We start from the raw sequence: 113,777 nt of genomic DNA, 5'->3' as shown, positions 1-113,777 counted from the left end.
CGCTACCATTACGCGATCCTGCGCGGCAAGGACAACGACGTCGCGGGCCTCGTGCCGGTCATCTGGGGCGGGGCGAACCCGGATCCCGACACGAAGGAGCACGGCTCGGGCATCACGCTCTTCGATTTCGAGGCGAATCACGCGTTCGAGACGGCGAACAACCCGAACGGCGCGAACATGCCGATGGACCGCGGCCGCTTCGTGGCCGTGTACGGCAAGGACACGACGGACACGGGGGACCTGACGCTCGTCTTCGCGGCCCTGCGCGGCTTCGTCTCCAAGGACAAACCCGACGCGCAGCCCGCGGATCTCGATTACCTGTACGGTCGCCTCGACGACGGCACGAACAAGGTCGATTTCATCGACTGGAAGAGCGCATTCGACGTGCACGAGGATCCCGCGAAGACCAAGCCCGAGGACGTCGGCGTGCGCCTCGCGTTCGTGAACGAGGGCCAGGGCCGCGCCGAGGCGCAGGCCTCGGGCGGCGATCTCACCTCGGGCCAGGTCGCGGACGCGATCGAGTGCTGGGACAACGCGCTCGCGCAGAGTTATCTGTCGTTCAAGACCTCGACGAACGGCATGGAGGACGGCGCAGTCTCGGACGGCGACCTCGCGAGCTGCGGCCTGTTCCAGGCATCCTTGTCCGAGCTCGGCGTGCCCGCCCTCGCGGATGTGCCCGCGGAGTACAAGGCAGCGCTCGATCAGCTTGCGAAGAACGGCGTGCCGCAGGATTGATCCGGCGTAAAACCCGAGAACGAGCGAAGGGGGCTCGGCATACGCCGGGCCCCTTTTTCATGTCAGCTCTTCGCGGCGGCGATCACGGTCGAGGCGTGCTCCTTCGGATCCACCTCGAGCCACACGTGCTTGATCTTCCCATCTTTCCCGATCAGGAACGATTGCCGCGCGGCGAACGAGAGCCGCGTCGGCACGCGGAACGCCTTGGTCACGGCGCCGTCCGTGTCCACGACGAGCGGGAACGGCAGCTTGTGTTTCTCGATGAACGCCTTGTGGCTCTCGGCGTCCTGCGTCGAGACGCCATACACCTCGAGGCCGGCGGCCTGGATATCGGCCCAGCCGTCGCGCAGGCCCTGCGCCTCGATGGTGCACCCCGGCGTGTCGTCCTTCGGATAGAAATACACGAGGACCTGCTTGCCCTGGAGGCTCGACAGCTTGACCTCTTTGCCGTCCGTGAGCTTCAGCGTCACGTCGGGCGCGGCATCTCCCGGTTCGAGCGGCTTGGACTCGTTTTCGGCGTGAGGGTTTGCCGGATCGGCCTTCGTCGACGCGGGCTTGTCATCCTTGCAGGCCGCGAGACCGAGCGCGGCGATCACGAGGAGCGGGAGGAGGCGGGGCGATCCGTTCATGGCCCGCAGGATGGCAAAGTCACGCGGGCGCCGCAAGGCCGCTGTTCCGGCCTTCGGCTCAAGGCTTCTTGCGCGGCTTCGGCTTCGGAGGCGGCAGCGTGGTGAGCGGGCGGGTCGTCGGCATGTAGCCGCCGAACTGCTTGTCGAACCGCCACAGGATCTCGATCGCCCGCGGCGTCTCCTCGTCCGCATACTCGCGGGGCACGCCGCGCATGCCGAACCAATCGAATTTGTCCGAATGGATCTCGTAGACCTTTTCCCAGCGGCCGACCCCCGTCTCCCCGTTGAACGGATACAGAACGGTGCCATTCTCGTCCACCGCGAGGACCGACCATCCTGCCTGGGTGCCCGCGGCGTCGAGCGTGTCCGTCTGCGAATAACTGAAGATGTGGATCTGCTTGTTTCGTTCGACGATACCCATCGGCTCTTCTCCGATGTCCGCGACGTCGATGAGATCCACGAACGCGCCCCCCTTGAAGATTGCGACGGAGGGTAAAACGGCGGACGCATGGCCGATCTCGACATCGCCGAGCTTTCGCTCGAACACGTAAAGAGCGTGCTCCGAGGTCACGACGGAGGAGGTGTCCTTGCCTGGGTGGCGGACCGTCTCGAAGTGGCCTGGGTCTGCGGGGGAATACGAGAGGCCGAACGGCCTTCGCTCGGCGAGGTTCTGCCGGTAGACCGCTGCGCGGAGAGCGGCGTGCGGCTCGAACTCCACGGGCTCGGGCGCGGCGACGTCGATCCATTTTGCGGTGTCGATCTTCGGGGGCGCGGACGTCGTCGCGGCGATGGCCTGGACCCGCGCCCCGGCAATCGGCGCGACCGACGCGCGGGGATACGCCGCGACGGGGATCCGTGCCTCGATGGTCATTCCACGCGGTGTGAATGCCATGGATGTGACGGAGTTCGGGACCGGGACGAGCGCGCCACCCTCGTTCACCTGGAAAAGGCCCTTCTTGTCGAGCCGGAACATCCGCTCGAATCGCGCCTCGTGCGCCTCGGCGCCGGACGAGGGAGCGGGCGTCGAGGGAGGAAACCCAAAGGCGAGCCAGATCCCGTCTTTCGAGAGCTCGGCGAGCTCCGCCGCGACGAACGCGCCATCCTTCGTGAGCGCGAACGCGAGGTGCGAGGGCGCCTCGCGTGGATTCGGATCAGCGGGAGACGGTTTCCCCACGGGCGGGGACGGCAGGAGCGAGCCCCATTCGGCGATGTCGCCGTCGATCGAAGGGTTCGCAGGGACGTTGAACGGATCCCTCACGCTGACGAGCGGCGAGGGCTCGCGGGGCGCGGGCGCCTGCACGACCGCGGGCGGCTCGGGCGACGGCGCGGGTTTTCCGCTGTTCTGTGCGACCGGCGCGGAGGCACATGAGGCTGACAGCGCGGCAAGCGAGGTGGCGAGCGCAACGCACCGGGTCATGACTTCAGCGTCTACCATACCCGTCCGCGCTCGGGGCTGCGGATCGCCTTCGGCGTCCTACCCCTTGACGTCTTCGCCATCGTGGTCTCCCCTCCGCGCAGGAACCGGAGGATCGACGTTGAAGATCACGTGCATCGGCGGCGGACCCAGCGGCCTCTACCTCGCCATCCTGGCCAAGAAGCGCGATCCTTCGCGCGAAGTCGTGGTGCTCGAGCGCAACCGGCCGGACGACACCTTCGGCTTCGGCGTGGTCTTCTCCGACGCGACGCTCGACAACCTGGAGGGCGTCGACAGGCCGGTCTACGACGCGATCCGGAGGAGCCTCGCGCACTGGGACGACATCCACACGTTCTATCGCGGCGAGCGGCTCGTCTCGACCGGGCACGGCTTCAGCGGCCTGTCCCGCCAGCGCCTGCTCACCATCCTGCAGGCCCGCGCCGAGGAGCTCGGCGTCGTGCTCCGGTTCGAGCACGAGGCCACGGACTTCGAGGCGATCCGGCGCGCGAGTGATCTCGTGGTCGCGGCGGACGGCGTGAACAGCGCGGTGCGGAGCCTCTACAAGCCGCACTTCGGCACGCGCATCGACGGCCGGCCGAACCGCTTCGTCTGGCTCGGCACGACGTTCCCGTTCGACGCGTTCACGTTCTACTTCGACGAAAACGAACACGGCCTCTTCCGGGTGCACGCCTATCGTTACGAGCCCGAACGATCGACGTTCATCGTGGAGTGCCGCGAGGAGACGTGGCGCCGCGCCGGGCTCGATCGGGCGACCGAGGACGAGACGCTCGCATACTGCGAGAAGCTCTTCGCGCCGCGCCTCGCGGGGCACCGGCTGCTCAAGAACAAGAGCGTCTGGCGGAGTTTTCCCACGATCTACAACGAGCGGTTCTCCTGGGAGAACGTGGTGCTCGTGGGGGACGCCGTGCATACGGCGCATTTCTCCATCGGCTCCGGGACGAAGCTCGCGCTGGAGGACGCGATCAGCCTGGCGGACGCGCTCGACGCGCACCCGCGCCTCCAGGACGCGCTCGCCGCGTACGAGGCGGATCGGCGGCCGAAGGTGGAGACGCTCCAGCGCGCCGCGCAGGTGAGCCTCGAGTGGTTCGAGAACACCGAGCGATACATGGATCTCGAGCCGCTGCAGTTCAATTTCAGCATGCTGACGCGGAGCCTGCGCGTGACGCACGAGAACCTGAAGGTGCGGGATCCGGCGCTCGTGCGCGAAGTCGACGCGTGGGTCGCGGCGAAGGCGCAGGCGCAATCGGGCGTGCGGATCGAGAGCAAGGAGCCGCCGCCGCCGATGTTCACGCCGTACCGGCTGGGCAAGCTGCTCCTCGACAATCGCGTGGTCGTCTCGCCGATGTGCCAGTACTCGGCGGAGGACGGCGAGCCGAACGATTGGCACCTCGTGCACCTCGGCAGCCGCGCGGTCGGCGGCGCGGGGCTCGTGATCGCCGAGATGACGGACGTGAGCGCCGAAGGTCGGATCACGCCTGGATGCACCGGCCTCTATCGACCGGGTCACGCGCCCGCGTGGCGGCGAGTCACCGAATTCGTGCACCAGTTCTCCACGGCGAAGATCGGCGTGCAGATCGCCCACGCCGGCCGCAAAGGATCGACGAAGCGAATGTGGGAGGGCATCGATCAGCCGCTCGAATCGGGCGGATGGCCCCTCATCGCCGCGTCCGCGATCCCGTACCTGCCGCACAGCCCCGTGCCACGCGCGATGGATCGCGACGACATGGACCGCGTGAAGGCCGATTTCGTGACAGCGACGAAGCTTGCCGACGAGGCGGGCTTCGACCTCGTCGAGGTGCACATGGCCCACGGGTATCTGCTCGCGAGCTTCCTCTCGCCGATCACGAACCGGCGGACCGACGAATACGGCGGACCGATCGAGAATCGACTGCGGTTCCCGCTGGAGGTCTTCGACGCGGTGCGGGCGGCGTGGCCGAAGGACAAACCGACGAGCGTGCGTATCTCGGCGACGGACTGGGCGCCGGGCGGGATCACGCCGGAGGACGTGATCGAGCTCGCCGTGGCGCTGAAGGAGCACGGGGTCGACATCGTGGATGTATCGGCAGGGCAAACCGATCCGTCTGCGAGGCCGGTGTACGGGCGGCTCTTCCAGACGCCGTTCAGCGAGCTTGTGCGGCTCGAAGCGAAGGTGCCGACGATGACCGTCGGCAACATCCAGAGTTATGCCGACGTGAACAGCATCATCGCCGCGGGGAGGGCGGATCTCTGCGTGCTGGCGCGGGCGCACCTGTTCGATCCCTACTGGACGCGGCACGCGGCGGCGGAGCAGGGATACGTGATGCGGTGGCCGAACCAGTACGTGTCGGTGGAGCGGTACGTGCCTCGAATGAAGTAGGCGCTATCCCCGGCGGCGCACGAGCGCGAAATAACTCGGGAGCGCCTCGATTTCATCGGGCGTTCGCAGCGGCAGCGTGTACATGACCGTGGGGCCGCTCTCCAGGATCTCCCATGCGGCGCCGGGGAAGTATTCGCGCACCTCGGCGTCGCCGAAGCGGGACGGCGGCCTCACGCCGGCGGCGACGACCCTGCGCACCGGCTCGGGCATGTACGTCGGGGTCGCGCCCTGCAGCACCATGTGATCGAGCGGATCGCCGTCGATGCTGCTCTCCGAGAGATAAAGCACGCCCCGCGCGCCGAGCACGCCGCGCATGTTCTCGATCGCGACGGCGCGGCGCTTCGGATCGTGGACGTGCAGGACGCCGCGCATGAAGACATTGGCCTCGCCGAGCTCGTCCACGAGCCATCGGAGCGCGTACGGGACGCTGACGTCGGCGACGTGGAAGGAGAGATTCTCCATCCCGGCGGACTCCTCGCGCGCCTTCTCGATAGCGTGGCTCGACACATCGAGACCGACGACCCTGGAATAATGCGCGGCGAGGAGCCGCGAAAACCTCCCATTGCCGCAGCCGATGTCGATCACGGGCAGCTCGGGCGCGAAATGCGAGGTGACGCGATTCAGGATCTCCTCGATTTCACGGGGATCCTCCGTGTCCCAAAGCACCTCCCCTTGGTTCCCCGTGCGCCGGATGCCGCTCCAGAAGCGGTCCCACGCCTTCGCCGGGTCGCGCGGGGCGCGCGCGGCGTACGAGAGGAGCTGCGGGAGGAGGAGGTATTTTTTCCAGGACATGGCGAGAACGACGACAGGGCTAGCGGGAAGCGTCGGCTATTCGTCGCTCGCGCTGCGAAACCGCTGGACCACGTAATCCACGAAGGCGCGCACCTTGGTCGGCATGTGCCTCTGGTACGGGTGCACCACGAAGACGTTCGTCTCGCCAAGCGCGTGCTCCGGCAAGACACGGCGCAGCCGGTCCGCCTCGATATCGGCCGCGACGTACGACAAGGGCAGCCGCGCGACGCCGATACCGTCGAGCGCCGCCTGGCGCAAGACGGCGATGTTGTCGGTGATGAGCGTCCCGGTGACGGGCACGACCTGCGTGCGGCGGCCGGGGCATCGAAAGGACCATTCGCGCCGGACCGGCGAGAGACGCAGGCAATTGTGGTGCACGAGATCCCGCGGGGAGACCGGGGTCCCGCGACGCTCGAGGTAAGCGGACGACGCGCAGACGATCATCCGCACCGAGCCGATCCGGCGCGCCACGAGCGCCGAGTCTTCGAGGGTGTCGGCGACACGAATGGCCACGTCGTACCCCTCCGCGACGATGTCGACGCGGTGCTCCGAGAGCGAGAGCTCGATCACGAGCCGCGGATATCGCTCGTGCAGCTCGCGCAGGATGCTCGGAAACTGCAGGATTCCGGTCCCCACCGGTACGGTGACGCGCACGAGGCCCTCGGGCTCCGCCGAGGCGCTCTCCAGCACGCCCTGCGCCTCGTCCGCCGCGGAGACGAGCCGCGCGCAGGTCTCGTAGAGCCGCGCGCCCTCCTCCGTGAGCGAGAGGCGCCGCGTGGTGCGATGCAAGAGCCTGACGCCGAGCCGCTCTTCGAGCCCCGAGATCCGCGCGCTCACGACCGACTTGGAGAGGCCGAGGAGCGCCGCCGCGCCCGTGAACGACCGCGCCTCCACGACCCGCGCGAAGACCGCCATGGAGACCACATCGTCGAGCGCCGCCGTCATCGATTGTTCGCCCTGGCGAACAGTGTTACCCGAGCCGCCCCCCTAATCAAGCGTCCGTTCAGGGCGCATGGTACCGCCTCGAAACAACCCCGAAGGGACGATCCGACCATGCGCACGATTCGATTTGTCGTTCTCGCCGCCGCCGTGCCCGCTCTGCTCTCGCTCGCGGCCTGCGAGGATCCGGCCAAGGACAAGCCCAAGGCGACGGTGGCCCCGGCCTCGTCGGCGCAGGCGGACGCCAAGCCCGCGAACGCCGCGGCGGTCCAGGAGACGCTCGCCGTCGACGCCGCGGGCTCGACGGTCGGGTTCATCGGCTCGAAGGTCACCGGCAAGCACGAAGGCAAGTTCGAGAAAATGGCCGGCAAGATCACGCTCGCGGACGGCAAGGCCGAGGGCGGCAAGATCTCGTTCGAGGTGGAGACGGCGTCGGTCAAGACGGACGCGGAAGACCTCGACAAGCACCTGAAGAACGCCGATTTCTTCGACGTCGAGAAGTTTCCCAAGTCGACGTTCACGTCGACGGAGATCAAGGCCGGCGGCACGAACGGCGCGACGCACACGGTCACGGGCGATCTCGATCTCCACGGCGTGAAGAAGTCGATCACGTTCCCCGTGACGATCACGATCACGCCGGACGCCGCCACGGGCACCGCGGAGTTCTCCATCAACCGGAAGGACTTCAACATCACGATCGCGGGCAAGCCGGACGACCTCATCCGCGACGACGTGCTGCTCAAGCTCACGCTGAAGGCGCCGCGCAAGAAGGGCTGAAAGGCCCGCACCGCCGAGCCGCACCGTTGTCTTCGGCCGGCGCCCGAGACGTGGTTCGTCGTTCGACGAATCGACGCCGACGGACGTCGATGAACGTCTCCGTCGAGTACCCGCTTAATCGTCATTTCGTGAGGATCACGAAGGAAGGCGTCGCGAAGGAAGCGGCGTGACGGTGCCTTGCGTCGTCATGGCGAGTTGCGCGCGGCGACGTTCGACGCTGCGGCGGGGGAACGAGGGTGACGGGCATCGTTGCGGCGCCGGACAACGACGCGGGATGGCGCAGGCGGCGCGTGTGTGCGCTGCGAGGTGGTCCGGGAGGCGTGGGACGACGATGCCGGGCGGGCGCGCGGCGGGGCGCGAGGATGGGAGGTGGGACTTGTTGGTCGGATGGAACATGGGCCGTTGGCCTTCCGCGCGCGATCGCGGCGTAGGGTGACCCACGACGGGGCTCAGTCACTCATTCTTTTTCCTGTTCCATGGCGCACCCACGCGGTCTCTCCATGCGCACCCCCCCAGTGGCAAGTCGGCAAGCGAGGCAATGGTCGGGTCTGCGTCAACAATCGACCGAAGGCTCACCACCGCTGCTTCTGCCTCGGGTGCCGGGCCATTCGACGCGTGGAATTGCCATGCTCCGTCGTCCTCGTCGTGGCTGACATACGCTGTCCACGCCTCTCCGGACAATATCCTCTTGCTCGTGAAGACCGCGACGTTGGGAGGATCTGCAAAAGGCCATTTCATGGGTCAGTCTTGCTCCCTTGCTCCTCACTTATGGGATCGTATTGGCCATGTTCGTAGTGTCGAACGACGCCCGCAGTTGGCCACGAATGGTCAAGCCAACGCGTGTCTCACCTCGGTCCCACTCGATCACGATATCCGAAGCCGCGAAATTGGGCTCGCCGGATACGACATGAATGGCATCGAGGACTCGTGCCTCGCCGGCGGCCCCCGTGGCGTACAGGTAGAAGTAGCCCGTCTCCCCGTCGTACTCGAACACGCCCGCGAGATCGCCTGCGGATCGAACGCAGCTCTCGAAGATCTCTTCCGTTGCCATGATGCTCTCCTACGGATGGTTTTTCTTGTAGTTTTCTCCTAGTCGGTGCTCTGTTCTGCTCATGGGGCGCACCCCTCCTTCGGGTGTCCTGTCGACGTGGTGCAGCTCCATGGGTTTACCGTCTGTGCCGGTGGGAGCACGACCATTACGCATCTTTTCGAGGTTTTCAGGGCTATACTTGCCGGGGTTGTTCTTCGCCTCTGCTTTCCAAAACGCCTCGCGTTGCGCCTTGAATGCATTTCGATCGATCTGGGAGGCAGGCCGCGTCGTCGTCTTGACCGTCGTGGTCTTCGCGCCCCCGCCTGCCGAAGGTGCCTTCCCTCCGCTTGACAACGACTGCCCGTTGTGCGTCCCGGCGGGCTTGTTCTTGTCCTTCTGAAAGTTCTTGTGCCTGGCATGGCAAACGCCCTGGAGGCACTCGTAGGCTCGGTCGAGCCGAGCCATCTCCTCCGGGGTTTGCCTCCCGTCCTCATACACCCATACTTCACCCGGAGGCACCTGACTCGGATCGGCTGGCGCGGGCGGCTCGACCTCGCGGGGGCTCTCCGCGACGACGGGCTCCGTGCGGGCCCGGTGGACGAGGACCCTCGTGCAGGTCCGCGCGCCCGAGCCGCTGCGCCTTCGCGTCTGGCCTGGCTCTGCGTATGCCGTGCACCGGTACGCCTCGACGCGCCTCTCCACCGCGGACGTTTCGCGCGGAATCGGCTGCGGTAGCGGCTTCTGCGGCTCGGCCTTCGCGGCCTCCTCGGGCTCGGTCTTCTCCTTTGCGTCGACCTTCGCCGCGGCGACGCTGGGCTTCGGTGGCGGGGTCCTCGCCGGGCATTCGAGCTTGTTGTACGGAATCGGCAAGAGCCGCGCGCTCGCTGAAGGCGACTCAACATCGAACACAAAAACGGGGCTGCCTTCGCGCCTCGCGAGATCCACCTCCCGGACCCCGAAGAAGGGCGCGCCGTCGGCGGTGACCCCCCAGATTCGCTTGTCTTTCGGCACGTTCGGCGGGCGCACGCAGACGTGGATGACGTTCGGCGCCTCGAAGATCCGAGCCATGGTGGGATCGCGCGAGGAGGCGCATCCGGACGAGAGCAAAACGAAACACAGGATGGCGAACGCGGTGACGAGGCAATGCCAAAGGCGAGCCCAAAGAGTCGACCGTTGCATGGACATCTCCTGTCCCCTCGGAAATGGTCCAACCCTCACCCCCATCAGCGGGGCGGCCATCCGAGCAACGGCAGACATCTTTACAGGCGAACGCGTGTCATGTACCGTCCCTTACGGAGGAGATGGGGCGATGTCTGAACCGAGTTATGCGCACGTTCCGGAGGAGGGGTTTCAAAGCTTCGCGCTGGAGCTGTCGCAGGGCGCGTGGGCGCTCATCGATACGACGGACTACGAGGGCGGCGGCCAAGCCGCACCCAAACCCTTGTGCGACGCTCCCTTGCAGGTCATCTGGAAGCTGCGCGTCGCGTGGGCGCTCGCCGAGCTCGGCTCGGCCCGCGGCGGAGCGGACACGGCGAAAGACTCCGATGGCGCGTGGGATGGGACGCAGAAGAAGCTCGGCGGCCTCCTCCTCGCGGCGAGCCACGACAAGGATCCCGAGAAACGCGCGGCCGCGGCACGTCTGCAAAAGGCCTTCTTGCTCGGCGCAGGCACCGGACAGACGAAGCTCCGATATCAACAGGAGGTCGATTACGGTCGTACGCAGGTGCAGCTCGCCAAGGAAGCTCCGCACGCCGTGGACATTCATTTGCTCGGGCTCGAACAGGTGATCACCGAAATCGAGGAGACGACGGACGCGCTGGCCGACGCGATCGGACACGGGCAGGGCAAGGGGCGACGGCCGAGCGAGAGGCGGCGCGCAGCGCTCGGGGCCTGCTCGACCACCTTCGCCGCCGTGGCGGATTCAATCGCTTGGGTGCTTCGCCATGGGGCCCCCGGCGATCAGCCGCGGGCGAACGCGCTCTTGGAATCCCTCCACGCGCTCGCGAGGCGCTACCCGGCCCCCTCGCCCGAAGGCCAAGCGACGTCGACGGCGCCGTGACCCCTTGCGACAGCGCGCATCGCGCGCTGTCGACCCCGGGTCCAGCGCTTGCGCTGGTCCGGGTCCAGGGGCGGATAGCCCCTGGTCGGGTCCGGGGTGAAACCCCGGCGCTACGCCGTGGATCCCCCCATTACAGCAGGTGCCGGGCCTTGATTTCCAGGTAACGATTGATGAGCGCGGGCGTGAGGTCGCCGGGCGCGACGTCGAGGACGAGTGCGCCGTGTTGTTTCAAGCGGCGCACGAGTTTATCGCGAAACGATAGGATCTCGGCGGCCGCGCCGCGCAGGTAGGGGCCGACGCCGGAGAGCGCCGCGGCCTCGCCGGAATGGCCGAGGGCGAGGGCGTCGACGTCGACGTCGCGCAGGAGCACGAGGAGCGGCAAATGGCGGGGCATGAGCCCACGCATGAGCTTTTCGAGCTCGGCGGCGGCGACCTCGTCGACGACCTGCGTGAAGAGCACGACGAGCGTCCGCTTTTTCACGCGGACGGCGAGCGCCTCGAATGCCGCCCGGTAATTCGTGGGGGCGAGGTCGGGCTCGATGTCGTAGCCGGCCTGCATGATCTTGCGCGTCGCGCGGGCGCCGCCCGTGAGCGGGGCATACGCGAGGATCTCCTCGGCGAAGGCCATCATGGAGACCTTGTCGCCGCCGCGGGAGGCGACGTGCGAGAGCATGAGCGTCGCGTTCAGGGCGTGATCGAAGAGCGAGAGGTTCGCGAACTCGGCCGTCATGAGGCGGCCGGCGTCGATCAGGAAGACGACGTTCTGGTCGCTCTCGAGCTGGTATTCGCGGGCAATGAGCTTCTTGCGGCGCGCCGTGGCCCGCCAGTCGATGCTGCGATATTCGTCCTCGCGGCGATACTCGCGCAGGCGCGCGAACTCGCTCTCGCCGCCGAGGCGACGTGACGCGCGCACGCCGGCGGGGTCGCGGTCCTGCCGCGCGAGGAGCTCGTAGCCGCGGACGGCTTCGAGGTCGGGGTACACCTTGACGGGCGAGCGCGCGGAAATGGGGTACTGGCGAATCCAGAGGCCGAGGGGCGAAGGATAACGGACGTAATGGTCGCCGAGGACGTGGGCGCCGCGGCGGGAGGGCGTGACGCGGTACTTGAGGGTCGCGTGTCCGCGCGGCGGGAGCTCCGCTTCGAGAGGGAGCTCTTCGCTCTCGGAAGAAGGGAAGAGCTCCTCCTGGACGCGCACGTGGAGCTTGCGCCGCGCGAGGGAGCGGACGTCGAGGGAGATGACGTTTGGCCGGCCAATCGAGAGCACGGCCGGGGCGCGACGGACGACGGAGACCAAGCGGCGCCGCGCGAGGAGGGCGTCGAGCAGCGCGAGCAGGACGATCGCGCCGTCCGTGAGGAGCATGGGGAGGATCAATCCCCGGTCGAGGAGCGTGAGAAAAGAAAGGACGAGCGGCCCCGCGAACAGGAGGACGAGCGCGCGCGAGGGGACCATGTCGATGTCAGGCCGCCGTGCGCGGGACCTTCGCCTCGCGCAGGATGTCTTCGACGCAATCGTCGGCGCTCGTGCCTTCGATCTCGGCGTCGGGGTGGAGGATCAAGCGGTGGCGCAGGACGGCGGGGGCGAGGGCCTTGACGTCGTCCGGGGTGACGAAATCGCGCCCCTCGCTGGCGGCGCGCGCGCGCGCCGAGCCGAGGAGGCCAATCGAGCCGCGCGGGGAGGAGCCGAGGTAAACGGCGCGGTGGGCGCGGGTGCGGGCGACGATGTCGGTGATGTATTCGATGATGCCGTCGTCGACGCGGACGGCGCCGAGGGCCGCGCGCATGGCGAGGATCTCGTCGGCGGAGGCGATGCGCTCGATGCCCGCGCGATCGAGCTTCGCCGCGGAGAAGCCGTCGACGTGGTGGCGGAGGATCTGCTTTTCGACGGCGGGCCCGGGGTAACGGACGTGCAATTTGACGAGGAACCGGTCGAGCTGGGCCTCGGGCAAGGGATAGGTGCCCTGCGATTCGACGGGGTTTTGCGTGGCGATGACGAGAAAAGGCTCGGGCAGGGGGCGCGTGACGCCGTCGGTGGTGACGGCGAGGTCCTGCATGGCTTCGAGCAAGGCGCTTTGCGTCTTCGCGGGGGCGCGATTGATCTCGTCGGCGAGGAGGAGCTGCGTGAAGACCGGGCCCTCGTGGAAGACGAAGCGGTCCTCTTTCTGGTCGAAGACGTTGCCGCCGGTGACGTCGCTCGGCATGAGGTCGGGCGTGAATTGAATGCGGCGGAAGCTCGCGCCGAAGACATGGGCGAGGGTGCGGACGAGCAGCGTTTTCCCGAGGCCGGGGACGCCCTCGATGAGGACGTGGCCGCCGGCCAGGATCGCGAGGAGCGTGGTCTCGATGATCTCGTCCTGGCCGAGGAGGACCTTGCCCGCCTCGCGGCGGATGCGATCGAAGGTGTCGCGGAAGAGGGACAGGTTCATGCTTTTCGGGTCTTCTTGCGGGAGCGCTCGCGGGAGGTCTGGGCGAGGAAATGGTCGAGGTGGCGCATGACGGCGAAATCGGACGCGGCCTGGGCGCGGTCCTTGCCCCGCGAGCGGCCGCGGGGCGAAACGTCGCCGGAGCGGAGGGACGCGGGGGCCGCCTCTTTTTGCGCCTCGGTGGCCTCGACGAGGACGTGCATGACCTCGCCCGTGGATTTGCCGACGCGGACGCCGATGGCCTCGGCGAGGCCGGACAAACCATGGCGGCCCTCGCGCGGGACACGCTCGCGGAGGCGCTCGACGGCCCACGCAGCATAAAGGCCGAGGGCGTGGCGCGAGGCGCCGGCGCGGGCATAAGCGAGGCCGAGGGCGCGGACGTGATCGGCAAAGGCGCGGCGGCGATTCGCGGGCGGATCGCGCAGGACGCCGAAGGCGCGGCCCTGCCAGAGGAAAAAGAGGCCGAGGAGCAAGAGGAGCTGGAGGAGAATGGGCAGGAGGCGCGCGCGGCTCAGGGTTTCGAGCGGTGTGTCGGCGCCGAGGGAGGTCCACGCGTCGCAGAGCTCGACTTCGCGGTGGAGCGGGCGGAAGAGGGAGATCAAAAAAGCCGCGTTGTCGCCGGCCGTCAAGGCGACGTTCGTGAAGAGTTTGTCGTCGGCGAGGACGATGACGCGCCCGTCGCCGACCTGCTTGAAGGACGCGTACGCGCCGACGCCACGGCCCAGCATGCGATCGGCATCCGTGAGCGTGAGCGATGGCCCACGGGGAACGGCGAGGGAGATTTCACCGAACTGGGATTCATAGGCCGCGGAGGGAACGATTTCGCTGTCGACGATGGAATCCGGTTCGAGGGACGCGCCGGTCCAGCCGGGGAGGCCTTGCACGCCCGCGATGACGAGATCGCCGCCCGCCTCGACCCAGGATTGCAAGCGGCGGAAATCGGCGGCCGAGACGTCGAGGTCCGGCAGGAGGACGAGGGTCGCGTCGTCCTCGTCGGGCAGTTTGTCGAGAGGGTCGCGGCGATGGCGGAGCTCGATGCCATAGGCCGAGAGCATGGCGCCAATCGCGTGCGTGCCCGAGGGCGAGGTGTCGCCGCGGAAGACGCCGTCGGATTCGCCCAGCGCGGCGACGCGGCCGCAAGAGACGGTCGCGGAGAGGCCAAGGAGCACCACGAGAATGCCGAGGGCGCGCGAGACGAGGGGGACGACGCGGTCGTGAATGCGGGCGAAGGCCTCGGCCGAGGGCGCGCGGGAGCCGAACTGGACGCTCTCGACGTCGGCGACGATGCTCCGCACGTCCGCGGCGATCTCGGGCCGCTCGCGGCGCAAGGTGCGCACGTAATCGCCGTTCGTGCGAGAGGCGTGGATCTCGATGATGCCGTCGCCGTCGAGGCGCCGGAGGAGCGCGGCATAAACGTCGTCGATCGCGGGACCGAACGCGCCGCGCTGGGCCGCCGCGCGTGCGCGGGCGAGGAGGCGGGCGACGTCGGTCTCCACGGGGCCGCGGGGCGCGTGTCGTCGCTCGCCCGGGGCATTCGCGGGGAGATCGTCGGGCGGGGGCTCGTCCTCGGGCGCGTCGCGCTCGGAGAGGACGTTTTTCAGGACCATCCACGCGATGAAGGCGATGAAGCCGCCGAGCAGGACGAAAAAGAGGATGCGCGCGAAGCCGCTGGCGGCGCTGCCGATGGCCGGATCCACGGGCTCGGGCGGCGGCGGGGGATTCGCGGGTCCTGGTTCGGCCTGCCCCTTCCCTTCCCCGCCGCCGGGGCTCTGGCCGGGCGCGTCGCCGGGTTTGCCCGGACCGTCCTGTCCACCGGGTTTGCCCGAGCCGTTCTGTGCGCCGGGTTTGCCCGGACCGGACGCGTCCCCGCTGCCATTCGGGCCTTGCTCGCCGCCGGAGTTGTCCTGCCCTGGTGTGCCCGAGCTCGATCCATTTCCGTCACCGCCGGGGCCGCTCCCCGTGCCCGTCCCGCCCGCGCCGGGCGTCCCATCGCCGGAGGCGCTGCCGGAAGATCCCTCGAATCGGCGGACGGCCGTGCGATCGTCGCGACCGGAGGATCGTCCGGCCAAACAGCGGGACCCTGCCTTGCAACTCGGGGAGATGCCAGCCGGCGGGCCGCCTTTTTCGATCGGCGCGGGCTCCTTGCGGCAAGCCGCGGGGAGCGACGGACAAGGCACGCTCTCGTCGTCGATGAGCGAGCAAAAGGCGCGCTCGTCGTCGCCGAGGGGATAATCGTCCTCGTGGCAGAATCGATACCGGGCGTCGGTGAGGACCTCGCGGACCCGATCGTCGGCGTTGTACACCGGGCTCGCGCCGAGCGCCGAGAGGAGCAGGACGAACTTGATCACGCGGCCCTCCTGCGCTCCTGCTCGGCCCGAGCGCGGATCGCCGTGAAACGAAGCTGGATGTCCCAGCCGTCCTCCCGCGTGCGGGTGTCGATGTAATAAAGGAACCGCGCCGTGGCGACGAACGGTACAGCCAGGAAAAACCCGGCGAGGGCCGCCGGCGAGCCGCCGTCCTCGAAGAGCCAGCCGAAAGGTCGGCCGAACTGGAGGAGGTCGTTCACGAGCCCGTCGAAGAGGAGCTCGGCCGTGAGGACACCACCGAATCGCGCGCCGAGGAGCATGAGGAGGACGAGGAACGCGTCGCCGGTGCGCATCGAGACGAGCCGCTGGGCGCGGTCATACGCGCGAGAGCCAGAGAGGCCTTCGAGCAGGCATGCCTCGTCGAGGAGCAGGAGGCGAATGCCGACGAATGGCAGGAGGAGAAACAACGTGAGGGTGCCGATCACGAGGCCGAGGGTACGAATGACGAACGAGCCGAGGAGCGCGCCGAACCGCTTGCGAAAAAGGGCGAAGACGGCGCGCGGGGTGATGGTGGGCGAAAAGATGATCTGGCTGACGGCGACCGTGAAGAGGGCCTCGACGAAGGGCACGGTGAGAAAGGCGGCGAGCCAGACGAGGCTCCACGGGGCATCGAGCGTATACCGGAGCGCGAGGCATCCAGCGAGGAGCGGGACGATGGCGAAGAGGGTGAGCCGCGTGTAAAGGGAGAATGCGAGGGAGAAGCAGATGCGAAACGCGAGGTCCATGACCTCGGTGAGGCTGCGGGGGCGCAGGACGATCGCGGAGTCGCCGAGGTTCAACGAGCCCTCCCGCGTTCACGGCCGGCGAAGAGGAAATAAGCCGTGACGAGCAAGGAGAAGAGGGCGGCGACGGTCCATTTGACGGGCGGCGGCGCGCCCGAGGGGGACCAGAATCCCTCGATGCCCGCGGCGATGAGCAGCATGACGGCCGCGCCCACGACGAGCCGAACGATGTCGGGCGCGCTCTCGCGGAGCGAGCCGAGGCGCGTGCGGCCGCGCGTGATGACGAGGGAATACCCCATGCGGAGCCCCGCCGCGCCCGCGACGACGATGGCCGTGAGCTCGAAGGGCCCATGCCCGCACATGAACGTGCCGATGTTCCGGCCAAACCCGGCCGCAGTGACCCAGCCAGTCACCATGCCGATGTTGAGGCCGTTGTAGATGAGGTAAAAGACGCTGCCGAGGCCGAAGAAGATGCCGGTCGCGAAGCAACGGAACGCAATGCCGACGTTGTTGCGGACGTAAAACCCGGCCATCGCGGAGTCGGCCCCCTCGCCGCGGCCCTCGTCGAAGCCCTTCGAATACATGTCGGCCATGCCGTCGAGCATGCTGCGCGGGAGGATCTGCGAGGCGGCGTCGGGGACGAAGAGCGCGAGGACGATGCCAATGGCGCAGGGGATCAGGAAGAGCGCGGAGGAGAGGGCAAAAAACGAGGCGTTCTTGCGGAGCGTGCGAGGGAAGTCGCGGGTGAGGAGGGACCAGAAGGCCGGGATGCGGAAAGGTTCGGCACCATAAAGGGCGCTGTGCGCGCGGCCGGCGAGGTTGTCGAGGTACGCGACGAGGTCGGGCGTGCAGCGGGCGCGGCAGAGGACGAGGTCGCCCGAGAGGGACCGATACAGCGCGGCGGCGCGGGAAATGGAGGGGCCGTCGAGGTGGTGCAGGGCCTCGGCGCGCGAGACGATGGTTTCGAGCTCGCGCCAATCGACCTGGCGCGCCGCGACGATCTCGTCCTGGCTCTTCACAGAGGCCTCCTGCGCTCGCTGGCGCGCGCGTGAATCAAGGCGAGGAGGCGCGCGGAGTCCTTGTTCCGGATCCCCATGCGGCTCGCGAAGATGGGCGCGACCATGGCCGCGAGCTCTTCCTCACGCGCAGGGCCGAGGCCATTTTTGCGGCGAAGAAAGAGCTCGATGGCCTCGAGTTCGTCGCCGGAGAGCGGGAGGCGCTGCGGGAGGCTCGAGAGCTCCTTCGGGGTGGGGGGAGGATCGATGCGGAGCGTGGTGGCGACGGCGCGGCGCTCCTCGACGATGACCATCGTGCCCGCGACCATGTCGCCGAGGCGCCGAAAACGGCCGTCGCGCGCCATCACGACGAGGCCGATGGCATACCCCAAAGGGAGGAAATCGGCGGCGCGGAGGAGGTTGCGGAGAAAACTGTCGCCAATGCGCAAGGGATGGCCGTGGACGGAGACGACCCGCAGATCGAGCGCACGTTTGCCCGGGGTGCGGCCATTCCAGGCGATTTCCCAGAGCGTGTAATACGTCCACTCGAGGAGAAAATGGATGACCAGGAGGAGCCCGACCGAGAGGTCGGAGATGGCATCACCGACGGCGAGGCCGCCCATGAGCGCGAAGATGGCGAAGACGACGAGGATGGCGCCACGAATGAGCCAGTCGAGGACCCAGGCGACGACGCGGCGAGCAGGGCCGGCGACGGGGTAATGGAACCGCACGTGCTCGGGTGTCTCGATCTCCGCGGTGGTGTCGATCGGCTGGAGGCGTCGGGCAGGCTCCGCCATGGGGCGGATGACATCACATCACGAGAGAGGCGTGGGGGTCAAACGACGTCGTCGTCGCCTTCGGTCGCCGCTTCGCGCGCCTCTTGTTCCTCGGGCTCTTCGCCGACGATCCACGCGACCTCGGCCCACAAGGCATCGAGGTCGAGCTCGAGTCCTTCACATCCAGGGAGCCTCAGCTTTCCCTCGGAGACGGCGGCATCGAGGACGTAACGACCATCCGCGCCGAGCTCGTAGAGCTCGAGCACACGCGCTTCCGGGTCGACGAGCAGGTAGAGCTTGACACCGAAGCGGGCGTACTCGGAGCGCTTGTCGAGTCGATCACGCCGGACGTCGCGGGGACGCGGGGAGAGGACCTCGACGACGAGCAAAGGCGCGGTGCGGGAGAGAGAGCCGCGTCCGAGGCGCGTCCCGGGGGCATACATGGACACGTCGGGCTTGCGTCCGCGTGTCTTGGAAACGCCGAGCTTGTGTTCAGCGCCGAAGACCGCAGCGCGGCGCTCGGCGCCCCAGACGCCGAGCATGCGGAAAAGCCATGCTGCAACGGCCTCGTGCAGATTGTCCGGCACTTCTTCATCCTCCAGGTGGCCATCGACGAGCTCGCCCGGCTCGTCCTCGTCCATATCCGCCCATTCGTCGAGGGTCATGGGTGCCGGCGGGAGGATCTCGGCGGTCGCGAGAGAGCGCATGAGCGCAGTGTACCACGCAGAGAAAGCAGGGCACCCCCGCCCTCCCGAAAAAAGGGCGGTCCGGATGTTCCCGGTCAAACCCCCGCAGCGTGGAGCGCAAGCACGATCGCCGCGACGAGGAGCAATGCGCCAACGACATACAGCAGAATGGTCCGCGACCTCGCCGGCGCCGCGCTCGGGAGGGCCACCGCCGCGGCCGTCGGCGCGGCGACAGACGCGGCGACAGGCGCGGCCGCGGGCGCCGCGCGCGTGTGCGACGGGAGGGGAAGGCCGCGCTTTTTGAGCCAGTCGCCGAGCGCTTCATACATCTCGGCGGCGGTCTGGAAGCGGGCGTTGGGGTCGCGCGACATGGCGCGGCGAATGATGGCCGAGAGCTCGGGATCGAGCGAAGGCAGGTGCGTCTCGGGCGGCGGCGGATCCTGCGAGACCACGCGGAACGCGAGCTCGACGGCATTTCTCACGTCAAACGGGACCTTGCCCGTGACGCTTTCGTAGAGGATGACGCCCGCGGCATAGATGTCGGTGCGCGGGTCGACCTTGTCGGAGCTGCGGATCTGCTCCGGCGACATGTACATCGGCGTGCCGACCATGGCTCCGGTGCGCGTGAGGTCCTGGTCCGCATTCGCGAGCTTCGAGGCGCCGAAATCGAGGATCTTGAGGAATTCGCTGCCCTCCCGGCCCGGCACGAGGAAAAGATTCGCCGGCTTCAAGTCACGGTGCACGATGCCGAGCGCGTGCGCCTTCGAGAGGCCGGCGAGGAGCTGGAGGACGAGGGATACGGCCTCCTCCGACGGGAGCGGGCGGCGCTTGCGCAAAAGGTCGGCGAGCGTGCCGCCGTCGAGGTATTCGAGGACGATGAATCGTCCCTCGGGCGAAGCGCCCGCGCCATGCACGAGGACGATGTGATCGGAGCCGATGCGGCTCGCGGCCTCGGCCTCGCGCTCGAATCGCTGGACGACCTCGGTGTTCTGGGAGAGCTCGCGGTGCAGGAGCTTCACCGCGACGCGATGGCCACGCACGTCGTCGACGGCCTCGTACACGGCGCTGACCGCGCCCTCGCCGAGGAATCGCACGACACGAAAGCGCCCCGCGACGAGATGACCAGGCTGGAGCTCCATGATGTCCCGTCAAGCCTCCAGGACGACAGCGCTCTTGGGATTCCAACCAACGACGACCGAGCTGCCCTGCTCGATATGGCCGTGCGTGGCCGGCGGCTCGGTGGCGACGACACGCTCGCCGCCCGCGAGGCGCACGACGGTCTTCCAGACGGAGCCGACGAAGACGGTCTCCTCGACCGTGCCGGGGAGCGCGACGTCCTCGGCCTCGCCGTCGCCCGCTTTGCGTACGGTGACCATTTCGGGGCGTACGCTCAAAGAAATGCGGTGGCCCGCTTCGAGGACGGCGTCGGGCTCGATCGGGATGCGCGCGCTCCCGAGGGAAAACGCGTGCGCGGAGCCGTCACGGAAGACCTCGCCCGCGAGGAGGTTCGTCTCGCCGATGAAATCGGCGACGAATCGGGTCTTCGGGCGGTTGTAAATGGCGACGGGCGCGTCGATCTGCTCGATCCGGCCGCCGTTCATGACCGCGACGCGGTCGCTCATCGTGAGCGCCTCCTCCTGGTCGTGCGTGACGTAGACGAACGTCATGCCGAGCTTGCGCTGGAGGCTCTTCAGCTCGAATTGCATCTCCTTGCGGAGCTTCAAGTCGAGGGCGCCGAGGGGCTCGTCGAGCAGGAGCACGGAAGGACCATTGACGATCGCGCGCGCGACGGCGACGCGCTGCTGCTGGCCGCCGGAGAGCTCGCGAGGCTTGCGCGCGGCGAACGCGTCCATGCGCACCATGGCGAGGACCTCGGTCACTTTGCGCTCGATCTCGGCCTTGGGGAGGCGCTTCTGTTCGAGGCCATAAGCGACGTTCTGGCGCACGCTCATGTGCGGGAAGAGGGCGTAGCTCTGGAAGACCGTGTTGACGTCGCGCTTGTAGGGCGGGAGCGCGGAGACCTCGCGGCCGCCCAGGTAAATCTCGCCCGAGGTGGGCAGCTCGAAGCCGCCGATCATGCGGAGCGTCGTGGTCTTGCCGCACCCGCTCGGGCCGAGGAAGGTGAGGAATTCGCCCTTCTCGATGGATAGATCGAGCGACTTGACGACCTCGACGTCGCCGAAGCGCTTGACGACCTTGCGTAGCTCCACGATGCCCAAAACGATTACTCCTTGTCGCGGCCGCCGAGCGCGGTGCCGAGCAGGATGAGGCCGATCGATCCGGCGAAGACGAGCGTCGAGATGGCGTTGACCTCGGGAGAAATGCCCCGGCGCATCATGGCCCAGATCTGAATGGGGAGGGTGTTGTCGCCCGCGATGAGGAAAAACGTGACCGGAATCTCGTCGAGCGAGAGCGTGAACGAGAGGAGCGCCGAGCCGATGATGGCCGTCTTGATGTTCGGCAGGATGACCCGGAAAAACGTGGTGAGCGGCGGCGCGCCGAGATCCGCCGAGGCCTCTTCGAGCGACGGATCGAGGCGCCGGAGGCGCGCATAGACCTGCGTCAGCGTGATCGCGATGAGGAACGTGCCGTGGCCAATGAGGACGGCGAGCAGCGAGACGGGGACGCCGATGAGCGGAAAGAAGCTCAACATGGCGACGCCCGTGACGATGCCCGGCAAGGTGAGCGGCAAAAGGACGATCCGTTCGAGGATACGTTTGCCCGGGAACTCGTGGCGCGCGAGCGCGATGGCCCCGGGCACGCCGAGGAGGAGGCCGATCGACGTGCCGCCGAGCGCGATGAGGAGGCTGATGCGGAGCGCCGACACGAGCTGCTCGTCCTCGAGCAGCACGCGATACCAGCGAAGGGAGAAGCCGCGCATCGGGAAGACGTTCACCGCGTCGGGGTTGAACGAATACACGACGACGACGACCATCGGCAGGTAGATGAACGCGAGGACGAACGCCGCCGCAGCGCCCACGAAGAGCGTCGGCAAATCGAATTTTCGTGTCATCGCGCGCCTCCGAGGCGGCCGCGGCCCGATTCGAGGCTCGCGAACGATTTTTCGGCGCGGGACGTCGTCTCGAGGAGCGCCACGACCACGACGAGCAGGACGATTCCGACGACGGAGCCGAGGGGGCGATCGTTCGAGGTGCCGAAGAGGTTCTGCACGACGTTCGAGATCATGAGGTTGTCGGTGCCGCCGAGCAGGACGGGCGCGAGGAAATCGCCGAGCGTCAGGACGAACGCGAACGTGCCGCCCGCGATGACGCCGGGGAGCGAGAGCGGCAAGACGACGCGGAAGAACGTGGTCAGGCGGCCGGCGCCGAGGTCCTTCGACGCCTCGACGAGCGAGCGCGGGATCTGCTCGAACGCCGTGTACACCGGCATGAGGACGAACGGCGTGTAGATGTGGACGAGGCCGATGACGATGGCCCATTCACTATAGAGAAAGGCCTCGACGGGCGCGTCCGTGATCTTCGCCCATTGCAGGAAGGAGTTCAGGATCCCCTCGCGGCCGAGGATGATCTTCCACGCATACGCGCGGACGATGTAGCTCACCCAGAGGGGGACGATGATGAGGCTGTAGAGCAGCTCCTTCCAGCGGCGCACCTTGAACGCGATGAAGTACGCGAGCGGCACGCTGAAGAGCACGGAGAGGCTCGTGACCGTCAGCGCGATCTTGAACGTGTAGAGCAGCGTGCTCCGGTAGAGGGTCTTCGTGAAGAAGGCCTTCCACGGGTCGAGCGTGGGCTCGAGGACGACGTTTCCGAGGTCATCCGAGCCGAGGAAGCTCTGGATGAACAGGCCCAGGTACGGCAGGACGAGAAAACAGAGCAGCCAGAGCGCAGGGGGCAGGACGAGGAACAGGAGCGCCCGCCTCTTCGGCGGGTTTTGCGTGTGAACCGTGGCCTTCGCGGCGGGCGCCGTATCCATGCTCGTTCGCCTACTTCGCGCTCTTCACCTCGTTCCAGAGCTCGTTGTACTTCTTGCGCTCCTTCACGTATTGCCAGAAGTTGAGGCGCTTGAAGTACGTCTCGCCCTCGGTGACACACGGGCTCTTCTTGAGGTCCTCGGACATGTGCTCCTTGGCCTTCGCATTCGCCACGCAATACCCGCCCGTCGCCTCGAAGACGAGCGCCTGGGCCTTCGGCGTCGTGACGTAATCGAGGTACGCGAGCGCGAGCTCCTTGTTCTTCGACGACGAGGTGATCATGAGCCGATCGATCCAGCCCGTCGCGCCCTCCTCCGGAATCACGCCCTTGAGGTTCAAGCCCTCCTTGTTGAGCGTGCCGACCGTGAGCGGCCAGCCGACGGCCAGGACGACCTCCTTGTTCTTGAAGAGATCGTTGAGTTCACCCGCGGTCGCCCAGTACTTGCGCACCTGGGGCTTGAGCTCGACGAGCTTCTTCTTCGCCTCCGCAAGCTCTGCGTCCGTCATGTTGTAGAGCGCCGCCGGGTTCGTCTTGTCGAGCCCCATGATCTGGCCGACGAGATAGATGTTCGAGATGTCGTCCCAGAGGGTGACCTTGCCCTTGTATTGCGCGTCGTAGAAGACCTTCCAGCTCTTCGGCTCCTCCTTCACGACATTCGCGTCGTAAATGAGGTAATCGGGGCCCCAGGTGAAGGGGACGCCGTATTGCTTGCCGTCCTTCTTGGCGTCGTCGAGGTTCTTCAGCGCGTCCGCGAGGTCGCCCCAGCTCGAGATCTTCGTGGTGTCGATCGGATCGACGAGGCCGCCCTGCACGAGGGGATACGCGACGTCCGAGGACGGCGAGACGACATCGTACACGCCGGGGCTCGACTTGAGCTTCGCCACGAGCTCGTCGCTCGAACCGAAATACGTGTACTTGACGGTGACGCCGTATTTCTCCTCGAACCCCTTCGTGAACTTGGGATCGGCATACCCCTCCCAGGTGAGCAGGTTCAGGGTTTGTCCCTTGAACTTCTCGGCAGGGTCGGCCGGCTTCTGCACCGCGGGCGCCGCGCTCCCCGTCGGCGCCGCGCCCTCCGGCTTCTTCTCGCCCTGACAGCCGAGCGAAGCGATCCCGAGCACGGCGAGGCCCGCCGCCGATACCCACGAAGACATACGAATCATCGCGAATCCTCCAATCCCCACGGACGGGTCTATCCCCGGTACGAAATGACGGTCTTGCGCTCGCTGTACTCTTCCATCGCGTAACGAACGCCCTCGCGGCCGAGGCCGGACTCCTTCACGCCGCCATAAGGCATGTGATCGGCGCGATAGGTGGGGACCTCGTTGATCATGACGCCGCCGACCTCGAGATCCTCGGCCGCGCGACGCGAGACGCGCAAGCTGTCGGTGAAGACGCCCGCCTGCAGGCCATACTTGGAACGATTGACCGCCTCGATGGCCTCGCCGACGTCGCGATAGGTGAGCAGGTTGAGCACCGGGCCGAAGACCTCCTCGCGCACGATCGCGAGCGCCTCGCCCGGACGATCGATCACCGTCGGCTGGATGAGGTTGCCCTCGCGTTTGCCGCCGCAAAGGACGTTCGCGCCCGACTTCTGCGCCTCGTCGATCCACGTGGTGATGCGATCGGCCGCCTTGCCGTCGATGACCGGGCCGACGAGCACGCCCTCGGCGCGCGGATCGCCGGTCTTGATGCGAGCGACCTCCTCGACCAGGAAGCCGCGGAACGCCTCCTCGACGCTCTCCTCGACCCAGACGTTTTGCACGGAAATGCAGACCTGGCCGGCATACGCGAAAGCGCCGTACGCGACGCGGGAAGCAGCGCGGACGAGGTCGGCCCCGCCGTGGACGATGACCGCGGCATTGCCGCCGAGCTCGAGCACGGTGCGCTTGCCGCGCGCCATGCCCTGGATGCTCCAGCCGACGGAGGCGCTGCCCGTGAAGCTGACGACGGCGACGCGCGGGTCACGAATCGCGCGCCCCGTGACCTCGTTCGGCGCGGTGATCGTCTGGAGCGCGGCGAGCGGGATGGTCTCGCGGCTCTCGGAGACCTCGTTCGCCGCCGCCTCGAAGACCTCGCCGAGGAGGCGGACGGCGCCCGGGGTCTGCGGCGCCGGCTTGACGAGCACGGGCGCGCCGATCGCGAGCGCAGGCACGACCTTGTGCGCGACGAGGTTCAGCGGGAAGTTGAAGGGCGTGATCGCGAGGACGGGCCCACGCGGGACGAAGAGGCTCGTGCCCGGCTCGTACGCGCGGCCCGCCGCGTCGATGTCGACGGGGAAGACCTCGCCGCCGTAACGCTTGGCCTCCTCGGCGCCGACGATGAAGGTGGTGATCGCGCGAGACACCTCGGCGTCCGCGAGCGCCGCGGGTTTGCCGGCCTCGTCGACGATCGCCGCGACGAACTTCGCGCGATCCTCGTCGATCCGCCGCGCCATCGCGGCGAGGAGGCGGCTGCGCAGGTACCGGCTCGTCTTGCGGAAGCGCGTCTGCGCGGCCTTCGCGGCGGAAAGCGCGCGCTCCATGAGCGCGTCGTCCGCCTCCTCCGCGACCGCGACGATGCGGCCGCTGTAGGGGGACTTGATGGTGTGCGTGCGGGACGACTCCCGCCACGCGCCGTCAATGAAGAGCAAGTGCCGGCTCATGCGCTCCTCCCGAGTTCTGCGAGCCCCGCTTCGAGGACCACGAGCCCTTCGTCGAGCTCCGTGTCTTCGAGGGTGAGCGGCGGGGCGAGGCGAATGACGTTGCCGTACGTGCCAGCGCCGAGGACGACGACGCCGTGCTGATAACAGTACTTCGCGAGCGCTTGGGCCGAGGCCTTGTCGGGCTCCCGCGTGTGGGGATCTTTCACGAGCTCGATGGCCCGCATGGGCCCGATGCCGCGGACCTCGCCGATGATCGGGAAACGCTCTTTCCACGCGAAGAGGCGCGCACCGATGGTCTCGCCGACGGCGTGGATGCGTTTCAGGAGCGCGCCGCCGTCGGCCTCGAAGCGATCGAGCACGGCGAGCGCGGCCGCGCAGGCGACGGGGTTGCCGCCGAACGTGCCGCCGATCGCGCCCTCGACGGGCGCATCCATGATCTCGGCGCGCCCGACGACCGCGGAGATCGGCAGGCCCGAGCCGAGGCCCTTCGCGAGCGTGACGAGGTCCGGCTCGACGCCGTAGTGCTCGCACGCGAAGAGCTTGCCGGTGCGGCCGAACCCGGTCTGGATCTCGTCCACGATGAGGACGATGCCGTGCGCTTTGCAGAAGCTCGCGAGCTCTCGGACGAAAGCCGCGGGCGCGTCGATGAAGCCGCCCTCGCCGAGGACGAGCTCGATGACGACCGCGGCGACGTTGTTCGCGCCGACGTGGTGCAGGACGAGCTCGGAGAACTCGCGCATGGCCCACGCGGAGGCGTCGGGCTCGGGCGAGCGATAGGCGTAGGGGAACGGCGTGCGGTAGACCTCGGGGACGAACGGCGCGAAGCCCTGCCGATAACCGACCTTGCTGGTCATCGTCATCGCGAGGTAGGTGCGGCCGTGGAAGGCGTGGTCGAAGACGACGACGCCCTGACGCTTCGTGTGGGCGCGGGCGATCTTGACGGCGTTCTCCACGGCCTCGGCGCCGCTGTTCGCGAGGAAGGCCTTCTTCGCGAAAGCGCCGGGCGTGATGCGGTTCAGGCGTTCACAGAGCGCGACGTAGCCCTCGTACGGGACGACGTTGAAGCTCGTGTGCAGGAACCGCTCGGCCTGCGTCTGCACGGCCCGCACGACGTCCTCGGGCGTGTGGCCGAGGTTCGTCACGGCGATACCGGAGGCGAAATCGAGGAGTCGATTGCCGTCGACGTCCTCGATCACCGCGCCGTGCGCCTTCGCCACGAAGATGGGCGTGCCGTGGAACGGCCCCCGGGCGACCGCCGCGCGACGCTGTTCCATGAGCGCCCGGCTCCGAGGCCCCGGAATCTCGGTCTTCAATTCGATCCGCATGCGGTCTCTCCCAAAAAAAACGTCGGCTAGTACCAGCCGAGCGGGGCCTCGTCCAGATTGATGTTGACCTGCTTCGTCTCGAGATACGCCTCGATGCCGTAGAGCCCGAGCTCACGCCCGGTGCCGCTCTGCTTGTAGCCGCCCCAGGGCATCTCGTTGAACGTCGGGTGATACGTGTTCACCCACGTGATGCCGGCGCGCAGCTCGCGGATCACGCGGTGCGCGCGCGTGAGGTTCTTCGTCCAGACCGCCGCCGCGAGGCCGTACTCGGTGTCGTTCGCGAGCGCGATCGCCTCTTCCTCCGTGTCGAAGGGGAGCACGGCGAGGACGGGCCCGAAGATCTCCTCGCGCGCGATGCGCATCGAGGGCTTGACGTCGACGAAGATCGTGGGCTCGAGGAAGTGACCGCTCGCGAGCGCGGGATCCGACGGACGCTTGCCGCCGCAGGCGAGCCGCGCGCCCTCCTCGAGGCCGATGCGGACGTAGGACTCGACCTTGTCGCGATGCGCGGCCGACACGAGGGGGCCCATCTTCGTCGCGGGATCGAGGCCATGGCCGACCTTCACGCGCGGGATCTTCTCGACCATCGCGGCGACGAGGCGATCGTGGATCGATCGTTCGACGAGGAGGCGTGATCCCGCGGAGCAAACCTCGCCCTGGTTCGCGAAGGCGCCGAAGAGCGCGCCGTCGACGGCAGCCTCGAAATCGGCGTCGGCGAAGACGATGTTCGGGTTCTTGCCGCCGAGCTCCAGCGTGACCTTCTTCAAGTTGGTCGCGGAGGCCTGGAGGATCTTGCGGCCCGTGACGGTGCCGCCGGTGAACGCGACCTTGTCGACGCGCGGGCTCTCGGCGAGCTCCTCGCCCGCGCCGGCGCCGGGGCCGGTGAGGATGTTGACGACGCCGGGCGGAAAACCGACCTCGGTGACGATGCGGCCGAGCTCCAGGGCCGTGAGGGGCGTCAGCTCCGACGGTTTGAGCACACAGGTGTTGCCGGCCGCGAGCGCGGGCGCGAGCTTCCAGGCGGCCATGAGGAGCGGGTAGTTCCAGGGGATGATCTGGCCGCAGACGCCGACGGGCTCGCGGACGACGAAGCTCACGCTGTTCGCCGGGACGTTCATGGTCTCGCCGGCGATCTTGGTGGCGAGGCCGCCGTAGAACTCGAAGCAGTTGGCGGCGTCGGCGACGTCGAACTGCGCCTCGGCGAGGGGCTTGCCACAGCTCTGGACCTCGAGGCGCGCGAGGGCGTCGGCCTCCTTGGTGATGGCCTCGGCGAGCTTGAAGAGGAGCTTGGCGCGATCGAGCGCGGAGGTTTTGCGCCAGGGGCCCTTGTCGAATGCCGCGCGCGCCGCGTCGATGGCCGCGCGAGCGTCCTCGCGGCCGGCTTCGGGGACCGTGGCGACGATCTCGCCATTGGCCGGGTCGCGAAGCTCGCGCGTCTGACCGGAGACGCTGTCCACCCAATTCCCACCGATGAGCATCTGATAGCGTTTCATTGCGCGGGCCCTCTCCTCCCCTCGGAAGGCGGGCAGTCTACCCGGGAAGAGGGCCGCGGCGGGAGAAAAAAGGGCGCGAGGGCGGACGAGGGACCGACGCGGACGGACCCGGCGGGCGTGTGCGTGGGGGCGGGCGCGGGAGCGGGTCGTTCAGCCGAGGCCGAGCTTGGCCAGCGTGGGCGCGAGTTTTTCCTCGTACGTCCGTTTGCAAAGCAATGCGAGTCGCACCTCGCCGTGCAGGCCGAGGTGCGCGCGGTCGGGCTCGGGCCAATGAACCAGATCGTGTTTTTCCGGCGGGGTGCGCGCGAGGACCTGCTCGGCTCGGTCGAGGTGCGCGCGCACGAGCCGGCTCGTGAAGCCGCGCCAGGCGGCGCGTTTGCCCGCGGGCAGGTCGCGGAGCCATCGGGAAACGAGCTCCGGGCCAAACGCCTCGTGCTCCGCCTCGTCGCCCGCGATCGAGGCGAGCACGGCGCGCGTGACGGGGTGCTCCGCGCGCGACAGGAGGTCCTCGATGTACCCGACGGAGAATGTCTCGTTGACCAGAAACAACGAAATGGCCGTCGCGAGCACGCGCTCCTCGATCGGGACCGCGTGGAGGTCCTCGAGCGGCGCGGCAACGTCGCGCGGTGAAGGGACGGGGCCGCCGAGTGCCTCGCACATGCGGCGGGAGAGCTCGGTGTGGCGCCGCTCTTCGTCGATGGTCTCGCTGATGCGGCGCACGACGTCGAGCGGCTCGCCGGCGGCGAGCGCCTCGGTGAGGAAGCGGGCGGCGATCTGGATGGATCTGTACTCCGTGCGAACGCGATCGGCCCAGACGAGGCGCGCGTGCGCGACGAGCTCGGCCGGCAGGGCGCTCGGATCGAGCTGGGTGAAGTCGATGGGTTCGTCGTGGGTCGAGGGGGGGGTCGTCATCGGGACAAGCATTGTGCCAAACATGGCCATTCCGGCACAAGCTGACAACGCATCCGAGGTCGAGGGTGCTCTGCGGAGGGTCGTTCGTCCCGGCATGACGGTTGCACCTGCCGTAACCATGCCACTTCACACCGCATGCAACGGCGCCGTGCCCGGAGGCGGAGACACCGGCGCTGGCGGCACCGGCGGCATCGGCGGCATCGACGGCACCGGCGGCACCGGTAGCGGTCACAGCTACCCCGACGGTAGCGGCGGCGGCATCGCTTCCGCAATCTGCATGCCGCACGAGATGACGGTGTTCGCGTGCTTGTCTCATCCCAATGCGGTGCCCATCGATCCGATCCCTTCCTATGCCTTCACAGGTGCTGTGAAGGTGACGGCCGTGCGTCCCGCGGGTGCCGAGTCTTGCACGAGCGGCAGTGGCGTCGGGTGGTACTCGGCCCAAGCGCCGGACACCGTGATCTGATCATCCCGAACGGGACGAGCGCCCAGGTCGACGCGCTCCTCGTGACGAACGCCAGGTACTTCACCACCTATTCCTCCGGCAACGACCCCTGCAACTTTGCCCTTCCCCACGAATACCTCGTGAGCGCCGTCCCCATGCCCTGAACCAGGACGACTGGCATTTCAATAGCAAAGCGAGGAAAGAATGCGCATTCGAACGAGTTTACCGCTCCTCCCCCTGTTTTTCTTCACGCTCTTTGCATGCAACGGCGGAACCGTGACCGACGGCGGCACCGGCGGCGGCGGAACCGCCGGCAGCGGCGGCACCGGCGGCACCGGCGGCGGCTCGGCCTTGCCGGCTTGCGAGGTACACGCGGACGCGGCGTCGGTGTTTGCGTGCGTGCATGCTCCCATGCTCACGCCCCAAGGTCCGATGTACGCCCCTCATTACATCTTCACGGGCACCGTGACGGTGACGGCAGTGCGTCCTTGGGAGTCCCAAGAGCCCTGCCTCTCATGGCGCACGGAATATGGCTTCGCGCCGCCGACGAGCGTGATCGACGTCGTCGATTCGACGGGCGCACCCCTCACGCTGGGTGTCCGCGCTCCAGGTTTCTCGCCGAGCACCGTCGCGGTCGGCGACACGCTCGACATCGACTTTCAGACCGAGACGCTGGGAAATATCGATATTGCCAGCACGCGAGGCTTGCGACTTCGCATCGAGCGCGGCGGAGAGCTCCTGGTCGCGGTGGGACAGAACGACCCCGCAGGGCTCGCTTTCGCGCAGGGCGCGAGTGAATGTGTCAGGGCGTCGGACGCTTGCAGCACGGAGGACATCATCATGCAGATGCAGGATGCCCAGGGAGACGGGGTCTCGATCCCGAACGGGACGAGCACCGAGGTCGACGGACTCCTCGTGACGAACGCCGCATACTTCAAGACGTACAACGGCAGCGGGGCCTTTTCCTGCAACTTCGCCATTCCCGTCGAGTACCTCGTGAGCGCCGCCGCCGTCCCCTGAACCAGGACGTCCGGCATTCCGGTTGCGACAGGAGAAACAATGCGCATTCGAACGAGCTTACCGTTCCTGACCCTGTTTTTCTTCACGCTCTTTGCATGCAACGGCGGAACCGCGACCGGCGGCGGCGACACCGGCGCGGGCGGCGCGGGCGGCGGCTCCGGCTTGCCGGCTTGCATGGAACTCGCCGAGCCCGAGATGGTGTATGTGTGCGTGGACTATCCCAGCGCCATGGTTGTCGATCCGAACACCTACGCCTACGCCTTCACGGGCGCAGCGACGGTGACGGCCGTGCGCCCCAAGGCCCTCGACGAGCCCTGCCTGGCTTCGAAGTTCCAAGTGGGGTCGCATTCCGAGAGCAGCCCGCATTTCGAGACGCCGGAGACCATGATCGACGTCGTCGACGCGATGGGAACGACGCTGACCCTGGGCATCGTCGCTCCGGGTTTCTCGCCGAGCACCGTCGCCGTCGGCGACACGCTCGACATCGACTTCATGCACAAGTTTGTCGAGGGCCTGGGCGGCGGCACGTCGGCCACGCGGCTCCGCGTCGAGCGCGGCGGCGAGCTCCTGGTCGCGGTGGGGCACAACGATCCCGCAGGGATCTCCTTCGAGGAGGGCGTGCGTGAGTGTGAAAAGGATTGGTGGACTTGCGACGGCAAGCAGCGCATCGCCATGCAATTGCAGGACGCCCAGGGGAACACGGTCTCGATCCCGAACGGGACGAGCGCCGAGGTGGACGAGCTTCTCGTGACGAACGCCTGGTACTTCGAGAATTTCATCAACGGCTGCAACTACGCCATCGCCGTCGAAACCCTCGTGAGCGCCGCCGCCCTGCCCTGAACCAGGACGACCGGCATGCCGGTTGCGACAGGAGAAACAATGCACATTCGAACGAGCTTACCGTTTCTGACCCTGTTTTTCTCCACGCTCTTTGCATGCAACGGCGGAACCGCGACCGACGGCGGCGACACCGGCGCGGGCGGCGCGGGCGGCACCGGCGGCGGCTCCGGCTTGCCGGCTTGCATGGAACTCGCCGAGCCCGCGATGGTGTATGCGTGCGTGGCCCATCCCGGCGCCATGTCTGTCGAGCACTATACCGACTACGCCTTCACGGGCGCAGCGACGGTGATGGCCGTGCGCCCCAAGGCCCTCGACGAGCCCTGCCTAGCTTCGCTTTCCCAAGTGGGGTCGATGCCCAAGAACAGCCCGCATTTCGAGGCGCCGGAGACCATGATCGACGTCGTCGATGCGATGGGAACGATGCTGACCCTGGGCATCGTCGCTCCGGGTTTCTCGCCGAGCACCGTCGCCGTCGGCGACACGCTCGACATCGACTTCATACGCAACTTGGTCGGCGGGGGCTACTTCGACGCGTTGGCCACGCGGCTTCGCATCGAGCGTGGCGGAGAGCTCCTGGTCGCGGTGGGGCACAACGATCCCGCAGGGATCTCCTTCGAGGAGGGCGTGCGTGAGTGTGAAAAGGATTGGTGGACTTGCGACGGCAAGCAGCGCATCGCCATGCAATTGCAGGACGCTCAGGGGAACACGGTCTCGATCCCGAACGGGACGAGCGCCGAGGTGGACGAGCTTCTCGTGACGAACGCCTGGTACTTCGAGAATTTCACCAACGGCTGCAACTACTCCATAGCCGTCGAAACCCTCGTGAGCGCCGCCCCCAAGCCCTGAACCAGGCTTCGAGCCCCGCTACCCCTCCCCGGCCCCCTCGGCCGCCTCCTCCGCCGCCCGGCTCACCTTCCGGAAAAACTGATCCGCCCAATCACGCGGCAAACCTCGCTCCCGCGCACGGGCCGACAATGCATCGTGCAATGCATCCCGGTCGCGCGTGAGCCGCTCGGCGAGCTCTTCGCGGCCGATGCGCGCCTCGCCGCGCACCGTGGCGATCGCCGTGGTCCTCTTGAGCGCGGCGTCTGCCGCCTTCGCCCAGGGTTCGAGTCCCACGCGGTGCTTATCGAGGATGGGGTCCTTCGAATCGAGCCATCCGATCACGCGCGCGACTTGCTTGGGCAACGCCTGGCGGATGAATTTGCTGACGGGGACCGGGAAAAACTGCGTCCACCGCGCCGTCCCGCGCTCCTTGCCCACGGCGAGAAGGAGCTCGTCCCCGAACCGCTGGCAAGCACGGTCGAGCCGCGTATTGGCGATGGTGCGCGCGGCGTCCGCGTCCGCCTGCGCCTCGCGCGCCGACCGTTCCTTCGTCCGCACCGCGTCGACTCTTTCGAGCCAGCCGTCCGTGAGCGATAGGAGATCCTGGGCGTCGGGGTCGGCCTTGACGCCGGAGCGCGTGAAAAAGACCTCGGTCTCTACTTCGTCGAGAGGCAGCGTGGGCGGGATCTTGCGGGGATGAGACATGGAAACCTCCAGATAAGGGGTGACGTGCGAGACGTCGTGATACGGCGACCAGGCAGACGGTCCGACCGAGGCGAGCATGCTACGGGAGCACACTCTCGACGGAGGATTCACCCGCGAGCGTCACGAAACCCGCGTGCAGCCGTTGCAAGGCGCGATGTGCGCGTACAAAGCGCCGTTTGCACGCGTTGCAAGCGGCATTCGGACACTCCGAGAGGCGTTTGCAACGCTTGCAAGCGGCGTTCGGTACACCCCGAGAGGCGTTTGCAACGCGTGCAGACGGGTCTCGGAGCGGTGCAAATGCCGTTTGCAACCGTTGCACGCGGCATTCGGACGTCACCGATGGCGTTTGCACGCGTTGCACGCGGCGTTCGGACGTGACGGTTACGCGTTTTCCGCGAGAACCTCGGCCATCGAGCCGACCGTGGCCGCCCGGACGAGCCAGCGCTGGAGCGTTTCGAGCGCGACGCAGGACCGGACGCGCTCGCGGTCGTCGTCCGAGCACGGGATCCCCCGGGCCGCGACGATGGCGAGTAGGCTGTTTTGCAGGCTCGTGAGGGCTTGCTCCGCTTGCGCCTCGGCCTGCTCGGCCTTCGCCTCCAAGCTCTGCATCATGCCCTGGAGGCGCCCGATGAGGTCCTCCGTCCCGAAAATCGCGGCCATTCCGTAGAAAAACTCGAGCTTGCCCTTCTCGATGGCCAGGTCGAGGCCCAGCACGCCCGAGGCATACCGCCCCGCCTGCGGCACGATGCGCTGGTATCGACGCGCCTCCGGGGCCGGGAGGCGGTAGCCGTGGAGTTGCTGCTTCTTGCGGTCGTAGACGAAATATTCGGGGATCCCGAGGCGCGCGTACCGCTCCACGTTGTCGACGAGGTCCTTCTTACGGCGACCTTCGTAGAGGACCTCGATGACCAGGTCGAGCCCCCGCCCCTCGTCGGCCACGACCCACGCCATCCGCTCGTCGTCCTCGGGCTGGGGGACGTCGAGGACGGCCAGGATGTCTGGGCAAAACGCGCGCTCGCCGGGATAGAGGACGTTGAGTTCCTCGGCCAGATAGATGCGGCGGCCGATCGCATCGAAGTGCCGGCGGAGCCGTTCGGTCGCGCGCCGCTTGGCGAGGTTGTGGGGCTGGCCGTTCCCGTCGTTCCATCGCGGATCCGAGAACGCTACGACGACCTCGTCGATGAACCGCTCGCGAGCCTGGGGTGTCATGGCGCGCCAAGCCTCCGCCGATGGGGTCACGGGCGGTTCAGGCAGGGCGTCCTCGCTCGTCTCGCCCGGAGGTGCCATAACGAACGTATACCACGTCCGTCTTCACCGGGGACGCGTCCTTCGCGGACGTGCGCGGCGTTCCTCGCCGAACGACGTTATCGCCTCCCGCCGCCCCCGCGACGGCCGCCGCGGCGACCGCCTCCGCCTCCGCCCCCCTTCCCCGCCGGCTTCTTTTGCGGCGGCGGCGCGGGCGGCGGCTCCTTCGTATACGCGACCAGCACGGCCCGCCCGCCCCGATATTCGGGCGTGATCCGCGTATACCCGTTCTGCTTGCCAAACCCCTCCATGTCGCCCCTGTGCTCGCCCATCCATTCGCTGAAGCGCTTCCAGAGGTCGCGCGCCTCCTCCTCGGGCAGCGCGACGCCGTCCACGAATGCGGCGAGGTTACCGGGCTCTGTCGTCATTGGATTCCGTACTCCTTGAGGCGCCTGTAAAATGTGCGGCGAGGCAAACCCACGAGGCGCGCGGCCTTCACGCGGTTCCAGTTCGAGGCCTGGAGCGCCGAGAGGATACGCTCGCGCTCGTCGGCCTTGTGCGCCTCGAGCGAGGAGAGCTTGCGCGAGGGCTCGGTCGAGGCGCTGCGCGGGCCTTCACGGAGGCTCTCCGGCGGAGGAGGCGGGCGCGGGGCGAGGCGCGCCTCCGGGAGCTCGAAGTCCTCGGGCTCGAGCTCCGCTTGATCGGAGAGGACCCACGCATTCAAGAGGACGTTCTCGAGCTGGCGCACGTTGCCCGGCCAGCCATGCCCCATCAGCCGACGAAGCGCGGCACGCGAGACGCTCCGGCGCTCCCGGCCATAACGTGCCGCGAAGATGCCGAGGAAATGGTCGATCAAGATCGGGATGTCCTCGATGCGCTCGCGCAAAGGCGGGACGCGGACTTCGACGACGTGCAAGCGGTAGAGGAGGTCCTCGCGGAACGTGCCGGCCGCCGTCATCGCCACGAGATCCCGGTGCGTCGCGGCGATGACGCGCGTGTTGACGGGCTCCTCGCGCGCGCCGCCGACCGGGCGGACGACCTTTTCTTGCAAGACGCGGAGGAGGCCGGCCTGCATCTTCGGCGGCATTTCGCCGATCTCGTCGAGCAGGATCGTGCCGCCCTCGGCCTCGCGGAAGAGGCCGCGGCGATCCCGGTCGGCGCCCGTGAAGGCGCCTCGCATGTGGCCGAAGAGCTCGCTCTCGAGGAGGTGCTCGGGAATGGCGCCGACGTTGATGCCCACGAAAGGCTTCTTGGCGCGCGGGCCGGCATTGTGGATGGCCCGCGCGACGACTTCCTTGCCCGTGCCGCTCTCGCCCACGACGAGGACGGGGATGTCCGTGTCCTTCACACGGTCGATGAGCGCGTAGACGCGGCGCATGGCCTCGCTGCGGCCGACGAGGCCCTCGTAGCCGAAATGGCCCTTGATGACCGCGCGCGCCGAGCGGAGGTCGCGCTTCGTGGCCTTGAGCTCCTCAGTGCGCTGGCCGAGCAGCTCTTCGAGCTCGGCGCGGGCCCCTTCGAGCTCGTGGTTCGCCCGCTCGAGCTCCGCGCTCTTCTTTTCGAGCTCGCGCGCGCGCCGCGCGTTCTCGCCGACGAGGCGCGCCGTCTCGATGGCGATCGCCACCTGATCGGCGAGCGCGACGAGCGTGGGGAGCTCGTCCGTGAAGCCCATCGCAGGGCGGAGGCGCGTCTCCAGGTAGAGCGCGCCGATGACCTCGCCGCCCCGCGCGCGGATGGGGACGCACGCGATCGACTGGAGCATGAGCTGGTGGACCGAGACATACCCGGCCATGCGGGCGTCCTCGCGCGCGCTCACCGTGACGATGGGCTCGCCGACGTGGACGACACGCTCGGCGATCGACTGCGAGAAGCGCGCGTGTGCGTCGTCGCCCTCGCGGCCGCGGAAGGCGTGGACCGAGAGCGCGAAGGGCAAGGGCGCCGAAGGATCGGCCTCGTCGCGCGGCGGCTGCGTGCTCTTCAGGATGACGAAGCCACGCTCGGCGCCGAGCAGGGCGATCGCGTGATCGGTGACCTTCTCGAGCAGGCGCGCGAGGTCGACTTCGCCGGCGATGGCGCGGTTGATCTCCAGGATGCGCGCGAGGCGCTCTTCCGTGGGGGCCTTGCGGATCGCCGCGAGGGTGCTCGAAGGCGAGGCGTTCGGCGACGCGGCCGTCGTGGCCTGCTGCTGCGGCGTGTGCACGGAGGGCATGCAGAGCGCGCGCAAGGCGCGGCGGCGCGGGTCGTCCCAGAAGACCTCGCGCAAGTCACGCGGCAAGACGGAGGCGATCTCCTCGAGGACGGCGAGCGCGGCCTCTCGATCGCGGCGCGCGAGCATGGGCTTGCCGCCGTCCTCGTGCAGGGCGGCGCGTGCTTCGAGGGCGCGGGCGATGAAGTCCTTCTGGCCCGAGGCGCGCGCCGCTTCGAGCGCCTCCTCGCAATGCGCCGCGGCCTGTCGTTCGTCGCCGCGGAGCGTGGCCACGCGGCCACGCGCGAGCGAGAGGAGCGGGCGATGCGCCGAGCCGCCCCCGAGGGCCGCGGAAGCACGATCGATTTCGGCTTCGAGCTCGCTCACGTCATCGCCGGGGGTCACGGGCGCGACGAGGACACGTTCGAGCCGCGCTTCGGCCGCGTCGACGCCCCGGCCGAGGCTCTCCCAGCTCTCGGCGCACGCGCGGCAGAGGTGCTCGGCCGCGGCGGGATCGCCGGAGCGCGCAGCGTGCTCGGCTTCGAGCGAGAGGAGCTGCGCGCGCTGGCTCGGGCCGAGCTCGGTGCGCTGGAGCGCGAGCTGGTCGATGGAGACGCGCGCCCGCGCGAGCCGGCCGAGGTAGAGCTCGAGGTTCGCGAGGTTCAGGAGCGCCTGGCGAAGCGTGGGGACGCGGCCCGAGCGGTGGCCCATGTCGACCGCCGCTTCGAGGTGCATGAGCGCGGCCGCGAGGTCGCCCTGCGCCTTGGCGATGCCCGCGAGGTTCAAGCGCGTCGTGGCCACGCTGCCCGCGTCGCCAGCTTGTTCCGCCGCGGAGAGGGCTTCTTCGTAGGCGGCCTTGGCGGGGTCGAGCTGGTCGTCGCGCTGGAGCGCGAAGGCGAGCGAGCCGAGCGCGACGGAGAGGATCCGCGGCTCGCCGCCCACCCCACGCGCGAGGCGGACGGCGCGCGTGAGCGTGCGCTTGGCGTCCTCGTGCCGCGCGGAGAAGCTCTGCGCGAGGCCGGAGACGGCGAGCGCATCCGCGGCGATCGCGAGCATGGCGAGCGCGCGGCGGCCTTCCGCGCGTGGCAGCGGCGCGGCGTCGTCCGCGGCGGCCGAGAGGCCCGTGCGTTCGGCCGCGGCGCCGGCCTGGATCTCGGCGCCCGCATAGTCGCCGGCGCGGAGGAGCGCGCGCGAGGCGTGGAGGCAATACGAGGCGGCGATCTCGGCGTCGGCCGCGAGGGCCTCGTCGTGCACGCGTTCGAGCTCGGCGATCGCGCGCATGGCGTCGCCGCGGCTCGTGAAGAGGCGCGCGCGGGCGATCGCGACGGCGGGCGAAGGGTCGTCTTCGAGGCGCGCGAGCACCTCGGCGGCCTCGTCGACGTGGCCCCGATCGAGCAGCTTCATCGCGCGCTCACGATCGGTGCCGCGCTCGTCCTCCTCGGCGAGGAGGCGATCGACGTCGGCGGGGCTCGCGACGGGGGCGCGCGCGATCGCCTCGACGATCGCGCGGATCTTGCCGGGCAAATGGCCCGCGCGACGCGCGACGTGATCCGCGACGACGTCGCCGAGCGAGGGGATCGCCGAGCGCACGAGGTCACGCGCGCGCGACTCGTCGAGCGGCGGGACGGCGAAGAGCTCGAGCGTCGGGCCCGGCAGGTTCGGCAGGCGCTCGGGGTCGAAGGTGACGACGACGCGGGCGCCAGCCTCGCGCAGCGCGGCGAGGCGCGTGAGGTCGGGCTTGGCGAGGCGATCGGCGTCATCCACGAGGACGATCGCGCCCTGCGTGTCTCCCGCTCCCGCGAGTTCGAGGTCCATCGCGTGCCCCGGGTCGGGCGCGACACCGGCCTCGACCCAGGCGACGGCGCGTCCCTTCACGCCGAGCCACCACGCGACGCGTCGAAGGAGCGTGCTCTTGCCCGCGCCCGCGAGGCCCGTGACCACGATGCCGCCGCCCGAGCGCAGCGATTCGATCTGCGCGTCGAGCGCGGCGGCGTGCTCGTCGAGGCCGACGATCGGCCAGACGAGCGCGTCACGCGAGGCGAACGCCTCGGGCATCGGCAAGGAGGCGGCGCGGCGGATGGCGCTCGCGAGCTCGTCCGCGCTCGGGAAGCGGCTCGTCGGATCGACCGCCGTGGCGCGACGCTCGATCTCTTCGAGCGCCGATACGACGGCCGGATCGAGGGCGAGCCCGACCGCGACGAGGGCCTCGCGCAGCGTGACGCCGAGCGCGTAGATCTCGGCGCGCACGCCGAGCGGCGCGCCCGAGAGCAGCTCCGGGGCGGCGTACCGCGGCGTCAGGCCCGACGGACGTTCGCCGCCTTCGCGGAAGTTCGCCGCGAGCCCGAGGTCGACGAGCGTCGCCTTACCGCCCGGCCCGACGATGATGTTCGCAGGCTTCAGATCGCCGTGCAGCAAGAGCGCGCGGTGCAGCCGCGTGAGCTGATCGGCGGCCTGCGCGATCGCGGCGAGGATCTCCAGCGGCTCATCGGGTTCGGCGAACCGCGCGGCCAGGCTCTTGCCGACGACGAGCTCGCGCACGAGGTACGCGCGGCGGCTGTTCGGCAGGCGTCCGAAGCCGAGGATGCGCGGCACGCCGAGGCCTTCGAGGCCGGAGAGCGCCACGGCTTCGCGGACGAGGGCGAGCATTTCCGCCTCGTTCGCGCCCTCGGCGAGGACCTTCACGGCGACGGTCGCGCCGGTGATGCGGTCTTTCGCGGACCAGACCTCTCCACCGCCGCCCTTTCCAAGGGGGGCGATAGGCTCGTATCGGGGCGGGAGCTGCAACGTTCCCTGGGCTCCTCTTCCTTAGAGGATGTAGTCGATGCTGGCGCCGAAGTACACGCCCGAGCTAATGGCGAAGCCCACGTCGGCGCGCGCCTGGAGCATCTTCATGGGCTTGTAGCGGAAGCTCACCTGCGGAAGGGCGATCCACGGGAAAATGAACGGCTTCGAGCCGCCGCTCGCCCAGCTCGGCTCGGCGTAGTCGCCGAAGTGGCCGTTGTCGTTGGCGCAGTAGATGCCGTCCGGTTCGCCTCGGGCCGTGCAGTCGCCCCACTGCGACGGGGCCGCGGGATCGTTCCCCGTGTTCGGGTAGACCTGCCGCCGATAGAGATCACCGATGACGCCGCCGATGCCCACGCCGCCGCCGAAGAGGAGCGAGAAGCGGCTGCGGCTGTCGAGCGGCACTTCGTAGAGGATCTCGACCTTGCCGAAAATCACGGCGAGATCACTCTGCACGCGCTCGTACGCCGTGTTCGGCTGGCCCTTGCCTTTGACGAGCATCTCGGCGCTCGAGTAGTCGGCGTACGAGAGCGAGAAGATGTATTCGAGCCTGTCGCGCCGCGTGCCGAACTCGAGGCCCCCCATCGGCACGCCCACCGTCGCGCCGCCGTCGAGGAAGATGTTCAAGATCCCCTTCGGGACGATGGCGTGGCGGTAGCGGAGGCCGATGTAGCGGTACGCCTTCGTGGGATCCTCTTTCGTGTCCCAGATCCCGGTGTCGCCGCTCTCCGCCGTTTTCTTCTCCTTCTCGCCCGGCATCTTGTCGCCGGCCGCCGCCTCCTCCTTGTCGTTCGCCTTTCCGGCCAGCGTATCTTCGGCGTCCTTGTCGAACCCGTCCTCGGAGGGCTGCGCATACGCAGTGCCGGTCACGAAGAGGGACGCGCCAAGGGTCAGGAGGGCGAAGCGTGCAAGCAGGGCCTTCTGGAACATGGGACGCTCTTTCGTCGGTGTGTTCGAAGAAGAAGAAGGACGCGGAGACAGTACACGAGCCCGCCCGTCTTGAAAGCCCCCGCGACGCCCAAACCCACCAAGAGGCCCGAGGAGTGATCCGCCCCACCTGAAGGTGTGCACGTGCCACCCATTTCGGGGTCCGCGTCGCACGAGCTCCCGGTTTTCCGGGGAAACGAAGGCGCGCGCGGGTCCCGAATGCCCGGGAAGTGCTCGGCGCGTTGCATGCTCGGCACATTCTTGTAGGTAATCGGAGGGTACCGATGATCCTGCACCAACTCCGGGTCGAACAAGCGATCGATCGCGACGCGCGCGGGCGTTTCGTGAAGGAGCTGTGCATCGTGCGGGGCGGCGGAGCCGAGGAGGGGATTCCGCTGGCGATGGTACGAAAGCGCTCGGCGGAGCTCGGCGGGACGCGGGGGAGCGTGCTGCTCATTCACGGCTACGGGCAAAATCGGTACGCCTGGCATCTGCCCGCCCGGAGCCTCTCGAATTTCCTGGCCCGCGAGGGTTTCGACGTCTTCAACCTGGACCTGCGCGGTCACGGCCGTTCCCGACATCTCGGCGCGCGGCGGCCGACCGACGTGAGCGAGTTCGTGAAGCAAGACGTGCCCTGGGCGCTCGAGGAGGTGCAGCGCCTCGCCGGTCCACGGCCGGTCTTCCTCGTGGGGCACTCGCTCGGCGGGCTCGTCAGTTACGCGGCGGCGCCGCTCGCCCACGGCGCGGTGGCGGGCGTCGTGACCCTCGGCAGCCCGTACCATTTCACGCGCGGCTCGCTACCGCTCACGCTGGCGGGGCACGTGCTGCTCGCCGTGGACCGGCGCATGTCGTTCGGGCACGGCGCGCTCGGGCTCCGCGCCATCGGCGAGGTCGTCAGGCTGTCGCGCGTGCTCGTGGAGAGCCCCATTTTCCCGCTGCCGATCCGAGGTTTCCGGCCCGGATCGATGGAGCCGGTGGTGCTCTCGCAGCACATGTCGCTGGCGATGGATAGCGGCAGCATCACGGTGCTCCGGAACATGTTCCTCGCGGCGGCGGAGGCGCGGCAGAGCGGGCACCGGCTGGGCGGTTTGTCCGGGTTCGTCGAGGGTTTCGAGGCGATGGACGTGCCGCTGCTCGTGGTCGCAGGCGAGAGCGACGACCTCGCGCCGCCGGCGTCGGTGGAGCCCGCGTATCGATCGAGCCGCTCGGGGGACAAGACGTACCGCGTATTCCCGCAAGGGCACATCGATCTGATCATGGGCAGCCGCTCGACGCACACGGTCTGGCCGCTGCTCTCGCGGTGGCTCGGCGCGCGCACCGCCCATTGAAGAATTACGGGCATGGGAAAACGCGCGGGGGCTCGGCACGGCCTTTCGCGCCGAGCTCCCGCGCGCAAAGATTGCATTCACCAGTTGACGGTGATCGCCAGCGGATCGGTGGAGGACGGAGGCGCCGACTCCGGCGCGGGCTCCTCGGGCTGGCGGAGGACGACGCGGATCGGGCGCGGCGGCGGCGGCGTCGATTGCGTCTTGCGCCCGAGGGCCACGGCCACCGTGATGTCGGTGACGGGCATGATGACCTCGGCCCACGGGACGTAGCCCGGCGAAATGGCGCGCAAGACCCGCCAGCGCAGCTCGCACGGAATGCGCCCGCGATGCGGCCCGATCGAGATCAGCGCGTCGTCGAGGTAAATGCGCGCATCCGGAGGCGTGACCTGGACGCAAAGCAGGACCGTGGAATCGGGCGACGCGTCGGCCGAGCGCTGGGTCGTGGGCTGGGTCGACGGCGGATCGTCGTCGGATTCAGGAACGCCCGGTACGCAGCGATTGGCGACGCCGTTCGAGTGCATTCGCTCCCCTCCCGAGCACACGCGCGGGAAAAATCCGGCGCGAATGGCTCTGCAGGACTCTGACAAACGTAACCGGAAACGCAAATCGAACCAACGCTTTATGGGAGGACGGGGGACGGGAGGCCGCCCACGCTGAACGCCGGAGCTCGCGCGGGTCTGCTACGCTCGGGCCATGTCCATCAAGGATCGAATCGTCTCCGAGGGGATGAAGTTCGCGGCGAGCCCGCAGGTCGCGAAGCTCATGCAGGACGAGCGCTTCATGAAGCTCGTGATGACGGCGATGAGCATGCCCGGGCGGGTGTCGACGTTCACGACGGAGCAGAAAGAAGCGTTCGCGAAGTCGATGGGCCTCGCGACCTCGGACGAGGTGCGCGATCTCCGGCGCATCGTCTCGTCGCTCGAGCAGAGCGTGTCGCGCCTGCGCGCGAAGCTCGAAAAGGATGCTTCGTAGCCGCTGCTAAGGCGCGGGTTCCGTTTGACGCACGGTGCGGAGGAGCGGCGCTTCCTGGGCAGGCTCCTCGCTCACGCTCTGCTCCTTCGCCTTCTCCTCGATGCCGGCGAGGCGCCCACGCGCATCCTGGAGCTTCTGCTTCTCGTCGGGCCGCAAGGTCCCGGGCCGCTGCGCCTCGACCTGCTCGGTGAAGTCGAGCCAGCGCTCGGCGCCGTCGTGGTCCCCGAGCATGATCAGGGAAAGCCCCAGATACAGCCCGTAACTCACCTGCTTGCGCGGCGAGAGGTCGGCGACTTCGTCCTCGTGATCGCCGAGCTTCTCGGCCGCTTCGAGGTAACGGCCGTCCTGGTATGCGCGCTGGGCGCTGCCGATGTATCCGCCGCAGCCCGCGGAAAACAGCAGGAAGAGGGACGAACCAAGGAGCGCGCCGAGGCGTCGCATGGACGATCTATAACCTGGAAAAGACCAGGTCCCAATGGGGAGATCCTCGAAAAATGCCGCGAAATGGGTTTTGCGTAGCGCGAAGGGAGCTGCGCAGCGACGGGTTTTCGCGATGTTTCGCGTGTATTCGAGCGTGGCGCGGGGCGCACGCCGCACCGCGGCAAAATGAAAAAGGCTCCCCGCTCGGTGGGAGCGGGGAGCCTCTGGGACGCGCTCGGAAGACGGGCTACTTGGTATCGCCGCGGGCGTAGATGCTCGCGACGTAGTCGAGGACGTCGCGCGCGGAGACCTCGTTGTAGCCGAAGTATTTGATCATCCGCGTCTTGATGATGTCGATCTTCTCCTGGGTCTCCTTGTCGATGACGCTGGAGACGAGGGTCTGGAGCTTGATCGCGTCCTTCTGATCCTCGAACAGCTTGAGCTCGAGCGCGCGGCGCAGGCGGTCGTTCGTGTGCCACTCGAACTTCTTGCCGTCGACCGCGAGCGCGCCGATGTAATTCATGATCTCGCGGCGGAAGTCGTCCTTCCTGTTCTCGGGGATGTCGATCTTCTCCTCGATCGAGCGCATGAGCCGCTCGTCCGGCTCGACGTCCTCGCGGGTGAAGCGATCCTTGACCTTCTCCTTCAAGGTGTAGGCCTTGATCGAGTCGATGTAGTTCGCCGCGAGCTTCTGGATCGCGTCCTCGTCGGCGCTGATGGCGCGCTGGACCTCGTTCTTGACGATCTCCTCGTACTCGCGCTTCACCATGCCGATGCACTCGCCGTAGCGCTTGCGCTGCTCGTCGCTCGAGATGAGCGAGTGGTGGCGCAGGCCCTTCTCGAGCTCGGAGAGCACCATGAAGGGGTTGATCGTGCCCTCGCCGATGTCGTTCACGAGCGCGTTCGAGATCTTGTCCTGCACGTAGCGCGGGCTGATGCCCTCCATGCCCTCGCGCGGCGCCTCCTTGCGCAGCTCCTTCACGGTGTCCTGCGTGTAGCCCGGCAGGACCTTGCCGTCGTAGAGCTTCATCTTCTGCACGAGCGAGAGGTTGTGCTTCTTCGGATCCTCGAGCCGCGTGAGCACGGCCCACATCGCCGCCACCTCGAGCGTGTGCGGGGCGATGTGCTTGCCGCGGATCTTGTCGCGGTTGAAGTCCTTCTCGTAGATGCGGATCTCCTCCGACACCTTCGTGATGTACGGGATGTCGATCTTGATCGTGCGGTCGCGCAGAGCCTCCATGAACTCGTTCGAGAGGAGCTTCTTGTACTCGGCCTCGTTCGTGTGGCCGAGGATGACCTCGTCGATGTCCGTCTGCGCGAACTTCTTCGGCTTGATCTTGTGCTCCTGCGACGCGCCGAGCAGGTCGTAGAGGAACGCGACGTCGAGCTTGAGCACCTCGATGAACTCGACGACGCCGCGGTTCGAGATGTTGAACTCGCCGTCGAAGTTGAACGCGCGCGGATCCGAGTCCGAGCCGTACTCGGCGATCTTGCGGTAGTTGATGTCGCCCGTGAGCTCGGTCGAGTCCTGGTTCTTCTCGTCCTTCGGCTGGAAGGTGCCGATGCCGATGCGGTCCTTCTCGCTGAGCACGAGGCGACGCACGCGGATGTGCTGCATGACCTTGCCCCAGTCGCCGCCGTAACGCTCCATCAGCTTGTTGAAGATGAAGCGGCAGGCCGGATCGAGATCACCGTCGACGCGCACGTTGAACGTGGGGTTCGAGAGCTCGAGCTCCTTGACCGCACGCTCACGCCACGAGGGCGGGATGAGGCGCAAGGGCTCCTCGTGCATCGGGCACTTGAAGCGGCCGCTCTCGGGACCCGCCATGCCGACGCCGTCGAGGTTGACCCAGTCGAACGTGTAGAGCGCTCCGTCCGGGGACATCGAGTAGTGCTCGATGCCCTTCTTCATGAGCCGCGCGATCGTCGACTTCGATGAACCGACAGGGCCGTGGAGCAAGATGACGCGCTTCTCGGGGCCATACCCTTCCGCCGCCGCCTTGAGCACGTGCACGAGGCGCATGAGCGGGATGTCGAGGCCGTAGATGGCGTCCGTTCCGCCGTTCAGCTCGTCCTTGAAGAAGTTGTACCGGACGAGCTTCTTCTTGTTGTCGGTGTACTCCTCGGTGCCGTACCGAATGATCATGTCGTACGCACGCTGGAACGCGTTGCGCGTGACTTGCGGCTGCTTGCGAATGAGCGCCAGGTACTCCTCGAAGCTCCCTTCCCAAGACAGGTCCCGATACAGGGCGTAGTCCTGCATCGCAGCGATCTTGCCCACCAGACTTTGCGCGTCGCCCATGTGGATACCTTACAACACGGATCACGGTGACGCGAACGCGGCCGCGCCGTTCAGAAAGGCTTTCCAGGAGGCCTTTTCCTGACCCTGCTCGGTGAAGAGCCCGAGCGAGCATGCATAAGCCGCGTAGGGTCCGTCCGCAGGCTCGCCCAGGACGGCCACGCGCTCTCCGCACCGGACGGGACCGAGGTCGTGCAGCGCTTCGACGTTCACGAACACGAAGCGATCCCGCCTGGGCGCGAGCGCGCCGAAGAACGTCTCGAGAAAGAACGCCTGCTTGTCCTCCGATCCTCCGACGACGGACGAGCTCGGATACCCCACGGATTCGAGCACCACGGGCTTGTCCGCGGCACGCGCGAGGATCGTGTCCGCATGCGCGGAGATGTCGCTCGCAGGCCCCGCCTCGGCGCCGCCGAGGCCAGGGAGGTACGAAGCGACCGCGACGTCGCTCGCGTCGAGCAGCGGCAAGAACGAGGGATCCGGAGCAGACACGCCCTCGAACGAGAAGCCCACGCCGGCGCGGACGTCCGCTGCGGCGAGCGGATGCGCGCGGACGTAGTCGAGCACGTCGCTCGCGAAGAGCTCGAAGGCCGCACGCTCGTCGGGGCGAGCCGCGAGGCGGACGTCGACGTCGCGGCCGAGGACGACGAACCGCGCCGAGGGGCCGAGCGCAGAGAACGCCGCGTCGATCGAGGCGTGCGCGAAGGAGAGGACCTCGGGCGCGTTCCACGGCATGTCCGCGAGCTCGGGCGGGAGGTGCAGGGCGGCGCGATCGATGACGACGAGCGAGAAGCCGAGGACGACGCCGCGGCTGCTGAAGAAGGCGGCTTCGTCGGCGAGCGCCTGGATGCCCTGTTCCGTGGCGAGCTCCATCGGCGTGCGCCTGACCATCGTGGCCCGCGCGCCGAGCGCGAGCGCGCCGAGGCGCGCCGTGATCACGTCGGCGGGCTTCGGCGGTCCGTCGCCCACGGGTGTCGGCGTGAGGCCGATCCAGACGGGCGCAGAGGGTGCATCGGGCGCGTCGGGATCACCGGCGTCGCCGTCAGGGAAAGCGTCGGCCGAGCCGCCGTCGGAGGAGGGACCAGCGTCGCCGGGATCGCCCGGCAAACCGATGATCACAGGGTAGCCGCTGTCGTCACACGCGAGCGGCGCGAGGGCGACGGCGAGGGGCACGCCGACAAGGAAGAGCCCACGAAGCAAAGCGCGCACGAAGAGGAGCGTAACGAATTCTTCGCGTGGTGGCTCGCGCGCGCGGGCTCGCGAGGCGTGCGCTACGGAGGCCCGCCGTAACGCGGCGGTGCAGGCATGCTCGCCCCGGACGGCAGTCGCCCGGACCACTCCACGACACCAGGCGTGGCGTGCGCAGGCGCCCAGGCCATACCGCCCTTCTCGAGCACGCCCGGCCACGAGTCGACGTACTGCGGAGGCTCGGAGGGGCCGGAGGCGTCGATCCAGAGCGCGTGTCCCGTGCCGGGCCTGCGCACGTCGACGTGGACGAACTTGCTGTTCGGATAGAAGCCGCAGCCGACGTCGTCGAGGGTGCGACAGAGCTGAAAGACCGTGGCGTTCGGGATGCCGTGGACCTGGATGTCCGCGGCGCGCGCGGCCGCGTGCATGCTGTGGTGGCTCGTGCCCGCGACCTTCGCGCCGGGGCGATAGCCGCTGTAGATGTAGATCGGCCGCCACGGGAACGAGTCGGCGATGCGCTGCAGCGCCCAGAGCAGGCGCGGGTGCACGAGGCGCACGTCGGAGATCCACTCACCTTTGCGCGCGGCCTCGGGATCGGGCTCGTCGGGGAGGAGATCCGCGGGGCGCGCGACGTCGGCCGGGCGCATCATGAGCGAGAGGCGATCGAGCGCCTCGGGCGCGACGGATCCATCGCAACGCACGAGCGGGAAGACGTCGCGCTCGCCGGGACCGCGGACGAAGGTCACGGGGCGACGACGGCATCGCCAGTCGCGGACGGGCTTCGGCGGCGGGGCCCAGAGCGAGTCGAAGCCGTTCGAAGCGAAGCTCGGTCCGGTCGACGCGAGGAACGCCGGCGCGCGCGCGGGATCGAGGCCGTTCCACGACCAGGACGGCAGGACGTCGGGCTCGATGCGAAGGAGCTCCGCGCCCTCGGAGGCCGCGCGGAAGAACGGGAGCGCCGCGGACTCGGCGTCGAGGAGACGAACGCGGCTCGTTGCGAACGCGTGGAGGTCGTCGTGCTCGTCGTGGGGTTCGTCCGCGTCGCCTTCGGCGTGCGCGGGGCGCCACGCGAGTTGCAACCACGGCTCGTTCCGCCACTGGCCGAAGGGCCCCCAGATGTAGCGGCGCAGCGGGCCGGGGCTCTCGACCTCGGCGTTGAGGTACGAGCGCAGGAGGCCGAGGCGCGGCGCGGACGGGTCGTCGAGCTTGAAGGTGTAGAGCTTGGGCGGCTGATCGAGGAGCGGCCCCGCGTGGACCTGCGTCGCGGCTGCGAGCACGATCGCCGCGACGCCCATCATCGCGAGACGCGATCCCTTTTGATCCGAACGAACCACGAGCTTCGTCATCCCAAGAGCCGACTCCCTCGTTTTGCCACAACCCACGAGGAGGCGTCAGCAATTCCCGCGCTCAAGCCGAAGAGGCGCGGCGCAGGCGATCGTGGACGGCAGCCCACGCAGAGCCTGCCGGAGGTGCTTCGACCACGACGCTTTCGCAGCCAGCGTCGTCGAGCCGATGGAGCGCCGCATAAAGCGCGGCCGCGTAACCTTCGGGGTCCGCGGGCAAGATCTCGACGGGAGGATCGAGCGCGGCGCCGGGCGCACGTAGCGCGGCTCCCGTGACGAGGCCCGCCGCGCGGCGCTTTGCGATCTCGGCGTGCGCCTCGTCGGCAGGCACGATGATGAGCGTGGCGCGAGGCGCATAGTGCCGCGCGGAGGTGCCCGGCGAAGGCGCGCGTTCGTCGAGCGAGACCGTGATCGCCCCGGGATCGACGACGTCGACGTGGCGGCAGAGTTCATCGAGGGAGATGGCGCCCGGGCGCAAAAGAACCGCAGGACTGCGCGAGACGTCGACGATCGTGGACTCGATGCCATGCCGACAAGGGCCGCCGTCGAGCACGAGCGGGATGCGCCCGCCGAGCGATTTCAGGACGTGCTCGGCGGTCGTCGGCGAGAGCGAGGTCGTGCGGTTCGCGCTCGGCGCCGCGATGGGCAAACGGCACGCTTCGAGGAGCGCGCGCGCGACGGGAGCGGCAGGCACGCGGATCGCGACGGTGGGTCCGCCGGCCGCGACCTCGTCGACGACGGCGCCCGGCCTGCGCGTGACGACGAGCGTGAGCGGGCCCGGCCAGAAGAGCTCGGCGAGGCGCTCGGCGACGGGCGGAAAGTCGAGCGCGAGCGCGCGCGCCTCGGCGATGCCGGCGACGTGCACGATGAGCGGGTTCGTCGCGGGACGACCCTTCGCTTCGAAGATGCGACGCACGGCGGAAGCGTCATCGGCGCGCGCGCCGAGGCCGTAGACGGTCTCGGTCGGGAAGGCGACGAGGCGCTTGCCGCGGAGGAGCGCGGCCGCGCGCGCGACGGCCGGTGGGTCGAAGGGCAGGAGCTCGGTGCGGATCACGGGCGCGGCGATCATGGAGCAAGGCGAGCCGCTTCGCACGCGGCGCGCGGGTTCTTCAAGGCGCGGCGCGGAGGTAACGTGGCTCGAACGGCGCGAGCGCCGCGAGGGTCACGAGCGTGACCTGCTCGGCCACGACACTCGTGCCTGCCTGGCAGTCGGGAGGGATCGTCACGACGAACCCGCGCTCGAGCGCGTCCTTCGCGGTGGCGAACATGCCGATCTCGGTCGAGCAGCCCGTGAGGATGATCTGATCGGCGTGGAGCTCGTCGAGCAGCGGCCCGAAGGAGCTGCCCGTGAACGCGCTGTACGTCCGCTTGTGCACGACGTGATCGCCCGGCGAAGGCGCGATGTCGGGCCACACCTCGGCGCCCGTGGTGCCGGCGACGGCGTGGCGCGGCCAGTCGCGGAAGTCTTCGTCGTCGGGCTCGTGCGCATCGCACACGTAGATCACGGGGACGTTTTTCTCGCGCGCCCACGTGATGCGCTCCTTCACCGCGGGGACCACGTCACGCGCGCGCGGGACTTCGAGCGGGCGGCCAGGCGTGAGGTAGTCGTTGATCATGTCGAGCACCACGAGCACGGGGCGCCTCGGGCCGCGTGGCCTTGGGCGGGTCGCGAGGAGGCGCTCGCGCAAGCGCTTCGGCGGCTCCACGGGCGGCGCGGCGTGCGCGAGGAGCGCGAGGTCTTCATGAAGCGCGGCGAGGTCGGCCGTGTCCTCGGGCGAAGCAGCGGCGAGCGACGCGAGGGCCCTTTGGGGCGTGCCCGCGAGCGTGAGTTCGAGGAGCCGTTCTCTGCCGAGCCGATCCACCATGGAACGCGCTTTTTTTTCGTAGCACGTCCGTGCGGACGAACCCACGACGGAGGCGCGCGCGGATGCCAGTTCCTTTGGTCGGGCCGGGGAGCCGCCGCGGTCAGGGCGCGGGCGTACCACCCTCGGGGGTGCCCTGCGCGGGCACGGGCAGAGCTTCTGCGCCCACGGCGATCGTCGCCTGCGTCACCTCGCCCGACTTGACCTCGATCGGGACGCGGGCGAGCGCGCGCAGCCCTTCTCCGCGGAGATCGAGCTCGTACGCGCCCGGGGGCGCCTCGGCGGCGACGCTGGCATCCTCGACGAAAGGTCCGATCCGGAGGAAGGGGACGAGCGTATCCCGCGGGGACAGGAGCTCTACGTGCACGTCCGCGGGCGGAGGAATCGGCTTGCCTGCTTCATCCACGAAACGAAGCTCGATCGCGCCCGGGACGCGCCCCTCGCGGACGAGGGCGAGCTCGGTGACCACGCCGAGGGTGTCGCCGCGCGGGGCCACCATGAAGAGACGCTCATAGCGCGCCGAGCCGCCGGGCGGCAGCGTGACGTTCCGGCCGAAGCGGAGGCTCACCGTCCGCGCGGCGCCTTCGATCTCGAGCGTGGGTCGATCGTCGGCAGGCGCGATCGCATACGCCACGTAGTGACCGAGCGCAGCCACGAACGGGGCTTGGGCCACGGCGGCCGTGGGAGGCGGCGGCGCTTTGGCGGCCGCGGGCACGGGCTCCGCCACGCCCCACTGGACGACGTCGCCGAGGCTCGGGATCACCACGGGCTCGTCGGCCTTCGAGGCAATCAGGGTCGACACGAGGATCACGCGCGCGCCCGGGACGAGCATGTACCGCGTGGCGATCGTCACGCGCGGATCGCCCTCGGCATGGCCACGCGCGAGCACCTGCGCCGATCCGTCGCGCCCTTGCGAGAGGCTCATCGTCACGCCGGTCAGGCAGCCGAGCGGCGCGCCGAGGCATGTCGTGACACGTCCGAGCGCGTCCTCGCGGACCTCGACGTCGCCGGCGTCCACGAGCGCGCCGTCCGAGGCGCTGATCACCGCCGCGATCGCGCCGTTGTCGAGGAGGACGTCACCCGCTTTCGCCTCGACGAGCTTGCCCACGAACAGCCTCGGATTCGTTTCGACCCGCGCGAGGGTGACCGGGGCGGGTGCCTCCGGCTCCGGCGCGCAGACCCCGGCCTTGCCCTCGGTGCCGCGGCGAAAGCGGCACATCGCGGCGATGCGCGCGCCTTCGCCGCCGAACATGACGACGCCGCCGCTCTGGATGGGCTCGACGCAGGCGGCGAGGCCCGTCGCGAGGCCGAGGAGGAGGGTTCCGAGCGCGAGGCGTTTCGTGGGGGAGCCGGGCGGCATGATGAGCCTCCGACGCGCGAACGCGCCGGATCTTGGGACGTCACTCGTCGTCGACCATCTCGGGGTAGTCGCCGGGCGCGAGGTTGTCGAAGCGCGTGTACGATGACGCGAACCGCACGAGCACCTTGCCCGTGGGACCGTTCCTCTGCTTCGCGATGATGATCTCGGCGATGCCCTTCGCGTTCGTGGTCTCCGGGTTGTAGTACTCGTCGCGATAGATGAACATGATCGTGTCCGCGTCCTGCTCGATGGCGCCGGACTCGCGCAGATCGCTGAGCTGAGGACGCTTGCCGTTGTCCTTGTTCGTGCGGGTCTCGACGGAGCGGTTGAGCTGCGAGAGCGCGATCACGGGGACACGAACCTCCTTGGCGAGCTGCTTCAAGCCTCGGGAGATCTCGCTGATCTCCTGCTCGCGGCTGGTCACGCCGTCGCGGCCCTTCATGAGCTGGAGGTAGTCGATGATGACGAGCCCCACGCGCCTGTCGGGCTGGCCCGGCCCCGCCGAGCGGTTGTATTCGGCCTGGATGCGGCGGACCTTGGCGCGGAGCTCGAGGAGCGTGATCGCGGGCGTGTCGTCGACCCAGATCGGGAGCGTCGACAGATACGACGCGCTCTCGGTGAGCCTGCGCCAGTCGTCCGGCTGCAAGAAGCCCTGGCGCAGCTTGCCGAGATCGACGCGGCCCTCGGTGCAGACCATACGACTCGCGAGCTGCTCACGGGGCATTTCGAGCGAGAACACGCAGACGCCGTAGCCGGGCTCCTGCCGATCGTAGCCATGGTCCGGCTCGCCCGGGCCGGCGGCCACCGTGCGCGGCGAGGCGACGTTCACGGCGATGTTGAGGACGAACGACGTCTTGCCCATGCCGGGGCGCGCGGCGACGATCATCAGATCACCGTCGTGGAGGCCCGCGGTCTTCGAATCGAGCCGCTCGTAGCCCGTGGAGATGCCCGTGATGCGATCGCCACGCTCGGCCGCGGCCGTGATCTGCTCGAACGCGGCCTTCAGGACCTGCGCGATCGGCTGCACGCTCGTCGACTGCGCGGTGCGCGCGAGCGCGTAGATCGATTGCTCGGCGTTGTCGATGAACTCCTGCACGGTGCCGACGTCGCCGTACCCCTCGGCCGCGACGCGCTGGCAGGTGGCGATGAGCTGCCGCAGCCGCCACTTTTCGGAGACGACCTTGGCGTGCGCGGCGACGTGCGCGACGGCGGGCGTCGCATCGGCGAGCTGCGCGAGATAACTCGGGCCGCCGATCTGGGCGAGCCACTCGCGATCGCGTAGCCAGGAGGCTATGGAGACGATGTCGATCGGCGTGCCGGAGAGGGCGAGCGCGGTCGCCGCCTCGAAGATGCGCTTGTTCGCGTCACTGTAAAAGTGTTCCGGCTTCAGGATCTCGAGGACTCGATCGAGCGCATCACGCTCGAGGAGCACAGCCGAGAGCACCGCGGCCTCGGCGTCGAGGTCATGCGGGGGAACACGACCCGCGACAGGGGCCGGTTCCATCGGTTGGTTCGAACGTCCACGACGCTGCTGAGCGATCTGCATGGCACTTCTTCACCAGATGGCCCCAATCAATCCCGAAGATATCCACATGGTGAGGCCCCAAATGGGAGACGCCCCGAAGGGCGGGCCCTCCGAGGCGTCGGGATCGACGAGCGATCTACCAGGAAACACCCGCGCGCGGTACCCGGATCGGCAAGACGATCGCGAGGAAACGACGACATCCGCCGACGTGGTGTGTGTGGGTGAGGCACTCTGGGACCTCTCCACGTCGCCGGGTACGTCCCTCGACGATGCCACACAGCTCTCCCTCACGCCGGGCGGCGGCGCGGTGAACGTGGCGCTCACGCTGGCACAGCTCGGCCTGCGCGCAGGGCTCGTGGCGTCGGTGGGAGACGATCCGGTGGGCCACGCGCTCGTGGCACATCTGTCGCGGCGCGGGGTCGATGTGTCCCGCGTGCGCGCCGTGAAGTCGACCCGCACGGGGCTCGTGTTCTTGACCCACGCGCCGCCGCGTGCCGTGGCGTATCGCGCCGTGCTGGAAGAGGCGCTCGCGCTGCGTGACGCCTTGCCGCGCTCCTTCGACGCGAGCGTCGTCCACTTCTCCGGGCTCCTGCCGTCGCGCGCGTGCTTGCTCGCGCTCGAACGAGCGGCGCGGCAGGCGCAACACGAGGGAGCGCTCGTCACGATCGACGCAAACCTCCGGCCTCGGCTCTGGGCCGGCGACGCGCTCGGGCGCGCAGATCCGCGGAGGCTCTTCGCCGAGGCCTCCGTGCTCAAGGTGAGCGAGGACGATCTGCGGCTGCTCGGCGCGGCCGATCCGCGGGATCTCGCGCCCGTGCTCCGGCCCGATGCGATCGTGGTCGCGACGTTCGGCGCGGCGGAGACACGCGCGCTCGGGCCTTTCGGCGAGGTGCGCGCGGGAGGACCGGCGCTCGCGGTGGAGAGCACGTTCGGCGCGGGCGACGCGTTCGTCGCGGGGTTCATCTCGGTGCTCGCGCGCGAGGGGCGGACGGCGCTCCGGGATCGCGCGGCGATCGAGCGCGCGATCCTGCGCGGCAACGAGGTCGCGCGAGCATCTCTCGTGGAGAGATCGTCGGTGGTCAAATGAACGAAGGCCCGGACCGATCGGCTCTTCGCCTTTCGACCCGGGCCAACGCTTGACGCTTACGAGATCAGGACTTCGCGGCGACCGTGACGTCGATCGTCGCGGTGACGTTCGTCGCGAGGCGGATCGGAACCTGGTAGGTGCCGAGCGCCTTGATCGTGTCGAGCTCGATGCGACGACGATCCACCGTGTAGCCCTGCGCCGCGAGCGCCTCTTCGACGTCGCGCGACGTCACCGAGCCGTAGAGCCGATCACCCTCGCCGACGGGCTTCGTGATCGTGATCTTCACGTTCGCGAGCTTCTGCGAGAGCTCCTCGGCCGCCTTCTTGGTCTTCGCCGCGCGCGCCTCGGCGACCTTCTTCTCGTGCTCGATGCGAGCGACGTTCTCCGCCGTCGCGCCGACCGCGAGGCCGCGGGGGACCAGGAAGTTGCGGGCGTAGCCCGGACGAACTCGGACGAGCTCGCCGCTCTTGCCGACGTTGGGGAGGTCCTCGGTCAGGACCACGTGAATGTAGTTGGCCATGACGTCCTCCTCGTTACGCCGTCACGGTGAACGGCAAGAGCGCGATGTTGCGCGCCCGCTTGATGGCGAGCGTGACCTTGCGCTGATGTCGCGCGCAGTTGCCGCTGATGCGGCGCGGGACGACCTTGCCGCGCTCCGAGATGAAGTACTTGAGCGCCTGCGGGTCCTTGTAGTCGATGAAGAGCGCCTTGTCGGCGCAGTAACGGCAGACGCGCTTGCGACCGGTGCGGCGGCGTCCGGGGGCGTCGGCGTTCAGATCCGGCGTCCGCCCGAAATCGCGGTCGTCCATGTCCATGTTGCGGCTGCCCGAATCCATTCCTCGTTGATTCATGGCTCAGCCTCCCTCTTCCTCGGTGCCGGTCATGTCCGCCTCGCCCTCGAGGTCGTCGAACTCGCCCGAGGCCGGCGCCTCGCTGGTCCGCTCCTGACGACGCTCCGGCTCGATCAGGCCGAGCTGACGCTCCCTCGACTCGTCGCGCTCCTCCTCGATCGGCGGCAGCTCGACGCGCTCGAACTTCACGTCCTCCTCGGCGATCGCGATCCCCGCGACCTCCACGTCGTTGCGGACGAGGACGGTCTGGTACTTGATCACGCCGTCCATCAGGCGGAGGTTGCGCTCGAGCTCGGAGACCACGCGGCCCGTGCCGAGGTACTTGAGGTAGATGTACACGCCGCGGCGGTGCTTGCGGATGTCGTAGGCGAGCCGGCGGCGGCCCCAGTTCTCGACCTTGGTCAGCCGGCCTTGCTCACGGCCGATCACGTCGGACAGGCGCGAGCCGACGCGCTCGGCGGTATCCGCGTCGACGTCGGGCTTCAGGATGTAGATCGTTTCGTATTCTCTGGCGCGGTTCGGCGCCGTCACGAGTCGACTCATGCTTCTCCTCTTGGACGATGGCCCCGGAGACGTCGTGCCCCGGAGCGAGGATGGCGCGCCCGCCGGCCGTCCACAGGGACAAACCGACGTTCGCGCCTCACGAAGGTGCGGAAAACGTCCGGGTTACTCTCCCTCGCGCTTTTCGCCAGGCGAAACCGACGGTTTGTCCTCCGCCGCCTTCGCGTTCGCGGGCTCGGGCGACGTGCGCGCCTCGCTCCGCTCCTTCGCTTGCTTCTTGCCGGCTTTCGGCCGGCTGTTTCGAACGTTCATCGCGGCGTCGAGGCCGCGGGTCGCGACTTCTAGCACAGAATCCGTCACGAGCTTCAAGATGTCGGGCAGGCGCGAGCGTTCGACCGCGTCGAACGGCGACAGCACGTAGTCCGCCACCTCCCCGCGATACCCCGGCGGGGGTCGTCCCACGCCCACGCGGACGCGCGCGAAGTCGCCCGTGCCGACGTGGGACATGATGGACCGCAGCCCGTTGTGCCCGGCATGTCCGCCGCCGAACTTGAGGCGAACGTCCCCGAACGGAAGATCGAGCTCGTCGTGGATCACGACGAGCTCCTTCGGGGCGATCTTGAAGAACGCGAGGGCGGGCTGAACGCTCCGGCCCGACTCGTTCATGTACGTCATCGGCTGGAGGAGCACGCCCGGCTCATCCCCGAGCGTCGCGCGCGACCACACGCCCGAGAACTTCTCGCGGAACGCATCGGCGCGAGCGCGCGCCGCGAGCGCTTCGACGGCCATGAAGCCGACGTTGTGCCGGTGCGACGCGTATTTCTCGCCCGGGTTGCCCAGGCCGACGACGAGCAGCATGACGAAGAAGTCGAGGCCCGAAGACGACCGTGCCCCGCGGAGCTCCTCGCTTGGAGGCGCGCGCCGCGGGGCGGATCGCTCGGACCGTTGGTGCTGAAACTACTTCTTCTTGGCGTCCTTGGCGGGAGCCGCAGCCTTCGCCGCAGGCGCCGCAGCCTTCGCGCCGGCCGCAGGAGCCGCAGCCTTCGCCGCGGGCGCCGCGCCCTTCGCGCCGGCCGCAGGAGCCGCAGCGCCCGGGGCGCCCGGAGCCGCAGCCGCGCCTTCCTCACCCTTCTCGGGAACGGCCACGACGACGACCGTCTGATCCTCGGGCAGACGCGTCTTCACGCCCTCGGGGAGCGGAACCGCGCCGGCCTTCACCGTGTCGCCGAGGTCGAGCTCGCTGATGTCGATCTCGACGACCGCCGGGATCTTCTCGGGCAGGCAGCGGATGGGCAGGTTGCGGAAGATCTGCTGGAGGATGCCGCCGCCCGCGACGCCCTTCGACTTGCCGACGCAACGGACGGGGATGTCCACGTCGACCGGCTGGTCGAGCTTGACCTGGAGGAAGTCGGCGTGGACGAGCTCGCGCGAGATCGGGTGATAGCCGTAGTCGCGCACCATGACGGTGAGCTTCTCGCCGCTCTCGACGGCCAGCTCGATGACCGAGTTCTTCCCGTGCGCCGACTTCAGCACCTCGAGGAGGGCCTTCGGAGAGACGGCAACCGGGAACGCTTCGAGGCCCTTGCCGTAGCAGATGGCAGGGATGTTCCCCGTGCGGCGGAGCCTGTTCGACGGGCCCTTTCCGCTTTCCTGACGACGGGTGGCGCTGAGCTTGATGATTTCCATCATGGGACGACTCTCCGGTTCCGATCCGAGACGCGGCGCTATAGCAGAGATCGATCGGGTTGTGCGCCTCTTCCGACGATCCTCCGAGGCGAAGCCAGAAGCCTGAGAGGAAACTGCACGGTTGTCCAGGCGCTTAGGGGGATACGAAACGACGAACGGGGGGCGAGGACGCTAGACGAAGAGGGAGCTCACCGAGTCCGAGTGGTGGATCCGGCGGATGGCCTCCGCGAGCAGGCGCGCCACGCTGACGACCTTGAACTTCCCGCACGCCTTGGCTTCCTCGGAGAGCGGGATCGAATTGGAGACGATGACCTCGGCGAGCGGCGACTCCATGATCCGCGACAGCGCCGGGCCCGAGAGCACGGCGTGCGTGGCGCAGGCCGCGACGCTCTTCGCGCCCGCCTTCATGAGCGCGTTCGCCGCGTTCACCAGCGTGCCCGCCGTGTCGATGATGTCGTCGAGGATGAGGCAACGCTTGCCCTCGACCTCGCCGATGATGTTCATCACCTCGCTCTCGTTCGCACGCTCGCGGCGCTTGTCGATGATGGCGAGCGTGCCATCGAGGCGCTTCGCATACGCGCGCGCGCGCTCGACGCCGCCCGCGTCCGGCGAGACGATCACACAGTCGCGGCTGTAGTGCTCACGAAGGTGCTGATCGAGGAACGCCGGCATCGCGTGCAGGTGATCGAAGGGGATGTTGAAGAACCCCTGGATCTGGCCCGCGTGCAGATCGAGCGCGACGATGCGGTGCACGCCCGCGGCGACGAGGAGATCGGCCACGAGCTTCGCCGTGATCGGCGTGCGCGGCGCGGCCTTGCGGTCCTGCCGGGCATAACCGTAGTACGGGATGACCGCGGTGATGGAGCCCGCGGAGGCGCGCCGGAGCGCGTCCACCATGATGAGCAGCTCCATCACGCTGTCGTTCACCGGCGAGCACGTCGGCTGCACGACGTACGTGTCCACGCCACGGACGTTCTCCTGGATCACGCAGAACGTCTCCCCGTCGGAGAACCGCGAAACGCGGCATTTCCCGAGCGGGAACTCGAGGCACTGGCAAATCTCCTGCGTGAGCGTGGGGTTCGCGTTCCCCGAGAAGATGCTCACTCTCTTGAACATCGGCCAGCCTCCCTGCCTGCCGAGGGTTCGGTCGACGCTCGGCCTGTCCGAGCGACCACGACAACCCCGAACGCCGAAGGGTCAACGGCGGCGCGGCTCTACCAGCCACCCCTACTTCCGTCAAGGATCTTCTGGTCAATGCATCATGGAACGACCTCGGCTTTGCGCGGGGCCTCGTGTTTGACTAGGTAGCGCGATCGTGGATCGGCAGAGCGGCTCCCAGCGCGGCGAGACGAGCGGACGTACCGGCACGGTCGTCGTGATCGGCAACTTCGACGGCCTCCACCGAGGCCACCGCGCCGTCCTGGAAGAAGCCGCTCGGATGGCTCGAGAGCGCGGGCTCGATCCCGTGGTGCTGACGTTCGATCCGCACCCGGCCGAGGTCCTCGGCCGCAAGGCGCCGCCGCTGCTCACGCCGCTCGCGCGCAAGATCGCCCTCTGCGAGCGCGCCGTGCCGGGCCTCCGGGTCTCCGTGGCGCACTTCGACCGCACGTTCGCCGCGCAGAGCCCGCGCGAATTCGCCGAGCGCGTGCTCGGCGATCTCGGCGCGCGCGTGGTGATGGTCGGGCAGAACTTCCGGTTCGGCGCGCAGCGGGCCGGCGATTTCGCCGAGCTCGAGCGACTCGGCAAGGAGCTCGGCTTCGAGACACGATCCCACGCGCTCGTCGGCGACGCGACCGGTCCCTGGTCGAGCACGCGCGCGCGAGAGGCGATCGCGCGCGGCGATCTCGACGAGGCGCGGCGCATCCTCGGTCGATGGCACGCGCTCTCGGGGACCGTCGTGGCCGGAGACCAACGCGGGCGGACGATCGGGTTCCCCACGGCGAACATCCTCGATGCGCCGGAGGCGCTCCCCCCGTTCGGCGTGTACGCCGTCTTGATCGATCGTTTGCCCGCGGAAGGGGCGGGCGAGCGCGGCGCGACGGTGCTTGGCGGGGGCGTCGCGAACCTCGGGGTGCGGCCCACGGTGGATCCCACAGCGGCGCGCCCGCGGCTCGAGGTGCACGTCTTCGATCGGGACGAGGATCTGTACGGCGCGCGGCTGCGCGTGCACCTCGCGCGCCACATTCGCCCCGAGCAACGCTTCGCGGGGCTCGACGCGCTGAAGGCGCAGATCGCGCGGGACGCCGAGGAGGCGCGCCGCGCGATCGAAGGCATCACGCCGGACCCCGAGGCGGGCTCGGCCTGGGCTTGAAGCGCGCGCGTCATCGCACGCAACGCACGCGCGCCTTCATGGCCACCGGCTGGTGATCGATGCGGCCCGTGAGGCCGTCGAGGAGCCACGCTTCGGACGGCGCGGCGGCGACGGGCGTCGACGACCAGAAGCGGCCTTCCCCATCGGGAAACGACATCGCCGTGGACGTGGGATCTTCGCCGGCGCTGTCGCCGAGGCCGAGGCTCACGAGCTCCTTGATGCTCGGCAGCCGGAAGCCCTTGGCGTCGCCGAGCATGAGCGACGCGCAGAACGCGAGGGCGCCTTGCCACGAGCTCACCTCCGGCGTGCTCACCCGTTGCCACACGAGGCCCGTGCGCTCGTCGATCAACGTCTCGCCGCCCGCGCCCTCCTCGAGGCACGACGCGCGCGGAGGACCCGTGACGCAACGGGTACGCGCCGCGAGCGTGCGATCGAGGGACGTCATCGATCCATCGACGAACCCGACCACCCACACGCCATCCATCGCCGACGTCGCGGTCCAGTAGAGATCCGTGGACGACGTGGGCACGGAGATCATCGAGGGGTTGATCGCGGGCCCGTCACGCCCGTAGTCCACGAGCGAGACGAGCTCCACGCGGGAAGGCAGCCGCGCGCCGCCGCCGCGTTTTTCACAACGCGCGCGCGCTTCCTCCCACGAGACGGGTGCCGGGGCCGCGTCGCTCTCCCACACGAGGTCGAGGATCTCGTCGCGCACGCCGCCGCCCGCGGCCTTGCCGAAAGGAGCCTCCGTGTAGCTCGGCAGGACGCCGAGCACGTGACCATCCTGCCCCGCCCCGAGGCTCGTGTCGTCGCAGGACACCTCGGAGGCGCCATCGGAGCAGAACCGCGTCGCCGAGTCGGGGAAGCCCGCGCCCGCGATCTCGGTGCACACGCTCTCGGGCGCGGCCGCCGGCGCGAGCCTTCGTGGCTCGATCCCCGCCACGATCTCGCAGCCGAGAGGACTCGCGAGGAGGAGCGGCCACGCGACGAACCGGGCGAACGGAGGGATCACCGTTCGTTTTGTACTCAAAATGTTCCTCCCAGGAGCAACGTCGCGCCCGATCCAGCGGACGGCGCGATCGCGATCGAAGCACGTGGATCCGCGGGGCTCTTCGAGCGCGACACCCAGTAGAGGGTCGCGGACGTGACCAGGAAGAGCGCGCCCACGCCGAGCGTCACGTCGGCGATCCGCGCGGCCGTCCGACCCTCCTCGGCCACGCCGAGCGACGCCGCGTCGGGGCAAAGCGCGCCCTGGCACCGCGCGCGCGCCTCGTTCTCTTTCACCAGCGCGCGGATCCCGAAGAACGCCCCCGCGCCGAGCGCGGCCGCCGAGAGCCCCGCGGTCACGTGCGCCGCGATGCGCGTGCCCGACGGTCCCCGTGACGGCGCGAGCGCGGGCACCACCACCGTGACCCGCGCGCCCGGCGCGACCCGCACCGTCGTGCGAAACGGCTCCTTCCCGTCGGCCTTCGCGACGACCATGTGCTCGCCTGGATCGACCGGCGCGGGCTCGCCGAGCGACGCCTCCGCGATCGACGTCCCGTCACGCTCGATCTCCATCCCCGCGGCGCGCGCGCCGGGCCCGAGCACCACCACGAGCCGCGCGAGATCGTCTTCGAGCGCCTCGAGCCGCTCATGGGCGATCTCCGCGCGGTCGGGCCTCGCGTCCGTGCGCGCCCACGCGAGGGCCTCGCCGAGCTCGCGGTAGGCCGTCGCCGTCTTGCCTTCCGCCTCGTGGCAGAGGGCGAGGTTCAGGATCGTCCCGCCGCCCGGATCGAGCCGATGGCTCTCCGCGAGCTTCGGACAAGCCTCGGCATACCGCTTCTCCGCCATGAGCTGCTTGCCCTCGCGGAAGAGGGCCTCCGCCTCCTCCGCTGCGGAATCTCCCGCGCGGGCGGTCCCTCCGGCCGTGAGGACGAGCATCACGAGTCCGGGGAGAAGAAGTCGGTTGTCTCGACGAACGTATCTCCTATTTGCGGCTGCCCAGCGGATCAAGGAAGCTCCCTCCTTTGCGGCGCCCCGCGGGGGCCCCAGAGGTTCGATAAGGCGAAGTCGTGCCACCCTTTTGCTCCTTGGCCGCCGAGCTCGACGCGGGGGCCGCGGGCTCGTCGGGGCCCTCGGCGGTCGGGGCGCTCCGATCGGCCGGCGCGACCTCGACCGAGGGCTCGTTTCGCCGCTCGGGGGCCCCGTGGGCCTGTCCCGGCGCGGGCGCGATTTCCTCGGGCGCATCTCCGCTCGATACGACGAGCGCCCCCACCACGAGCAGCGTCACGCCGAGCAGGCCGAGCCCGGCGCGGATGCGCGCCGAGCGCCGCAGCGCTGCGGGCAAGAGGGCCGTCGAGAGCGAGCCGCGCGGGCCGTCGGCCTCGCGGCTCCCGGTCCATCCTGCATACGTGGACAATTTTTCCGGCGTTATGCCGAGCACGCGGATCGCCCGTCGCACGCTGGTCTCGCTGCGCTCGGGCGCGAAGGGCCGGAGCGACGCCGCGAGCTCGGCCACGTCGGGCGTGCGCTTGCTCGGATCTTTTTGCAGGCACTGGAGGATCGCATTCTCGAGCCCCTCGGGTACGTCCGGACGCACATCCCGCACCCGCGCGGGCGGGTCCGCGGCGATGCGGAAGTAAAGCGACGAAATGGTCTTCGCCTCGAAGGGGCTCTGGCCCGTCAAAAGCTCGTGCAAAACGATGCCGAGGGACCAGATGTCGGTGCGTGGATCGACGTGCGTCGGATCCCGCAGCCGCTCGGGCGACGTGTACCGCGGCGACCCCACCACGAGCCCATTGCCCGTGAGCGTGACGACGTCCTCGGCCTGCGTGGCGCCGCTCGGGCGCAGGACCTTGGCGATGCCGAAATCGAGAACCTTGATGAGCGGCGAGCCGTCGGCGCGGCTCGTGAGAAAAAGGTTCGAGGGCTTGATGTCGCGATGGACGATGCCCAGGGAATGCGCCTCGGCGAGCGCCTCGCAGGCCTGGAGGATGTAATCGACCGCGTCCTCCACGGGCAGCGGGCCGCGGCGCCCGAGCATGCCCCGGAGGTCGATTCCGGTGAGATATTCCATCACGACGAACGGCGAGCCCCAGGGCAGCGTGCCCATGTCGAGCACGCGCGCCACGTGTTCGCTCTTGATCGCGCTCGCGGCTCGCGCCTCGCGGAGCAGCCGCGTCACGGAGACGTCGCTCGCCGCCACCTTGGGATGCAGGAACTTGAGCGCGACGCGCTGCCGGAGGCTCGTGTGCTCCGCCTCGACCACGACCCCCATCCCCCCGGCGCCGAGGGCCCGCAGGACCCGATATTTCCCCGCGACCACGTCGCCCTGGCGCGGCAGCGAGGCCTCGCCGAGATCGACGTCGACGTCGATCGCATATTCCGCGCTCTTCATACCCCCCATGATCCCCGTGTTTCACGATAGCGCGCGAGGGCGGAAACACAATCGAAGGCGGGCGATCTCGACGCTTCCGCGAGCCGCGCCGTTCCGGCTGGAACCCGTAAAATGGGGACGAACCGTCAATGGTTTGTCATCAGCTAATAATGAAATGACGCCCCGGACGGGGCGCCCCGCTCCCCTGCCCTGCCGCGCACGGACCGGGTCGCCCCGGGCAGCCGCCCCGGAGGCGGCTCGCATGCGTCCCACCTGCCCCGCGCGACAGCCATCCCCTCGGCCCTCGGCTTCTGCTAGAGCCTGCCCGTGACCGACCTCGTCGTCTTTCCATCCGAACGCCCTCTGACGGGCAGCGTCCCGGTCCCCGGCGACAAGAGCATCGCCCACCGGGCCATCCTCCTGGCCGGTCTCGCCGAAGGACAGAGCCGCATCGAAGGTGGCGCGCTCGGCGCAGACAACATGTCCACGCTCGGCGCGCTCCGCGCGATGGGCATCACCACCGAGGAGCAGAACGAGACGCTGCTCGTCGGCGGCAAGGGCCTCTACGGCCTGCGCGCGCCGAGCGAGCCCATCGACTGCGGCAACTCGGGCACGACGATGCGCCTGCTCTCCGGCGTGCTCGTCGCGCAGCGCTTCGCCACCGTGCTCATCGGCGACGAGTCGCTCTCGCGCCGGCCGATGGAGCGCATCGCGAGGCCGCTGCGCCTGCGCGGCGGACGCATCGAGGGCAAGCTCGATCCGAAGCGCGTCGGAGAGATCACGGCGCCGCTCCACATCGGTCCGCTGCCCGAGCCCAATGTGCTCGGGCCCCTCGAGTACGAGATGCCCGTCGCGAGCGCGCAGGTGAAGAGCGCGATCCTGCTCTCGGGCCTCTACGCCGACGGATCGACGTACGTGCGCGAGCCGCTCGTGTCGCGCGATCACACCGAGCGGCTCTTGCTCGCGCTCGGCGTGCCGCTGCGCACGGTCGGCGCGATCATCGAGCTCGACGGCCCCGCGTTCTCGGGCAAGCTCCCGGCGTTCTCGATCACGGTGCCGGGGGATCCTTCGTCCGCGTCGTTCCTCGTCACGGCCGCGCAGCTCGTCCCGGGCAGCCGCGTGACCGTGCGTCGCGTGGGCCTGAACCCGACGCGCACCGGGCTCTTCGAGGTGCTACGCGACATGGGCGGTTCGCTCGTGCTCGAGCCGAAGGGCGAGGAGATGGGCGAGCCGATCGGCGACCTGCACGCCAGCGCGGCGGATCTGCATAAGGGTCGGCTCGGCGGCGAGCTCGTGGCGCGCACGATCGACGAGGTGCCGATCCTTTGCGCGCTCGCGGCGCGCGCGAGCGGCACGACGCTCATCGAGGACGCGGCCGAGCTCCGCGTGAAGGAGAGCGATCGCATCGCCATGATGGCGCGCGTGCTGCGGGCGTTCGGCGTGACGTGCGAGGAGCGGCCGGACGGGCTCGCCATCGAGGGGCAGCCGGAAGGCAAGCTCAAGGCGGCCGACATCGAGAGCGGCGGCGATCACCGCATCGCCATGGCATCGTGCGTGCTCGGGCTCCTCGCGGACGGGCCCACGCGCGTGCGCGACGCCGACAACATCGCGACGAGCTTCCCGCGGTTCGTCGGCACGATGCGCGCGCTCGGGGCACGGATCGAGGTGGAGTCGGGCGGAGGAACTCCATGAGCAGCGGACGGCGGAGGGCAGTACGGGTCGCGATCGACGGGCCGGCGGGCGCGGGCAAGAGCACGGTCGCGCGCAGGCTCGCGGAGCGGCTCGGCTACCTGCTCCTCGACACGGGCGCGCTCTACCGCACGGTCGCGCTCGCGGCCGTGCGCGCCCCCATCCGCTGGGACGATCCCGAGGCGCTCGGCGCGCTCGCCGCGGATCTCGTGGCCCGCAAGCGCATGGTCATCGAGCGCGCCGAGGGCGCGACGGGCGGCGGCAGCGGGATGCGTGTCCTGCTCGACGGCGAGGACGTCTCGACCGCGATCCGCTCGCCGGACGTGAGCCTCGGCGCGAGCCGCGTATCGGCCGTGCCCGCGGTGCGCGCCGCGTTGCTCGACATGCAGCGCGGACAAGGCGCCGAGGGCGGCGTGGTGCTCGAAGGTCGCGACATCGGCACGGTCGTCTTCCCGGACGCCGAGGTGAAGTTTTTCCTGACCGCATCGCCCGAGGTCCGCGCGCGCAGGCGCTACGAGGAGCTCGTCGCGCAGGGCAAGGAAGCGACCTACGAGACGACGTTCGCGGACGTCGAGCGCCGCGACAAGGCCGACACGGAGCGACCCGTGGCGCCGCTCCGGCAGGCCGACGACGCGATCGTCGTCGACTCGAGCCACCGGGACGTCGCCGAGCTCGTCGAGGAGATGGCGCTTGTCGTCGAACAGCGCGAGCGCGCCGGCTGAGGTGTTCCGCCGCGCGTTCGTGCTCGGCCTCGGCGCGCTCGTGTTCGCCGCGGCGTGCGGCGGCGAGGTGCCGGCCCCGAAGACCCCGTCCCGGGGCAAACGCGACATCCTCGATCCTGCCGAGCTCTTCCCGGACGATCTCGATCTCGTGCTGCGCGTCGATCTCGGCCGCATGCGCGCGCAGCTCGGCCCCCTGGCGGACGCGCTCTCCGCGCGCGTCGAGGAGGAGAGCGGCGGCGAGGAGGCGCTCGTCTCGCAGGCGATCACGCGCGCCAAGGTCGTGTGGATCGGCCTTCGCGCCGCGGACGCCGAGGTCGGCGATCGCGTGCTCGTGGTCGAGGGCGACGTGGAGGACGTGCGCCCCGATCCCAGGCTGTTCCGTCTCGTCGATCCACCGATCGCGGACGATGTCCGGACCTGGGAGCGAAACGGGCCCCTCGGCCGCGCCACGACCGCGCGCATCCACGCCTTCGCCGACCGCATGATCGTGTTCGTCACGCCGATCGAGGTGGACAGCGTCGAGCGTGTGCTCCTCAAGGGCCCGGACAACCGCCGGCGTGATCCCGCCGCCGAGGGCCTCGTCAGCGCGGATCTCCGCGCGCGGCGCTTGCCGCCCTCGCTCGAGCGGCGCTTCCCCTCGATCGCGTCGATCATCGGCGGCCTCGAGAGAGCGCGCGCGAGCGCGGTCATGGTCGGCGACGCGCTCCGCGTCGACGCGGAGATCACGGCCGGCACGGGGCAAGCTGCGGGCAAAGCCGAGAACTTGCTCCGCGCGCTGCGCGAGGGTGGACAGGGCAGCCGGTACGCGGTGCTCTTCGAGGACATCCGGATCGAGCGTGTCGATCGCGCCGTGCGTGTGCGCTGGGATCTCTCCTCGGAGGTCCTGCGCGCGCTGCTCGAAGGCAAGCTCGCGGCGCCGGAGAGGATGCAAGGCGAGCGCTGAACGCTTACGCTCGGGGGCGATGGCCGACACGCTCGTGGATCCGATCGAGCCCGTCCCGCCCACGCAGCGCGATCCCGACGCGCTCGGAGCGGCGCCCGCACCTGCGCCGGAAGCGCCCGCGGTCGCTCCACCCGAACCGCCGCCCGAAGCGCCGCCCGAAGCGCCGCCCGAGCCTCGCGTCGAAGCGCCGCGCCCGAAGCCGCGCCCGTCGCGCATCGTGCTCGTGGCCGTGGCCGCGGTCTTCGTGGTCGCGGCGATCGCGGCGCTCGCGTTCTGGAACTTCGTCCTGCGGTATCGCCCCACGGCGCGCGAGCACGTGCCTGCGGGGACGAACGTCGCGATCCGGATCGAAGCGGCGGACCTCGTGCTCTTCGGCCCCGTGCGCGAGCACCTCGTGAAGCTCGCGCTCGATGAAGGCAGCGCGCCCGAGGCCTCGGCGCCGTCGCGCCCCTCGCGCGCCGCGCGCATCCACGATCACACGGGCGTGCGTTTGCCCGCGGACCTGCGCGAGGTCGTCGTCGCGTCGATGGACGGCAAGAGCTGGGTCGCGCTGCTCGGCGGTCGCATCGAGCGCGGGAGGTTCGTCAAAGGACTCGCGGAGGTCGCGCGCGAGGAGGGCTGGGCCGGGTTCCGGCGTGAAGGCGAGCTCTTCGTGGGACCTTCGATCGTGATCGGACAGGCGGACGACGGGACGATCCTCGTCGGCACGGATCGATCGATCGTGGAGGCCGCGCTCCCCGCGACGGAGGAAGGGCAGAAGCTCGGTTTGCCCGAGAAGGGCGCGGTCACGTTCGCGATCGCGCGGCAGGCGTTCGAGGCGATCTCCGGGGCGGGCGCGATCACGCCGCGCGCGTCCGTTCTCGGCACGGTCGAGCGGGCCACGGGCACGCTGGCGCTCGGTGGTTCGCCGGAGCTCGTCGTTCGTCTCGAACCGACGAAGGCCGCGGACGCGCCGAAGCTCGAAGAAGGCACGCGCGCGCTGCTCTCCGATCTCGGACTCGCGCTCTTGCTCGTGCCGGACGTCGCGGGAGAGAAGGAGGCGCTCCGCGCGACCACCGTGAAGCGCGAGGGAGATGTCGTCGTGCTCCGCGCGGCCTGGCCGTACGACGGACTGGATCGGGCGGCGGAGAAGCTCGCGGGCAAGCTCCGAGGGGCGGAAATCCCCGACAAAAAGCCTTGATTTCGGTCGCTCCGGGCGAACGTCGTGCTCCCGGGTCCGGTCGGACAAAACGGACGTGCGCGGGGCACTGCATTGACAAGGCGCTGGCCTCGGACTAGAGGGACCGCTCTCCCGGATCCGGCTCGACGCCCGACGTGTGCCCGAGGCCGGCTCAATTCGAGCCGCACGCTCGCGCGGTGCATCGCCTCCGATGCTCCGGGAAATCCTAGGGAAGGACGGTTTCAAAAGACCAGATGGCTAGTAACGCGAACGTGGAGATGACGGGATCCGACATGGGATCCAGCATGGAGAGCTTCGCCGCGCTCTTCGAGCAGCGGGTCGAGTCCGATTTCGCGCGCGAGGGCGAGATCATCGCAGGGACGGTCGTTCAGGTCGGCCGTGACTCGGTGGTGGTCGACATCGGTGGCAAGAGCGAGGGCGTAATCCCCCTCCGAGAGTTCGCGGATGCCACGGGTCAGGTCGGCGTCAAGCCCGGCGACAAGGTGGACGTCTACATCGAGAGCCGCGAGAACGACGACGGCCTCGTCACCTTGTCGAAAGAAAAAGCCGACAAGATGAAGGTCTGGGATGAGATCTCGAACGCCTGCGAGGCGGACGAGCTCATCGAGGGCACCATCAGCCAGCGCGTGAAGGGCGGCCTCTCGGTCACCATCCGCGGCGGCGTGAAGGCGTTCCTCCCGGGGTCGCAGGTCGACCTCCGCCCGATCCGCAACTTGGACAAACTGATCGGCCAGACCTACAAGTTCAAGGTCATCAAGTTCAACAAGAAGCGGGGCAACATCGTCCTCTCCCGCCGCGTCCTGCTCGAGCGCGAGCGCGACGAGATGAAGCAGAAGACGCTCGAGACCCTCACCGAGGGCATGACCGTCAAGGGCACGATCAAGAACATCACCGAGTACGGTGCGTTCGTGGACCTCGGCGGCATCGACGGCCTGCTCCACATCACGGACATGAGCTGGGGCCGCGTGAACCACCCGAACGAGGTGTTCAACGTCGGCGACGAGGTCACCGTCAAGGTCCTCAAGTACAACCCCGAGACCGAGCGCGTCTCCCTGGGCCTCAAGCAGACCCAGGAGGATCCGTGGAACCACGCCGAGGAAGCCTACCCGGCCGGCAAGAAGGTCCGCGGCAAGGTCATGTCGATCACGGACTACGGCGCCTTCGTGGAGCTCGAGCCGGGCGTCGAGGGCCTGATCCACGTGAGCGAGATGAGCTGGACCAAGAAGGTCAAGCATCCGTCGAAGCTCCTCGAGGTCGGCCAGGAGATCGAGTGCCAGGTGCTCGAGGTCGACGCGCGCGCCAAGCGCATCAGCCTCGGTCTCAAGCAGCTCGAGCCCGATCCGTGGATGCTCTTCACGGACAAGTACCACCCCGGCGACAAGATCGCGGGCAAGGTCCGTTCGCTCACCGATTACGGCGTGTTCGTCGGGATCGAGGAGGGCGTCGACGGCATGGTCCACAAGAGCGACCTCTCGTGGACGGTGCGTGTCAACAACCCGAGCGACCTGCACCACAAGGGCGACGACGTCGAGGCGATCATCCTCTCGATCAACCACGACGAGAAGAAGGTCTCGCTCGGCATCAAGCAGCTCTGGGACGACCCGTGGCCGACGATGCTCAGCGAGTTCGCGCCCGGCCGCGTGATCGACGAGTCCCAGGTGATCAGCATCGTCGAGTACGGCATCTTCGTGCGCCTGCGCGAGGGCGTCGAGGCGCTCGTCTCGACGGGCGACATCCTCGAGCCCGAGGGCACGAAGATCAAGGTCGGCGACCTCGTGAAGGTCGAGATCTCGAGCGTCGACACGATCGAGCGCCGCCTCTTCGCGACGATGAAGAACATCGGCGTGGAGAAGCCGCAGCCCGCCGAGCGCCCGAAGCGCGCGAAGGGAGCGGGCGGCGGTGGCAGCACGGCGGCCGACGAGGAGAAGAACGTGCCGGGGACGATCGGCGATCTCATCAAAGAGAAGCTCGGCGGCAAACTCGACCTCAAGAACAAGGCGAAGGATCAGGAGTAATCCTGCCCCTTCTCCGGTGACCGTACGCGGCGCCTTCCCCCTCGCGAGAGGGAGAGGCGCCGCGGGCGTTTTGTCCCTACGATCGGCGCATGTCTCGACGCCTCGTCGCGCCCATCGTCCTCGCCGCACTCGTCACCGCGCTCCCGGCGCGCGCGGATCCGCCGAGCGACCCCGATCCTTTTTTCGGCCGCGACAAGGCGCTGCACTTCGGCTTCTCGGCCGCGCTCGCGGGCGGCGCGTACGGCGCCTCTGCCCTGTATGGACTCGACGGGCGAGCGAACCGTGTCGCCGTCGGCATGGCCGTCGCGCTCGGTGCTGGGTACACCAAGGAAATCCTCGACGCCGCGGGGTTCGGCACGCCGTCGTGGAAGGACTTCGCCTGGGATCTCCTGGGGACCGCGGTGGGGCTCGGCGTCTCGGTCGCCATCGATTACGCCCTTTCGCCTTCCCCGACCGAGAAATCCGGTAGGCCGGCGCCCGCGCGTTGATCGCCACCAGCCGGTGCCGGTGCTAGCGTGCCGCGATCGATGGGCAATCCGCTCTGGGCGCCGTGGCGCATGGAGTACATCCTTTCGAAAAAGGGTGGTTCCTGCGTGTTTTGCGGCATTGAGGCTGCTCCGCCGGAGGAGCTCCGCGCGCGGCTCGTGGTGTGTGACACGCCGCGCGCGTTTGTCGTGCTCAACCGCTATCCGTTCGCCGCGGCGCACCTCTTGATCGTGCCGCACGCGCACGTCGACGCGCTCGAGAAGCTGTCGCACGAGGATCATCACGCGCTCTTCGATCTCGTGCGCGAGGCGACGGTGCGGCTGCGCGCGGCGGTGAAGCCCGAGGGGCTCAACGTCGGATTGAACCTCGGCGCGGCTGCGGGCGCTGGCATCGCCGAGCACCTGCACGCGCACATCGTCCCGCGCTGGAGCGGAGACACGAACTTCATGCCGGTGCTCGCCGACGTACGCGTCGTGCCCCAGGCCCTCGAAAAGACGCGCGACTACCTCGTGCCCTTCTTCGCGGATCTGCCGGGCGTGCGTTTGCCCGCGGCGAGCGAGGGAGCCGGAAACCCGTGAGCGAAGCGTCGCCGCCCGTCACCCCCCTGCCCCCGGAGCGCAAGACCGCGCGCCGCATCTTCCTCGCGACGAGCGCGGTGCTCGTCGTCTCACTCTGCATCGTCGCGCACGAGGTGATGCTGCCGTTCGTGCTGGCGCTCGTCGTCGCGTACGTGCTCACGCCCGCGGTGCTGCGCGTCGAGCGCATGCGCGTGCCGCGTTGGGCCGCGATCCTGCTCGTCTATGCGATGACGCTCGGAGCGATCGGCGGGTTCATCGGGATGATCGTCCCGCGCCTCGTCACCGAGGGGCAGGCGCTCGCGAGCGAGTGGCCGAACCTCACGCGCAAGGTGCGGAACGAGTGGTTGCCTGCGATCGACTCGCGGCTCGTACGCTGGTCGGGGCAACGCCCCGCGGAGGAGGCCACGCCGGCTCCCACGCCGAACCCGAGCTCGGAGATCGGCGCGGGCGAGCCGAGCAAGGCCGACGCGCGGGCAGACGAGCGGCCGCCGCTGCGGATCGTGAAGCGCGACGACGGCTCGTACGACGTCTTCGTGAGCGAGGATCTGCGCCTGCACGAGGTGCAGCACGGCACGTGGGAGGTCGTGAACCAGGAGCCGAAGCGGCTGTCGAGCGCGGGCCTCTTGCGTGAAGGGTTCGACAAGGGGCTGCTCTACCTGCGGCAGAACGCGACCGTCGTGCTGCAGATCGGCCAGCGGATCGCGGGCGCGATCTCGCGCGGGATCTTCAACCTCTTCATGACGTTGATGCTCGCGGGTTACATCATCCTGACCCACGAGAAGATCCTCGCCTTCTTCCGCGATCTCTGGGACCCGACCTCGCACCACGCGTTCGAGCGCTTCATGCGAAGGCTCGATCGAGGCCTGTCCGGCGTCGTGCGCGGGCAGCTCCTCATCTGCCTCGTGAACGGCGTGCTCTCGGCGATCGGCTTCTGGCTCTTCCACCTGAAGTACTGGCCGATCCTCTCGATCCTCGCGGCCGTGATGTCGCTCATCCCGATCTTCGGCTCGATCCTGAGCTCGGTGCCGGCCGTGCTCATCGGCCTGACGCAGTCGCCCATGACGGCGGTCGGCGTGCTCGCGTGGATCGTCGGCATCCACCAGCTCGAGGCGAACTTCCTGAACCCGAAGATCATCGGCGACGCGGCGAAGATCCACCCCGTCCTCGTCGTCTTCTCGCTGCTCGTGGGCGAGCACTTCTTCCAGATCACGGGCGCGCTCTTCGCGGTGCCGTGCATGTCCATCGCCCAGACCATCTTCCTGCACTTCCGCGAGTCCACGATGGGCCTCCCCGATCCCATGTCGACGCACCCCCCCGCCGCGAAGGTGCGTCCGGACGTGAAGGCGACGCCGCCCGAGCCCGAAGCAGGCGCCGCGGGCTGACGAAGTCGGGAGGGCCCGCGCTACTGTTTCCCGTGGCACGTGGTATGAAGCGCTCGCCTTGAAGACGTCCGACAAGCCGAAGAGCAACACGCAGGAGAAACCGAAGACCGCGGACAAGCCGAAGGCCGCGGCAAAGCCGGCGAGCGCGAAGGACGCGCGCGAGGCGCTCATCGCGTCCGCGCGCGACAAGCAAGCCGCGCAGCCCGATCCGCTCCAGATGCTCGAGCCGAAGAAGCTCGCGGTCCGGATCGGCATCCCGCTCGCGATCGTCTGGATCATCGCGCTCTTCATCTCGGGCTGGGTCTCGAAGGTCGTGGCGCTCGTCGTGACGATCGCGGTCGCGGGGCTCGTCGTCTGGGTGGTCCGGTACGCGAAGCGCTCGCGCGCCGTGGCGAACCTCGTGCGCGGCGCGGACACGCCCGAGGCGCGCAAGGAGGCGATCGAGAAGCTCGAGAGCGAGTTCGGCAAGGACGACCCCGCGGCTGTGTTCGCGCGCGCGCAGCTCGAGTTGCAGGAGGATCCCAAGAAGGCGCTCGCCACGCTGGAGAGCATCAAGCTCGACAAGGTGATGCCGCCCGTCGCGGACGAGGCGCGGGCGCAGCGCGCGATGATCCACCTCGTGCTCGGCGAGACCGAGGCGGCCAAGGGCCTCGTCGACAAGATCGATCTCGGCCGGCACAAGGACGCGAAGAGCCGGGCGACGATCGCGGCGATCGTGGGCGAGGCGTGGGCGCGCGGCGGTCAGGCGAAGAAGGCCGTGGAGCTGCTCGACACGCTCGATCCGAACGACGCGACGTTCGCCGACATCAAGCCGCAGCTCCTGCGCTCGCGGGCGTTCGCCTACGCGTGGACGAACGACACGAAGCGGATGAAGCAGATCCTGCGGCAGCTCTCGGCGATCAACCCGCAGTACCTCGCGTCGTTCATCACGAAGAAGAAGATCCCCGGCGGCGTGTCGCCGAAGGGCGTGCACCCTCTCCTCGAAAAAGAGGCCTTCGAGATGATCTCGAAGAGCGGCATGATCCCGCGCAAGATGGAGTATCGCCGGTCGTAGCTACGGCTTCAGGTAACGCTGGACCGTGCTGAGAAGCGTCTCGATGCCGACGGGCTTGCGCAGGTAGCCGTTCGCCTGGATCTTCGCGGCCTGCTGCCGCAGGTTCCCGTCGGCCGAGATCACGATGACGGGGATGTCGGCGATCCTCGGATCGCTGCGCTGCTCGGCCCGAAAGCCCCAGCCATCCAGGATGGGCATCATCAGGTCGAGCAGGATGAGCTGTGGGCGCGCTCCCTCGCGAAGCAGGTCGAGAGCCTGCTTGCCATTGCTCGCGCCGCGCACCTCGTACCCCTCTTCCTCGAGGATTTGCGCAATGGTCTCACGGATATCGGGATCGTCCTCGACGATGAGGACGCCGCGGCTCCCCTGCTCGATCGTGCCCATGGTCCCCGCCGGCAAAGGCGTGCCACTCTACTGACCTGCCCACGGCATCGCCAGCCCCCGCCCCGCCGCGCTGGACGAATCTTCGTGCGAAGGCAAACGAGCACATCCACCTGCGACGAAATTCTCTTCCATGGCCCAGGCATGCTCCTTTTGTCGTATTGCGATCGGTGAGCTTCCTGCCCACGTCGTGCTCGACGAACCCGAGGTCCTCGCGTTCCTCGATCGCAGCCCCCTGTTCCCTGGCCACTGCCTCGTCGTGCCGCGCGCACACGTGCCGACGCTGCTCGACCTACCCGAGCCCTCGATCGCGCCGCTCTTCGGCGCCGCGCAGCGCATCGCCCGCGCGATCGAGCCGGCGCTCTCGGCGGAGGGTTCTTTCGTCGCGATGAACAACAAGATCAGCCAGAGCGTGCCGCACCTGCACGTGCACGTGGTGCCGCGGCGCAAAAAGGATGGATTGCGAGGGTTCTTCTGGCCTCGCGCGAAATACGAGAGCGAGGACGAGATGGCGCGTGTCGCGGAGGCGCTACGTACGGCGCTGCGATCTCCCGCATAATGCGCGCCCATGAGCGACACACCGCCCTCGTCTCGCCCGCGCTCGCCCGTGCGTGAGGTGGCGAGGCTCTGGTTCGGCCTCGAAGCGCCTGTTGGCAGACGCGCTTATCTGTTCACGGGCGTCACGTTGATGGCGCTGAAGTACGGCATCGACGCGCTGCTCGTGTACCTCGCGTCGGGCGTGCTCTTTTCGCCGCTCGCCTACCTGAACCCGGTCTTCACGTTCCGTACGAAGAGTATCCCGGACGCACCTGAGTGGCTCTTCGTGGCGATGGGCGTCGCGACGCTGCCGTTCCTGTGGATCGGCGTGTCGATGAGCATCCGCCGCGCGGCGAACGCGGGCCTGTCGCCCTGGGGAGGGCTGACGTTCCTCGTGCCGGGACTGAACTACCTCGCGATGATTGCCCTCGCGGCGATCCCCGAGCGCGGGGACACGTGGAAGCCGGACCCGACGTCGCCGTATCGCACGGGCGGGTCGCAGGAGAAGATCCAGCCGAAGATCGAGAGCACGCTGCGGAGCGCGCTGCTCGGCGTCGCGGTCGCGGTCGCGGTGGGGCTCGGGATGGCGGGGCTCAGCGCGTGCACGCTGGAGCTCTACGGTTGGTCGCTCTTCTTCGTGACGCCGTTCGTGATGGGCGCGGTGAGCGCGTTCCTCCTGAACCGCGACACGCCGCAGCCGCTCCGCCGTGCAGTCGCGGTCGCGTGTTTGTCCGTGGCCCTCACGGGCGGGGCGATGCTCCTGTTCGCGCTGGAGGGGCTCGTGTGCCTCCTGATGGCCGCGCCGATCGCGGGCGTGGTGGCGGTGATCGGCGCGATCCTGGGCCGCGCGATCGCGCTGCAGGCGAAGACGCCGCGATCCCACGCAGCGGCGGCGGTGCTGATGCTGCCGGGGATCGTGAGCGCGGAGGCGGCGGTCGCGAAGCCGGAGCTGCGCGAGGTGAAGACGGTGATCGAGGTGGACGCGCCGCCGGATCGCGTCTGGGAGAACGTGATCGGCTTCGGCGAGCTTGCGCCGCCGTCGGAATGGTTCTTCCACACGGGGATCGCCTACCCGGTGCGCGCGCGTCTCGAAGGCGAGGGCGTGGGCGCCGTGCGGTACTGCGAGTTCTCGACGGGGCCGTTCGTCGAGCCGATCACGGTCTGGGACAAGCCGCATCGGCTCGCGTTCGACGTGTCGAAGCAGCCGCACGCGATGAAGGAGTGGAGCCCGTTCCAGTACGTGCACGCGCCGCACCTCGACGGTAGTTTGAGGTCAAAACATGGTCAGTTCCTGCTGACGGAGCTGCCTGGCGGGCGGACGCGGCTCGAAGGGACGACGTGGTACGAGCTCGAGATGTCGCCGAACGTGTACTGGGCGTTCTGGTCGGACAGCGCGATCCACGCGATCCACACGCGCGTGCTCGAGCACGTGAAGAAGCTCAGCGAGAAAAAGTGACGCCGCGGGGGCGGATTACGCCTCGACCCCCACCCGCCCCGCGCCTCCATCCACGGTGATCTGCTGCCCCGTCGTGATCCGCGCCGTCGCGCCGGCGACGCCGACCACGGCCGGGATCCCGTACTCACGCGCGACCACCGCGCCGTGCGACATGCTCCCGCCCATCTCCATCACGAGCCCACCCGCCGTCAGGAACAGCGGCGTCCAGCCGGGATCCGTCGACGGCGCGACCAGGATCTCGCCGGGCTCGATCTTCGCGCCCACGGGATCGAGCACCACACGCGCCTTGCCCGTGACACGGCCCGCCGAAGCAGGCGTACCCGACAAACCTCCTTCGCCCGATGCGGCGGCGGCCATCACTTCGGGCTCCGTGCCGTCCGAGAGCAAGATGCGCGGCACGTGTTTGCGGCCGAGCTCCTGCGCCATGATTCGCCGACGCTCGGCCACGAGCGCACGTAGATCCTCGCCCGCGACGACGGCGCGGAGCTCGCGCAGGTCGAGGAGGAATACGTCGTCCTCGGCGGCGAGCTTGCCCTCTTGCACGAGCAGGCGACCGGCCTCGAGCAGGAGCGCGCGGGCGTGCGCGATGATGCGCACGATGCCGAACTTCGGTGCCTCGCGAACCCCCATGAGCCTGCGCACTCGGCTCGCCGCGAACCGCACGACCTCACCACGCAGGACACCCTTCGCGCGCGCACGCGCCACGAGCTCCTCCGCCTTCCGCTCCGCCTCGCGCGCGCCGCGCTCGAAGGCCACGTCCGGCGGGGCCGCGTCCTCGCCTAGCGAGAGATAATTCGCGACGCTGCCGAGGATGTGCGTCGGATCGTCGCGCCACCGCGGCACGCCGATGTCGATCTCCGCCACCCCGCGCGCGCCCCAGCGCGCGAGGAACGTTTGGAGCTCACGTTGAAGCACGGCCGGCAGCGAGCGATCGGCGAAGCGCTTCGCCAGCGCAAGAGGCGCCTCCTCGCGCAGCGCGCTCCGGGACGCGGGATCAGCGCCCACGCGGCGCGAGAGCGCCCAGAGCTCGAGATCCATCTCCGTCGTTGGGTTGTTCGGGAGCGACCGCAGGAGCGTGTGGACCTCGGCCTCGTCCAGGTCATCTCCCAGCAAGCCGCGGAGGACACGCAACGCGACGAAGCCGACCGCAACGCTCGGCATGTTCAGGAAGATGAAGAAGGGAGCACGGAGCATGCGCTCGACCGCGTCGAGATAGGCCGACGGAGGCGAACCCTCTGTAACCTCGCCGAGCGCGATCGTGGCATCGGCATCGGCCGCGATCTTCGCCGAGACGGCGTCTGGCTTCACGAGCCCGCGCAAGACCATCCGCGGGGCACCGATCGACACGAGAGCACGAGCGACGCTCCGCGCAGTCCTCCAGGAAGGCGTGTGCACGAGGCCGAGGCGCTCGTCTTCCAGGAGCGTGCGCACCACGGCGCCCGTACGTGCTTCCATCCGTGTCGAGGCGAAGAGGAAGGCGCGGCGGCCAAGCGGATTACGAAGGACGCCCGTGATGTCGAGGAACAACCGGTTCGCGCCGATGGCCCAGAAGGGCGCGCCCTCCAGAGGATCGCCGTCCCAGAGGCCCGTCGCCCTCGCGGCATTGCCCGAGAATGCGCGCCAGAACTGAAGGCCCATCGGCGAGAACGGGCGAAACACCCCCTGCGCCACGTTGAAGCTGAAGTAGACGCGCGGTCCTTCCTTGGAGGACCAAGGACCTTCGGGGATCGGGAAGAGCGTGGTGATCGGTCGCGACTGCACGAGGAGGATCTTTCCTTCGGGATCGATCGCCCACTCGATGTCCTGCGGCGCGCCGAAGTGCGCCTCGACGCGCGCACCCATGACCGCGAGCGCGCGTGCCTCCGCGTCGGAGATGCAGGCCTCCGCCGAGCCATCCGCGCGCTCTTCGTGGCGCGTTCCTCCGCCGGGCAGCGCCTCGATCACGACACGTTTGTCCCCGAGGCGACGCGCGACGATCTCGCCCGTGTCGACGCGGACCTCCAGGTGATCGGGGTTCGTCGCGCCACTCACGACGGCCTCACCGAGCCCCGGCGCCGCATCGATCACCGCTTCACGGCGACGACCCGTCACGGGGTTCGCCGTGAAGAGCACGCCCGCGACGCGCGCATGCACGAGGCGCTGCACGACGACCGCGAGCGAGACCTCGCGCGGATCGATGGACCGATCCGCGCGGTACACGACGGCACGCTCGGTGAAGAGCGACGCCCAGCAACGACGAACAGCGTCGAGCAAGGCATCCTTGCCGAGCACGCCGAGGTACGTGTCCTGTTGCCCGGCGAAGCTCGCATCCGGCAGATCCTCGGCCGTGGCCGACGAGCGCACGGCCACGGCGACGCCGCCGAGCTCCATGTCGTACGCGCGGATGCACGCCTCGGCGATCGCGTCGGGCACGGTCACGGACGAGAGCGCGGCGCGGATCTCGGCCGCGAGCTCGGCGAGGCGGGCGCGATCCGTCGGCTCCGCCTTCGCGAGCGCTTCGAGCTTCGGGTCGATGTTCGCCGCTCGAGCCGCGGCGCGGAACGCGGAGGTCGTCAGGACGAACCCCGGCGGGACCGGCACCCCGGCGCGGAGCATTTCGCCGAGGTTTGCCGCTTTTCCGCCGGCGATGGGGAGCGAGGATCGATCGAGCGCCGAGAGCGGGAGCACCGTGCCTTCTGTCGTCATCGTCGGACCTCCTTCGTCGTCTTCCTCTTCGCGGCCTCGCCCAGGAGGGTGAAGGCCCGCAGTACGAGCGCGCGCTCCTCGTCCGAGAGCGCCTCCATCACGCGGATCTGCGCGTCCGTGCGCCGATCCAAGAGCTCTGCGACGAGGCGCGCCGCGCGCGGGCTCCTCGTCACGCGCCGCGCGCGCCGGTCCTCGGGATCCTCCTCGCGCAGGAGCAGCTTGCGCCGCACGAGCTGATCGACGAGGCGGCTCGTCGCCGAGGGGGAACGACCGATGAGCTCTGCGAGCTCCTTCAACGTGCGCGGCACGCCGTCGTCGAGCAGGAGCAGCACGCCGAGCTGGAGGAGCGTCAGCTCGACCTCGTCGAGCGAGGCGATCGCCCCGATCAAGAAGTCGCGCGCCGTCGCCATCCGCGTGACACGGATGCTTTCTCGCAGCGCTCGGCGGTCCTCGGCATTCATGTGCACGGATCAAATGATTGCATCCATGCACGTAATTGAACAGAAAAAAGAGCCCGGATGCGCCGGGCTCTTTTCGTCGGGTCTCAGAACTCGCAGTGCCCGGGCGTGCGCGGGAACGGGATGACGTCCCGGATGTTGCCCATGCCCGTGCAGAGCAGGACGAGGCGCTCGAAGCCGAGGCCGAAGCCCGCGTGCGGGGCCGTGCCGTACTTGCGGAGGTCGATGTAGAACTCGTACTCCTCGGGCTCGAGGCCGGCCTCCTGCATGCGCTCGAGCAGCACGTCCAAGCGCTCCTCGCGCTGGCTGCCGCCGATGATCTCGCCGATCTGCGGCACGAGCACGTCCATGTTGCGCACGGTCTTCTTGTCGTCGTTCAGGCGCATGTAGAAGGCCGTGAAGTCCTTCGGATAGTCCGTGAGGATCACGGGCTTCTTCAGGTGCACCTCGGTCAGGTACCGCTCGTGCTCCGTCTGCAAGCTCGAGCCCCACTTCGCCGGGTACTCGAACTTCTGGCCGGACTTCTCGAGGATCTCGATCGCCTCGGTGTACGTCATGCGCGCGAACGGACCCGCGACGATGTTCTGGAGGCTCTCCTTCAGGCCCTTCTGCACGAAGCTGTCGAGCAGGTTCAGGTCCTCCTGGTTCTGCTCGATCACGGCGCGGATGACGTGCTTCAAGAACTCCTCGGCGATGTACGCGTTGTGATCGAGGTCCGCGAACGCCATCTCGGGCTCGATCATCCAGAACTCGGCGAGGTGGCGCGTGGTGTTCGAGTTCTCGGCGCGGAACGTGGGGCCGAACGTGTAGATGTTGCCGAGGGCCATCGCGTAGGTCTCGCCCTCGAGCTGGCCGCTCACGGTGAGGCTCGTGCGGCGGCCGAAGAAGTCCCTCGCGTAGTCGATCTTGCCCTCGGGCGTGCGCGGGAGCTTGTCGAGGTCGAGCGTCGTGACCTGGAACATCTCGCCCGCGCCCTCGGCGTCATTGGCCGTGATGATCGGGGTGTGGACGTAGAAGAACCCGCGCGAGCGGAAGAAGTCGTGCACGGCCATCGCCAGGGTGTGGCGGATGCGCGTGACCGCGCCGAAGGTGTTCGTGCGCGGCCGGAGGTGGCCGATCGTTCGCAGGTAGTCGAAGCCGTGGCGCTTCTTCTGCAGCGGGAAGTCCTCGGACGCGAAGCCGTAGACGTGCACGCGCTCGGCCTTGATCTCGATCGCCTGCTCCTTGCCCTGGCTCGCGACGACGGTCCCCTCGACGCGCACGCTCGAACCCGTGCCGAGCTTCTTCACCTCGGTCTCGTAGTTCTCGAGCGTGCCGTCCGCGATGACCTGCAGGTTCTTCAAGCAGGAGCCGTCGTTGATCTCCAGGAAGGAGAAGTTGTTCTTCGCGTCGCGGCGCGTGCGGATCCAACCGCACACGCTCACGCGCTGGCCAACGGGCGACTGCTTGAAAAGCTCCTGTACGCGATGGATCTGCATGGCTTTCCTCTGGTCGACGCTTGCGGCTCCAGATCGCCTTCGGCGTCCTACACCCCAAACCCCAAAGCACCGGAGTTGCGACGGCGCAAGGGGCTTCCCGGATCGAGGCTCAGCCAGTCTCGATCGGGAGGGCCGCGTCCCGCGCCCAGTCGCTCCAGGATCCCTCGTACAGAGCGACGTCCTCGCGGCCGAGGATCGCGAGGGCGAGGAGATCGTGGCAGGCGGTGACGCCGGAGCCGCAGTAACAAACGACGTTCTTCGCATCGAGCGCGCCGAGCGCCCGGTACCGCGCGGCGAGCGCCTCGCGCGAAAGGAAAGCCCCGCCGGGCGAAACGAGGTTCTCCACGAAAGGCGCATTCCGGGCGCCGGGGACGTGCCCGGCGCGCGCGTCGATCGGCTCCGAGCGGCCCTCGTACCGCTCGCGAGCCCGCGCATCGAGGACGAGGGCCGCCGGCGAGCCGAGCGCGGCAAAGCGAGCGACGTCGACCTTGTCCACGACGGGAGCACCGCCGGGCCGAAGCGCGAGGGAGGGCGCGGGCGTGATGTGCGGAAGGTCGGTGCTGAGCGCGCGGCCGGAAGCGATCCAGGCGCCGATGCCGCCGTCGAGGACACGACCGCCGTGATGCCCGAAGTAGCGAAGCAGCCACCACATGCGCGCCGCGATCGCGCCGCCGGCGTCGTCGTAGGCGACGACGATCGAATCCTCGGTGACGCCGAGGCGCGAGAGCAACGCGGCGAATTTGTCAGGTTCGGGCAGCGGATGACGGCCCGGGCCTCGCGCAGGATCCCCCGCGAGCTCCACGTCGAGATCAGCGAACGACGCGCCGGGGATGTGGCCCGCTGCATACGCATCCACGCCGCGCTTGCCCGAGAGATACCAGCGCACGTCGACCACGCGGACACGCGGATCGGTTGCATGCGCCGCGAGCCAGTCCACCGTGACGAGCGGGCCTTCGGACATCGGCGTTTCTCCTAGAACGTACCCGACAAACCCACGCTCCCCGGCCCGATGTACGGCACGACCACGGGCGCGAGATGCGCGTCCTTCTTCGGCGCTTTTTTCCCACCGCCCGAGGGCAAAAGCCAGAACGTGAGCGCGAGCGCGCCCATCACGCCGCCGCCGATCGCGAGGCCGAGGCCCACCGTCTGGAACGTCCGTCGCTCGTCGTCCCGCGCCTTGATCTCGGCATAGTCCGTCGCGGGCAAGCTCGTGCCCGGCTCGCGTAGCGCCGCGAGGTCCTCGATCTCGCTCGTGCGCGAAGCCGCCGTGTAGAGAAACACGCCCGAGGCAGCGCCGAGCCCGACGGTCAAACCGGTCGCGATCCAGGCGAACGTGCGCCCGCCGCCCTTCGTCGGCGACAGCGCCACGCGCGCCACGCTTCCGCGCTGCACGGTGACGACCGTGCTCGACGTCGCGCCGTCCACCTGCATCTCGACCTCGTGTTTGCCCGGCTCGACGGCGACGCGGCCGTCGTCGTCCGGATCGACGGGCTTGTCGTCGACGAGCACCACGGCCGAGCCCGGCACGTCGCCGAGCGCGACAATCGCTTCCTGCCCAGGCACCGTGAGCGACTTCGTGAGCGCGGTCGTCGCGAGATCCCCGAACTTGTCCTGCGCGACGATCGTGATGTCGAGCTTGGCCTTCGGCCGGATGAACGAAGGATCGAGCGTGCCGCGCAGAGGCCCGTCGGGCGAAGGCGCGAGCGGCAGATCGAACGATCCTTCGATCGCGCTCGATCGAACCCGCGCGATCACGCGCAGCCAAGGAGGCGTGACGCTCGCCGTCGCGGAGATCCGCACGGGCGCCCACGCCACTTCCGGCGCTTCGAGCTCGAGGTCCGAGAGCTTCACGCCCGCACGTTCGATCCGATCTTTGCGCGCGCTCTCCGCGGCCGTGCGACAGGCCGCGCGCACCTTCGGCGATTGATCACGCGCGACCTCGGGATCGTAACCCGCCGCCACGACCGCCTTCGTGCACGCCTGCGCGCCCGCGGCCTCGCCGCGCGTGACCAGCGCGGCCTGCGTCTCGAGCAGGCCCGCCTCCACCGCGAGCGTCGGCGGGAGCTCCGACTTGGGCAGCGTGTTCAGCGTGCGGAGCGCGTCCGCGAACGCGCCGCTCTCGACCTGCTCGCGCGCCCTCGCCACGACGCTCGCGAGATCCTCCCCTCGCGCCTCCGTCCCGGCGGCGCCGAGGGCCACAACCACCGAAAGAGCCACCGCGACTCGCCCGAGCCGAGCGCCCATGCTCCGCCTCCCGTTCTTCATGGCAAACCTTACTCCGCCCTGCGCAGATCCACCCGGACCGACGACGGTTTGCCCGGCTTGATGGTGACCGACAGGCTGCGCGACGCGCCGAGCTCGCTGTTGCGCAAGACCACCGAGTGCGGGCCCGGCGCGAGCGAGATCGGCGCGAGCGGCGTGGTCCCGACCGAACGACCATCCACGGTCACGTCGGCCCAAGGCGAGACGGACACGACGAGCGTGCCCGGCTCGTTCGAGTTCGCTTCCTCGGCCGACGCGGACGCGGTCGGCGCGGCCGTCGATCCTTGCCCCGTTCGTTTGGGATCGAAACGTCCGCCCGTCCCCTGCGCGATCGTCGCCGTCGGCGCAGACGAGGGCACGCCCGTCGACGTGGTCGTCGTCGGCTGCGCCTCGGGGCCCGTCGTGCTCGGCGCCGCGGCGACCGTCGCGGTCGGCGCCGGCGCGATCGCGGACGGCGACGCCGACGTGACGGCTTGATCCGTACGCGGCCCCGACGCGCTCCGCGAGAGCACGAAGAATGCCGTCACGCCGCCGAGGATCGTGAAGCCCGCGAGCGCGAGCACGGGCAGGACCATCGAGCGTCGCCCCCTCGTCTGCAAGCTCGACGGCGCGCCCGCGTCCGCGAAATTCCCGACGTTCGTCACGCCAAGGCCGCCGCTCGTCGTGTTCGATCCAGGCGCCGATCCCGGCGCGCCCACCATCGACGGGTGATATCCGGGCGCCGAGATCCGCCCCGCGCCCGTCCCCGGCTGCATCATGCCACCGTGCGTGCCGTACGAGGGTTGCGCCGGTGCGTCGGACGAACGCGTGGTCTCCACCGGAAACGCGCTCGGTCGCTGCGCGCCCGTGCCGAGCTGCATGCTCCACTCCTGCGGCCGCTTCGCTTGCCCCGTGCCCGGCGCGCTCGAGCCACCGGCCGGCGCGCCCGCCACCTGCTCGACACGCGCGCGAAGCTCGGCCTGCGCTTCCTTCACGGCGCTCGGACCGAGCGCGCGGAGCGCCTCGTCCATGAGATACGCGAGCTCTCCGCCGTCCGCGATGCGCCGGCGCGGATCGAGCTCCGTCGCGCGATCGATGGCGTGTGCGAGCGCATCCGGGACGCCCGGCATGAGCTCGTGCACGCGCGCGACCGGCTCGCTCGCGATCATCATGAGGAGCTGCGTCTGCGTCTCGGCCTTGCGCAGCCTGCGCCCGAGGAGGCCTTCGAAGAGCGTGATGCCGAGCGCGAACACGTCGGCGCGACCATCGAAGGGCTCGCCGCGCGCCTGCTCGGGCGGCATGTACGGGAGTTTGCCCTTGAACACGCCGGTCTCGGTCTTCTCGCCGCCGAGGCCCGAGATCCGCGCCACGCCGAAGTCCGAGAGCCGCACGCGGCCGTCACGCGCGACGAGGATGTTCGACGGCGTGACGTCGCGATGCACGACACCGACGTTGTTGCCGTTCTCGTCGCACATGCCGTGCACGGCCTCGAGCGCGCGCGCGACCTCGCGTCCGATGTACGCGACCGTCGCGGGCGCGAGCGTCCCCGTGCGCTTGAAGATGCGATCGAGCGCGGCGCCGTCGACGAACTCGAGCACGAGGTAGAGACCCCCCTCGGCGTTGCCGAGCTCGATCAGGCGCACGACGTTCGGATGATCGAGGCGCGCGATCACCTGGGCCTCGGCGACGAACGAGTCGGTCGCGACGTCGCCGATGTCGCCCGCGGTGAGCAGCCGCTTCACCGCGACGCGGCGGCGGAAGTTGCGCGGCCCTTCCTCCTCGGCGAGCCAAACCTCACCCATCGCGCCCTTGCCGAGCATGCGGAGGAGGCGGTACTTGCCTGCGAACAGAGGCTGGGAGCCAATGGAGCCGATGCTCATACGCGCCTCAAGGTGCCGCCGGGGGCTCGGGCTCGGGTAGGACGGCCATGCGGATCGTGGCCGACGTTTCGTCCGTCTCGAGCCAGCCGACGAAGAGCTTGCCCGAGGTGAGGACCGCATGGAGCGCGCCGATGCTGCGCGTGGAGAGCCGCGGGATCGAAGCCACGCGCGACGCCTCCGCGCTCGCCGGATCGACGAGGTAGACCGCTATCTCCGGCGCATCGACGGCCTCGCCGGGCGTCACGAGGATCGGCTTTGCGCCTTCGCGTCCGATCCACGTGGGGCGCGGCGTGTCGCGCAGGCCTGGAAGCGCGCCGATCGAGGTCTCGACGGGCGGCGTGGGATCACCGATCACGGGCGCCGCGACCGAGCGAAGCCCGGCCGGACCCGAGACGGGATCCGTCGGCTGCTTGTCCCCCTGACGCGCCGAGGGCTCGATGTACGTGAGGGACGCGTCATCCGCGGCGACGGGGATCGCGAGGCGACCGAGCTTCACTTCGGCTTCACCACCGCCGTCGGGCAAGAGCACCGCGCTCGGCCGCTCGTTGTCGAGGATCCACCACGCGCCCGTGCTCACGCCGAACGCGCCGAGGACACCGACGGCGACGGGCAAATTCGCGCGCGCCGGGTGATACGTGGGCTCCGGCGAGAAGAGCGTGCCGTCCTCCTGCATCGAGAAGATCGCGAGCTCCGCGACCGTCTCCAGGTTGTTGTCGATGGTCGCCGTCCGCGAACGCACGTAGCCGAGCTCGACACGATCGCCGCGGTGGAGGAGCTTCGGAAAGCTCACCGCGCCGTATCCCACGGTCGCGAGGCGTTCCTCCTTGGCCCACGCGGATTCGAACGCGGCCGGCTGATCCTCGCGCCCCTCGGGAGGCAGATCGACGCGGTACGTGACGAGGCGCGGCTCGACGGTGGGATCGTCGGGGAGCGAAGGCGCGCTGATCGCCACGAGCACGCGATCACCGCCCACGGGCAGGACGTCGAAGTAGGGCTCGAGCGAGTCGGCGTCCGCGACGTAGCGACCCACGATGTCCATGCGCGGGCTCACGTCGCCCGCGGGCGTGACGCGCGCGCCCACGAAGCGCTGCCCTTCGTCGGAGTACGCGTACGTCTCCCACACGACGAGCACGCCCGAGGCTTGCGGCACCATGCGCACGTCCGAGCCGCGCAGGTACGGGACGACGCCAACGGTGATGGGCACGGCCGTGCCCGGCAGCGCGCAGACGCCGTGAATGCAGTCGTATCCCTCGGGGCAAGAGCCGCCCTCCGCGCAGAGCGCCGGCATCTCCCCGAACGAAGGTTCCCCGCAGCCCGCCCCGAACATCCCGAGCGCGGCCACCAGGGCGCCCGAAAAAACCCGTCCCCTCGATCCCGTCAAGGTGCCCCCTGTCCTTGCGCCTTCTCGATCCGCGGCCCTTCGGTCGGCCGCGCGAACCCGCGCGCGCGCGCCGATCGACCGAGGAGCGTCCCCACGCCCCCACGGCGCAGATCCGACACGCCGATCCAGAGGTCCATGTTCGACTCGTAGAACTCGGTCCACGCGACGTACGCCTTGTCGCCGAGGCCAAAGGCGCGCGCCGTGAAGATCGATCCCGTGCTCGTCCGCGGCACGCTCGCCACGATCCGCAACGGCTCCGTCGGCGAGCGCCACGCGACGTCGATCGTGGGCAGCTTCGGATCACGCGAGACCGGCGCCACGAGCGCACCACCCTCGAACGGCGTGCCCACGAACGGCGTGGCCGTCTCCGGCATCGTGAAGCCCTTGTCCTCCGTGGGCATGCCCATCGTGGGGGTGAAGACGTAGCTCACCGCGTGCGCCGCCTTCGCCGGATCGTAGTCGCCGAGTCGCAACGCGAAGACGCCGTCTTTCCAGCCGAAGAGCGGCTCGTCGGTGGTCGGCGCAAACTCGGTCATCGAGCCCATGCCGCCCATCACGGTCGCGGGATCCACCGTCGAGAGCGCGTAGCTCTCGAAGCCCACGCGCACCGTGAGCAGGCCGCTGTCGTCGCGGAAGATCTGGCAGTCGCCGGAAAGCGGCGGCACGTCCGGCGGCAGGTTCGTCGACGCCTTCCACGTGGGGTTCCAGAGCGAGCCTTCCCGCTCGAGGTGCAGCACCTCCACACGACCGCCGCCCGAGGGCACGGTCCACGCGATGTTCAGCGTGGTTCCGTCGATCGAGGCGCCGACGTACGGCGGCTCCGCGCCGCCGAGGAACGGCGTCGTCGTGGAGAAGAGTTTCTCCACGGCGGGCGTCGAGCCGCTCGCCGACGTGCGCTCGATCCCCAGGAGCTCGAGCGTCATCTCGTCGGACTCGACGTTTGGGAACCGCACGAGCACCACGCCGTAGCGGCCATCGGGCAGCGGCACCACGGCCGAGGAGATCGTCCCGCCGCCGTACGTGAAGAGCGCGCGCGGCTCGGACAGCTTGCCGTCGGGCGCGACGCGAATCTCGTAGATCCCGCGCGCGCCCGGGGTGAAACCGTCGTTCACGATGAGCGTCGCGCCCTCGCCTTCGGACGAGAGCCAGAACATCTCCGGCGGATTGATCCAGGCAACACGCTTCGGCCTGCGGCTCGTGGGGCTCGCGCCGTCGCGCACGCAGACCGTGGCCTGGCACGAGTACCCTTCGGGGCAGACTCCGCCGGTTTCGCATGCGAACGGCACGTCGCCGAGCTCGGGCGTGCAGCCCGCGCCGAGGAGCGCCGAAAGGACCAGGACGTAGCGGGCCATCCGCCCGAGCATGCCGAGCAGTCTACCCCCGGATCCTGCCGCTTTGCGTGGGAAATGCGCGGCGCCGGGTCAGCCTTCGTGCGCGCCGCCGGGCGTGAGGGCCGCGGGCGCGGCCTGCTTCGGCCCGCCCGCCTCGCGGTCGTGCCCTTCGAGGTGGGGAAACCACTCGAAAAACTGGTGCAAGTGGGCGTGCCTCGCCGGCTCGATGTACTCGAAGACCACCCCCCGATCGTTGATCTCCCAGAACTCGTTCGTGGTCACGGAGAGCATCTCGTTCTTGATCGAGCGCAGCCGATCGGGCCGCTCGTCGCGCATGTCGCGGTGGATCCGCCGCGCGAGATCGATCTCGCCCTTCTGCAGGTAGTACGTCGCGAGCTTGACCTGGGCCTTGCGCACGCCGCGGAGCGACAGCTCCTGCTGCGCCACCTCGGCCTCCTTGTCGACCTCGAGGAAGATCTGCAAGAGCTCGTCACGCACGTCCGCGCCGAGATCGTAGGCGAGCTCGTTCAGCGCGCAGAGATCGAAGGCCACGGTCTCCGTGACGAACGCGAGCTTCATCGCGTGGGCCGTCTGCGCGTAGTACTTGAAGTGCCCCGCGATCCGGAGCGCCTCGTCGCCCCAGCCCTGCGAGAGGATCTTCTCGCCGAGGTAGCGGTACTGGTTCAGGCAGTTGTAGGCCGCGGGCACGTCCCGCGCGTTCAGCGCGCGGCGCATGTACGTGTTGAAGAACTTGATCACCGTCGCGAGCGCGGCCCGCTCCTCCGCCGCGAGCGCCGCGAGCCCGATGTACCGCGTGCCGATCGCGATGCGGTTGACGATGTCGGGCATCTCCGTGAGCGCCTCGCGGTAGACCATCAAGAACTGCCGCAGCGCCTTGTATTCGAGCCAGGTCCGATCGCTCTGGAGCTTGCCGAGCGCGATCTCGTTCATGCTCACGAAGTCGGCGTCCTTGAGCAATCGGCCGCGGATCGAGAACCACCGATCGTCGAGCTCGCGCTTGTGCGGCATGTACGCGACCACGAGGTCGCAGATCGCGTCGACCGTGTTCGAGGCGATGCCCTTGTCCTTCTGCTCGATCGCGTTGAGCCCGATGTCGGCGAGGTGCTCGAGCGCCGAGAGCGCCGTCATGCGCCGGCCGTCGACCTCCTCCTCCGACTCGTCGCTCGATTTGCGCAGCGCCTGCGCCACGCCGCCCCTGCGGATGCGCTCGACGATCTTGTCGGGCTCGAGGAAGTCGAAGACGTAATTGAAGTACGGCGCCATCACGAGGAGGCTCAGCGTGAGCAGCACGATCGAGCCCATGACGCCGAAGCGCGGGACGAAGGACTGCGCGGGATCGGGCGCCTGCCGGATCGCGTAGTTCACCCAGAGCGAGAAGACAGCCGAGACCACGAAGAACGCGATCACCGCGCGGTTCGTACGGTCCCGGAAGAACATGTCCGTGATGCGCGGCGTGTACCGCGTCGCCGCGAGCTGCACGATGATCGACGCGACCGTGATGACGATGCCGAGGATCGCGGCGATCACCTCGCCCGTGCCGCCCATGATCCGGCTCGCGTCGTCGGGCGACATCTCGCCGAAGAGCGCGGTCACGCCGCCGGGCTGCGCGTGCGAGAGATCGAGGAGCCGGAACGCGACGAACGCCGTCACGCTGACGATCGCGAGGATCGACAGCGGGTAGAGCCACAAGCTGTTCGAGAACGTGAGGCGAGCTTTACGCACGAGCCTCCTCGAGAGGACGAGAGCGCGGCTACGGGCTCTCGCCGCCCTCGAGGTCCTCGGCCAGGTAGCTCAGGATGACCTCGTCGAGCGATTTCTCGCTGATGAGATCCTCTCCGAAGATCGAGGTTCCCTGCGCGGGGCGCGCGGTCGCGAAGATGGCCGGGGGGCGGGTCTGCGCGTAACGACCCGCGGAGGACGGCGACGACGCGGGCTCCGGCGTGCCGAGCGCGCGGTAGACGCCTGCCGTGAAGAGCGCGCCGCCCTTCTTGACCGACGTGGGCGGCGGCGGAACGTCCTGCGTCTGCTGCACGAACGCCGCCGTCTCGGGCGCTTTCGTCTGCTCCTCGAGCCCGGCCAGCGAGGCATCGATGTCCGCGGGCGATACCGACGCCAGCGGCGGCCGCGGCGAAGGCGGATTGCCCCGAAGCGCGGCCTGCAGATCCGCCGCGTTCATCAGCACGGAGGGGCGCTGCGGCAGATCCGGCTTGAAGCTCGGCGGAGGCGCTGCGGGCTCGGGCGCCGGAGGAGGAGGCGCGGGCGCCGCAGCGGCAGGCGCGGGCGCCGCAGCGGGCGCGGGCGCCTCGGTCTTCTCCTCGAAAATGTGGTCGAACTGTCCGTCTCGCAAAGCGACGAACATCGCCTTGTGCTGATCTTTCATCAGCTGACGGACGATCTCCTGCACGTTCGCCTCGTTGAGGTGCTCCGCGTAGGAGGTCTTCAGGGTCTTCAGGATGCGCCCGCCGTCCGCAAAAAGATGCGTGATTACATGCGGGTGACGGTGCCCCGAGTCTTCCGTTTGAATATGGAAGACACGTCCCTTGTGTTTGACGTTGTTGTTGAAGCCGAGAAGCGGTGAGATGACTTTCACGGCGATCGATAAGGCTCCTGAAGGCCCGAAGAGACCCTACCATAGGGTCCGCCGACGCGACCAAGAAACGACGCACAGATCGACACGACCGCTGAAATCTTGCGCCCTCGCAGGCACCGCTCTCCGGGATTGTCGTTCTTCCTTACGGAAGACATCGCTCGAACTCGTCGGCGTTGTTCGCGCGCATCGCACACGCGGCCTCGTCCACCGTGAGGTAGGTCGGGCAGCGGGCAAACTTGGGATCCGTCGACGCGAGCGTGCGCGCCTGCGCCTTGCGCGAGGCGAGCTCGGAGGCCGGCGGCTTGTCGTTGATCGCGTGGACGATGTGCTCCACGTAACGATCGAGCAGGGCCGCGCACGTGTCTGGAGAAGGATGCGACGACAAGGAGCGTCGGAGCGGCTTCGACAGGACGAACCCCACGGCGGCGAGCACGATCAGGAGCGTCGCGATCACCTCCGCGCGGGTCGCGGGCGAGCTCAATTGAGGCACTGATCGACCTGATCGGCCGTCGTGGCCTTGCGCACGCACTCCATCGCGCGCTGCGTGATCCGGCGGCCGACGCACTTGCTGACGAGCTCCTCCCCCCGCGCGGCGCGGACGGCGGCCGTCCTCTTCTGCACCTCGGCCGGATCGGTGACGTTCTGCGCGGCGAGCTCGATCGCGGCGCTCTTGTCGAGGATCTCGTCGCACTCCGCGCGCGTCGCCGGGCGACCACACCCGACCCCGAAGAACCCGAGCGCGAGCATCAGGGAGGCCCCGGCGAGGCCCCTCCTCGCGCTCGAACCACCCTGCTCCATTACCCGCTGGCCCATGGCGTCGAGACCTTGGCGTGCCTCCGCCCGAGGCGCAACCTCGCCGCGCGAGGGGTCACGACCTCGCACGGGAGGCCCTGTCGAATTCTGGACGCTTGTATAGGCCTTGCTAATCTCGATCCGTGAGCAAGGCGAAGGACAACCCAGCTTCCTTCGCCCCCGCAGGAGCGGGGAAGACGGCCAAGCCAAAGGCGCCGCGGCGCGCGTCGCGTGAACCGGAGCGCGAACGCGAGGCGGACAGCGCCGCTACAGCCACGAAGAAAACTTCCGCGCGCCGCGAGCGCGCGAAGGCACCGGCGAAGAAGCGGCCCGCGCGTCCGAAATCCGTGCTCGCCGAGGACATGCTCCGCCGCGCGCTCGAAGCGCCGACGCCACGCTCACGCGCGCTCTGGGCGCGGCGCGGCCTCGCCACACGTGCGCAGCTCGATCGCACGACGCAGGCGATGCTGCTCCGTCAGCTCTACCTCGCCTACTACGAGGAGGGCCGCTTCGTGCAGGCCGCCGCGATCGCCGAGCAAGCGCTGACACTCGACGTGCTGCCCGACGTCGCGCATCAAGATGCCGCGCGCGCCAAACAGGCGCTCGGCGATGTCGAGGGCGCGGCCGCGCATCTCCGGCTCGCCGCGCGCATCGGCCCCGCGAGCCGCAAGGCGTTCCACTACTGGACCCTCGGCAGCCTCTTCTACCTGCACCACCGCTACGCCGAGGCGATCGCCGCGATGTCACGCGCCGCGCGCTGGGGCACGACGGACAAGCCGCTCTATCACGGGCACCTCGCGCTCGCCCGCCTCGCGCTCGGGCAAACCGTGGAGGGGATTGGCGACATCATCGACAGGCTGATCGTCGCGCCCGCGGGGAACGGATACGGCCGCTTCGTGCTCGGCCTCCTGGCCCTGCATGCCGGCCGACCGGACGACGCCCGCCGTTGGCTCGAAGCCTTCGTCGACCGCACCATGTCGGGCCGGAGAGCCGCCGCCATCGCGCTCCGCGATGAGATCGAGGCCGCCCGCCAGGCGCTCGCTCGCCTCCCGGCCGATTGAATCGAAGCGCGTGTCGCTCGCGGATCGGGCCGAACGTCCGACCCTTTGGTAACATACGCGCCGTGCGACCCGCCTTCCGACGTGCTCAGCCTCTCTCCGGGCCTCGATCGCTCGCGCCGCTTTGCCTCGCCGCGCTCGCGCTCGGGGTGCTCTTGCTCTCGCCCTCCGCGGCCTTCGCGGCGGAGGACAGCCGCGACCTCTTCACGCGCCTGCGCGAGGACTACGGCCTCGTCGGCGGCGCGGTAGGCGCGTTCGCCGGCGGCCTCCTCACGTGCCTCACGCCCTGCGTCTACCCGATGATCGCGATCACGGTCAGCGTCTTCGGGGCCAAGCAGGCGTCGAGCCGGAAGCAGGCCGTTCTGCTCTCGCTCTCGTTCGTCATGGGCATCGCGGTCCTCTTCACCACGCTGCTCGTCGGCGCGGCGCTCACGGGCGGCCTGTTCGGCGCGGCGCTGCAGAAGTGGTGGGTCAACGTCGGGATCGCGCTCGTGATGGGCGCGATGGCCGCGTCGATGTTCGGCGCCTTCGAGCTCACGCTCCCCGACAGCTTGATGCAGCGGCTCTCCAGCGTCGGCGGCGTCGGTTACGGCGGCGCGTTTGCGCTCGGCCTCGTGAGCAGCTTGATCGCCGCGCCGTGCACGGGCCCCGTGCTCACGGGCGTGCTGCTCTGGATCGGCAAGACGCAGAACGTGGTGCTCGGCGCGCTCGTGGGCTTCTGCTACGCGCTCGGCCTCGGCCTGCCCTTCTTCCTCGTCGGCGCGTTCGCTGTCGGCCTGCCGAAGAGCGGCAAGTGGATGGTCTCGGTGAAGTCGTTCTTCGGCACCGTCCTGCTCGTCTGCGCGCTCTACTTCCTGCGTTACGCCATCCCGGCGATGACCAAGGTGGCACGCCATGACACGATGTTCATGGTCGCGGGCGGCGGAGCGATCCTGTTCGGGATCCTGCTCGGCGCGGTGCACCTCGACTGGAGCGACGGCGGCATCGGCGTGAAGATCCGCAAGGCGCTCGGCATCACGGCGGCGACGGCGGGTGGCTTCATCCTCTGGATCAGCATCGAGCTGCCGCCCGAGATGCCGCACGTCGTGGCGACGGCGGAGGCGGCGGCCGGCAAGAAGCTCCTCGCGTGGGAGCACTCGGAGAAGGAAGCGACGGAGAGGGCGCAGCGCGAGAAGCGGCCGCTGATGGTCGACTTCACGGCCGACTGGTGCGGCGCTTGCAAAGAGTTCACGAAGCACACCTTCTCCGATCCACGCGTCATGGAAAAGGCGGGCAACTTCGTCGCGGTCAAGTTCGACGCGACCGACGACGAGGATCCGCAGGTCGAGCAGGTGAAGAAGAAGTACGGGGTGGTTGGGCTTCCGACGGTGGTCATCTTCGACTCGAACGGCAAGGAGCGGCAGCGGTTCACCGAGTTCGTCCCTGCCGACAGGTTCCTCAAGGCCATCGAGGGCATCGACTGACGGACGCGCCCGCGCCACCTCGCATCCTCCCCCGTCGCGAGGTCCGTCATGCGTAACGTCGTCCGGCTTCTCTCCCTCCTCGTCACCCTCCTCCTCGTCCTTCCTGGTTGCTCCGGCGGTGCGCCGACGCGGGGCGGCCTCGTCGTCGGCGTCACGAGTGATCTGCGCGTCGGCGTCGACGTCGTGCGCTTGCACGTGATCCGCAAGGTCAACGGCGCGGTCGTCAGCGACGAGGAGCTCTTCTCCGACGGCGCGTCTCCCTTTCAGATCCCGCTCGAGATCAGCTTCACGGACCTCGAGGACGGCGACGACGTCGACGTCGAGATCGAGGCCTTCGGCAGCACGAGCACGCCGCTCGTCGTCCGCACCGCGGGCAGCACCATCCAGGCGGGTCGCACGCTTCTCTTGCGGGCCGATCTCGCCTCCGCGTGTGCCGGCTCGACGGCGCCGACCTGCGACGCGCCGCAGACGTGCACGGGCGGCGTCTGCGGCGCGTCGTACGTGAGCCCCGCGATGCTCGAGGAGTACAGCTCCAGCTGGTCCAAAGGAAAGACGGACATCTGCAAGGCGAACGATGGCCCGCCGACGCTCTTCGTGGGCAAGGGCCAGGCCGATTACCTGCCGACGAGCGACTACGATCTCGCGCAGGTCGAGGCGGGTCCGCAGGGCGGGCATCACATCTGGATCGCGCTGCGGATGAAGAACCTGCGGCAGTCGGGGAGCATCACGACGCTCACGGGCCACGTCGAGGAGCTCGACCTCGACATCAACCCGTTCACCGTGATCTTCACGTTCGATCCCGACGAGGGCGGGTTCTGCAAGCTCTACGGCCTGCGGTTCCAGATCGACGGCGCGACGGACATCGAGCCGCTCCTCGGTAAGACGCTCCTCGTGAAGGCCAGCGTGAAGGACAAGGACGGCGACGTCGGCACGGCAGAGCGCTGGGTGAAGTTGTCGTCGGATATTCTCTGACGGCCGTTGCGCCGGGGTTTCACCCCGGGCCCGACCAGGGGCTATCCGCCCCTGGACCCGGACCAGGGCGCAGCCCTGGACCAAGGGTGCATCGACCGCGATGCGGTCGATGCAAGGGATCAGCGCGTTGCTGTCGCTGACTCCCCGAGTCGCGTCGTTTTCCATCGCGACCAGAAGCCACCCGTCAGCACGTCGAGTGTGCCGTCCGCCTCCATCGCCGTCAGCTCAGCGCGCGTGCGTGCCTCGGGATCACGTGTCTCGTCGTCGCGCTCCACGCACGCGCGTTGCCACGTGAAGAGCGCTTCGAGCACGCGCGCTTCGAGCTTGTGCCTCGCGGCGGCGCGCTCCTCGCGGAGCCGTTCGAGCGCGACCTCCTCGTCGGCGAAGACCAGCCGGTCGAGGCGAAACGTCGCGCGCGCTTCGAGCCACAAGCTCGAGCCTCCGGTGGCCGTGACGCGATCCGGATCGTACTCCGTCGGCGAGAGCGCGCGCGACTCGTCGAGCAGGCGTGTCACGCGCAGCCGAAGCTCGGGCAGGAGCGCAGACGCGCGCGCTCGGGATGCCACACGATCGATCCGCGTGACGTGCTCTTCGAGGCGCGCATGCTCGATCGCCGCCGACACGACGGCACGCGCGACCGACGGCGAGATCAAGAGCCGCAGCGGAGCACGTGGTGGCTCCGCGGGCGTCTCGGCAGCCGTGGAAGGCGCGGGCTCCGGCGAAGGCGCGGGCGGATCAACGCTCGTGGCCTTGGCGATGCGACCACGCGCGCGCCGCGTCCTCGCAGGCTCGGCGATCCGTTCGATCGGAACCCCGACGAGCACCATCGCGCCGAGATCGTTTTTTCCCTCATCGCGACGAACGAACGACGCCTGCAGGCAGACCCACAACGATCCCTGCGCGGCGCCGTCGCTCCAGAGCTCGTGCGCCTGCGCGTCGTCGAGATCCGCGACCGCGTGGAACGCCCAGTCGTCGTCCAGCAACGTCGCTGCGGCGCGCGCCGGCGTTACGTGGAGGAGCGCGGCGAGCGCCGCGGCCAGGGCCAATAGAAATGGAAAGCAAACCTCAGGGCAAACTCGTTGGACCATGCACGTACATCGACGCGGCCCGCGACGAGTTGCGCACGATCCGACGATCGTCGTCGCGCTCTACCGTTCGCGTGGTCCGGGACGAACCTGCTCGCTCGCGCCCCCACGCGGAAGCTCGCTCGCGCCGCCACGCGTCGGCGCGCTCGGCCTCGATGCATCGACGGGCAGGCCGCGGTCGCCGAAATCGAGCGTGGGCCAGCGGTCGCCGATCGCCTCGCTCCGCCCGCCGCCCCCCGTCTGCACAGGAGCCGCCGTGCCCGACAGGATCGGCGCGAGCATCGACTCGATCTCGGCAGGCGCGGGCGCGCCGGCCTCCGCGCGAGCCGGCGCTGCGGCCGCGACGCCGGCCTGCGCAGGCGCGCCTCGCTCGGGCGTCCATTGCGCGACGCGGAGCGACACCGACGTGGTGGGCTCGCTTCGCGACGTCATGACCTCGGAGCCGATGGCGAACGGCTCGAACATGCCGTGCGCGAGCCAGCCGATGCTCACGCGCACGTTCGATCCCGGCCGCAAGTTGCGGAGGTACGCGTCGCCGAAGAGCGCGTCGATGCGCAGATCCCGCTGCTCGACGATCGGACCATCCCAGCTCGGCGTGACCTGGGCCATGCGCACGACGAGCGCGCCGTCGGTATGCCGAGCCCGCGCTCGCGCGAGGCTCACGGGGCGCACTTCCCAGTAGAGGTAGATCGTCGCGGGATCGACGGCGATGGCCACGATCTCGTCGACGTCGTAGCGCTCGGGCAGCGGCAGCTCCTCGATGGCGTCCACCTCGGGCGCCGACCACGAAGGCGCTTCTGCAACCGCTTCTGCAACCGCTTCCGCTTCCGCAGCCGGCGCCGCCTCCGCTTCCGCCTCCGCTTCCGCCTCGAGGGCCGCTTCCACGATCGCCTTCGCGATCGCCTTCGGCGCGACCGGCTCTGCCTCTGCCTCCAGGGCCGCCTCCGCGTCCGCTGCGGCAGAGGCCGGCGCGACCGCGGCCTCCGTCGTGCTCTCTTCCTCGGCTGGCTGGGGCTCGCTGTCCGTCTCGCTCGGCGTGGTCACGACTTCCTCCCCCTTCTCTTCATCGACCGCGGGCGCCGCGCCTCCTGTGACGAGCCGCTGCCTCAGCACGCGCGCTTCCGTGTGCTCCGGCTCTCGCGCGAGCACCTCGTCGAGCACGCCGATCGCTTTTTCCACGAACCCCTGCGCCGCGTAGATCTCCGCGAGCGTCACCGTCGCGAGCGGCGGCGGCGCCGTCGGCCAGCCTTTCGCCGGGGGCGGCGTGCTCCGCACCGCGTTCGCCACGTCGGGCAGGTGCAGACCTCGCTCGATCACCCCGGCGAGCAGATCCCTCGCTCGCCCCATCCATCCACGCGACCGCGCGCGGTCTCGCTCGCTCCGCGCCGTGCGCGTCACGATCTCGTCCACGAGCTCCGGAATCGTGAACGCGCGCGGACGCGCAATGCCGAGCTCTTCCGCCAGCGCGATCAGCTCCTCCCGCGTCAAACCCTCGAGCTCGTGCCGCTCCATTTCGCGCGCAACCTAGCACGAAGCGCGGCGCGACGAGAGCGTCCGAGGCGTGGGGTTTTCATTGCGTCCGTTCGTCCGGAGCATCCCTGCAGAATGCCATCGGAAAACCGCCGGGCCGCGGCTCCCGCGCACTAGAATTCGAACATGCCCCCGCCTCACGTGCTCGCCTTCCGCGGCCAGGACCGCGCCGAACGAAGGCCGAGCACGCGCGCGGCCGGCTGGACGCATTTCGCCTTCACGAGCCTCGCCTCGCTCGGCGCCATCGTCTTTTCCGCCTCCCGCGTCGAGCGCGTCCGCCTCCTCGAAGCGCTCGTCGTGCCGGGCACCTTCCTGTTCGCGAACCTCGTCGAGTACCTCGTGCACCGCGGCCCGATGCACCGGCGCAAGAAGCTCCTGCCGATCCTCTACGAGCGCCACACGTTGCGGCACCACCGCTTCTTCACGCGCGAGGCGATGGCTTGCGACTCCGCGGCCGACTTCCCCATCGTCCTCTTTCCCCCCGTGATGATCCTCGTGGTCCTCGGCGGCGTGGCCCTGCCGGTCGCGCTCCTCCTCTTCGCCGTCGCGACCCCGAACGCCGGCTGGCTCTTCGTGGCCACCGCCATGGCGTACTTCCTCACGTACGAGTGGCTCCACTTCGCCTACCACCTGCCGGAGGGATCCTTCCTCGCGCGAGGCCGCCCCATCCGCGCTCTGCGCCGGAGGCACGCGCTCCATCACGACCTCGGCCGCATGGCGCACGAGAACTTCAACATCACGTTCCCGCTCTGCGACTGGCTCTTCGGGACGCTCGGTCAGCAGAGAAACGACGACGAAGGGGGCTGACGCGCGTCAACCCACGCTGAAAGCGGTGACCAGCGGCCCTCGATGGCGCGTCGACACCCGCTGGCAACGATGACCGAGGGCCCTCGACGCGCATCAACCCACGCGGATCACGATGACCAGCGCCCCTCGACGCGCGTCGACACCCGCGGATCACGATGACCAAGCGCCCTTCGACGCGCATCAACCCACGCGGATCACGATGACCAAGGGCCCTCGACGCGCGTCGACACCCGCTGGCAACGATGACCAGCGAGCCTCGACGCGAGGATCGGGGAACGAGAGACGATTTTCGGGGGGGTTCGGGGATCGAGGGGCTGCTCAGCCCACCGACTTCATCATCGCGACCGGCGCCGCCGCGTTCGCGCGGTAGCTGCCCGCCGAGAGCGTCTCCACCGGCGTCTTCCGGCGCGCCGGCTGGTTCAGCTTCGCGCCGTCGAGCACCGCCTCGCAGAGCTCGCTGAAATCGTAGCCCTTCGCCGCGGCCGCCCGGGCGAGCAGGCCGTCCGGCGAGAGCGCCGGCAGCGTGTTCACCTCGAGCACGTACTCGTTCTCGCCCGCCGTCACGAGCAGATCGACCCGCACCGCGCCCGTGCAGCCGAGCGCCCGCGCCGCCCGCTCCGCCAGGTTCTGCACCCCGCGCTCGCGCTGCGGCGACAGCTCCACCTTCACGAGCTCCGCGCCGGGATCCTCCAGCATCGCCTTCGGCGTCGCCACCTCGACCGAGCCGAGCACCTGCCCGTCCAGGATCGCGACGTTGATCTCCACGCCCGTCACGAACCGCTCCACGAGCGCGATGTCGTCGTACTCGAACGCCTGCTCCAGCGCCGCCCGCAGCTCCGCGAGGTTCGTCACCCGCGACACGCCCTGGCTCGACCCCTCCCCGCGCGGCTTCACGATCGCCGGGTACCCGAACGAGCCGTGCATCCCCTCGAGGTCCGTGAGGTCCGCGTCCTCCGACACCGTGTAATAAGGCGGCGTCGGCACGTTGTGCAGGCGGAACATCTCCTTCGCCTTCAGCTTGTCCATCGCGAGCGCGCTCGCGAGCACGGAGGACCCCGTGTACGGGATGCGGAGCAGTTCCAGGAGCCCTTGCACGCAGCCGTCCTCGCCCATGCGGCCGGAGAGGGCCAGGAAGGCCACGTCGATCCGGGCTTTCTGGACCACGGACGCGAGGTCGGGACCGTAACTCTCGCCGAGCGACAGCTGGACCACCTCGTGGCCCCGCGCGGAGAGCGCCTCCGCGACGGCATGTCCGGCGGACAGCTCCGACGACGAGCCACCCATGATCACGCCGACCCGCCTCCGCATCGATCGCCTCTTCATCGAATCCACCTCCGTCGACGTGAACGCTCGGACCACGTCACGACCTTCTTGCCGGCGGGTATCAGACAATCGACGAAGGGGTCAACAAAACGGACAACTTCAAATCTGCTCCGGATTCCGCGGTACTAGACGACCTCGACAAGTACGGCGGTGATGTTGTCTTTCCCGCCTCGCCCGTTCGCGAGGTCGATGAACCGCGTCACCGCGTCGACGGCCCCGAGCGTCGTGATCTCCGGGATCTCCTCGGTGTTGAGGTAGCCGTGCAGCCCGTCCGAGCAGAGCAGGTATCGGTCCCCCGCCCGCACCGCGAGCACCGCCGTGTCCACTTCCACGTAGTCGCGGTTGCCCACCGCGCGCGTGATCACGTTCCTGTGCGTGGCCGTCGCCGCCTCCGCGGGCGTCAGCAGGCCTTGCTTGATCTGCCACGCGAGGAGCGTGTGATCCTCGGTGAGCTGCACCGCGGCGCCTTCGCGGATCTGGTAAATGCGGCTATCACCCACCTGCCCCGTCACCAGCGATCGGCCGAGGAAGAGCGCCGCGCTGATCGTCGTGCCCATCCCGAGCTTGTCACGCTCGAGCTCCGCCATCGCGAAGATGAGGTACGTCGCCGCCTGGATCGCCCCCTCCATGAGCCGACACGCCGCGCGCGCCTGCGCCTCGTCGAGCTCCCCGTCGATCGTCCCGAGCTCGCTGAGCCCGCGCTTCACCATCCCGTGGATCGTGTCCACCGCCTGATGGCTCGCGACCTCGCCCGCGGCGTGCCCGCCCATCCCGTCCGCCACGATGTAGAGCCCGAGCTCGTCGTCGTGGAAAAACGCATCCTCGTTCGTCTTTCGGTGCTTGCCGACGTCGGTTCGCGCCGCCGAACGGACGGGCCACCGCCCTCGGTGCGTCGGGACCTCGTTCTGACGCAGGGCGTTATTCCGGTCGTGCGGTGTGCTCATCGGGGAGCTCGTACTTCGGCCGACGATAATCCGCCCCAGGCCCCCCTGTCGAGAGGGCCGTCCGCTCGGGTAGACTCCCTCGCGACCCATGGCAGCGCGGAGCTTCTGCACCAGCGTGACCTCCCCCGATGGGCTCTCCCGCGTTCTCCGGGAGACACGCGGAGCGGTCACCTCCCCGACAGGTGGGCTCGTCTTCGTGACCAGCCCGCTCGTGCCGCACCTCCACACGCTCGCGGCGCGCGTGGCGGCCGCATGGAAAGGCGTGCCGACCGTGCTCGTGCCCGGCGCCGGCGTGCTGCACGAACGCGCCGAGCTCGAAGGGGTCCCCGCCGCGAGCGGCATCCTCTGGAGCGGCGGGCAAGTGACGCCGTTCGCGCTCGGCGACGTGGAGGATTCGCCACGCGCGCTCGGCGAGTCGATAGGCCAGGCCCTCGGCGCGCGCCCCTCCACGGCGCTGCTCTTTCACCGAACCGAGGGCTTCGACACGAGCCTGCTCGAAGGCGTCGCGGCCACAGCGCCCTCGGCCTGCGTGTTCGGCGCAGGCACGGTCGGCGCGGGAGGCGTGGTGATCACCGCCGAGGGGGAAGAGCGCGTGGCCCGCGCCGTGGGGATGTCGATCAAGGGGCTCGCGTCGCCGATCGTCGCGGCCTCGCCCGCGTGTCGCCTCGTCTCCGATCTCACGCCGATCGACGAGGTCAACGCGGGCCTCGTGCTGCGCCTCGGCGGCCGCGGCGCGCTCGACGAGCTGTCGCGGTGCGCGCCCGGCGCGTCGAACCCGGGCGCATCCTCCCCGCTCGTGTTCGCCGCGCTCGCCGAGCCCGACGACGTCACGGAGGACGGGCGCCCGCGCTTCGTGATCCGGCCCGTGCGAGGGATCGATCCTTCCCGGCGCGGCGTGATGATCGGCGCGGACGCGCGCCCGGGGATGCGCATGGCGTTCGCGGTGCGAGACGCGCAGATGGCGAAGGCCGACCTCGAGACGATGGCGCGTGTCGTCTCCAAGAACGCTCTCGGCGCGGCGCCGCGCTTCGCGCTCTACCTGAGCTGCGCGGGCCGCGGCCAGGGCTTGCACGGCGCGCCCGACGCCGAGGTGCGTATCCTCCGTCAGCGCTTTGGCGATCTCCCGATCGCCGGCATGCACGCGGCGTTCGAGATCAGCCCGCGCGAAGGCCGTCCATCACGGCTCGACCTTTATACCAGCGTGCTCGCGCTCTTCCGTTCGCCGAGCTAGCCGGCGCGCAGCGCCTCCAGCATCCGCGACACCCGCTCGTCCACGATCACGCGCGCCGCGAGGAACTCCGGCGTCGCGCGGATCGGATCGACCAGCGGGCAACGATCCATCCACAGGAGATCGATGAGCCCGCTCTGCGCGCAGGGCACGATCGAGGAGGCGGCGCGCGCCACGTCGCCCACGTACACCGCGAGCTCGATCTCGACCTGCCGGAAATAGGCGTTCCGCCTCCAGCCGCCGTCGCGGTTCGCCACCGCTTCTTGGAAGACCGGCGAATCGAACGGCGAGATCCTGTCGAGCAGCGCGTCGCGGATCGCCATCTGGATCGGCGCGTCGGTCTTCACGTCCCGGAGCCGGTGGGCGACGTCCTTCGTGAGCGCCTCGTCGCGGAACCACATCGCGTACCGCGTGAGGCCCGCGAAATACGCGAACTCGCCCTCGATCGTCCGCACCTGCTCGAGGAGCTTCAGCGCGCCGTCCCAGTCGCCGCGCAGCACGAAGACACGCGCGAGGTTCCGGCCCACCGACGGCGCCGCCGGATCGAGCGACCGCGCCGTCTCGAGCACCCGCGCCGCCTCGTCGAGCGGGCCCGACTCCGAGAGGATCATCCCGACGAGGCCATACGCCTCGGCGAGCGCGGGCGCGCGCGTGATGGCCTGCCGCGCGCTTCGCACCGCGCCGGCCACGTCGCCGAACTGGAACAGCCCGTGCGCCATGGCGAGGTGCGCCTCCGCGAGGTGCGGCGCCACGGCGAGCGCGCGCTCGGCCGCTTGTTTCGAGAGGATCGCGTTGTCCCCGTTGAAGAACGACATCCGCGCGAGCGCGCTCGCGTAGCCGGACAGGATCGTCGGATCCTGCGGCGCGCGCGCGAGCGCCTGCTCGAGCAGCTTCACGGCTTCGCGCACGTGCTGCACCCAGAACTTCCGGTACTCGACGCGCGCCTTCAGGTAGAGCTCGACGGCCACGGGATCGGTCGGCGACTCGCGCGCGGGCTGGGCCAGGTCGACGGTCAGCGCGTCGGCGATCGCCTTCGCGACCTCGTCGTTCACCACGAAGAGATCTTTCTCCGGTCGATCGAATCGCTTCGCCCAGAGCTGAAACCCGTCGGCCACGCTGAGCACGCGCGCGCTGATCCGCACGCCCGCCGGCGTCCTGCGCACGCTGCCCTCGACGACGACCTGCACCTCGAGCTCGCGCCCGATCTCGCGCGGATCCTGATCCACGCCCTTCCAGCGCATCACCACGCCGCGGGGCCTGAGCTTCAGGCCCCGCGTCATCGACAGCGTATCGATCAAATCGTCGGTGAGACCTTCGGCGAGGTACTCGTCGTCCGGCGGCCCGCTGTTCCGGAACGGCAGCACCGCGACCGTCTTGTCGCCCGACGATACCTGCGCGGCCGGCGGCGGCGTGCCTCCGCCGGCCGCGGGCGCGGCGGGCGTCACGAGCGTCGTCACGGGCAGCTTGTTCATGGCCGGCATCGTCAGGCTCGAAAGCTCCTCGGCCACCTCCTCTGCCGTGCGATATCGATCGTCGCGCTCGCGCGCCATGCACTTGAGGACGAGCGTCCCGCACGCCGTCGGCAAATCGGGCCGCTTCGCGCGTGGATCCGGCGGCGGCTGCAAAAGCCGCGCGGCCGCGACACTCACGATCGACTCCCCGCGCCACGCCTTTTCACCCGTAAAGAGCTCGTAAAGCATCGCGCCGAGCGCGTAGATGTCCGCGCGCGCGTCGATGTCCGCGAGCCCCTGCACCTGCTCGGGCGCCATGTAGGCCGGTGTCCCGATCACCGCGCCGACCTGCGTGCGCGCGCCTCCGGGCTCGTGCATCCGCGCGATCCCGAAATCGGTGATCACCACGCGCCCGTCCTTCGCCATGAGCACGTTCTCGGGCTTCAGATCCCGGTGCACGACGCCCGCCGCGTGCGCGGCGGCGAGACCTGCGCAGATGGCCGTCGCGATCTCCGCGACGCGGGCGACCGGCATCGCGCCTTGCCGCGCGAGGACCACGTTGAGGGGCTCGCCCTCGACGTATTCCATGGTCAGGTACTTGTCGGCGCCGTGCTCGCCGATGTCGAAGACGCGGGCCACGTTCTTGTGGGTGACGCGGCGCGCGAGCTTCACTTCGCGGCGGAACCGTTCGAGCATCCCGGGCTCGTTCACGAGGTCTTGCCGCAGCACCTTCAGGGCCACGACCTCTTCGAGCTCCTCGTCGCGGGCGCGGTAGACGCTGCCCATGCCGCCGACCCCGAGCAGGCCGAGCAGCGAGTATCGCCCGGCGACGCGTTCGCCTGGCGCGACCGAAAGGAGCAAGCCTGTCGGCGCCTCGCTGATGGGGTCCGCGGACGTGGGGGTCGCCTTGAAGTCGGTCATGTACGGCTGCGACGGAGGCTAACCGATCTGGGGCTCGTTCGGTGCTACCCTCCGCCGCCCATGGAAGCCGCCGTCGCGGTCCGCGCACTCACGAAGGTCTATCGGGTCCACGAGCGCCCGGCGGGCCTCGCGGCCGCGCTGCGCAGCGTTTTCCGCCGAACGTACAAGGAAGTCCGGGCGGTCGAGGATCTCTCCTTCACGATCGAGCCTGGCGAGCGCGTCGGCTTCCTCGGCCCGAATGGCGCCGGCAAAACGACCACCTTGAAGATCCTCTCGGGCCTTTTGCACCCGACGAGCGGCGAGGTGCGTGTCTCGGGCCACGTCCCGCGGCAACGCGAGGCCAGCTTTTTGCGGGCGATCACGCTCGTCATGGGCCAGAAGCAGCAGCTCCTCTGGGACCTGCCGCCGGCCGAGACCTTCGACTTGAACCGCGCGATTTACGGCGTCCCCGACCAGGCCTTCGCCGAGACCCTGCGCGAGCTCGAGACCCTGCTCGACATCGGCGCCCTCACGAAAAAGCCCACGCGCCAGCTCTCGCTCGGCGAGCGCATGAAATGCGAGCTCGCGGCGGCGCTCCTGCATCGCCCCCGCATCCTCTTCCTCGACGAGCCCACGATCGGCCTCGACGTCTCCATGCAGCTCGTCGTGCGTGAATTCATCCGCAAGTACAACGAGAAGCACGGCGCCACGATCCTGCTCACGTCCCATTACATGGACGACGTCGCCTCGCTCTGCCCGCGCGTCATCGTCATCGACCGGGGCAAACTCCGCTACGACGGCGACCTCGCGACCCTCGTGAAGTCGATCCGACCGGACAAACGTATCGTCCTCGTCTTCCCGGCGCCGCCGGATCGCGCGGCGCTCGAGCGGGTCGGGACGATCGTCGAGCTCGAAGGCACGCGTGCCGTGCTGCGTGTTCCGCAATCGGAGGTGCGCGAGGCCGTGGGTCACCTCGTCGCGAGCGCGGACGCGAGTGACCTCACGATCGAGGATCCGCCGCTCGAAGAGGTCATGCGGGATCTCTTCGCGCGCCCCGCCGAGGAGCCGAACGAGGCCACGAAATGAATGTCTTGAAAGCCTATCCGACACTCCTCCGGGTGGGCTTCTCGGCGGCGCTCGCCTATCGCGCCGAGCTCGTGATCTGGATGCTGACGACCACGATGCCGCTCGTCAGCCTCTCGATCTGGACCGCCGTCGCGCGGGAGGCGCCCGTCGGTCGTTATGGCCCCGGCGAATTCGTGGGGTATTTCCTGGCCGCGCTCGTCGTCCGCCAGGTCACGGGCTCCTGGCTCGTCTGGGAGATGAACCAGGAGATCCGCCAGGGCACGCTCTCGCAGCGCCTCCTGAAGCCCATCCACCCGCTTTGGTTCTACAGCGCGGAGAACCTCGCCGCGTTGCCGCTCCGGGCCGCGTTATGCCTCCCGGTCGTCGTCGTGGCCGTCGTGTATGCCGACCTCACCCGGAGCGGCCCTCTGCTCGCGATCTTTTTCGCGTCCCTCCTCGGCGCGTGGCTCATCAATTTCTTCACGATGGCCATCATCGGCTCGCTCGCGTTTTTCCTGGAGAGCTCCACGAGCGTCTTCGAGCTCTGGCTCATCACGTTCATGTTGCTCTCGGGTTACGTCGTCCCGCTCGAGCTCTTCCCCGGCTGGGTGCGCGGGGTCGCGGAAGCATTGCCGTTCCGCTACACGCTCGGATTCCCCGTCGAGGTCGTGATTGGCCTCATGGACACGAAGACCGCGCTCCGCGGCCTCGCCGTGCAATACACGTATGCCGCGGCCGCCGCCACCGCCGCCATCCTCGTCTTCCGCGCGGGCGTGCGGCGGTTCGGGGCGTTCGGCGGCTAGCGATTCAGATACCCTTCATCCAGCCGACGGCCGCGCCCGTCGGATCCCGAACGATGGCGACGCGCCCGACGTTCGGCACGTCCACCGGGGGCCGCACCACGGTGGCGCCGCGGGCCACGGCCTTCTCGACACACGCGTCCACGTCGTCCACCCCGATGAGCGAGAACCAGTACGACTCCGTGGCCTCGGGAATGGCGCCCGCCTCCATCCCGCCGAGCCCTGCCACGATCTGATCCCCCGACTTCGCGACCCAGTATTTGCCGTCCGGGATGGCGAACTCCTCGAACGTCCAGCCCAGCGTCTCGGCGTAAAACGCCTTCGCGGCCTCCACGTCCTTCGTCGTCAGCTCGTTCCAAACGAATGTGCCGTGCATGGTTTGTCCTTTCGTCGCGCGCATGCGCAATTCAGCACGGCCCGGCCCCTCCTGGCAAGCCCCTCGTTACCCGAGAAACCCGCCCGCCGCCGCCCGCGAAAACCCCGCGTGCTGGCTCGCGCGCATCGCCGATTGCGAGAACATCCGGAACGCCCGCCGGATCTCGCCCGCGTCGCTCCGCGGCGTGAGGATCCATCGATCCTCGATCCCCATCGCCCGGAACACGTCCCGGAACGGCGTATGCCCGTCATCGATCCCCATCGCCGCCACGATGTGCTGCTCGCTCGCCAGCATGTCGCGCACGAGCGGCCGCACGTCGCTCGCCTTGGCTTTGCGCGACCCCTCGTCGGCCCCGTCCGTGAGGATCAACGTCACGCTCCGCACGGGCACCCCGCTCTGCGCGAACTCCTGCGCCTTCGCGATCACCGTCCCGAGCAGCACGACCGTTTGATCGTAGAGCGGCGTCCCCAGCGCGGGATCGTAGTTCTTCGGCGTCATCCGCTCGGCGAGCGCGACGGGCCGGTACGGATAGAGCACGAATCCATTCAAGTACCGCGTGTGCGCCAGGATCGAATCCTTCTGCTTCGACGACGCGAGCGCCTCGACCACCGTGTTGTGCCCTTCCCGCACGGCATCGGCGTTCCCGGAAAAACGGATCGACCCCGAATCATCCGGCATGATCGTCACGAGCACGACCTCGGACGCCTGCACGTCATCCACGCCCACGCCGAGCCCGGCCTGGATCTGCGCTCCGATATCGATCGCCGCGAGCGCCGCGAGCGCCTCCGGCGACAACGTCCCTTCCTCCTCCGCCGCCTCGAACAGCCGCCGGATCTCGTTCCCTTTCCCATTCCCATTCGTCATGACGACCTCCTCTCCTATTTCAACCAGCTCCCGATCTCGTCCGTGCTCTTCACGAGCTTCATCCCGGCGGCCGCGAACTTCGCGAGCGCCTTGTCGGCCTCGGGCGTGAAATCCGCCGCGAACCCGCCCTTGCCGTCCGGCACCGTCACGGCCGACATGCAATCCGTGAGCAGGTAAATCTTCCTCGCGAGCGCCGCATCGACCGAGGCGATCTCGCTCAGGATGTCGTCGATCGAGCTCTTCACGCAATGGCTCGCCGCCTGCCCTGCGATGATGACCGCGTCCGCCGCGAGCAACGTCTTCAAGAACAGCGTGTTCTTCTGCCCGAGCGGCTGCCCGTCGAAGCGCGTGAGCACCTCGGGCGACAGCACCGAATAGTTCTCCGTCAGCGGATTGCCCCCTTTCACCTCCACCCACGACTGCGCCCCGCGCACGTACGAGTGGAAGAGCCGCGCCTCGTGAATCGCCCCCACGAGCGCGTGCCCATCGCTCCCGAGCAGACAATGCGGCGGCCACAAGTAAAGCGTGTACTTCCCGGCCTTCTCCAGCTCCTCGCAGTAATGCCGCACCTGCTTCACGAGCCACGTGTAGTTCCCGCCGCAGAGCCATTTCGCCATGGCCGGGTTCGGCCGCACCTCGCCCGCGTCGATGTCGCGCATCGTGATCACGCGGTGCGCCGAGAGCGGCTTGCCCTCGCGGTCCACCCAGAACGACGGGAAGAAGATCTGGTGCGAGAAATGTGTATCCATCGTCGTCGTGATCGCCGTGAGCACGTCGAGGTTCTTGTAGATGAACTCGGCGATCCGCCGGCTATCGTCGATCGCGCCTCGCCCGCTCCTTCCCGCCACGAAGAGCGCGCCTTCGGGGTGGCAAAAATCCTTCTGCACGTCGATGAGCAAGAGGTGCACGTTCGTCTTGTCCGCGCCGGCCGGCCGGATCTCGAGCGCCTTGCGCCAGTCCTCGGCGGCCACGAAGACGAGCTCCTCCTTGGGACGATGGCCCCATTTCTCGGCGCTCTTGTGATCGTAAAAAACCGGCAGAGGAAGTTCCTTGTGGTTCATGATGTCCTCTCTTCTTTTCGACGAATCAACCCATTGCGAGCGCGGCGATCTCACGCGCCCCCACGACCCAGAGCCCTGCGGCTCCCGCGAGAATCCGCGCGCCTTCCTGCACGAACGGCTCGGTATCCAAGAACCGCCGCGCCTCCGCGGGCCCGCCCGGGCCGAGCTCGACCCGCACGAGACCACCGTCCGTGGCCGCGAGCAGCGCGCCCCCGATCGCCTTTTTCCCCGCGATCGACCCGAGCCACGACCCGTCGCCCGCCTCGGCCTCGGCCGCGCCGAGCAGCGCGCCGCCCTCGGCCACCACGACGCACCGGTTCATCGTTCGACCGGCACGCACGTACGTCACGAAAAACCAAACCCTGTCGTTGTCGATTGCGGCGTGCGCGGCCACGATCTGCCCGCTCGGCCAGGGCAGCTTCACCGTATCGCGAATCCCGCGCCGCTCGGTATCCCACGTGAACGCGACCGAGACCGCGCCCGCCCGGTAAAACCCGAAGCCGAGCCGCTCGCCGACCCAGATCCGCGTCTGCCCGGCGAGCACCTCGCCCCAGGGCTCCGCCGCGCCATCCGCGAGCCCCGCGAGGGGCGAACCGGAAGGCCGCGCGGCGCGCCGGAACAGGCGCCCTCCATGGACGAACCATCGATATCGATCATTCACCACGAAGGCAGGCTCCTGCCCGAGGACGTCCACCGCAATCGCCTGCTCCGCCTGCCCGGCCTCGAATGCCACGACGCGCCCGCGCCGCCCGATGAACGTGGTTTTCCCCTGGATCCAGAACCGTAGCGCCCCCTCGAGCGGCCCCCGCGCCAGCACCGCACCGTCCTCCCGCTTGTAAACCCCGTCCTCGTGCACCACGTACGCTGGCGCGTCGCCCACGAGCGACGCCGCGACGATCGTGCCGGACGTGGCGAATCTGCGAGACGCCTTCACGTGCCCCCGCACGACCACCACCTCGCGCGCAGCGCCGTGATCACAGACCGGACAACGCACCCGCGCGTGCTCGGCCCCGCACGATACGCACGCCGTGAAACGTAGATTCTCGAGCAGCGCGAGCGGAAACGGCGCCCGCGCGTCACGCTCGAAGATCGACGAGAACAGGTGCAAGAGGTCGTCCGGTAAAACCCGGTACGGAATCGCCGGCTTGGGATATCGCACCTCGGGATCGAAGATCGTGATCCGTCGCAACGGCCTCGCCGCCTCGGGGACACGCCTCGCCGGCTCCCGCGGCCGATACACGCCACCATAGGGCCCCACGCAGAGCAGCGTGCCCATCACCATCACGGCGAACGCATACCAGTCCGATTCCGCGGAGAACGGCCGCACGGGCCGCGGACGTGGCTCGCTCGCGTCGCAGAGCAGCGGATCGACGAACCGCTCGGTGTACACGGGGCACGGAAACCGGCCGAACTGAAAGCTGTCCGCGTCCACGAGGTGCGCCTCGCCCTCCCGCACGAGCACGTTCAGATCGTTGAAATCACCGATCACCGCGCCCGCGTGATGAACGGCCGCCACGGTCGCGCGGAGATCCAAAAGGACCCGCGCCGCCGCATCCCCCCCGAGGGCCCTCCGCCGCGCCGGCTCGCCGAGGCCCATGAGCGGCTCGGCGCCCGCAATCAAGCGCATCGTGTACCCGAGGATCGTGCGCCCCTTTCGATCCTTCGCGAGCGCGATCGGCGAGGCGACCCGCTCCGGCAATCCCGCCGGGAAATGCGGCATCTTCTCCTGCACGAGCGCGAGCCTGTCCGCCGCCGCGCGCGTCTCGACCGAAATGCCGGCCACGTCCGGATGCTCGGGCCCCTTCCACAGCTTCAGCGCGAGGCCGCCGCCGAGGTCGAAGACGTCCGCCTCGCCGCCCTTGCCAATCGAGGCCTGCGGGCTCACGCGAATGCGTTTGTCGTCAATGTACACATCCATGGCACACGTCTCCCGTCCTCGCCTCGCGGCGAGCCCGAACGGCCACTTCATCGAAAACCTCTCCTACGCGGCGGCGCTGATCTTCTTGCGACGCACGACGAGCAGCGTCGTATCGTCTTCGAGCAGCCCTGGCTCCTTGTGGATCCGCCGCTCGTCCCAGATCGGCCGCGTCACCTCACGATTGACGAGCGAAAGCGATCGCCGCACCGCATCTGCGTTCCGAAAATACCGATCCTCCGACCAGAACGCCCGCAGCGGCGGCACGCGCTCCCCGCGCGCCCCGGCGATCACGGCCCCTGCAAGCGCATCGTAATCGGCGACGCCGTCCGTGCCGACGAGCACCGAGCTGATCGCCGACGCGGGCAATACGCGGTGGATCGAGAACTGCGGCCCCGCCCCCGAGAGCCCGTACCCGAGGTACGGCGGCGCATTGCCGGGAAACGGCCCGAGCCGCACGACCTCGTCCCCCACGACGAACATCCCGTCCCCGACGCCGAACACGACGGCCCGCTCGGCCGAGATCGCCACGCCGAGCACGGTGAACAGGAAAAACTCGGCCACGCCCCGCGCATGCCCGACGCCCATGTCCTCTGCGACCGACGCGAGCGAAAGGAGCAGCCTCTCCCGCACACGCGCGAACGTCGCCTCCTCGCCGATCGACGCGCCCGCCTCCATCTCGCGGAGCACCTGCGAAGCGACGACCCGCGCTCCCATCGCCGCGCCGATCTCGCTGTGCGCGCCGCTCCCGCACCCGTCACAAACCACGCCGACGATCCCGCATTCGCCCGACCGGAACGCGAATGCATCCTGATTCGGCTTCCCGGCGAGGACGTGCGATCGCCCCGTCACGCTGCCGGCGGCCACCTCGAATCGCCCGTCCTCGCGCATGACACCCTCCTCGCCTCAAATCTCGAACAAAAAGCCCTCTTTTTCGAGCTTGCGATACGTCTTCTCGTCGAACGTGTAGAGCCGCGCCGCCCGATGCGCGACGTCTTGCTCCACCTCGTCGAGCTCGATCAAGAGCCCCGTCGCGGCCACCTTCTTGCGGAAATTCCGCTTGTCGAGCTCCTGCCCGAGGACCTTTTCGTACACGCGCTGGAGCTGGGTCAGCGTGAACTTCTTCGGCAAAAGCTCGAATCCGATCGGCGCGTACCGCACCTTGCCGCGTAGCCGCGCGATCGCCTTGTCCACGATTTCCTCGTGATCGAACGCGAGCCGCGGCAGGTCGTCGATGGCGAACCACGCAGCCTCGCGCGCATCCGTGGCTGCGCGGACCGCGTGCTCGGAGAGCTTCACGAGCGCGTAATAGGTCACGGAGACGACGCGCTCGCGTGGATCCCGGTCGACGGCCCCGAACGTATAAAGCTGTTCGAGGTACACCTTTTCGATGCCGGCCTCCTCGCGGAGCTCGCGCCGCGCGGCCTCGTCGAGCGTCTCGTCTTCGTGCACGAACCCGCCGGGCAAAGCCCAGCGCCCGGCGAATGGCTCGACGCCGCGCCGGATGAGCAGGACCTTGAGATCCTCCTCGTCGAGGCCAAAAACGACGCAATCCACGGCGAGCGCCGGGCGCGGGTGCTTGTAGGTCACGCTCATGATCGGGTCCGTGTAGGATGTACACGAACCTTAGTGTCGAACCGACACCACGTCAAGAGCGCGTGAGATCACGCCTGGAAGATCGGCGGAACGTGGAGGAGCGACCGGGTCAGGTCCCGGCCCGCTCCACCCGTCCATCCGCATGCCGCGCGAACCGCCCCTCGTGCCCGTGCACCGGGTCATCGCTCGTCCACGGCCACCCGCCGAACCGCGTCCGCTGGTAATCCATCATCGCGCGCTGGATCTGCTCGCGGCTGTTCATCACGAACGGACCGTACTGCACCACCGGCTGCCCGATCGGACGCCCCTGCAAGAGCAGGATCTCCGTCTCCGCGTCGCCGGCTTCGAGCCGCACGTCCACGTCGCTCCGGACCCGCGCTGCCACGTGCCCCGAAAGCGCATGCTCCCCGATGCGCAACGACGCGCCTTTGAAGTAGTACAACGTCCGCACCGATTGCGGGTGCGCCGCCTTCGGCAGCGTCCACGTGGCGCCCGGGGCCATTCGAATGCTCCAGATCGCCACGTCCGTGTCCGGCCGCGACGCCCACGAGCGCGGCGGCGGCGACGGCGCGCGTTTCCCGTCGAGCGAACCCGCAATGACCGTCACCTCCGTCGAGCGCCCTCCCTCGTCGAGGAACGTGCACCGCGGGATCGTGCTACTCCACAACATCGCGAAATGCGGCGGCACGAGCTTGTCCTCGGCCGGCAGGTTCAGCCAGATCTGAAACAGCTCCACCGGGTTCGGGTTCGCCCGATCGAGCAACGGGAACATCTCGGAATGGCTGATCCCCTCGCCCGCCGTCAGCCATTGCACGTCGCCCGCGCCGAAGCGCGCCGCGGCGCCGAGCGAATCCGCGTGATCGATGAGCCCGCGACGCACGATCGTCACCGTCTCGAAGCCGCGGTGCGGATGCTGCGGAAAACCGGGCACGACCTCGCCGTGGTACATGCGCCAGCCGTCCTTGCCCGCGAAGTCCTGGCCGATGTTGCGCCCCGCGAGCGAAGCCGCCGGCCCCATGCGCTCGTTGCCCGCGGGGTATGCGTCGTCGTGGTGCACGCAGAACAGGAACGGATCGGCCGTCTCCCAGGGGAAACCAAGGGGCCGCGTTTCGAGCACGATATCGCTTCTGGAGCTCATCTTAATATCCGATTCCCACGGCGGCCTGGACGTACTTCATCGCCATCATCTCTGCCACCATGAACTCGGCGAGGTCCGCGCGGCTCACCTCGTACGACTTGCCGGCGGGCCCGTCCTTCACGATCTTGTAATCACCCCTCTTCGGTCCGTCGAGGAGGCGCGGCGGGCGCACGATGGTCCAGTCCGAGTCGCTCGCGTGCAGCCGCTCCTCCGCCCTTCGTTGATCGGCATACACGTGACGCGCCATCCATCGGCCCACGGTCCGGTACCAGAGCGGCTCGTTCGGGTCCTCGATCGTCCCGGCGGACGTCACGCACACGAACCTGCGCACGCGGGCCTCGGCCATCGCCCACAGGATGGCCGCGAACCCGTCCGAATACAGATTCGTCTCGCCGAAGTCCTTTCCTGTCCCGAGCGCCGAGATCACCGCGTCCACGCCGCGCATCGCGGGCCCGACCTGGCCCCACTCGAGCACGTCTCCTTGCACGAGCTCGAGGCGCGGCGACCAGGCGCCGACGGCCGCGGGCCTGCGTGCGAACGCCCGCACCTCGTACCCCGCGTCGAGCGCCTGCGCGACGACCTCCCGCCCGGTGGGCCCCGAAGCCCCGAAGACCAAGACCTTCATGCGGGCGATCATCGTACGTCACGCGCGACGTCGCAACGCGGATCGCCTACAATCGCCGCATGCGCAGGCTGCCTCCGCCGCCCCCGAGCTCCGAGATCACGCCCGAAGCGCGGTACCTGCGCCGCCGCGAGATCCTGAAGAGCGCGGGCCTGTTCGTGGGGACGGCCGCTGCGATGGGCACGGGCCTCGTCGCACTCACGGGCCGCGGCCGCCGCGCCACCATCACGGCCGAGCCGCTGCCCGCGGACCTCGTCGTGCCGCCGCCCGCATCCGCCGCGCCCGCCGGTTCGGCTGCCGCGCGGAATCCTTTCACGACGGACGAGCCTCGCACGCCTTACGAGGACGTGACGACGTACAACAATTATTACGAGCTCGGCCTCGACAAGGAAGATCCGGCGCGCAACGCGAAAACCCTGAAGCCGCGGCCCTGGACCGTCGTCTTCGAGGGCGAGATCAAAAAGCCCCAGCGTGTCGACGTCGATACGCTCTTGAAATGGTTCCCCCTGGAGGAGCGCGTCTACCGCATGCGGTGCGTGGAGACGTGGTCGATGGTGATCCCGTGGCTCGGCTTTCCCCTGGGAAAACTCCTCGAACGGCTCGAACCGACGTCGCGGGCGAAGTACGTGGCCTTCACGACGCTGATGGATCCGGAGCAGCTCCCGTTCCAGCTCACGGACGTGCTCGAATGGCCCTACCGCGAGGGGCTGCGCCTCGACGAGGCCATGCACCCGCTCACGATCCTCGCGGCCGGGCTCTACGGAAAATCGCTCCCCGGGCAAAACGGCGCCCCGCTGCGCCTCGTCGTGCCGTGGAAGTATGGGTTCAAAGGGATCAAGTCGATCGTGCGGATCGCGCTCGTCGAGAAGGAACCGCAAACGTCGTGGAACATGGCCGCCTCGCGTGAATACGGGTTTTACGCGAACGTGAACCCGGACGTCGCGCACCCGCGCTGGAGCCAGGCGATGGAGCGGCGCATCGGCGACGTCGAAAAACGCCCGACACTCCCGTTCAACGGCTACGCCGAGGAGGTCGCGCACCTCTACACGGGCATGGACCTCCGGATGTATTACTGATGGCGACGAGCGCAATCACCACCCCGGACAAACCCGCAGCGCCGCGCGCGGGCGCGCGCAAGCTCGGCTGGCTCGTCCCCGCGATCGTCACGGGAGGCCTCGTTCCGGCCGTCGTGCTCGCTGCACGCGCGGCGAAAGGCGACCTCGGGGCGAACCCGATCGCCGAGGCGATGAACCAGCTCGGGCTGCTCGCGCTCGTCCTCCTGCTCCTCTCGCTCGCCGCGACGCCGCTCCAGCTCGTCACGGGCTGGAAATGGCCGATTCGCATCCGCAAATCGCTCGGCCTGCTCGGCTTCTTTTACGTCTGCGCGCATTTCCTGGTGTACGCGCTCGTGGACCAATCGCTTGCCCTGCGCGCGATCGCCGAGGACATCACGAAGCGCCCGTTCATCCTCGTCGGGTTCGCCGGGTTCGTCCTGCTCATCCCGCTGGCCGCGACGTCGACGGCCAAGGCCCTCAAGCGGATGGGCTTCGCCCGGTGGAAACGATTGCATCGGCTCGCGTACGTGGTCGCGATCCTCGGCGTCATCCATTTCGTCATGCGGGTGAAGAAGGACGTCACCGAGCCGGCCATCTATGGGGCCGTGCTCGCGGGGCTCTTTCTGATCCGGATCATGGACTGGGTGCGGGAGCGCGGAAACAAGCGTCGCTAGGCTGAGAAACGCCGCGAGCGCCCTCCAGATCGTGAACACGGACGCCGACGCGTGACACGACCTGACCGATGCGCAGTGGAAGCAGGTGGCCCGCGGCTCATGCGCGGGAGGTCGTCAACGCCGTTCTCTGGGTAGATGGTCCGCATCCTCCGAGCGTCGCTCGGCGCGCGTGATGTGCGGCTTTCATGGCGCGCCCCTTCCGCCCGCGCCGCCGGCCCCGCTGTTTTGCTGCGCGCCGCCGGCCCCGCCGCTTCCGCCACTTCCGCCACTTCCGCCACTTCCGCCACTTCCGCCACTTCCGCCACTTCCGCCACTTCCGCCACTTCCGCCACTTCCGCCACTTCCGCCACTTCCGCCCGCGCCGCCCGCGCCGCCGGCCCCGCCACTTCCGCCACTTCCGCCACTTCCGCCCGCGCCGCCGGCCCCGCCGTTTCCGCCCGCGCCGCCGGCCCCGCCGTTTCCGCCCGCGCCGCCGGCCCC

104 protein-coding genes (1 of these 104 running past the window's edge) are annotated in these 113,777 nt (G+C 69.0%); 32 read left to right on the top strand and 72 right to left on the bottom strand.

Annotation, left to right across the window (positions count from 1 at the left end):
- Window positions 1-735, top strand: the 3' portion of a protein-coding gene (locus QHF83_RS06030) for a hypothetical protein (RefSeq protein ID WP_282416809.1). It extends 402 nt beyond the left edge of the window; the window shows 735 of its 1,137 coding nt (coding positions 403-1,137); its start codon lies off the left edge, out of view; the stop codon is at window positions 733-735.
- Window positions 736-797: 62 nt separating this feature from the next.
- On the opposite strand, the gene QHF83_RS06025 is transcribed toward QHF83_RS06030, so the two are convergent.
- Together QHF83_RS06025 and QHF83_RS06020 are read right to left on the bottom strand one after the other, a co-directional pair.
- A complete protein-coding gene (locus QHF83_RS06025) occupies window positions 798-1,364 on the bottom strand; it encodes a redoxin domain-containing protein (protein WP_282416808.1) in 567 nt (188 codons plus the stop codon).
- A 58-nt stretch (window positions 1,365-1,422) separates the two neighbouring features.
- The gene (locus QHF83_RS06020) at window positions 1,423-2,781 is read right to left on the bottom strand and encodes a hypothetical protein (protein ID WP_282416807.1); all 1,359 of its coding nucleotides are present in this window, start codon (window positions 2,779-2,781) and stop codon (window positions 1,423-1,425) included.
- A 118-nt stretch (window positions 2,782-2,899) separates the two neighbouring features.
- Between QHF83_RS06020 and QHF83_RS06015 the strand changes: the two genes are divergently transcribed.
- Window positions 2,900-5,155: a bifunctional salicylyl-CoA 5-hydroxylase/oxidoreductase gene (locus tag QHF83_RS06015; protein WP_282416806.1), complete on the top strand. Its 2,256-nt coding sequence runs from the start codon at window positions 2,900-2,902 to the stop codon at window positions 5,153-5,155.
- Window positions 5,156-5,158: 3 nt separating this feature from the next.
- On the opposite strand, the gene QHF83_RS06010 is transcribed toward QHF83_RS06015, so the two are convergent.
- Entirely contained in the window at window positions 5,159-5,947 is a 789-nt protein-coding gene (locus QHF83_RS06010) for a class I SAM-dependent methyltransferase (RefSeq protein WP_282416805.1), read from the bottom strand.
- Window positions 5,948-5,983: 36 nt separating this feature from the next.
- Window positions 5,984-6,892 (bottom strand): LysR family transcriptional regulator, encoded by a 909-nt coding sequence (locus tag QHF83_RS06005; protein ID WP_282416804.1) that lies wholly within the window; start codon window positions 6,890-6,892, stop codon window positions 5,984-5,986.
- A 108-nt stretch (window positions 6,893-7,000) separates the two neighbouring features.
- On the opposite strand from QHF83_RS06005, the gene QHF83_RS06000 reads away from it, so the two are divergent.
- Window positions 7,001-7,663, top strand: coding sequence for a YceI family protein (locus QHF83_RS06000; protein WP_282416803.1), 663 nt, complete (start codon window positions 7,001-7,003; stop codon window positions 7,661-7,663).
- Between the two features lie 766 nt (window positions 7,664-8,429).
- Here QHF83_RS06000 and QHF83_RS05995 read toward each other — a convergent pair.
- Complete coding sequence (locus QHF83_RS05995) at window positions 8,430-8,714, bottom strand: DUF2251 domain-containing protein (RefSeq protein WP_282416802.1); 285 nt, start codon at window positions 8,712-8,714, stop codon at window positions 8,430-8,432.
- Window positions 8,715-8,723: 9 nt separating this feature from the next.
- Window positions 8,724-9,761 (bottom strand): HNH/ENDO VII family nuclease, encoded by a 1,038-nt coding sequence (locus QHF83_RS05990; protein ID WP_282416801.1) that lies wholly within the window; start codon window positions 9,759-9,761, stop codon window positions 8,724-8,726.
- 241 nt (window positions 9,762-10,002) lie between these two features.
- On the opposite strand from QHF83_RS05990, the gene QHF83_RS05985 reads away from it, so the two are divergent.
- Window positions 10,003-10,752, top strand: coding sequence for a hypothetical protein (locus tag QHF83_RS05985; protein WP_282416800.1), 750 nt, complete (start codon window positions 10,003-10,005; stop codon window positions 10,750-10,752).
- 130 nt (window positions 10,753-10,882) lie between these two features.
- Here the strand turns inward: QHF83_RS05985 and QHF83_RS05980 are convergent, their stop codons facing one another.
- The 16 genes from QHF83_RS05980 to QHF83_RS05905 form a co-directional block, all read right to left on the bottom strand.
- A complete protein-coding gene (locus QHF83_RS05980; RefSeq protein ID WP_282416799.1) occupies window positions 10,883-12,202 on the bottom strand; it encodes a DUF58 domain-containing protein in 1,320 nt (439 codons plus the stop codon).
- A gap of 7 nt (window positions 12,203-12,209) precedes the next feature.
- The gene (locus tag QHF83_RS05975; protein ID WP_282416798.1) at window positions 12,210-13,175 is read right to left on the bottom strand and encodes a MoxR family ATPase; all 966 of its coding nucleotides are present in this window, start codon (window positions 13,173-13,175) and stop codon (window positions 12,210-12,212) included.
- Window positions 13,172-15,520: a DUF4350 domain-containing protein gene (locus QHF83_RS05970; protein ID WP_282416797.1), complete on the bottom strand. Its 2,349-nt coding sequence runs from the start codon at window positions 15,518-15,520 to the stop codon at window positions 13,172-13,174. Before QHF83_RS05970 ends, QHF83_RS05975 begins: the two co-directional genes overlap by 4 nt.
- Entirely contained in the window at window positions 15,517-16,317 is an 801-nt protein-coding gene (locus QHF83_RS05965) for a hypothetical protein (RefSeq protein ID WP_282416796.1), read from the bottom strand. The genes QHF83_RS05970 and QHF83_RS05965 overlap by 4 nt, the downstream gene beginning before the upstream one ends.
- The gene (locus tag QHF83_RS05960; protein WP_282416795.1) at window positions 16,314-17,279 is read right to left on the bottom strand and encodes a stage II sporulation protein M; all 966 of its coding nucleotides are present in this window, start codon (window positions 17,277-17,279) and stop codon (window positions 16,314-16,316) included. Before QHF83_RS05960 ends, QHF83_RS05965 begins: the two co-directional genes overlap by 4 nt.
- A complete protein-coding gene (locus tag QHF83_RS05955; RefSeq protein ID WP_282416794.1) occupies window positions 17,276-18,052 on the bottom strand; it encodes an RDD family protein in 777 nt (258 codons plus the stop codon). The genes QHF83_RS05960 and QHF83_RS05955 overlap by 4 nt, the downstream gene beginning before the upstream one ends.
- A gap of 38 nt (window positions 18,053-18,090) precedes the next feature.
- Window positions 18,091-18,738: a Uma2 family endonuclease gene (locus tag QHF83_RS05950; protein WP_282416793.1), complete on the bottom strand. Its 648-nt coding sequence runs from the start codon at window positions 18,736-18,738 to the stop codon at window positions 18,091-18,093.
- Between the two features lie 74 nt (window positions 18,739-18,812).
- The gene (locus QHF83_RS05945; RefSeq protein WP_282416792.1) at window positions 18,813-19,856 is read right to left on the bottom strand and encodes a serine/threonine-protein kinase; all 1,044 of its coding nucleotides are present in this window, start codon (window positions 19,854-19,856) and stop codon (window positions 18,813-18,815) included.
- 9 nt (window positions 19,857-19,865) lie between these two features.
- The gene (locus tag QHF83_RS05940; protein WP_282416791.1) at window positions 19,866-20,927 is read right to left on the bottom strand and encodes an ABC transporter ATP-binding protein; all 1,062 of its coding nucleotides are present in this window, start codon (window positions 20,925-20,927) and stop codon (window positions 19,866-19,868) included.
- A gap of 14 nt (window positions 20,928-20,941) precedes the next feature.
- Window positions 20,942-21,730, bottom strand: a complete 789-nt coding sequence (locus QHF83_RS05935) for an ABC transporter permease (protein ID WP_282416790.1) — start codon at window positions 21,728-21,730, stop codon at window positions 20,942-20,944.
- Complete coding sequence (locus QHF83_RS05930; protein ID WP_282416789.1) at window positions 21,727-22,653, bottom strand: ABC transporter permease; 927 nt, start codon at window positions 22,651-22,653, stop codon at window positions 21,727-21,729. Before QHF83_RS05930 ends, QHF83_RS05935 begins: the two co-directional genes overlap by 4 nt.
- Window positions 22,654-22,663: 10 nt before the next feature.
- Window positions 22,664-23,815, bottom strand: a complete 1,152-nt coding sequence (locus QHF83_RS05925; RefSeq protein ID WP_282416788.1) for an ABC transporter substrate-binding protein — start codon at window positions 23,813-23,815, stop codon at window positions 22,664-22,666.
- Between the two features lie 29 nt (window positions 23,816-23,844).
- On the bottom strand, window positions 23,845-25,296 hold the full coding sequence (locus QHF83_RS05920) for an aldehyde dehydrogenase family protein (RefSeq protein ID WP_282416787.1): 1,452 nt from the start codon (window positions 25,294-25,296) through the stop codon (window positions 23,845-23,847).
- Complete coding sequence (gabT, locus tag QHF83_RS05915) at window positions 25,293-26,621, bottom strand: 4-aminobutyrate--2-oxoglutarate transaminase (RefSeq protein ID WP_282416786.1); 1,329 nt, start codon at window positions 26,619-26,621, stop codon at window positions 25,293-25,295. Before gabT ends, QHF83_RS05920 begins: the two co-directional genes overlap by 4 nt.
- 26 nt (window positions 26,622-26,647) lie before the next feature.
- On the bottom strand, window positions 26,648-28,114 hold the full coding sequence (locus QHF83_RS05910; RefSeq protein WP_282416785.1) for an aldehyde dehydrogenase family protein: 1,467 nt from the start codon (window positions 28,112-28,114) through the stop codon (window positions 26,648-26,650).
- A gap of 150 nt (window positions 28,115-28,264) precedes the next feature.
- Entirely contained in the window at window positions 28,265-29,026 is a 762-nt protein-coding gene (locus QHF83_RS05905) for a ferritin-like domain-containing protein (RefSeq protein WP_282416784.1), read from the bottom strand.
- A 22-nt stretch (window positions 29,027-29,048) separates the two neighbouring features.
- Here QHF83_RS05905 and QHF83_RS05900 point away from each other — a divergent pair, with 22 nt between their 5' ends.
- The 4 genes from QHF83_RS05900 to QHF83_RS05885 all read left to right on the top strand — a co-directional run bounded on the left by QHF83_RS05900 (window position 29,049) and on the right by QHF83_RS05885 (window position 32,177).
- The gene (locus QHF83_RS05900; RefSeq protein ID WP_282416783.1) at window positions 29,049-29,492 is read left to right on the top strand and encodes a hypothetical protein; all 444 of its coding nucleotides are present in this window, start codon (window positions 29,049-29,051) and stop codon (window positions 29,490-29,492) included.
- A 183-nt stretch (window positions 29,493-29,675) separates the two neighbouring features.
- Entirely contained in the window at window positions 29,676-30,491 is an 816-nt protein-coding gene (locus QHF83_RS05895; RefSeq protein WP_282416782.1) for a hypothetical protein, read from the top strand.
- A 39-nt stretch (window positions 30,492-30,530) separates the two neighbouring features.
- Window positions 30,531-31,331: a hypothetical protein gene (locus QHF83_RS05890; protein WP_282416781.1), complete on the top strand. Its 801-nt coding sequence runs from the start codon at window positions 30,531-30,533 to the stop codon at window positions 31,329-31,331.
- Window positions 31,332-31,370: 39 nt separating this feature from the next.
- The gene (locus QHF83_RS05885; RefSeq protein WP_282416780.1) at window positions 31,371-32,177 is read left to right on the top strand and encodes a hypothetical protein; all 807 of its coding nucleotides are present in this window, start codon (window positions 31,371-31,373) and stop codon (window positions 32,175-32,177) included.
- Between the two features lie 18 nt (window positions 32,178-32,195).
- Here the strand turns inward: QHF83_RS05885 and QHF83_RS05880 are convergent, their stop codons facing one another.
- The 5 genes from QHF83_RS05880 to QHF83_RS05860 form a co-directional block, all read right to left on the bottom strand.
- Window positions 32,196-32,861, bottom strand: coding sequence for a hypothetical protein (locus QHF83_RS05880; RefSeq protein ID WP_282416779.1), 666 nt, complete (start codon window positions 32,859-32,861; stop codon window positions 32,196-32,198).
- 381 nt (window positions 32,862-33,242) lie between these two features.
- On the bottom strand, window positions 33,243-34,070 hold the full coding sequence (locus QHF83_RS05875; protein ID WP_282416778.1) for a Uma2 family endonuclease: 828 nt from the start codon (window positions 34,068-34,070) through the stop codon (window positions 33,243-33,245).
- 155 nt (window positions 34,071-34,225) lie between these two features.
- The gene (locus QHF83_RS05870) at window positions 34,226-34,534 is read right to left on the bottom strand and encodes a hypothetical protein (RefSeq protein ID WP_282416777.1); all 309 of its coding nucleotides are present in this window, start codon (window positions 34,532-34,534) and stop codon (window positions 34,226-34,228) included.
- A complete protein-coding gene (locus tag QHF83_RS05865; RefSeq protein ID WP_282416776.1) occupies window positions 34,531-39,075 on the bottom strand; it encodes a sigma 54-interacting transcriptional regulator in 4,545 nt (1,514 codons plus the stop codon). The genes QHF83_RS05870 and QHF83_RS05865 overlap by 4 nt, the downstream gene beginning before the upstream one ends.
- Window positions 39,076-39,096: 21 nt before the next feature.
- On the bottom strand, window positions 39,097-40,002 hold the full coding sequence (locus QHF83_RS05860; protein WP_282416775.1) for a hypothetical protein: 906 nt from the start codon (window positions 40,000-40,002) through the stop codon (window positions 39,097-39,099).
- A gap of 281 nt (window positions 40,003-40,283) precedes the next feature.
- Here QHF83_RS05860 and QHF83_RS05855 point away from each other — a divergent pair, with 281 nt between their 5' ends.
- Window positions 40,284-41,327 carry an alpha/beta fold hydrolase gene (locus QHF83_RS05855; RefSeq protein WP_282416774.1) on the top strand — a complete coding sequence of 348 codons (1,044 nt, stop codon included), beginning with the start codon at window positions 40,284-40,286 and terminating at the stop codon, window positions 41,325-41,327.
- A 77-nt stretch (window positions 41,328-41,404) separates the two neighbouring features.
- Here QHF83_RS05855 and QHF83_RS05850 read toward each other — a convergent pair whose 3' ends face one another.
- Window positions 41,405-41,848, bottom strand: coding sequence for a hypothetical protein (locus QHF83_RS05850; RefSeq protein ID WP_282416773.1), 444 nt, complete (start codon window positions 41,846-41,848; stop codon window positions 41,405-41,407).
- Window positions 41,849-42,020: 172 nt separating this feature from the next.
- Between QHF83_RS05850 and QHF83_RS05845 the strand changes: the two genes are divergently transcribed.
- Window positions 42,021-42,299, top strand: a complete 279-nt coding sequence (locus tag QHF83_RS05845) for a hypothetical protein (RefSeq protein WP_282416772.1) — start codon at window positions 42,021-42,023, stop codon at window positions 42,297-42,299.
- A gap of 6 nt (window positions 42,300-42,305) precedes the next feature.
- Here QHF83_RS05845 and QHF83_RS05840 read toward each other — a convergent pair whose 3' ends face one another.
- From QHF83_RS05840 to dnaB, 8 genes are all read right to left on the bottom strand, one after another.
- Window positions 42,306-42,740 carry a hypothetical protein gene (locus QHF83_RS05840; RefSeq protein ID WP_282416771.1) on the bottom strand — a complete coding sequence of 145 codons (435 nt, stop codon included), beginning with the start codon at window positions 42,738-42,740 and terminating at the stop codon, window positions 42,306-42,308.
- A gap of 226 nt (window positions 42,741-42,966) precedes the next feature.
- Window positions 42,967-45,021 (bottom strand): serine protein kinase, encoded by a 2,055-nt coding sequence (locus QHF83_RS05835; protein WP_282416770.1) that lies wholly within the window; start codon window positions 45,019-45,021, stop codon window positions 42,967-42,969.
- Between the two features lie 21 nt (window positions 45,022-45,042).
- The gene (locus tag QHF83_RS05830; protein ID WP_282416769.1) at window positions 45,043-46,227 is read right to left on the bottom strand and encodes a hypothetical protein; all 1,185 of its coding nucleotides are present in this window, start codon (window positions 46,225-46,227) and stop codon (window positions 45,043-45,045) included.
- A gap of 62 nt (window positions 46,228-46,289) precedes the next feature.
- Window positions 46,290-47,552 (bottom strand): D-Ala-D-Ala carboxypeptidase family metallohydrolase, encoded by a 1,263-nt coding sequence (locus tag QHF83_RS05825; protein ID WP_282416768.1) that lies wholly within the window; start codon window positions 47,550-47,552, stop codon window positions 46,290-46,292.
- A gap of 61 nt (window positions 47,553-47,613) precedes the next feature.
- Window positions 47,614-48,618: an L-threonylcarbamoyladenylate synthase gene (locus QHF83_RS05820; RefSeq protein WP_282416767.1), complete on the bottom strand. Its 1,005-nt coding sequence runs from the start codon at window positions 48,616-48,618 to the stop codon at window positions 47,614-47,616.
- A 40-nt stretch (window positions 48,619-48,658) separates the two neighbouring features.
- Window positions 48,659-49,414, bottom strand: coding sequence for an isochorismatase family protein (locus QHF83_RS05815; protein ID WP_282416766.1), 756 nt, complete (start codon window positions 49,412-49,414; stop codon window positions 48,659-48,661).
- A 100-nt stretch (window positions 49,415-49,514) separates the two neighbouring features.
- A complete protein-coding gene (locus QHF83_RS05810; RefSeq protein ID WP_282416765.1) occupies window positions 49,515-50,771 on the bottom strand; it encodes a hypothetical protein in 1,257 nt (418 codons plus the stop codon).
- Window positions 50,772-50,811: 40 nt separating this feature from the next.
- Window positions 50,812-52,275 (bottom strand): replicative DNA helicase, encoded by a 1,464-nt coding sequence (gene dnaB / locus QHF83_RS05805; protein WP_282416764.1) that lies wholly within the window; start codon window positions 52,273-52,275, stop codon window positions 50,812-50,814.
- An 88-nt stretch (window positions 52,276-52,363) separates the two neighbouring features.
- Between dnaB and QHF83_RS05800 the strand changes: the two genes are divergently transcribed.
- Complete coding sequence (locus QHF83_RS05800; protein WP_282416763.1) at window positions 52,364-53,383, top strand: PfkB family carbohydrate kinase; 1,020 nt, start codon at window positions 52,364-52,366, stop codon at window positions 53,381-53,383.
- Window positions 53,384-53,447: 64 nt separating this feature from the next.
- Here the strand turns inward: QHF83_RS05800 and rplI are convergent, their stop codons facing one another.
- From rplI to QHF83_RS05770, 6 genes are all read right to left on the bottom strand, one after another.
- Complete coding sequence (gene rplI, locus QHF83_RS05795; RefSeq protein ID WP_348980427.1) at window positions 53,448-53,891, bottom strand: 50S ribosomal protein L9; 444 nt, start codon at window positions 53,889-53,891, stop codon at window positions 53,448-53,450.
- 25 nt (window positions 53,892-53,916) lie between these two features.
- The gene (gene rpsR / locus QHF83_RS05790) at window positions 53,917-54,234 is read right to left on the bottom strand and encodes a 30S ribosomal protein S18 (RefSeq protein WP_136929515.1); all 318 of its coding nucleotides are present in this window, start codon (window positions 54,232-54,234) and stop codon (window positions 53,917-53,919) included.
- 3 nt (window positions 54,235-54,237) lie between these two features.
- Window positions 54,238-54,777, bottom strand: a complete 540-nt coding sequence (rpsF, locus tag QHF83_RS05785; protein WP_282416761.1) for a 30S ribosomal protein S6 — start codon at window positions 54,775-54,777, stop codon at window positions 54,238-54,240.
- A 123-nt stretch (window positions 54,778-54,900) separates the two neighbouring features.
- A complete protein-coding gene (gene pth / locus QHF83_RS05780) occupies window positions 54,901-55,593 on the bottom strand; it encodes an aminoacyl-tRNA hydrolase (protein ID WP_282416760.1) in 693 nt (230 codons plus the stop codon).
- A gap of 99 nt (window positions 55,594-55,692) precedes the next feature.
- Complete coding sequence (locus tag QHF83_RS05775; protein ID WP_282416759.1) at window positions 55,693-56,424, bottom strand: 50S ribosomal protein L25/general stress protein Ctc; 732 nt, start codon at window positions 56,422-56,424, stop codon at window positions 55,693-55,695.
- 168 nt (window positions 56,425-56,592) lie between these two features.
- A complete protein-coding gene (locus tag QHF83_RS05770) occupies window positions 56,593-57,537 on the bottom strand; it encodes a ribose-phosphate pyrophosphokinase (RefSeq protein WP_136929512.1) in 945 nt (314 codons plus the stop codon).
- A gap of 199 nt (window positions 57,538-57,736) precedes the next feature.
- Between QHF83_RS05770 and QHF83_RS05765 the strand changes: the two genes are divergently transcribed.
- Entirely contained in the window at window positions 57,737-58,732 is a 996-nt protein-coding gene (locus tag QHF83_RS05765) for a bifunctional riboflavin kinase/FAD synthetase (protein WP_282416758.1), read from the top strand.
- Between the two features lie 10 nt (window positions 58,733-58,742).
- On the opposite strand, the gene QHF83_RS05760 is transcribed toward QHF83_RS05765, so the two are convergent.
- Genes QHF83_RS05760 through QHF83_RS05750 form a run of 3 tightly spaced genes read right to left on the bottom strand, consistent with a single transcriptional unit; the run spans window position 58,743 to window position 62,111 of the window.
- Window positions 58,743-59,744 carry a DUF1566 domain-containing protein gene (locus QHF83_RS05760; RefSeq protein WP_282416757.1) on the bottom strand — a complete coding sequence of 334 codons (1,002 nt, stop codon included), beginning with the start codon at window positions 59,742-59,744 and terminating at the stop codon, window positions 58,743-58,745.
- A gap of 14 nt (window positions 59,745-59,758) precedes the next feature.
- Entirely contained in the window at window positions 59,759-60,658 is a 900-nt protein-coding gene (locus QHF83_RS05755) for a hypothetical protein (RefSeq protein ID WP_282416756.1), read from the bottom strand.
- A gap of 43 nt (window positions 60,659-60,701) precedes the next feature.
- Window positions 60,702-62,111, bottom strand: coding sequence for a serine/threonine-protein kinase (locus tag QHF83_RS05750; protein ID WP_282416755.1), 1,410 nt, complete (start codon window positions 62,109-62,111; stop codon window positions 60,702-60,704).
- Between the two features lie 306 nt (window positions 62,112-62,417).
- Here QHF83_RS05750 and aroA point away from each other — a divergent pair, with 306 nt between their 5' ends.
- The 9 genes from aroA (at window position 62,418) to QHF83_RS05705 (ending at window position 72,139) form a co-directional block, all read left to right on the top strand.
- Window positions 62,418-63,782, top strand: coding sequence for a 3-phosphoshikimate 1-carboxyvinyltransferase (aroA, locus tag QHF83_RS05745; RefSeq protein ID WP_282416754.1), 1,365 nt, complete (start codon window positions 62,418-62,420; stop codon window positions 63,780-63,782).
- Entirely contained in the window at window positions 63,779-64,501 is a 723-nt protein-coding gene (gene cmk, locus QHF83_RS05740) for a (d)CMP kinase (protein ID WP_282416753.1), read from the top strand. The genes aroA and cmk overlap by 4 nt, the downstream gene beginning before the upstream one ends.
- Window positions 64,470-65,444 (top strand): hypothetical protein, encoded by a 975-nt coding sequence (locus QHF83_RS05735; RefSeq protein ID WP_282416752.1) that lies wholly within the window; start codon window positions 64,470-64,472, stop codon window positions 65,442-65,444. The genes cmk and QHF83_RS05735 overlap by 32 nt, the downstream gene beginning before the upstream one ends.
- A 19-nt stretch (window positions 65,445-65,463) precedes the next feature.
- Window positions 65,464-66,624, top strand: a complete 1,161-nt coding sequence (locus QHF83_RS05730; RefSeq protein ID WP_282416751.1) for a hypothetical protein — start codon at window positions 65,464-65,466, stop codon at window positions 66,622-66,624.
- A 233-nt stretch (window positions 66,625-66,857) separates the two neighbouring features.
- Complete coding sequence (locus QHF83_RS05725; protein ID WP_272420004.1) at window positions 66,858-68,639, top strand: 30S ribosomal protein S1; 1,782 nt, start codon at window positions 66,858-66,860, stop codon at window positions 68,637-68,639.
- Between the two features lie 89 nt (window positions 68,640-68,728).
- Entirely contained in the window at window positions 68,729-69,127 is a 399-nt protein-coding gene (locus QHF83_RS05720; RefSeq protein ID WP_282416750.1) for a hypothetical protein, read from the top strand.
- 39 nt (window positions 69,128-69,166) lie between these two features.
- Window positions 69,167-69,703, top strand: coding sequence for an HIT domain-containing protein (locus tag QHF83_RS05715; protein WP_282416749.1), 537 nt, complete (start codon window positions 69,167-69,169; stop codon window positions 69,701-69,703).
- Window positions 69,700-71,085 carry an AI-2E family transporter gene (locus tag QHF83_RS05710; RefSeq protein WP_282416748.1) on the top strand — a complete coding sequence of 462 codons (1,386 nt, stop codon included), beginning with the start codon at window positions 69,700-69,702 and terminating at the stop codon, window positions 71,083-71,085. Before QHF83_RS05715 ends, QHF83_RS05710 begins: the two co-directional genes overlap by 4 nt.
- A gap of 58 nt (window positions 71,086-71,143) precedes the next feature.
- Window positions 71,144-72,139, top strand: a complete 996-nt coding sequence (locus QHF83_RS05705) for a hypothetical protein (protein WP_282416747.1) — start codon at window positions 71,144-71,146, stop codon at window positions 72,137-72,139.
- On the opposite strand, the gene QHF83_RS05700 is transcribed toward QHF83_RS05705, so the two are convergent.
- Entirely contained in the window at window positions 72,140-72,523 is a 384-nt protein-coding gene (locus QHF83_RS05700; protein WP_282416746.1) for a response regulator, read from the bottom strand.
- A 130-nt stretch (window positions 72,524-72,653) separates the two neighbouring features.
- Here QHF83_RS05700 and QHF83_RS05695 point away from each other — a divergent pair, with 130 nt between their 5' ends.
- Together QHF83_RS05695 and QHF83_RS05690 are read left to right on the top strand one after the other, a co-directional pair.
- Complete coding sequence (locus tag QHF83_RS05695; RefSeq protein ID WP_282416745.1) at window positions 72,654-73,079, top strand: HIT family protein; 426 nt, start codon at window positions 72,654-72,656, stop codon at window positions 73,077-73,079.
- Window positions 73,080-73,088: 9 nt separating this feature from the next.
- Window positions 73,089-74,513: a hypothetical protein gene (locus tag QHF83_RS05690; RefSeq protein WP_282416744.1), complete on the top strand. Its 1,425-nt coding sequence runs from the start codon at window positions 73,089-73,091 to the stop codon at window positions 74,511-74,513.
- Between the two features lie 15 nt (window positions 74,514-74,528).
- On the opposite strand, the gene QHF83_RS05685 is transcribed toward QHF83_RS05690, so the two are convergent.
- The 12 genes from QHF83_RS05685 to QHF83_RS05630 all read right to left on the bottom strand — a co-directional run bounded on the left by QHF83_RS05685 (window position 74,529) and on the right by QHF83_RS05630 (window position 89,391).
- Window positions 74,529-77,198 (bottom strand): PEP/pyruvate-binding domain-containing protein, encoded by a 2,670-nt coding sequence (locus QHF83_RS05685; protein ID WP_282416743.1) that lies wholly within the window; start codon window positions 77,196-77,198, stop codon window positions 74,529-74,531.
- Window positions 77,195-77,659, bottom strand: a complete 465-nt coding sequence (locus QHF83_RS05680) for a MarR family transcriptional regulator (protein ID WP_282416742.1) — start codon at window positions 77,657-77,659, stop codon at window positions 77,195-77,197. The genes QHF83_RS05685 and QHF83_RS05680 overlap by 4 nt, the downstream gene beginning before the upstream one ends.
- An 83-nt stretch (window positions 77,660-77,742) precedes the next feature.
- Complete coding sequence (gene asnS, locus QHF83_RS05675) at window positions 77,743-79,134, bottom strand: asparagine--tRNA ligase (RefSeq protein WP_282416741.1); 1,392 nt, start codon at window positions 79,132-79,134, stop codon at window positions 77,743-77,745.
- 109 nt (window positions 79,135-79,243) lie between these two features.
- On the bottom strand, window positions 79,244-80,095 hold the full coding sequence (locus QHF83_RS05670) for a sulfurtransferase (protein ID WP_282416740.1): 852 nt from the start codon (window positions 80,093-80,095) through the stop codon (window positions 79,244-79,246).
- An 11-nt stretch (window positions 80,096-80,106) separates the two neighbouring features.
- Complete coding sequence (locus QHF83_RS05665) at window positions 80,107-81,399, bottom strand: hypothetical protein (RefSeq protein ID WP_282416739.1); 1,293 nt, start codon at window positions 81,397-81,399, stop codon at window positions 80,107-80,109.
- Between the two features lie 8 nt (window positions 81,400-81,407).
- On the bottom strand, window positions 81,408-83,255 hold the full coding sequence (locus tag QHF83_RS05660; protein WP_282416738.1) for a serine/threonine-protein kinase: 1,848 nt from the start codon (window positions 83,253-83,255) through the stop codon (window positions 81,408-81,410).
- A 7-nt stretch (window positions 83,256-83,262) separates the two neighbouring features.
- Window positions 83,263-84,636, bottom strand: a complete 1,374-nt coding sequence (locus QHF83_RS05655) for a hypothetical protein (RefSeq protein ID WP_282416737.1) — start codon at window positions 84,634-84,636, stop codon at window positions 83,263-83,265.
- Complete coding sequence (locus tag QHF83_RS05650) at window positions 84,633-85,988, bottom strand: hypothetical protein (protein ID WP_282416736.1); 1,356 nt, start codon at window positions 85,986-85,988, stop codon at window positions 84,633-84,635. Before QHF83_RS05650 ends, QHF83_RS05655 begins: the two co-directional genes overlap by 4 nt.
- 69 nt (window positions 85,989-86,057) lie before the next feature.
- Window positions 86,058-87,710: a DUF2254 family protein gene (locus QHF83_RS05645; protein WP_282416735.1), complete on the bottom strand. Its 1,653-nt coding sequence runs from the start codon at window positions 87,708-87,710 to the stop codon at window positions 86,058-86,060.
- Window positions 87,711-87,738: 28 nt separating this feature from the next.
- Window positions 87,739-88,578 (bottom strand): hypothetical protein, encoded by an 840-nt coding sequence (locus QHF83_RS05640; RefSeq protein ID WP_282416734.1) that lies wholly within the window; start codon window positions 88,576-88,578, stop codon window positions 87,739-87,741.
- A gap of 142 nt (window positions 88,579-88,720) precedes the next feature.
- On the bottom strand, window positions 88,721-89,068 hold the full coding sequence (locus tag QHF83_RS05635) for a hypothetical protein (RefSeq protein ID WP_282416733.1): 348 nt from the start codon (window positions 89,066-89,068) through the stop codon (window positions 88,721-88,723).
- The gene (locus QHF83_RS05630) at window positions 89,056-89,391 is read right to left on the bottom strand and encodes a hypothetical protein (protein ID WP_282416732.1); all 336 of its coding nucleotides are present in this window, start codon (window positions 89,389-89,391) and stop codon (window positions 89,056-89,058) included. The genes QHF83_RS05635 and QHF83_RS05630 overlap by 13 nt, the downstream gene beginning before the upstream one ends.
- 122 nt (window positions 89,392-89,513) lie before the next feature.
- On the opposite strand from QHF83_RS05630, the gene QHF83_RS05625 reads away from it, so the two are divergent.
- From QHF83_RS05625 to QHF83_RS05615, 3 genes are all read left to right on the top strand, one after another.
- The gene (locus tag QHF83_RS05625; protein WP_282416731.1) at window positions 89,514-90,431 is read left to right on the top strand and encodes a tetratricopeptide repeat protein; all 918 of its coding nucleotides are present in this window, start codon (window positions 89,514-89,516) and stop codon (window positions 90,429-90,431) included.
- A gap of 62 nt (window positions 90,432-90,493) precedes the next feature.
- Window positions 90,494-91,891 carry a cytochrome c biogenesis protein CcdA gene (locus QHF83_RS05620; protein WP_282416730.1) on the top strand — a complete coding sequence of 466 codons (1,398 nt, stop codon included), beginning with the start codon at window positions 90,494-90,496 and terminating at the stop codon, window positions 91,889-91,891.
- A 48-nt stretch (window positions 91,892-91,939) separates the two neighbouring features.
- Window positions 91,940-92,863, top strand: a complete 924-nt coding sequence (locus tag QHF83_RS05615; protein ID WP_282416729.1) for a hypothetical protein — start codon at window positions 91,940-91,942, stop codon at window positions 92,861-92,863.
- Window positions 92,864-92,982: 119 nt separating this feature from the next.
- Here the strand turns inward: QHF83_RS05615 and QHF83_RS05610 are convergent, their stop codons facing one another.
- Together QHF83_RS05610 and QHF83_RS05605 are read right to left on the bottom strand one after the other, a co-directional pair.
- Complete coding sequence (locus QHF83_RS05610; RefSeq protein WP_282416728.1) at window positions 92,983-93,951, bottom strand: hypothetical protein; 969 nt, start codon at window positions 93,949-93,951, stop codon at window positions 92,983-92,985.
- 60 nt (window positions 93,952-94,011) lie between these two features.
- On the bottom strand, window positions 94,012-95,460 hold the full coding sequence (locus tag QHF83_RS05605) for a DUF4912 domain-containing protein (protein WP_282416727.1): 1,449 nt from the start codon (window positions 95,458-95,460) through the stop codon (window positions 94,012-94,014).
- Window positions 95,461-95,604: 144 nt separating this feature from the next.
- On the opposite strand from QHF83_RS05605, the gene QHF83_RS05600 reads away from it, so the two are divergent.
- Window positions 95,605-96,285, top strand: a complete 681-nt coding sequence (locus QHF83_RS05600) for a sterol desaturase family protein (protein WP_282416726.1) — start codon at window positions 95,605-95,607, stop codon at window positions 96,283-96,285.
- A gap of 318 nt (window positions 96,286-96,603) precedes the next feature.
- On the opposite strand, the gene QHF83_RS05595 is transcribed toward QHF83_RS05600, so the two are convergent.
- Window positions 96,604-97,608, bottom strand: coding sequence for a D-alanine--D-alanine ligase (locus QHF83_RS05595; RefSeq protein ID WP_282416725.1), 1,005 nt, complete (start codon window positions 97,606-97,608; stop codon window positions 96,604-96,606).
- A gap of 125 nt (window positions 97,609-97,733) precedes the next feature.
- The gene (locus QHF83_RS05590) at window positions 97,734-98,552 is read right to left on the bottom strand and encodes a protein phosphatase 2C domain-containing protein (RefSeq protein ID WP_282416724.1); all 819 of its coding nucleotides are present in this window, start codon (window positions 98,550-98,552) and stop codon (window positions 97,734-97,736) included.
- 196 nt (window positions 98,553-98,748) lie between these two features.
- Between QHF83_RS05590 and QHF83_RS05585 the strand changes: the two genes are divergently transcribed.
- Window positions 98,749-99,783: an FIST C-terminal domain-containing protein gene (locus QHF83_RS05585; RefSeq protein ID WP_282416723.1), complete on the top strand. Its 1,035-nt coding sequence runs from the start codon at window positions 98,749-98,751 to the stop codon at window positions 99,781-99,783.
- On the opposite strand, the gene QHF83_RS05580 is transcribed toward QHF83_RS05585, so the two are convergent.
- Window positions 99,780-102,152, bottom strand: a complete 2,373-nt coding sequence (locus QHF83_RS05580) for a protein kinase (protein WP_282416722.1) — start codon at window positions 102,150-102,152, stop codon at window positions 99,780-99,782. The two genes, QHF83_RS05585 and QHF83_RS05580, sit on opposite strands and share 4 nt — an antisense overlap.
- A 60-nt stretch (window positions 102,153-102,212) precedes the next feature.
- On the opposite strand from QHF83_RS05580, the gene QHF83_RS05575 reads away from it, so the two are divergent.
- Both QHF83_RS05575 and QHF83_RS05570 read left to right on the top strand, forming a co-directional pair.
- Entirely contained in the window at window positions 102,213-103,217 is a 1,005-nt protein-coding gene (locus QHF83_RS05575; RefSeq protein WP_282416721.1) for an ATP-binding cassette domain-containing protein, read from the top strand.
- Entirely contained in the window at window positions 103,214-103,999 is a 786-nt protein-coding gene (locus QHF83_RS05570) for an ABC-2 family transporter protein (protein ID WP_282416720.1), read from the top strand. The genes QHF83_RS05575 and QHF83_RS05570 overlap by 4 nt, the downstream gene beginning before the upstream one ends.
- A gap of 4 nt (window positions 104,000-104,003) precedes the next feature.
- Here QHF83_RS05570 and QHF83_RS05565 read toward each other — a convergent pair whose 3' ends face one another.
- From QHF83_RS05565 to QHF83_RS05530, 8 genes are all read right to left on the bottom strand, one after another.
- Window positions 104,004-104,396, bottom strand: coding sequence for a VOC family protein (locus QHF83_RS05565; protein WP_282416719.1), 393 nt, complete (start codon window positions 104,394-104,396; stop codon window positions 104,004-104,006).
- Window positions 104,397-104,438: 42 nt separating this feature from the next.
- Window positions 104,439-105,236 carry a hypothetical protein gene (locus tag QHF83_RS05560; protein WP_282416718.1) on the bottom strand — a complete coding sequence of 266 codons (798 nt, stop codon included), beginning with the start codon at window positions 105,234-105,236 and terminating at the stop codon, window positions 104,439-104,441.
- Window positions 105,237-105,250: 14 nt separating this feature from the next.
- Window positions 105,251-106,297 carry a nicotinamidase gene (locus QHF83_RS05555; RefSeq protein ID WP_282416717.1) on the bottom strand — a complete coding sequence of 349 codons (1,047 nt, stop codon included), beginning with the start codon at window positions 106,295-106,297 and terminating at the stop codon, window positions 105,251-105,253.
- Window positions 106,298-106,322: 25 nt separating this feature from the next.
- Window positions 106,323-108,266 carry a hypothetical protein gene (locus QHF83_RS05550; protein ID WP_282416716.1) on the bottom strand — a complete coding sequence of 648 codons (1,944 nt, stop codon included), beginning with the start codon at window positions 108,264-108,266 and terminating at the stop codon, window positions 106,323-106,325.
- A gap of 12 nt (window positions 108,267-108,278) precedes the next feature.
- Window positions 108,279-109,103 carry a protein phosphatase 2C domain-containing protein gene (locus QHF83_RS05545; protein ID WP_282416715.1) on the bottom strand — a complete coding sequence of 275 codons (825 nt, stop codon included), beginning with the start codon at window positions 109,101-109,103 and terminating at the stop codon, window positions 108,279-108,281.
- Window positions 109,104-109,118: 15 nt separating this feature from the next.
- Window positions 109,119-109,808, bottom strand: a complete 690-nt coding sequence (locus QHF83_RS05540; protein WP_282416714.1) for an NUDIX domain-containing protein — start codon at window positions 109,806-109,808, stop codon at window positions 109,119-109,121.
- Between the two features lie 109 nt (window positions 109,809-109,917).
- The gene (locus tag QHF83_RS05535) at window positions 109,918-110,946 is read right to left on the bottom strand and encodes a pirin family protein (protein ID WP_282416713.1); all 1,029 of its coding nucleotides are present in this window, start codon (window positions 110,944-110,946) and stop codon (window positions 109,918-109,920) included.
- Window position 110,947: 1 nt separating this feature from the next.
- Window positions 110,948-111,571 carry an SDR family oxidoreductase gene (locus QHF83_RS05530; RefSeq protein ID WP_282416712.1) on the bottom strand — a complete coding sequence of 208 codons (624 nt, stop codon included), beginning with the start codon at window positions 111,569-111,571 and terminating at the stop codon, window positions 110,948-110,950.
- Between the two features lie 59 nt (window positions 111,572-111,630).
- Between QHF83_RS05530 and msrP the strand changes: the two genes are divergently transcribed.
- Entirely contained in the window at window positions 111,631-112,644 is a 1,014-nt protein-coding gene (gene msrP / locus QHF83_RS05525) for a protein-methionine-sulfoxide reductase catalytic subunit MsrP (RefSeq protein ID WP_282416711.1), read from the top strand.
- Window positions 112,644-113,297 (top strand): protein-methionine-sulfoxide reductase heme-binding subunit MsrQ, encoded by a 654-nt coding sequence (locus QHF83_RS05520; protein ID WP_282416710.1) that lies wholly within the window; start codon window positions 112,644-112,646, stop codon window positions 113,295-113,297. Before msrP ends, QHF83_RS05520 begins: the two co-directional genes overlap by 1 nt.
- 183 nt (window positions 113,298-113,480) lie before the next feature.
- Here QHF83_RS05520 and QHF83_RS05515 read toward each other — a convergent pair.
- Window positions 113,481-113,777: hypothetical protein (locus QHF83_RS05515; protein ID WP_282416709.1), on the bottom strand; the 297-nt coding region annotated here is incomplete at its 5' end.

This window comes from Polyangium sp. 15x6 (assembly GCF_029960785.1).
Classification (GTDB): Bacteria; Myxococcota_A; Polyangia; order Polyangiales; family Polyangiaceae; genus Polyangium.
This window is presented reverse-complemented; position numbering and strand designations above follow the sequence as displayed.

Coding starts and splice junctions, on each gene's coding strand:
- QHF83_RS06025 (WP_282416808.1), bottom strand. CDS start 1,364: ATGAACGGATCGCCCCGCCTCCTCCCGCTCCTCGTGATCGCCGCGCTC.
- QHF83_RS06020 (WP_282416807.1), bottom strand. CDS start 2,781: ATGACCCGGTGCGTTGCGCTCGCCACCTCGCTTGCCGCGCTGTCAGCC.
- QHF83_RS06010 (WP_282416805.1), bottom strand. CDS start 5,947: ATGTCCTGGAAAAAATACCTCCTCCTCCCGCAGCTCCTCTCGTACGCC.
- QHF83_RS06005 (WP_282416804.1), bottom strand. CDS start 6,892: ATGACGGCGGCGCTCGACGATGTGGTCTCCATGGCGGTCTTCGCGCGG.
- QHF83_RS06000 (WP_282416803.1), top strand. CDS start 7,001: ATGCGCACGATTCGATTTGTCGTTCTCGCCGCCGCCGTGCCCGCTCTG.
- QHF83_RS05995 (WP_282416802.1), bottom strand. CDS start 8,714: ATGGCAACGGAAGAGATCTTCGAGAGCTGCGTTCGATCCGCAGGCGAT.
- QHF83_RS05990 (WP_282416801.1), bottom strand. CDS start 9,761: ATGGCTCGGATCTTCGAGGCGCCGAACGTCATCCACGTCTGCGTGCGC.
- QHF83_RS05985 (WP_282416800.1), top strand. CDS start 10,003: ATGTCTGAACCGAGTTATGCGCACGTTCCGGAGGAGGGGTTTCAAAGC.
- QHF83_RS05980 (WP_282416799.1), bottom strand. CDS start 12,202: ATGGTCCCCTCGCGCGCGCTCGTCCTCCTGTTCGCGGGGCCGCTCGTC.
- QHF83_RS05975 (WP_282416798.1), bottom strand. CDS start 13,175: ATGAACCTGTCCCTCTTCCGCGACACCTTCGATCGCATCCGCCGCGAG.
- QHF83_RS05955 (WP_282416794.1), bottom strand. CDS start 18,052: ATGGCGGAGCCTGCCCGACGCCTCCAGCCGATCGACACCACCGCGGAG.
- QHF83_RS05950 (WP_282416793.1), bottom strand. CDS start 18,738: ATGCGCTCTCTCGCGACCGCCGAGATCCTCCCGCCGGCACCCATGACC.
- QHF83_RS05945 (WP_282416792.1), bottom strand. CDS start 19,856: ATGGAGCTCCAGCCTGGTCATCTCGTCGCGGGGCGCTTTCGTGTCGTG.
- QHF83_RS05935 (WP_282416790.1), bottom strand. CDS start 21,730: ATGACACGAAAATTCGATTTGCCGACGCTCTTCGTGGGCGCTGCGGCG.
- QHF83_RS05930 (WP_282416789.1), bottom strand. CDS start 22,653: ATGGATACGGCGCCCGCCGCGAAGGCCACGGTTCACACGCAAAACCCG.
- QHF83_RS05925 (WP_282416788.1), bottom strand. CDS start 23,815: ATGATTCGTATGTCTTCGTGGGTATCGGCGGCGGGCCTCGCCGTGCTC.
- QHF83_RS05920 (WP_282416787.1), bottom strand. CDS start 25,296: ATGAGCCGGCACTTGCTCTTCATTGACGGCGCGTGGCGGGAGTCGTCC.
- gabT (WP_282416786.1), bottom strand. CDS start 26,621: ATGCGGATCGAATTGAAGACCGAGATTCCGGGGCCTCGGAGCCGGGCG.
- QHF83_RS05910 (WP_282416785.1), bottom strand. CDS start 28,114: ATGAAACGCTATCAGATGCTCATCGGTGGGAATTGGGTGGACAGCGTC.
- QHF83_RS05905 (WP_282416784.1), bottom strand. CDS start 29,026: ATGACGACCCCCCCCTCGACCCACGACGAACCCATCGACTTCACCCAG.
- QHF83_RS05900 (WP_282416783.1), top strand. CDS start 29,049: ATGGCCATTCCGGCACAAGCTGACAACGCATCCGAGGTCGAGGGTGCT.
- QHF83_RS05895 (WP_282416782.1), top strand. CDS start 29,676: ATGCGCATTCGAACGAGTTTACCGCTCCTCCCCCTGTTTTTCTTCACG.
- QHF83_RS05890 (WP_282416781.1), top strand. CDS start 30,531: ATGCGCATTCGAACGAGCTTACCGTTCCTGACCCTGTTTTTCTTCACG.
- QHF83_RS05885 (WP_282416780.1), top strand. CDS start 31,371: ATGCACATTCGAACGAGCTTACCGTTTCTGACCCTGTTTTTCTCCACG.
- QHF83_RS05880 (WP_282416779.1), bottom strand. CDS start 32,861: ATGTCTCATCCCCGCAAGATCCCGCCCACGCTGCCTCTCGACGAAGTA.
- QHF83_RS05875 (WP_282416778.1), bottom strand. CDS start 34,070: ATGACACCCCAGGCTCGCGAGCGGTTCATCGACGAGGTCGTCGTAGCG.
- QHF83_RS05870 (WP_282416777.1), bottom strand. CDS start 34,534: ATGACGACAGAGCCCGGTAACCTCGCCGCATTCGTGGACGGCGTCGCG.
- QHF83_RS05860 (WP_282416775.1), bottom strand. CDS start 40,002: ATGTTCCAGAAGGCCCTGCTTGCACGCTTCGCCCTCCTGACCCTTGGC.
- QHF83_RS05855 (WP_282416774.1), top strand. CDS start 40,284: ATGATCCTGCACCAACTCCGGGTCGAACAAGCGATCGATCGCGACGCG.
- QHF83_RS05850 (WP_282416773.1), bottom strand. CDS start 41,848: ATGCACTCGAACGGCGTCGCCAATCGCTGCGTACCGGGCGTTCCTGAA.
- QHF83_RS05845 (WP_282416772.1), top strand. CDS start 42,021: ATGTCCATCAAGGATCGAATCGTCTCCGAGGGGATGAAGTTCGCGGCG.
- QHF83_RS05840 (WP_282416771.1), bottom strand. CDS start 42,740: ATGCGACGCCTCGGCGCGCTCCTTGGTTCGTCCCTCTTCCTGCTGTTT.
- QHF83_RS05835 (WP_282416770.1), bottom strand. CDS start 45,021: ATGGGCGACGCGCAAAGTCTGGTGGGCAAGATCGCTGCGATGCAGGAC.
- QHF83_RS05825 (WP_282416768.1), bottom strand. CDS start 47,552: ATGACGAAGCTCGTGGTTCGTTCGGATCAAAAGGGATCGCGTCTCGCG.
- QHF83_RS05820 (WP_282416767.1), bottom strand. CDS start 48,618: ATGATCGCCGCGCCCGTGATCCGCACCGAGCTCCTGCCCTTCGACCCA.
- QHF83_RS05815 (WP_282416766.1), bottom strand. CDS start 49,414: ATGGTGGATCGGCTCGGCAGAGAACGGCTCCTCGAACTCACGCTCGCG.
- QHF83_RS05810 (WP_282416765.1), bottom strand. CDS start 50,771: ATGCCGCCCGGCTCCCCCACGAAACGCCTCGCGCTCGGAACCCTCCTC.
- dnaB (WP_282416764.1), bottom strand. CDS start 52,275: ATGGAACCGGCCCCTGTCGCGGGTCGTGTTCCCCCGCATGACCTCGAC.
- QHF83_RS05800 (WP_282416763.1), top strand. CDS start 52,364: ATGGTGAGGCCCCAAATGGGAGACGCCCCGAAGGGCGGGCCCTCCGAG.
- rpsR (WP_136929515.1), bottom strand. CDS start 54,234: ATGAATCAACGAGGAATGGATTCGGGCAGCCGCAACATGGACATGGAC.
- rpsF (WP_282416761.1), bottom strand. CDS start 54,777: ATGAGTCGACTCGTGACGGCGCCGAACCGCGCCAGAGAATACGAAACG.
- pth (WP_282416760.1), bottom strand. CDS start 55,593: ATGCTGCTCGTCGTCGGCCTGGGCAACCCGGGCGAGAAATACGCGTCG.
- QHF83_RS05775 (WP_282416759.1), bottom strand. CDS start 56,424: ATGATGGAAATCATCAAGCTCAGCGCCACCCGTCGTCAGGAAAGCGGA.
- QHF83_RS05770 (WP_136929512.1), bottom strand. CDS start 57,537: ATGTTCAAGAGAGTGAGCATCTTCTCGGGGAACGCGAACCCCACGCTC.
- QHF83_RS05750 (WP_282416755.1), bottom strand. CDS start 62,111: ATGAAGAGCGCGGAATATGCGATCGACGTCGACGTCGATCTCGGCGAG.
- cmk (WP_282416753.1), top strand. CDS start 63,779: ATGAGCAGCGGACGGCGGAGGGCAGTACGGGTCGCGATCGACGGGCCG.
- QHF83_RS05730 (WP_282416751.1), top strand. CDS start 65,464: ATGGCCGACACGCTCGTGGATCCGATCGAGCCCGTCCCGCCCACGCAG.
- QHF83_RS05725 (WP_272420004.1), top strand. CDS start 66,858: ATGGCTAGTAACGCGAACGTGGAGATGACGGGATCCGACATGGGATCC.
- QHF83_RS05720 (WP_282416750.1), top strand. CDS start 68,729: ATGTCTCGACGCCTCGTCGCGCCCATCGTCCTCGCCGCACTCGTCACC.
- QHF83_RS05715 (WP_282416749.1), top strand. CDS start 69,167: ATGGGCAATCCGCTCTGGGCGCCGTGGCGCATGGAGTACATCCTTTCG.
- QHF83_RS05700 (WP_282416746.1), bottom strand. CDS start 72,523: ATGGGCACGATCGAGCAGGGGAGCCGCGGCGTCCTCATCGTCGAGGAC.
- QHF83_RS05695 (WP_282416745.1), top strand. CDS start 72,654: ATGGCCCAGGCATGCTCCTTTTGTCGTATTGCGATCGGTGAGCTTCCT.
- QHF83_RS05690 (WP_282416744.1), top strand. CDS start 73,089: ATGAGCGACACACCGCCCTCGTCTCGCCCGCGCTCGCCCGTGCGTGAG.
- QHF83_RS05685 (WP_282416743.1), bottom strand. CDS start 77,198: ATGACGACAGAAGGCACGGTGCTCCCGCTCTCGGCGCTCGATCGATCC.
- QHF83_RS05680 (WP_282416742.1), bottom strand. CDS start 77,659: ATGAATGCCGAGGACCGCCGAGCGCTGCGAGAAAGCATCCGTGTCACG.
- asnS (WP_282416741.1), bottom strand. CDS start 79,134: ATGCAGATCCATCGCGTACAGGAGCTTTTCAAGCAGTCGCCCGTTGGC.
- QHF83_RS05670 (WP_282416740.1), bottom strand. CDS start 80,095: ATGTCCGAAGGCCCGCTCGTCACGGTGGACTGGCTCGCGGCGCATGCA.
- QHF83_RS05665 (WP_282416739.1), bottom strand. CDS start 81,399: ATGAAGAACGGGAGGCGGAGCATGGGCGCTCGGCTCGGGCGAGTCGCG.
- QHF83_RS05660 (WP_282416738.1), bottom strand. CDS start 83,255: ATGAGCATCGGCTCCATTGGCTCCCAGCCTCTGTTCGCAGGCAAGTAC.
- QHF83_RS05650 (WP_282416736.1), bottom strand. CDS start 85,988: ATGGCCCGCTACGTCCTGGTCCTTTCGGCGCTCCTCGGCGCGGGCTGC.
- QHF83_RS05630 (WP_282416732.1), bottom strand. CDS start 89,391: ATGGGCCAGCGGGTAATGGAGCAGGGTGGTTCGAGCGCGAGGAGGGGC.
- QHF83_RS05615 (WP_282416729.1), top strand. CDS start 91,940: ATGCGTAACGTCGTCCGGCTTCTCTCCCTCCTCGTCACCCTCCTCCTC.
- QHF83_RS05610 (WP_282416728.1), bottom strand. CDS start 93,951: ATGGTCCAACGAGTTTGCCCTGAGGTTTGCTTTCCATTTCTATTGGCC.
- QHF83_RS05605 (WP_282416727.1), bottom strand. CDS start 95,460: ATGGAGCGGCACGAGCTCGAGGGTTTGACGCGGGAGGAGCTGATCGCG.
- QHF83_RS05600 (WP_282416726.1), top strand. CDS start 95,605: ATGCCCCCGCCTCACGTGCTCGCCTTCCGCGGCCAGGACCGCGCCGAA.
- QHF83_RS05595 (WP_282416725.1), bottom strand. CDS start 97,608: ATGAAGAGGCGATCGATGCGGAGGCGGGTCGGCGTGATCATGGGTGGC.
- QHF83_RS05590 (WP_282416724.1), bottom strand. CDS start 98,552: ATGAGCACACCGCACGACCGGAATAACGCCCTGCGTCAGAACGAGGTC.
- QHF83_RS05580 (WP_282416722.1), bottom strand. CDS start 102,152: ATGACCGACTTCAAGGCGACCCCCACGTCCGCGGACCCCATCAGCGAG.
- QHF83_RS05575 (WP_282416721.1), top strand. CDS start 102,213: ATGGAAGCCGCCGTCGCGGTCCGCGCACTCACGAAGGTCTATCGGGTC.
- QHF83_RS05570 (WP_282416720.1), top strand. CDS start 103,214: ATGAATGTCTTGAAAGCCTATCCGACACTCCTCCGGGTGGGCTTCTCG.
- QHF83_RS05565 (WP_282416719.1), bottom strand. CDS start 104,396: ATGCGCGCGACGAAAGGACAAACCATGCACGGCACATTCGTTTGGAAC.
- QHF83_RS05560 (WP_282416718.1), bottom strand. CDS start 105,236: ATGACGAATGGGAATGGGAAAGGGAACGAGATCCGGCGGCTGTTCGAG.
- QHF83_RS05555 (WP_282416717.1), bottom strand. CDS start 106,297: ATGAACCACAAGGAACTTCCTCTGCCGGTTTTTTACGATCACAAGAGC.
- QHF83_RS05550 (WP_282416716.1), bottom strand. CDS start 108,266: ATGAAGTGGCCGTTCGGGCTCGCCGCGAGGCGAGGACGGGAGACGTGT.
- QHF83_RS05545 (WP_282416715.1), bottom strand. CDS start 109,103: ATGCGCGAGGACGGGCGATTCGAGGTGGCCGCCGGCAGCGTGACGGGG.
- QHF83_RS05540 (WP_282416714.1), bottom strand. CDS start 109,808: ATGAGCGTGACCTACAAGCACCCGCGCCCGGCGCTCGCCGTGGATTGC.
- QHF83_RS05535 (WP_282416713.1), bottom strand. CDS start 110,946: ATGAGCTCCAGAAGCGATATCGTGCTCGAAACGCGGCCCCTTGGTTTC.
- QHF83_RS05530 (WP_282416712.1), bottom strand. CDS start 111,571: ATGAAGGTCTTGGTCTTCGGGGCTTCGGGGCCCACCGGGCGGGAGGTC.
- msrP (WP_282416711.1), top strand. CDS start 111,631: ATGCGCAGGCTGCCTCCGCCGCCCCCGAGCTCCGAGATCACGCCCGAA.
- QHF83_RS05520 (WP_282416710.1), top strand. CDS start 112,644: ATGGCGACGAGCGCAATCACCACCCCGGACAAACCCGCAGCGCCGCGC.